This is a genomic window from Bartonella sp. MF74HXZ (assembly GCF_042194445.1).
Lineage (GTDB): Bacteria > Pseudomonadota > Alphaproteobacteria > Rhizobiales > Rhizobiaceae > Bartonella > Bartonella grahamii.
In genome coordinates this window covers 40,579-132,690 of the sequence record NZ_JBHIMW010000007.1, presented here as the reverse complement: position 1 = coordinate 132,690, position 92,112 = coordinate 40,579, and the positions used below count along the sequence as shown (strand labels likewise).

73 protein-coding genes, 4 tRNA genes and 7 pseudogenes are annotated in these 92,112 nt (G+C 37.2%); 52 read left to right on the top strand and 32 right to left on the bottom strand.

All coding sequences use genetic code 11. The features are described from left to right. From ACFIJ8_RS07350 to ACFIJ8_RS07290, 13 genes and pseudogenes are all read left to right on the top strand, one after another. Positions 1 to 65 (top strand): annotated as a pseudogene (locus tag ACFIJ8_RS07350) (elongation factor Tu); the annotation flags it as partial. A gap of 47 nt (positions 66 to 112) precedes the next feature. Next, positions 113 to 188: transfer RNA gene (locus tag ACFIJ8_RS07345), tRNA-Trp, on the top strand. Positions 189 to 391: 203 nt separating this feature from the next. Then, positions 392 to 604: a preprotein translocase subunit SecE gene (gene secE, locus ACFIJ8_RS07340; protein WP_273788145.1), complete on the top strand. Its 213-nt coding sequence runs from the start codon at positions 392 to 394 to the stop codon at positions 602 to 604. A gap of 20 nt (positions 605 to 624) precedes the next feature. Continuing rightward, a complete protein-coding gene (gene nusG / locus ACFIJ8_RS07335) occupies positions 625 to 1,155 on the top strand; it encodes a transcription termination/antitermination protein NusG (protein ID WP_012755024.1) in 531 nt (176 codons plus the stop codon). Positions 1,156 to 1,304: 149 nt separating this feature from the next. Further along, complete coding sequence (rplK, locus tag ACFIJ8_RS07330) at positions 1,305 to 1,733, top strand: 50S ribosomal protein L11 (RefSeq protein ID WP_273723157.1); 429 nt, start codon at positions 1,305 to 1,307, stop codon at positions 1,731 to 1,733. Between the two features lie 4 nt (positions 1,734 to 1,737). Beyond that, positions 1,738 to 2,442, top strand: a complete 705-nt coding sequence (rplA, locus tag ACFIJ8_RS07325) for a 50S ribosomal protein L1 (protein ID WP_273788144.1) — start codon at positions 1,738 to 1,740, stop codon at positions 2,440 to 2,442. A gap of 358 nt (positions 2,443 to 2,800) precedes the next feature. After that, positions 2,801 to 3,319, top strand: a complete 519-nt coding sequence (gene rplJ / locus ACFIJ8_RS07320; protein WP_012755027.1) for a 50S ribosomal protein L10 — start codon at positions 2,801 to 2,803, stop codon at positions 3,317 to 3,319. A 101-nt stretch (positions 3,320 to 3,420) separates the two neighbouring features. After that, a complete protein-coding gene (gene rplL / locus ACFIJ8_RS07315; RefSeq protein ID WP_012755028.1) occupies positions 3,421 to 3,792 on the top strand; it encodes a 50S ribosomal protein L7/L12 in 372 nt (123 codons plus the stop codon). A gap of 291 nt (positions 3,793 to 4,083) precedes the next feature. Then, positions 4,084 to 8,232, top strand: a complete 4,149-nt coding sequence (rpoB, locus tag ACFIJ8_RS07310) for a DNA-directed RNA polymerase subunit beta (protein WP_273788143.1) — start codon at positions 4,084 to 4,086, stop codon at positions 8,230 to 8,232. 172 nt (positions 8,233 to 8,404) lie between these two features. Continuing rightward, the gene (gene rpoC / locus ACFIJ8_RS07305; RefSeq protein ID WP_273788142.1) at positions 8,405 to 12,616 is read left to right on the top strand and encodes a DNA-directed RNA polymerase subunit beta'; all 4,212 of its coding nucleotides are present in this window, start codon (positions 8,405 to 8,407) and stop codon (positions 12,614 to 12,616) included. A gap of 544 nt (positions 12,617 to 13,160) precedes the next feature. Continuing rightward, positions 13,161 to 13,547 carry a MerR family DNA-binding transcriptional regulator gene (locus ACFIJ8_RS07300; RefSeq protein WP_012755031.1) on the top strand — a complete coding sequence of 129 codons (387 nt, stop codon included), beginning with the start codon at positions 13,161 to 13,163 and terminating at the stop codon, positions 13,545 to 13,547. Between the two features lie 208 nt (positions 13,548 to 13,755). Next, complete coding sequence (locus ACFIJ8_RS07295; protein ID WP_375629040.1) at positions 13,756 to 14,445, top strand: nitroreductase; 690 nt, start codon at positions 13,756 to 13,758, stop codon at positions 14,443 to 14,445. Between the two features lie 345 nt (positions 14,446 to 14,790). Then, the gene (locus ACFIJ8_RS07290) at positions 14,791 to 16,182 is read left to right on the top strand and encodes an L-serine ammonia-lyase (protein ID WP_375629041.1); all 1,392 of its coding nucleotides are present in this window, start codon (positions 14,791 to 14,793) and stop codon (positions 16,180 to 16,182) included. Between the two features lie 1,817 nt (positions 16,183 to 17,999). On the opposite strand, the gene ACFIJ8_RS07285 is transcribed toward ACFIJ8_RS07290, so the two are convergent. Both ACFIJ8_RS07285 and ACFIJ8_RS07280 read right to left on the bottom strand, forming a co-directional pair. Continuing rightward, positions 18,000 to 18,278, bottom strand: coding sequence for a hypothetical protein (locus ACFIJ8_RS07285; RefSeq protein WP_012755034.1), 279 nt, complete (start codon positions 18,276 to 18,278; stop codon positions 18,000 to 18,002). 32 nt (positions 18,279 to 18,310) lie between these two features. Continuing rightward, positions 18,311 to 19,660 (bottom strand): D-alanyl-D-alanine carboxypeptidase, encoded by a 1,350-nt coding sequence (locus ACFIJ8_RS07280; RefSeq protein WP_012755035.1) that lies wholly within the window; start codon positions 19,658 to 19,660, stop codon positions 18,311 to 18,313. A 233-nt stretch (positions 19,661 to 19,893) separates the two neighbouring features. On the opposite strand from ACFIJ8_RS07280, the gene clpS reads away from it, so the two are divergent. Next, positions 19,894 to 20,265 carry an ATP-dependent Clp protease adapter ClpS gene (clpS, locus tag ACFIJ8_RS07275; protein WP_375639286.1) on the top strand — a complete coding sequence of 124 codons (372 nt, stop codon included), beginning with the start codon at positions 19,894 to 19,896 and terminating at the stop codon, positions 20,263 to 20,265. A 6-nt stretch (positions 20,266 to 20,271) separates the two neighbouring features. After that, positions 20,272 to 22,623, top strand: a complete 2,352-nt coding sequence (gene clpA, locus ACFIJ8_RS07270) for an ATP-dependent Clp protease ATP-binding subunit ClpA (protein ID WP_012755037.1) — start codon at positions 20,272 to 20,274, stop codon at positions 22,621 to 22,623. A gap of 7 nt (positions 22,624 to 22,630) precedes the next feature. On the opposite strand, the gene ACFIJ8_RS07265 is transcribed toward clpA, so the two are convergent. Continuing rightward, complete coding sequence (locus ACFIJ8_RS07265) at positions 22,631 to 23,053, bottom strand: HIT family protein (protein WP_012755038.1); 423 nt, start codon at positions 23,051 to 23,053, stop codon at positions 22,631 to 22,633. A 133-nt stretch (positions 23,054 to 23,186) separates the two neighbouring features. Continuing rightward, positions 23,187 to 23,648, bottom strand: coding sequence for a RidA family protein (locus ACFIJ8_RS07260; RefSeq protein ID WP_208439554.1), 462 nt, complete (start codon positions 23,646 to 23,648; stop codon positions 23,187 to 23,189). 145 nt (positions 23,649 to 23,793) lie between these two features. Here ACFIJ8_RS07260 and ACFIJ8_RS07255 point away from each other — a divergent pair, with 145 nt between their 5' ends. The 13 genes from ACFIJ8_RS07255 to lpxB all read left to right on the top strand — a co-directional run bounded on the left by ACFIJ8_RS07255 (position 23,794) and on the right by lpxB (position 37,884). Then, entirely contained in the window at positions 23,794 to 24,630 is an 837-nt protein-coding gene (locus ACFIJ8_RS07255) for a cell envelope integrity EipB family protein (protein ID WP_273788136.1), read from the top strand. Between the two features lie 167 nt (positions 24,631 to 24,797). Then, positions 24,798 to 25,577 carry a 30S ribosomal protein S2 gene (gene rpsB, locus ACFIJ8_RS07250; protein ID WP_273788135.1) on the top strand — a complete coding sequence of 260 codons (780 nt, stop codon included), beginning with the start codon at positions 24,798 to 24,800 and terminating at the stop codon, positions 25,575 to 25,577. Between the two features lie 102 nt (positions 25,578 to 25,679). Further along, positions 25,680 to 26,603, top strand: coding sequence for a translation elongation factor Ts (tsf, locus tag ACFIJ8_RS07245; RefSeq protein ID WP_012755042.1), 924 nt, complete (start codon positions 25,680 to 25,682; stop codon positions 26,601 to 26,603). Between the two features lie 157 nt (positions 26,604 to 26,760). Then, positions 26,761 to 27,480: a UMP kinase gene (gene pyrH, locus ACFIJ8_RS07240; RefSeq protein ID WP_012755043.1), complete on the top strand. Its 720-nt coding sequence runs from the start codon at positions 26,761 to 26,763 to the stop codon at positions 27,478 to 27,480. Positions 27,481 to 27,517: 37 nt separating this feature from the next. After that, positions 27,518 to 28,078, top strand: a complete 561-nt coding sequence (frr, locus tag ACFIJ8_RS07235; protein WP_012755044.1) for a ribosome recycling factor — start codon at positions 27,518 to 27,520, stop codon at positions 28,076 to 28,078. Between the two features lie 732 nt (positions 28,079 to 28,810). Then, complete coding sequence (locus ACFIJ8_RS07230) at positions 28,811 to 29,626, top strand: phosphatidate cytidylyltransferase (protein ID WP_375629049.1); 816 nt, start codon at positions 28,811 to 28,813, stop codon at positions 29,624 to 29,626. Between the two features lie 42 nt (positions 29,627 to 29,668). After that, positions 29,669 to 30,790 carry an RIP metalloprotease gene (locus ACFIJ8_RS07225; RefSeq protein WP_375639288.1) on the top strand — a complete coding sequence of 374 codons (1,122 nt, stop codon included), beginning with the start codon at positions 29,669 to 29,671 and terminating at the stop codon, positions 30,788 to 30,790. A gap of 203 nt (positions 30,791 to 30,993) precedes the next feature. After that, positions 30,994 to 33,390, top strand: a complete 2,397-nt coding sequence (bamA, locus tag ACFIJ8_RS07220) for an outer membrane protein assembly factor BamA (protein WP_273788132.1) — start codon at positions 30,994 to 30,996, stop codon at positions 33,388 to 33,390. Between the two features lie 65 nt (positions 33,391 to 33,455). Beyond that, positions 33,456 to 34,502 carry a UDP-3-O-(3-hydroxymyristoyl)glucosamine N-acyltransferase gene (gene lpxD / locus ACFIJ8_RS07215; RefSeq protein WP_012755048.1) on the top strand — a complete coding sequence of 349 codons (1,047 nt, stop codon included), beginning with the start codon at positions 33,456 to 33,458 and terminating at the stop codon, positions 34,500 to 34,502. Position 34,503: 1 nt separating this feature from the next. Next, positions 34,504 to 34,971, top strand: coding sequence for a 3-hydroxyacyl-ACP dehydratase FabZ (gene fabZ, locus ACFIJ8_RS07210; protein WP_012755049.1), 468 nt, complete (start codon positions 34,504 to 34,506; stop codon positions 34,969 to 34,971). A gap of 24 nt (positions 34,972 to 34,995) precedes the next feature. Next, positions 34,996 to 35,820, top strand: a complete 825-nt coding sequence (lpxA, locus tag ACFIJ8_RS07205; protein WP_012755050.1) for an acyl-ACP--UDP-N-acetylglucosamine O-acyltransferase — start codon at positions 34,996 to 34,998, stop codon at positions 35,818 to 35,820. Between the two features lie 2 nt (positions 35,821 to 35,822). Next, positions 35,823 to 36,695: an LpxI family protein gene (locus ACFIJ8_RS07200; RefSeq protein ID WP_375627189.1), complete on the top strand. Its 873-nt coding sequence runs from the start codon at positions 35,823 to 35,825 to the stop codon at positions 36,693 to 36,695. Further along, positions 36,688 to 37,884 carry a lipid-A-disaccharide synthase gene (gene lpxB / locus ACFIJ8_RS07195; RefSeq protein WP_375629056.1) on the top strand — a complete coding sequence of 399 codons (1,197 nt, stop codon included), beginning with the start codon at positions 36,688 to 36,690 and terminating at the stop codon, positions 37,882 to 37,884. The genes ACFIJ8_RS07200 and lpxB overlap by 8 nt, the downstream gene beginning before the upstream one ends. Before the next feature lie 20 nt (positions 37,885 to 37,904). Here the strand turns inward: lpxB and ACFIJ8_RS07190 are convergent, their stop codons facing one another. The 7 genes from ACFIJ8_RS07190 to gltX (ACFIJ8_RS07160) form a co-directional block, all read right to left on the bottom strand. After that, entirely contained in the window at positions 37,905 to 38,678 is a 774-nt protein-coding gene (locus ACFIJ8_RS07190) for an amino acid ABC transporter ATP-binding protein (protein ID WP_012755053.1), read from the bottom strand. A gap of 78 nt (positions 38,679 to 38,756) precedes the next feature. Then, on the bottom strand, positions 38,757 to 39,464 hold the full coding sequence (locus ACFIJ8_RS07185) for an ABC transporter permease (protein WP_375639285.1): 708 nt from the start codon (positions 39,462 to 39,464) through the stop codon (positions 38,757 to 38,759). Next, positions 39,461 to 40,183, bottom strand: coding sequence for an ABC transporter permease (locus ACFIJ8_RS07180; RefSeq protein WP_012755055.1), 723 nt, complete (start codon positions 40,181 to 40,183; stop codon positions 39,461 to 39,463). The genes ACFIJ8_RS07185 and ACFIJ8_RS07180 overlap by 4 nt, the downstream gene beginning before the upstream one ends. A 79-nt stretch (positions 40,184 to 40,262) precedes the next feature. Further along, positions 40,263 to 41,015 carry a transporter substrate-binding domain-containing protein gene (locus ACFIJ8_RS07175; RefSeq protein ID WP_012755056.1) on the bottom strand — a complete coding sequence of 251 codons (753 nt, stop codon included), beginning with the start codon at positions 41,013 to 41,015 and terminating at the stop codon, positions 40,263 to 40,265. 493 nt (positions 41,016 to 41,508) lie between these two features. Beyond that, positions 41,509 to 42,261: a transporter substrate-binding domain-containing protein gene (locus ACFIJ8_RS07170; protein ID WP_273788128.1), complete on the bottom strand. Its 753-nt coding sequence runs from the start codon at positions 42,259 to 42,261 to the stop codon at positions 41,509 to 41,511. A 728-nt stretch (positions 42,262 to 42,989) separates the two neighbouring features. Beyond that, complete coding sequence (gene gltA, locus ACFIJ8_RS07165; RefSeq protein WP_012755058.1) at positions 42,990 to 44,285, bottom strand: citrate synthase; 1,296 nt, start codon at positions 44,283 to 44,285, stop codon at positions 42,990 to 42,992. A gap of 263 nt (positions 44,286 to 44,548) precedes the next feature. Beyond that, a complete protein-coding gene (gltX, locus tag ACFIJ8_RS07160) occupies positions 44,549 to 45,979 on the bottom strand; it encodes a glutamate--tRNA ligase (RefSeq protein ID WP_375639284.1) in 1,431 nt (476 codons plus the stop codon). Between the two features lie 112 nt (positions 45,980 to 46,091). Between gltX (ACFIJ8_RS07160) and ACFIJ8_RS07155 the strand changes: the two genes are divergently transcribed. From ACFIJ8_RS07155 to gltX (ACFIJ8_RS07125), 7 genes are all read left to right on the top strand, one after another. Beyond that, positions 46,092 to 48,356, top strand: coding sequence for a ComEC/Rec2 family competence protein (locus ACFIJ8_RS07155; protein WP_375639283.1), 2,265 nt, complete (start codon positions 46,092 to 46,094; stop codon positions 48,354 to 48,356). A gap of 471 nt (positions 48,357 to 48,827) precedes the next feature. Next, positions 48,828 to 49,532, top strand: coding sequence for a ribose-5-phosphate isomerase RpiA (gene rpiA / locus ACFIJ8_RS07150; RefSeq protein WP_273788125.1), 705 nt, complete (start codon positions 48,828 to 48,830; stop codon positions 49,530 to 49,532). A 105-nt stretch (positions 49,533 to 49,637) separates the two neighbouring features. Continuing rightward, a complete protein-coding gene (locus ACFIJ8_RS07145; RefSeq protein WP_273788124.1) occupies positions 49,638 to 50,207 on the top strand; it encodes a DUF2059 domain-containing protein in 570 nt (189 codons plus the stop codon). Between the two features lie 204 nt (positions 50,208 to 50,411). Next, entirely contained in the window at positions 50,412 to 51,803 is a 1,392-nt protein-coding gene (gor, locus tag ACFIJ8_RS07140) for a glutathione-disulfide reductase (protein ID WP_375639282.1), read from the top strand. Positions 51,804 to 51,871: 68 nt separating this feature from the next. Beyond that, positions 51,872 to 53,251, top strand: coding sequence for a class II 3-deoxy-7-phosphoheptulonate synthase (locus ACFIJ8_RS07135; RefSeq protein WP_375639281.1), 1,380 nt, complete (start codon positions 51,872 to 51,874; stop codon positions 53,249 to 53,251). A gap of 123 nt (positions 53,252 to 53,374) precedes the next feature. Next, positions 53,375 to 55,036, top strand: a complete 1,662-nt coding sequence (locus ACFIJ8_RS07130) for an NAD+ synthase (RefSeq protein WP_375639280.1) — start codon at positions 53,375 to 53,377, stop codon at positions 55,034 to 55,036. A gap of 10 nt (positions 55,037 to 55,046) precedes the next feature. Further along, a complete protein-coding gene (gene gltX / locus ACFIJ8_RS07125) occupies positions 55,047 to 56,420 on the top strand; it encodes a glutamate--tRNA ligase (RefSeq protein ID WP_375639279.1) in 1,374 nt (457 codons plus the stop codon). A 59-nt stretch (positions 56,421 to 56,479) separates the two neighbouring features. Here gltX (ACFIJ8_RS07125) and ACFIJ8_RS07120 read toward each other — a convergent pair whose 3' ends face one another. Together ACFIJ8_RS07120 and ACFIJ8_RS07115 are read right to left on the bottom strand one after the other, a co-directional pair. Further along, positions 56,480 to 57,883 carry a DEAD/DEAH box helicase gene (locus ACFIJ8_RS07120; protein WP_375639278.1) on the bottom strand — a complete coding sequence of 468 codons (1,404 nt, stop codon included), beginning with the start codon at positions 57,881 to 57,883 and terminating at the stop codon, positions 56,480 to 56,482. A gap of 146 nt (positions 57,884 to 58,029) precedes the next feature. Continuing rightward, positions 58,030 to 58,803 (bottom strand): NAD kinase, encoded by a 774-nt coding sequence (locus tag ACFIJ8_RS07115; RefSeq protein WP_012755068.1) that lies wholly within the window; start codon positions 58,801 to 58,803, stop codon positions 58,030 to 58,032. A 262-nt stretch (positions 58,804 to 59,065) separates the two neighbouring features. Between ACFIJ8_RS07115 and ACFIJ8_RS07110 the strand changes: the two genes are divergently transcribed. The 6 genes and pseudogenes from ACFIJ8_RS07110 (at position 59,066) to ACFIJ8_RS07085 (ending at position 62,563) form a co-directional block, all read left to right on the top strand. Then, a tRNA-Arg gene (locus tag ACFIJ8_RS07110) sits at positions 59,066 to 59,142 on the top strand. A 548-nt stretch (positions 59,143 to 59,690) separates the two neighbouring features. After that, positions 59,691 to 59,960 carry a YbfB/YjiJ family MFS transporter gene (locus tag ACFIJ8_RS07105; RefSeq protein WP_273788119.1) on the top strand — a complete coding sequence of 90 codons (270 nt, stop codon included), beginning with the start codon at positions 59,691 to 59,693 and terminating at the stop codon, positions 59,958 to 59,960. Further along, positions 59,878 to 60,111: a YbfB/YjiJ family MFS transporter gene (locus tag ACFIJ8_RS07100; protein WP_375639277.1), complete on the top strand. Its 234-nt coding sequence runs from the start codon at positions 59,878 to 59,880 to the stop codon at positions 60,109 to 60,111. Before ACFIJ8_RS07105 ends, ACFIJ8_RS07100 begins: the two co-directional genes overlap by 83 nt. A 122-nt stretch (positions 60,112 to 60,233) precedes the next feature. After that, positions 60,234 to 60,798 (top strand): annotated as a pseudogene (locus tag ACFIJ8_RS07095) (hypothetical protein). Between the two features lie 1,083 nt (positions 60,799 to 61,881). Beyond that, positions 61,882 to 62,127 (top strand): hypothetical protein, encoded by a 246-nt coding sequence (locus tag ACFIJ8_RS07090; protein WP_375639276.1) that lies wholly within the window; start codon positions 61,882 to 61,884, stop codon positions 62,125 to 62,127. 211 nt (positions 62,128 to 62,338) lie between these two features. Beyond that, the gene (locus tag ACFIJ8_RS07085) at positions 62,339 to 62,563 is read left to right on the top strand and encodes a DUF6990 domain-containing protein (protein WP_375639287.1); all 225 of its coding nucleotides are present in this window, start codon (positions 62,339 to 62,341) and stop codon (positions 62,561 to 62,563) included. Positions 62,564 to 63,076: 513 nt separating this feature from the next. Here the strand turns inward: ACFIJ8_RS07085 and ACFIJ8_RS07080 are convergent. Then, positions 63,077 to 64,645 carry a TerC family protein gene (locus tag ACFIJ8_RS07080; RefSeq protein ID WP_375629087.1) on the bottom strand — a complete coding sequence of 523 codons (1,569 nt, stop codon included), beginning with the start codon at positions 64,643 to 64,645 and terminating at the stop codon, positions 63,077 to 63,079. A gap of 437 nt (positions 64,646 to 65,082) precedes the next feature. Here ACFIJ8_RS07080 and ACFIJ8_RS07075 point away from each other — a divergent pair. Beyond that, positions 65,083 to 65,158, top strand: a tRNA-Lys gene (locus tag ACFIJ8_RS07075). An 817-nt stretch (positions 65,159 to 65,975) separates the two neighbouring features. Further along, entirely contained in the window at positions 65,976 to 66,110 is a 135-nt protein-coding gene (locus tag ACFIJ8_RS07070) for a hypothetical protein (protein ID WP_273788114.1), read from the top strand. A 468-nt stretch (positions 66,111 to 66,578) separates the two neighbouring features. On the opposite strand, the gene ACFIJ8_RS07065 is transcribed toward ACFIJ8_RS07070, so the two are convergent. From ACFIJ8_RS07065 to ACFIJ8_RS07050, 4 genes are all read right to left on the bottom strand, one after another. Next, entirely contained in the window at positions 66,579 to 67,532 is a 954-nt protein-coding gene (locus ACFIJ8_RS07065; protein WP_273788113.1) for a YbhN family protein, read from the bottom strand. A gap of 24 nt (positions 67,533 to 67,556) precedes the next feature. Continuing rightward, positions 67,557 to 69,299 carry a YbaL family putative K(+) efflux transporter gene (gene ybaL, locus ACFIJ8_RS07060; protein WP_375639275.1) on the bottom strand — a complete coding sequence of 581 codons (1,743 nt, stop codon included), beginning with the start codon at positions 69,297 to 69,299 and terminating at the stop codon, positions 67,557 to 67,559. A gap of 99 nt (positions 69,300 to 69,398) precedes the next feature. Further along, positions 69,399 to 71,912: a protein translocase subunit SecD gene (gene secD / locus ACFIJ8_RS07055; RefSeq protein WP_375639274.1), complete on the bottom strand. Its 2,514-nt coding sequence runs from the start codon at positions 71,910 to 71,912 to the stop codon at positions 69,399 to 69,401. A gap of 92 nt (positions 71,913 to 72,004) precedes the next feature. Then, positions 72,005 to 72,382 carry a hypothetical protein gene (locus tag ACFIJ8_RS07050; protein WP_375639273.1) on the bottom strand — a complete coding sequence of 126 codons (378 nt, stop codon included), beginning with the start codon at positions 72,380 to 72,382 and terminating at the stop codon, positions 72,005 to 72,007. 180 nt (positions 72,383 to 72,562) lie between these two features. On the opposite strand from ACFIJ8_RS07050, the gene ACFIJ8_RS07045 reads away from it, so the two are divergent. The 3 genes from ACFIJ8_RS07045 to ACFIJ8_RS07035 all read left to right on the top strand — a co-directional run bounded on the left by ACFIJ8_RS07045 (position 72,563) and on the right by ACFIJ8_RS07035 (position 76,735). After that, complete coding sequence (locus tag ACFIJ8_RS07045) at positions 72,563 to 74,938, top strand: mechanosensitive ion channel domain-containing protein (RefSeq protein ID WP_375639272.1); 2,376 nt, start codon at positions 72,563 to 72,565, stop codon at positions 74,936 to 74,938. Beyond that, positions 74,932 to 75,204, top strand: coding sequence for a hypothetical protein (locus ACFIJ8_RS07040; protein ID WP_375639271.1), 273 nt, complete (start codon positions 74,932 to 74,934; stop codon positions 75,202 to 75,204). The genes ACFIJ8_RS07045 and ACFIJ8_RS07040 overlap by 7 nt, the downstream gene beginning before the upstream one ends. A gap of 568 nt (positions 75,205 to 75,772) precedes the next feature. Beyond that, a complete protein-coding gene (locus ACFIJ8_RS07035; RefSeq protein ID WP_375639270.1) occupies positions 75,773 to 76,735 on the top strand; it encodes an outer membrane protein in 963 nt (320 codons plus the stop codon). 332 nt (positions 76,736 to 77,067) lie between these two features. Here ACFIJ8_RS07035 and ACFIJ8_RS07030 read toward each other — a convergent pair. Further along, positions 77,068 to 77,420 (bottom strand): annotated as a pseudogene (locus ACFIJ8_RS07030) (hypothetical protein); the annotation flags it as partial. A 176-nt stretch (positions 77,421 to 77,596) separates the two neighbouring features. On the opposite strand from ACFIJ8_RS07030, the pseudogene ACFIJ8_RS07025 reads away from it, so the two are divergent. Then, positions 77,597 to 77,819 (top strand): annotated as a pseudogene (locus ACFIJ8_RS07025) (BrnT family toxin). Then, positions 77,797 to 77,979 carry a hypothetical protein gene (locus tag ACFIJ8_RS07020; protein ID WP_375639269.1) on the top strand — a complete coding sequence of 61 codons (183 nt, stop codon included), beginning with the start codon at positions 77,797 to 77,799 and terminating at the stop codon, positions 77,977 to 77,979. The pseudogene ACFIJ8_RS07025 and the gene ACFIJ8_RS07020 overlap by 23 nt, the downstream one beginning before the upstream one ends. Before the next feature lie 197 nt (positions 77,980 to 78,176). On the opposite strand, the pseudogene ACFIJ8_RS07015 reads toward ACFIJ8_RS07020, so the two are convergent. Continuing rightward, positions 78,177 to 78,675, bottom strand: a pseudogene (locus ACFIJ8_RS07015) (antA/AntB antirepressor family protein). A 136-nt stretch (positions 78,676 to 78,811) separates the two neighbouring features. Between ACFIJ8_RS07015 and ACFIJ8_RS07010 the strand changes: the two are divergent. The 3 genes and pseudogenes from ACFIJ8_RS07010 to ACFIJ8_RS07000 all read left to right on the top strand — a co-directional run bounded on the left by ACFIJ8_RS07010 (position 78,812) and on the right by ACFIJ8_RS07000 (position 79,969). Next, on the top strand, positions 78,812 to 79,072 hold the full coding sequence (locus ACFIJ8_RS07010) for a hypothetical protein (RefSeq protein ID WP_375639268.1): 261 nt from the start codon (positions 78,812 to 78,814) through the stop codon (positions 79,070 to 79,072). 1 nt (position 79,073) lies between these two features. Then, a pseudogene (locus ACFIJ8_RS07005) lies at positions 79,074 to 79,696 on the top strand (lambda exonuclease family protein). Positions 79,697 to 79,764: 68 nt separating this feature from the next. Then, a pseudogene (locus ACFIJ8_RS07000) lies at positions 79,765 to 79,969 on the top strand (helix-turn-helix transcriptional regulator). Positions 79,970 to 80,067: 98 nt separating this feature from the next. Here ACFIJ8_RS07000 and ACFIJ8_RS06995 read toward each other — a convergent pair. The 8 genes from ACFIJ8_RS06995 to rpmH form a co-directional block, all read right to left on the bottom strand. Further along, positions 80,068 to 80,152: transfer RNA gene (locus tag ACFIJ8_RS06995), tRNA-Leu, on the bottom strand. Positions 80,153 to 80,264: 112 nt separating this feature from the next. Then, positions 80,265 to 80,885, bottom strand: a complete 621-nt coding sequence (locus tag ACFIJ8_RS06990; RefSeq protein WP_273788104.1) for a 2,3-bisphosphoglycerate-dependent phosphoglycerate mutase — start codon at positions 80,883 to 80,885, stop codon at positions 80,265 to 80,267. 28 nt (positions 80,886 to 80,913) lie between these two features. Further along, complete coding sequence (gene dapB, locus ACFIJ8_RS06985; RefSeq protein ID WP_375629109.1) at positions 80,914 to 81,726, bottom strand: 4-hydroxy-tetrahydrodipicolinate reductase; 813 nt, start codon at positions 81,724 to 81,726, stop codon at positions 80,914 to 80,916. 1,225 nt (positions 81,727 to 82,951) lie between these two features. Next, positions 82,952 to 83,644, bottom strand: a complete 693-nt coding sequence (locus ACFIJ8_RS06980; RefSeq protein ID WP_273788102.1) for a glutathione S-transferase family protein — start codon at positions 83,642 to 83,644, stop codon at positions 82,952 to 82,954. Between the two features lie 138 nt (positions 83,645 to 83,782). Continuing rightward, positions 83,783 to 84,427 (bottom strand): ribosome biogenesis GTP-binding protein YihA/YsxC, encoded by a 645-nt coding sequence (gene yihA / locus ACFIJ8_RS06975; protein WP_273788101.1) that lies wholly within the window; start codon positions 84,425 to 84,427, stop codon positions 83,783 to 83,785. After that, positions 84,424 to 86,262 carry a membrane protein insertase YidC gene (yidC, locus tag ACFIJ8_RS06970; RefSeq protein WP_375629116.1) on the bottom strand — a complete coding sequence of 613 codons (1,839 nt, stop codon included), beginning with the start codon at positions 86,260 to 86,262 and terminating at the stop codon, positions 84,424 to 84,426. Before yidC ends, yihA begins: the two co-directional genes overlap by 4 nt. Next, the gene (gene rnpA, locus ACFIJ8_RS06965) at positions 86,252 to 86,644 is read right to left on the bottom strand and encodes a ribonuclease P protein component (RefSeq protein WP_015856278.1); all 393 of its coding nucleotides are present in this window, start codon (positions 86,642 to 86,644) and stop codon (positions 86,252 to 86,254) included. Before rnpA ends, yidC begins: the two co-directional genes overlap by 11 nt. A 117-nt stretch (positions 86,645 to 86,761) precedes the next feature. After that, positions 86,762 to 86,896: a 50S ribosomal protein L34 gene (gene rpmH / locus ACFIJ8_RS06960; protein ID WP_078680626.1), complete on the bottom strand. Its 135-nt coding sequence runs from the start codon at positions 86,894 to 86,896 to the stop codon at positions 86,762 to 86,764. A 587-nt stretch (positions 86,897 to 87,483) separates the two neighbouring features. Between rpmH and ACFIJ8_RS06955 the strand changes: the two genes are divergently transcribed. Then, the gene (locus ACFIJ8_RS06955; protein WP_375639267.1) at positions 87,484 to 88,545 is read left to right on the top strand and encodes an Mrp/NBP35 family ATP-binding protein; all 1,062 of its coding nucleotides are present in this window, start codon (positions 87,484 to 87,486) and stop codon (positions 88,543 to 88,545) included. A 389-nt stretch (positions 88,546 to 88,934) separates the two neighbouring features. On the opposite strand, the gene ACFIJ8_RS06950 is transcribed toward ACFIJ8_RS06955, so the two are convergent. From ACFIJ8_RS06950 to rsmI, 4 genes are all read right to left on the bottom strand, one after another. Beyond that, positions 88,935 to 89,726: a pyrroline-5-carboxylate reductase gene (locus tag ACFIJ8_RS06950; RefSeq protein ID WP_375639266.1), complete on the bottom strand. Its 792-nt coding sequence runs from the start codon at positions 89,724 to 89,726 to the stop codon at positions 88,935 to 88,937. 55 nt (positions 89,727 to 89,781) lie between these two features. Continuing rightward, positions 89,782 to 90,027 carry a hypothetical protein gene (locus ACFIJ8_RS06945; RefSeq protein WP_375639265.1) on the bottom strand — a complete coding sequence of 82 codons (246 nt, stop codon included), beginning with the start codon at positions 90,025 to 90,027 and terminating at the stop codon, positions 89,782 to 89,784. Between the two features lie 103 nt (positions 90,028 to 90,130). Continuing rightward, positions 90,131 to 90,499, bottom strand: a complete 369-nt coding sequence (locus tag ACFIJ8_RS06940; RefSeq protein ID WP_375620416.1) for a YraN family protein — start codon at positions 90,497 to 90,499, stop codon at positions 90,131 to 90,133. 4 nt (positions 90,500 to 90,503) lie between these two features. Then, positions 90,504 to 91,391: a 16S rRNA (cytidine(1402)-2'-O)-methyltransferase gene (rsmI, locus tag ACFIJ8_RS06935; RefSeq protein WP_015856283.1), complete on the bottom strand. Its 888-nt coding sequence runs from the start codon at positions 91,389 to 91,391 to the stop codon at positions 90,504 to 90,506. Positions 91,392 to 92,112: the final 721 nt, after the last annotated feature.

The window sequence follows — 92,112 nt, the reverse complement described above, 5'->3', positions numbered from 1 at the left end:
GTTTTGCTATTCGTGAAGGTGGTCGTACTGTTGGTGCCGGTATCGTCTCTAAAATCATTGAATAAATAATGCTTGTTAAAGAGGTGTTAAAAGTGTTTTAGTTTTGAGAGTTAGGGGTATAGCTCAGTTGGTAGAGCGGCGGTCTCCAAAACCGCAGGTCGCGGGTTCAAGTCCTGCTGCCCCTGCCAAAGGGAATAGAGTTTTACATATAAGGGAGTGGATTTTGCTGCCTTTTTCGCTTTTTTTGATATAGGGCTTGTTTTTTTGTGTATGAAACGGTATTGAATAGGAAGTGAGGAAATTGCATAAGTCTGAAAGTTGGCTTTTGCATTTTTTTCTGTTTATTTTATTGTATAAAACACAATAGGGCTAGAGAGAGTATAGTGTGACGATGGCATCTAAAACCAATCCGATTACCTTTTTGAAGCAGGTTTATGCAGAAACAGTTAAAGTGAAATGGCCTACACGTCGTGAGACGGTTATTTCTACTGTTATGGTTTTGTTGGTAACTGCGTTGGCTTCAGCTTTCTTTTTTATTGTGGATCAGGTTATGCATTTTGGTGTTTGGCGGGTTATTGATCTTCTGAAATATCTTTTTAGTTGAGAATGTAAGGAAGTGTGACTGTGGCAGCTCGTTGGTATATTGTTCAGGCATATTCAAATTTTGAAAAGAAAGTAGCGGAAGCTATTGATAAGGAAGCAAAGCAAAAAGGACTTGATCATCTTTTTGAAAAGATTTTTGTTCCAACAGAGCGTGTTGTAGAGGTTCGTCGTGGACGCAAAGTTGATGCTGAGCGGAAATTTTTTCCTGGTTATGTTCTTGTTCGTGCTGAGTTAACAGATGAAGTTTATCATCTTATTAAGAATACGCCTAAAGTGACAGGTTTTTTAGGATCGGATGCGCGTCCTGTTCCCATTTCTGATCGAGAGGTTGAGCAGATTCTCAAACAAGTTCAAGAAAGGGTTGAGTCTCCAAAGTCTTCTGTATTGTTTGAGGTTGGAGAGCAAGTTCGCGTTGCTGATGGTCCTTTTGTTTCGTTTAATGGAATTGTTCAAGAGGTTGAAGAAGAGCGCTCTCGTCTTAAGGTTGAGGTGCTTATTTTTGGGCGTCCTACGCCTGTTGATTTGGAATTTGGTCAGGTTGAAAAACTCTGATTAAACTTAGAGTAGTTTTAATTACTTTAAGGAAGGAGTGGGAGGTGATTTATGGCTTTTGTCGGCTTAATGATCCGAACCACGTGACTGCGGCGGGTAACGGGCAAGATAAATTGTCAGTATACCAGTGAAATTAAAGGCAGATTGTTATGGCAAAAAAAAGTATAGGTCAGCTTAAGTTGCAGGTTCCTGCAGGAGCTGCTACTCCATCTCCACCGATTGGTCCAGCTCTTGGGCAACGCGGTATTAATATTATGGAATTTTGTAAGGCGTTTAATGCAGCTACACAAGAAATGGAAAAGGGAGCACCGATTCCAGTTGTTATTACGTATTACCAAGATAAGTCTTTCACATTTTCTCTCAAAACGCCTCCTGTATCATTCTTTTTAAAGAAGGAAGCAAACCTGAAGTCTGGGTCAAAAGAGCCTGGTAAAGTGTCTGTAGGAAGCATTTCTCGCGATAAAATTCGTTCGATTGCGGAATCAAAGATGAAAGATCTTAATGCGAATGACATTGAGGCAGCAATGCGTATGGTTGAAGGTTCTGCTCGCTCGATGGGCTTGGAAGTGGTGGGCTAATATTATGGCAAAAGTAGCAAAAAGAATAAAAAATATCCGAAAAGATATTGATTTTAATGAGCTTTACGCTTTAAAAGATGCCGTTTCAATGGTTAAGGAGCGTGCAGTTGCTAAGTTTGATGAAACAATCGAAATTTCAATGAACTTGGGTGTTGATCCTCGTCATGCTGATCAAATGGTTCGTGGAGTTGCTCATTTGCCTAATGGAACAGGAAGAAATATTCGTGTTGCCGTTTTTGCTCGTGGGGATAAGGCTGAGGAAGCTAAGGCGGCAGGAGCTGATATTGTGGGGGCCGAAGATTTGTTTGAAAGCATTAATGGAGGGACTATAGACTTCGATCGTTGTATTGCAACACCAGACATGATGCCTCTTGTTGGTCGTCTTGGTAAGATTCTTGGTCCGCGGAGTTTGATGCCGAATCCGAAAGTTGGTACTGTAACACTTGATGTTGCCGGTGCTGTCAAAGCTTCTAAAGGTGGTGCTGTTGAGTTTCGTGTGGAAAAAGCTGGTATTGTGCATGCTGGTATTGGTAAGGCTTCTTTTGGTGTTGAAAAAATCGTAGAAAATATAAAGGCCTTTGCAAGTGCAGTTATTAAAGCCAAACCGCAAGGTGCAAAAGGTGAGTATATTAAGCGCGTTGCTGTTTCTTCGACTATGGGAATTGGTATTAAAGTTGATCCAGCAACGGTTCGTTCAGAGCTAATATAAGCTGATTTATAATTTTATTTTGAGGTATGTGAATATCAAAATTGTATTTAAAATGCTGGTTTTGATCAGCATTTAGCTATCTAAGCTTTATAGGGCTTAGGTTATACCGGAAGAAATTCCGGAATATCCTGTCCGAGATTGTAGGTGATGCTTTTAAGTATCTTAATCAAAAAAAACCTGCATGAGACTGGGGTAAAAACTGAGAGTTAAAAGACTTAAAGGGTTTGAGCCAAGGTTGCCTTTGAACGCTGTGCGTGAAAAAGGGGACAGGATCCTCATCGGTGACATGAAGTATTTTATGTTATCAAAGGTAACCAACAGGTTTGTTTTAAGCAAATCTGTTAAATGGAGAGAGACAGTGAATAGAGCGGAAAAACGCGAATTTGTTACATGGCTTAACGAGGCTTTTCGGAAGTCTGGTTCTGTTGTTGTTGCACATTATTCCGGTCTGACAGTTTCACAGATGAATGATCTACGTTCGAAAATGGGTGAAGCTGGCGGTGCCGTTAAAGTCGCCAAAAACCGTCTTGCTAAAATCGCTCTTCAGGGCACGGAATCTGAATCGATAGTGGGTTTGTTTACTGGACAAACACTTATTGCTTATTCAGAAGATCCAATCACAGCACCGAAAGTTGCTGTTGATTTTGCGAAAAGCAATGACAAATTTGTCATCCTTGGCGGTTCAATGGGTGCAACAAGTTTAACTGTAGATGCTGTGAAGTCATTGGCTTCATTGCCTTCATTAAACGAGTTGCGTGCAAAACTTGTGGGTATGATTTCTACCCCTGCGACCCGTATTGCACAGGTTGTTAATGCTCCTGCTGGTCAGGTTGCACGTGTCATTGGAGCATATGCTCAGGAGGATAAGGCGGCTTAAGGCTGTTTGTATTCACGTTTATGGAAGGGCTTTAATGCTTTTCTGTTTTTTTGGATAAGATTTAATAATGGTTCAAATCTTTTAATTGAAGGAATTTAAAAATGGCTGATCTAGAGAAGATCGTAGAAGACCTTTCTAATCTAACCCTTTTGGAAGCCGCTGAGCTTTCTAAGTTACTTGAAGAGAAGTGGGGAGTTTCGGCTGCTGCTCCTGTAGCTGTCGCTGCTGTTGCTGGTGCTGCTGCTCCAGCTGCTGAAGAAAAAACAGAATTTGATGTTATTCTTGTTGAAGGTGGCGCGCAAAAAATTAATGTTATTAAGGAAGTTCGTGCTCTTACTGGACTTGGTCTTAAAGAAGCTAAAGATCTGGTTGAAGGGGCACCTAAGCCTATTAAAGAGGGTGCTTCTAAAGAAGAAGCAGAAAAAATTAAATCTCAACTTGAAGCTGCTGGTGCTAAAGTGGAACTTAAGTAAATTTAATTTTATCGGCGGGCATTTATGTTCGCCGATTTTCTTTCTCTTAATACAAAGAGGAAAAATAATGAGTAAAAAAACCTTTTCCCAACGGTTTCGTAACAGTAACGGGATAGGTTGGCACTACCCGTCCCTTCATCATAGAGTCAAAAAGATAAATGGCTTATGTTGATGGGGAAAGTTAAAGATGCTCATTATTGAGTATCAAGTGAACTGGTCTGCATATGCAGGTTAATGATATAAGGCTTTCAAGGTTGGTCTACCTTGAAGAGTAAAGATCAAGGAGCGACGATGGCTCAGACTCACGCAATGATGTCTCAATTCAATGGTCGTAAGCGCGTACGCAAATTTTTTGGTAAGATTCCTGAAGTAGCAGAAATGCCGAATCTTATTGAGGTTCAAAAAGCGTCATACGATCAGTTTCTCATGGTTGAGGAACCGAAAGGTGGACGACCAGATGAAGGTTTGCAAGCTGTTTTTAAATCGGTTTTTCCTATTTCAGATTTTTCCGGTACAGCTATGCTTGAGTTTGTTGGTTATGAATTTGATTTACCAAAATTTGATGTTGAGGAGTGCCGTCAACGTGATTTAACTTATGCTGCCCCATTAAAGGTCATATTACGTTTGATTGTTTTTGATGTTGATGAGGATACTGGCTCCAAAGATATCAAAGACATTAAAGAGCAAGGCGTTTATATGGGCGATATGCCTTTAATGACGACGAATGGTACCTTTATTGTTAATGGTACGGAACGTGTTATTGTTTCGCAGATGCATCGTTCTCCTGGTGTCTTTTTTGACCATGATAAAGGAAAGTCCCATTCATCAGGAAAGCTTCTTTTTGCTGCTCGTGTTATTCCATATCGTGGTTCTTGGCTTGATATTGAGTTTGATGCTAAGGACATCATTTATGCGCGTATTGATCGACGGCGCAAGATTCCTGTTACTAGTCTTTTGATGGCACTGGGTATGGATGCGTCAGATATTTTATCGACGTTTTATGATAAAGTGACTTATGAGCGTGATGGAGAAGGATGGCGAGTTCCTTATTCTGTTGATCGCTTTAAAGGAATGAAGCTCATTTCTGACCTTATAGATGCAGATAGTGGTGAAGTCGTCGCGGAGGCTGGTAAAAAATTAACAGTTCGTACTGCGAAGTCTTTGGCAGAAAAAGGACTTAAAGCGGTTAAAGTTAGTGAAGATGATTTATTAGGTTGTTATCTAGCCGAAGATATCGTCAATTACGAAACAGGTGAAATTTACCTTGAAGCTGGTGATGAAATTGACGAAAAAGTATTAAAAGTTTTGCTTGATGTTAGTGCTGATCAAATCAATATCCTTGATATTGATCACATGAATATTGGCGCTTATATCCGCAATACTTTAAAGGTGGATAAGAATGAAAGTCGGCAGGATGCGTTATTTGATATTTACCGAGTGATGCGTCCAGGTGAGCCCCCAACAATCGATACAGCAGAAGCAATGTTCCATTCATTGTTTTTTGATCCAGAGCGTTATGATCTTTCAGCCGTTGGGCGTGTTAAGATGAATTTGCGTATGGATCTTGATTGTCCAGATACAGTTCGCATTTTACGCCAAGAGGATATTCTCGCTGTTGTTAAGATGTTGGTTGAATTGCGTGATGGTCGTGGCGAAATTGATGATATTGATAATCTTGGCAACCGTCGCGTTCGTTCCGTTGGGGAGTTAATGGAAAATCAATATCGCATTGGTCTTCTTCGTATGGAGCGTGCGATAAAAGAGCGTATGTCATCGGTTGAAATTGATACAGTTATGCCACAGGATTTGATCAATGCAAAGCCTGCAGCAGCAGCAGTTCGTGAGTTTTTTGGGTCTTCGCAATTGTCGCAGTTTATGGATCAAACTAATCCATTGTCGGAGATTACCCATAAGCGCCGTCTTTCTGCTCTTGGTCCAGGTGGTTTGACTCGTGAACGTGCGGGTTTTGAAGTCCGTGACGTACATCCTACGCATTATGGTCGTATTTGTCCCATTGAAACACCGGAAGGTCCTAATATCGGTCTGATTAACTCCTTAGCAACATTTGCGCGAGTTAACAAATATGGCTTTATTGAAAGCCCATATCGAAAAATTGTTGATGGAAAAGTCACAAAAGAAGTTATTTATCTTTCAGCGATGGAAGAAGCAAAGCATTATGTCGCTCAAGCTAATTCGTCATTAGATAGTGAAGGTCGTTTTACAGAAGAGTTTGTTGTTTGCCGTCATGCTGGTGAAGTTTTAATGGCGCCGCGTGATCATGTTGATTTGATGGATGTTTCACCAAAACAGTTGGTTTCAGTTGCAGCAGCGCTTATTCCTTTTTTGGAAAATGATGATGCGAATCGTGCGCTTATGGGATCGAACATGCAGCGTCAGGCAGTTCCTCTTGTACGTGCTGAGGCGCCATTTGTTGGGACGGGAATGGAAGCCATTGTTGCACGCGATTCAGGAGCTGCTGTGAGTGCAAAACGTAGTGGTGTTGTTGATCAAGTCGATGCTACCCGTATTGTTATCCGTGCAACAGAAGATTTAGATCCTTCAAAATCAGGCGTTGATATTTACCGCCTACAGAAATTTCAGCGTTCTAATCAGTCCACTTGTATTAATCAGCGTCCTCTTGTACATGTCGGTGATAGGGTAGAGAAAGGTGATATCATTGCAGATGGTCCATCCACGGATCTTGGTGATTTAGCTCTTGGGCGGAATGTTCTCGTAGCCTTTATGCCTTGGAATGGATACAATTATGAAGATTCTATTTTGTTATCCGAGCGCATTGTTGCTGATGATGTTTTTACTTCAATTCATATTGAGGAATTTGAAGTTGCAGCACGCGATACAAAACTTGGTCCTGAGGAAATTACGCGCGACATTCCTAATGTTGCGGAAGAAGCGTTAAGAAATCTTGATGAAGCTGGCATTATTTATATTGGTGCTGAAGTTCAACCAGGTGATATTTTAGTTGGAAAGATTACCCCAAAAGGTGAAAGTCCCATGACGCCGGAAGAAAAGCTTCTGCGTGCAATTTTTGGGGAAAAGGCATCCGATGTTCGTGATACTTCTATGCGTATGCCTCCTGGAACTTTTGGTACTGTTGTTGAAGTTCGCGTTTTTAATCGCCATGGCGTGGAAAAAGATGAACGTGCGATGGCAATTGAGCGTGAAGAAATTGAGCGTTTAGCAAAAGACCGTGATGATGAGCAGTCTATTCTTGATCGCAATGTTTATGCGCGCCTTACCGATATGTTGACAGGTAAAGTTGCTGTAGAAGGTCCGAAAGGCTTTTCGGGAAGCAAAAAGCTTGATAGTACAGTAATGGGGCATTATCCACGATCCCAGTGGTGGCAATTTGCTGTTGAGGATGAAAAGCTTCAAAATGAAATTGAAGCTTTGCGCAAGCAATATGATGAATCAAAAGAAGCATTACAACGTCGCTTTATGGATAAAGTTGAAAAGGTCCAAAGAGGTGATGAAATGCCTCCTGGTGTCATGAAAATGGTGAAGGTTTTTGTGGCTGTGAAGCGCAAAATCCAACCAGGTGATAAGATGGCAGGACGTCACGGGAATAAGGGTGTTGTTTCACGTATTCTTCCCGTAGAAGATATGCCATTTCTTGAAGATGGGACTCATGCTGATATCGTCTTGAATCCGCTTGGTGTGCCTAGTCGTATGAATGTTGGACAAATTCTTGAGACGCATCTTGGTTGGGCATGTGCGGGGATGGGCAAGAAGATTGGTGATTTGTTAGAATTGTATCAAGAGACTGGGGATATATTGCCGTTGCGTCAGCGTATTGAAAATCTTATGCCTGATGATAATCAAAATGAACCAGTCCGTCAGTATGATAATGAAAGCCTTTACAAATTGGCATTACAGATGAAGAAAGGGGTTTCAATTGCAACGCCTGTTTTTGATGGAGCACATGAGTCTGATATCAACATGATGCTGGAGGACGCAGGCTTAGATAGTTCAGGGCAGGTTACGCTTTATGATGGTCGTACTGGAGAGCCTTTTGATCGTCCAGTAACGGTGGGATATATTTACATGTTGAAATTGCATCACCTTGTTGATGATAAGATTCATGCACGTTCTATTGGTCCCTATTCACTTGTTACGCAGCAGCCATTAGGAGGTAAGGCACAGTTTGGTGGTCAGCGTTTTGGTGAAATGGAGGTTTGGGCACTTGAAGCTTATGGTGCTGCATATACTTTGCAGGAGATGCTAACAGTAAAATCAGATGATGTGGCTGGTCGAACGAAAGTCTATGAGGCAATTGTGCGTGGTGATGATACATTTGAGGCGGGTATACCCGAAAGCTTTAATGTGTTGGTAAAAGAAATGCGCTCACTTGCTCTTAATGTGGAGCTTGATGATGCGCGTGAACTTATTGCACAGCGGGCATTGTCTGATACAGCAGAATAATAATTCAAGGAGCGCAGTAGAAAAAGGCTGCGCTCTGATTATTTTAAGAGGCTCAATAACCTTATTAAGGTTATACAGGTCATTTTTAAAAGTAAATGTATTTTAAAGAAGATCTGTTATAAAACAAATGAGATATTACAACAGGTTCTAAGAATCTTTGAAGGAGAACAGCATGAACCACGAGGTCATGAATCTTTTCAATCCTCAAGCGCCAGCGCAGACATTTGACTCTATTCGCATTTCTATTGCGAGTCCTGAGAAAATTTTGTCCTGGTCGTATGGTGAGATTAAGAAGCCTGAGACTATTAATTATAGGACTTTTAAACCAGAGCGTGATGGTCTTTTTTGTGCACGTATATTTGGCCCTATTAAAGACTATGAATGTCTATGTGGCAAATATAAACGCATGAAATATAAGGGCATTATTTGTGAAAAATGTGGTGTAGAGGTTACTCTTTCGCGCGTACGTCGTGAGCGTATGGGGCATATTGAACTTGCGGCACCAGTTGCGCATATATGGTTTCTTAAATCATTACCAGGTCGTATTTCTACACTTTTAGATTTAACTTTAAAAGATATTGAGCGCGTTCTTTATTTTGAGAATTATATTGTAACCGAACCAGGATTGACATCTCTTAAGCTCCATCAGCTTCTTTCTGAAGAAGAATATATGCTTGCTATTGATGAGTTTGGAGAAGATCAGTTTACAGCTATGATTGGCGCTGAAGCTATTTACGAGCTTTTAGCTGGTATGGAGTTAAATAAAATCGCCAATGATTTGCGTCTCGAATTAGCTGAAACAACTTCAGAGTTAAAGCAGAAAAAACTGATTAAACGACTTAAAATCGTTGAAAATTTTCTTGAATCTGGAAATAAGCCAGAGTGGATGATTATGAAAACAATTCCGGTTATTCCACCGGATTTGCGTCCATTGGTTCCGCTTGATGGTGGGCGTTTTGCGACATCAGATCTGAATGATCTTTATCGGCGGGTTATTAATCGTAATAACCGCTTGAAACGGCTGATTGAATTGCGTGCTCCTGGAATTATCGTGCGCAATGAAAAGCGTATGGTACAAGAAGCTGTTGATGCATTGTTTGATAATGGACGGCGTGGGCGTGTGATTACTGGAGCCAATAAACGTCCTCTCAAGTCCCTATCAGATATGTTGAAGGGTAAGCAAGGACGTTTCCGTCAGAACTTACTTGGAAAGCGTGTTGATTACTCGGGGCGTTCTGTTATCGTGACGGGTCCTGAATTAAAACTGCATCAATGTGGTCTTCCCAAAAAAATGGCTCTTGAATTGTTTAAGCCTTTTATTTATGCGCGGCTTGATGCAAAAGGCTATTCATCAACGGTAAAGCAGGCAAAGAAGCTTGTTGAAAAAGAACACCCAGAAGTTTGGGATATCTTGGATGAGGTTATTCGTGAGCACCCTGTTTTACTCAACCGTGCGCCAACATTGCACCGTTTGGGGATTCAGGCTTTTGAACCTATCTTAATTGAAGGCAAAGCTATTCAACTTCATCCACTGGTGTGTACTGCTTTTAATGCGGATTTTGATGGAGATCAGATGGCGGTTCACGTTCCGCTTTCTCTTGAAGCACAGCTTGAAGCCCGTGTTTTGATGATGTCGACCAATAATATTCTTCATCCGGCCAATGGTGCCCCAATTATTGTTCCCTCACAGGATATGGTTCTTGGTCTTTATTATCTTTCAATTGTTTCTGAAAAAGAACCAGGTGAAGGAATGGCTTTTTCTGACATAGGTGAGCTTCATTATGCCTTGGAAAATAAGGTTGTAACGCTTCATACGAAGATTAAAGGCCGTGTTAAGAATATGGGGAAGGATGGAAAAGAAGTTTCTAAACTTTATGATACGACACCTGGTCGTTTGATTATCGGTGAGCTTTTGCCAAAAAATTCGGATATCTCATTTGATATTGTCAATCAAGAAATGACGAAAAAGAATATTTCTAAAATGATTGATCATGTTTATCGGCACTGTGGACAAAAAGAGACGGTTATTTTTTGTGACCGTATTATGCAGCTTGGTTTTTCTTATGCTTGTCGTGCAGGAATTTCATTCGGTAAGGATGATATGGTTATTCCTGATAGTAAGTCGCGTTTAGTTGCAGAGACAGAAGCTTTGGCTAAGGAGTACGAACAGCAATATAATGACGGTTTGATTACACAAGGTGAAAAATACAATAAGGTTGTAGATGCTTGGGGTAAATGTACAGATCGCGTTGCAGATGAAATGATGAAACGTATTCAAGCCGTTGATTTTGATCCTAAAACAGGTCGTCAACGGCCGATGAATTCGATCTATATGATGTCGCATTCTGGAGCACGTGGTTCTGCTAACCAGATGAGACAATTGGCTGGTATGCGTGGATTAATGGCAAAACCATCGGGTGAAATTATTGAAACCCCCATTATTTCAAATTTTAAAGAAGGTCTAACTGTTAATGAATACTTCAATTCCACGCATGGTGCACGTAAAGGACTTGCTGATACTGCGTTAAAGACGGCGAACTCTGGTTATTTAACACGGCGTCTTGTTGATGTTGCACAGGATGCTATTATTTCAGCAGTTGATTGTGGTACTGCAAAAGGGCTTACCATGCAGCCAATTGTTGATGCAGGACAAATTGTTGCCTCCCTTGGGCAAAGGATTCTTGGTCGTACAGCGCTTGTTGATATTCTACATCCTGTCTCTGGAGAGGTTATCCTTGAAGGTGGAGCGATGATTGAGGAAGCTGATGTCGCGAAGATTGAAGAAGCTGGAATTCAATCTGTTCAAATTCGTTCTGCTTTAACATGTGAAACACGTCTTGGTGTTTGTGCAAAATGCTATGGTCGTGATTTGGCGCGTGGAACACCTGTTAATCAGGGAGAAGCCGTTGGTGTTATTGCTGCTCAATCCATTGGTGAGCCGGGAACACAGCTTACTATGCGTACTTTCCACTTAGGAGGAACTGCGCAGGTTGTTGATTCATCTTATTTAGAGGCATCTTATGAAGGTAAGGTGGAGATTCGTAATCGTAATGTGGTTCGTAACTCTGAAGGGCATTTGGTTGTGATGGGGCGTAATATGGCTATCCTTATCAAGGATGAGTTAGGAAAAGAGCGCGTTGTACATCGTGTTAGCTATGGTGCCCATATTTTTGTTGATGATGGTGATATGGTTAAACGTGGCCAACGTATAGCAGAATGGGATCCTTACACACGTCCAATTTTAACGGAAGTTGAAGGCTATGTGGGTTTTGAAGATATGATTGATGGTCTATCTGTCACTGAAACAGCTGATGAATCTACGGGTATTACGAAGCGTTTGGTGATTGATTGGCGCGCTAATCCACGTGGTGCGGATCTTAAACCAGCCATTATTATCCATGCAGATAAAGAAGGTGAATCCATTGCTAAATTGTATAAGGGAGGTGAAGCCCGGTATATGATGTCAGTGGAAACTATTCTTTCTGTTGAGCTTGGTGCTCATGTTAAGGCTGGTGATGTTATTGCTCGTTTGCCAATGGAAAGTGCCAAGACGAAAGATATTACGGGTGGTTTACCACGTGTGGCTGAGCTTTTTGAAGCGCGTCGTCCAAAGGATCATGCGATTATTGCTGAAGTAAGTGGTACGATTCGATTCGGCCGTGGTTATAAGAATAAACGTCGTATCATTATTGAACCAAATGATGAAACTCTTGAGGCAGTAGAATATTTGATTCCAAAAGGTAAGTTGTTTCACTTCCAAGAAGGTGATCAAATTGAAAAGGGAGATTATATCCTTGATGGTAATCCAGCACCTCATGATATCTTGGCGATTAAGGGGGTTGAAGCTTTGGCATCTTATCTTGTTAATGAGATTCAGGAGGTTTATCGTTTGCAGGGAGTTCTTATTAATGACAAGCACATTGAAGTGATTGTTCGTCAAATGTTGCAAAAAGTTGAAATTACTGAATCTGGAGATTCTGGTTATATTCCAGGTGATAATGTTGATCGTATTGAACTTGATGAAATCAATGATAATTTGATTGCAGAAGGGAAGAAACCTGCATCTGGTAATCCCATTCTTCTTGGAATTACAAAAGCTTCTCTTCAAACGCCTTCTTTCATTTCGGCGGCATCGTTTCAGGAAACAACACGTGTTCTTACTGAAGCAGCAGTTTCTGGTAAAATTGATACTTTGCAAGGGCTTAAAGAGAACGTTATTGTCGGTCGTCTTATTCCAGCAGGTACAGGTGGTACGATTTCTCAAATCCGTCGTATTGCTGCCGTTCGTGATGATTTGATTGTAGATGAGCAGCGTAAGTCTAGTAATAACGAAGTGGCTAAGGCTATGTTGACAAATATGACAACTGGGGCTGTTGCTGAATAATTTAAATATAACATAACATAATAAAAAAACGTCTGAACTTTCTATTCAGACGTTTTTTTATTTCGAAATGCAGAAGTTGCATATTTTCCTGAAAATATCAAAAATTATAAGGCGATAGTTATTTTAAACATCTTTAGTAGCTTATTATTTTGTAATGATGCTTATCTTTTTTGTTGCTTTATTTTAAAGTTTCTTAATTTCTAAAAGCAGTATAGAATTTTTCCAAAATATGTGAAGCTCAAAAGCCATATTCAAGGAAAAGAGTTGATTATCTACAAATCGAATAATGATTGATTTTGAATTTTAGAAAAATTATTGATTGATATCTTCTATAAAGATTTTAAAGGACTTATAATGAAAGATCGATAGTCTTTTCTGTAATCTAAAAAATAATTGATTCTCTACTATACAATACTTGTATGACAAGAATGTATCTTCTTCTAAATTAGAATGCAGGAGAGTAGAGATTAGGGTGCTCACTAAGTATTATAAAAAATAGACATATTTCTTATCACAATGAGATCTATGAAGACAGAATGAAAAAATGTACGAATATTATTCAATTGGAAAATTAACACGTGAGTTTTCAATAACAGCTCGGACTTTGCGTTATTATGAAGAAGAGGGACTTCTTATTCCTTTTCGGCGTGGAAATACACGGCTTTATACACAAACGGATCGTCATAAGTTAAAACAAATTCTGCGTGCTAAAAGAGTTAAATTTTCGTTGTCTGAAATATCTGATATGTTGACAATGGTTGGAAAACCACCTGATGATGAGAAAAAGCTTAAGAAACTAATTGCAGGAATTCATAAAAAACGAGCTGATTTAAAGCAGATGCAGCATGATATTGATGATCTTCTACAGGATTTAGAACGAATTGAGGAGAGTTTTTTTGAGAGCTTAGCGGAGTTGGGGGTTAATCATTGATTATAAAATTTATTTCATCTGCTTTTAGACAATTTTTTTCTATTAAAAGAGATGGGTTATACTATCTCTAAGGGGAATCTTTAACACTACGTGAAATGTGTAAGTTATTTAAAGAAATAGAGTGTTCGAAAAAAGCTGCGAAGGTATTTTCGCAATATATTGTCCTTAATAAGTAAAAAAATTATTTTTCATAAAGAAAGTAAAAACAATGGCAGTCTCTCCTATGAGTGTTTTTCAATCTATTTTATCACGAAAGTCAATTCGCGCTTTTACTGATCAGCCAGTTAGTTTGGAAACAATCAAAGAAATCTTAAAACTTGCAGCACGTGCACCATCTGGAACAAATATTCAGCCATGGCAAGTGATTGTGCTTACAGGAAGTGTATTACAGAAAGTAGGGCAAGAGCTTTCACAACTTGTGCTTTCAGGTGTAAAAGGAGAGCGTGAGTATAGTTATTATCCACGTCAGTGGCGTGAGCCTTATATTTCAAGGCGTCGAAAAGTTGGTTTGGATCTTTATCAGAGTCTTGGAATTCAAAAAGGTGATGAAGAAAAAATACTTCATCAAAAGGCGCGAAATTTTTTATTTTTTGATGCACCTGTAGGACTCTTATTTACAATGGATCACGACATGGAAATGGGGAGTTGGCTTGATTTGGGTATGTTTATGCAGACCATTATGTTAGCTGCACGTGGATTTGGATTAGATACCTGTCCTCAAGCTGCTTTTGCTGATTATCATAAACAGATTCGTACGCTTTTATCTATTCCTTCTGATCGCCATATTATCTGTGGTATGGCACTTGGTTATCGCGATATGAGTGCTCCAGAAAACAATTTTGAGACAGAACGAGAACCGTTAGAAAAATTTGTACGTTTCATTGAAACATATCCATAAAATATTTTATATAATTAAGCATACGTTTTGAAGAACTTGGTGCATTATGAAAAATATTTCCGATAAGAATTTCGCATCCTTATTGAATTTTAATATTGCATATTAACACTTATTTTACTACGTTTGAAACATTAAGAGCGGTGGCTCTAGGGGCATTGTCCGTTTTTTGAAGGTGAGTCTAATGGAAAACACTATAGAGAGAAAGTGTTGGGTGGTAGCAAGACGAGCGACATTCGTGTTTATTGCTGTCATTTTTTTAGTTTATCTCGCAATTTGATTTTAAACGGGACAAACGTTATGAAAAAGCATATATGCTCAAGCTGTACTATAGTTTTGAGGTGATACGTGTTTCTATCTGTTTTTGAACTTTTTAAAATTGGGATTGGTCCTTCTAGCTCACATACGATGGGACCGATGACAGCTGCTAATATGTTTTTGCAAAAGATAGGAGATTTTTCTCGGTCGTCTGATATTCAAGTTTCTCGTATACGTGTTTATCTTTATGGTTCTTTAGCTTTCACAGGTATTGGTCATGCAACAGATAGGGCTATCATATTAGGACTTTTAGGAGAAAAAGCTTCTACTGTTGATCCTGATAGCATGGGGGGATTGTTAGAAAAAGTTATACGTGAAAAAAAAGTGCAACCAGAAGGACATCCCGCTTATCAGTTTGATGTGCAGCATGATCTTATTTTTGAACGAAAGAAAATCCTCCCAGGACATACAAATGGACTAGCCTTTGAAGGACTTAATACTGATGGGAATGTTCTGTTGCGGCAGATTTATTATTCTATCGGTGGTGGCTTTGTTGTGACTGAGGATGAGTTAAGCCATATGAATGATAATATACAACCAGAAACATTAGAGGTGCCATATCCATTTGATTCTGCTGGTGCAATGTTATCAATGGCAGAAAAATCAGGACTTTCAATTGCTGAAATGAAGCGCTTAAATGAAGAAACAAAGATAGAGCGTTCTTCTCTTGATACAGGGCTTGATGAAATTTTTTCAGCGATGACAAATTGCATTGATAGAGGTCTTTCACAAGAAGGTGAGTTGCCTGGTGGATTGCGTGTTCTAAGGCGTGCTAAAAAGTTGCATGAAACGCTTTTGGAAAATCAAAAGAAAAATCGCAATTATCCACTTTGGGCAAATGATTGGCTTTCGGTATATGCTATAGCAGTCAATGAGGAAAATGCAGCAGGTGGTCGTGTTGTTACAGCCCCAACAAATGGGGCAGCTGGTGTTGTCCCAGCAGTTTTGCGTTATTATCTTCAATTTAATGATGATTCAGATCGAGAGGGAATACATAATTTTCTATTAACGGCAGCAGCTATAGGCGGTGTTATCAAACATAATGCCTCTATTTCTGGTGCAGAAGTTGGGTGTCAAGGTGAAGTTGGAACGGCATCTTCAATGGCCGCAGCAGGGTTGACCGCAGCGTTAGGTGGAACGCCAGCTCAAATTGAAAATGCGGCAGAAATAGCGCTTGAACATCATTTGGGAATGACATGTGATCCTGTTGCAGGTCTTGTACAAGTTCCTTGTATTGAGCGTAATGCAATGGGAGCTGTTAAGGCGGTAACGGCTTCTTCTCTTGCATTATATGGTAATGGAGATCATTTTGTTTCTCTTGATGCTTGTATAGAAACAATGCGCCAGACTGGTCATGATATGAGTGAACGCTATAAAGAGACAAGTAAAGGTGGTCTTGCAGTCAATACAATATCTTGTTAGGGGCTGAAACATTTCTCAATCCATAACTGGAATTTTGGGGAGAGGGATCGTGTTTCCTGATAAAGCTTATGTTTTTTTGTTACTTGTAAATCAAAATTCCACTTTAATGCAACAGCAGCTTGAAATAAATTCGAGATGATTCAGTGTTTTCTTAACGAATAGTAGCTTTGGCATGCAAGTTTGGAGGGGGAGTAGTATCAGTATCTATCTGATTTGTCTCTAAAATGGGAAAAAGTCTAATTTAGAAAAAATAAAAAAGCGTAAAGTAAAATTAGTGATCAGTCTGCCATTATTTTTTAGCTGGGTTTTATGGCTTTTAAAAGTTTCCATAGCCATATCTTTTAAGTAATGGAAGATTATGCCTGAGTATCCAAGGAAAATTTGTGTTAAATCTGAATAATTATGATGAGGAGAGAGAATTTTAAAGATTTTAATTTTTAGAAGTGAAGATCTTTTGATACCTAGTATGGTAAAAAATACCTTGAAAAGAAATGCTAATTTACAATAATTAAGAGATATATTGGAAATATTTTTTTTATTTATAAATTCTGTACCGTCAAAAAAACTAAAATAAATAATAGCGTATACATTAAAAAATATTTATCAAAATTCTCATGAGAATAGAATGCACACAATAGAACATTATCGTGTTACTCATTCATGAGTTTGTTTTAAAGAAATATCTCTCAACGCTCCCAAACTCATTTCGCGATGGCACCTGTGAATGGTATAACAGTAAATCCATTGAGCTGTCCCCATCTTTATGCTTAATAAAAAGAGTACGCTGGCACGATTACACACTTTACCATCCCCCCCTGTATGGGGACAAAAGCCCTTGGCATTTAAAACGGTTCATTATAGGCATTTTGAGTCTTTTTGGTACGGTCTCACGCCACACACTAATCTCGCTCGTAATATGCAAGAGAACGGTTTGGATTGATTCAACATAAACAAATTTCAAATGAGAGAATCTTACGATATTCGAGATTCTCATCTAACATGCAAAATAATGAACTATCTTTATAAATCAGTATCTTGCATATGAATAGTGTAATGTAAGTTTTCCATGAATGGTATAAAACCTATAGAGTATTAGCAGCTTTATTTATAGAGGGAGAAGACCAGCACTATCACCCTTTTTTCAACTTTCAATGTTACAAAAGATCCTAGAGTACTTGAAATGATTCATAAGAGATATTTTGATTCCTTTTTTTATAGCTTAATGCCAATTTTGCTCGTGATGAGCAAGCGAACGATTTTGACTGATTCAATATAAGAAGGAAAATAAGAGAATTTTACGAAAACCTCTTATTCAATATGCAAAAAATAAATTATAAATTAAAATCTTATGGAAATCGTTATCATGATATTTAATCTGATAATTTCTTTTACGTTTTTTCATCGATAGTATTTATATTTCCCAATTTTCTTTGTCTGTTAAAAGAAATAAAAGTAAGGGGAGTTAGATTATTTTTTACAGCGTTTATGTTGTAGAGGAGACCGTTATTAAGAGGGAGTTTCTTTATTGAGCTTTTACAATAATCCCTAAAATGATAAGCTTTCATCCAATGAAGCTATTCATTTTTTCCAAAAAGATATCAAGGATAATTTTTATATTAAATCAAAAAGTAGGAAAATATTGGATGTTTTTTATGTCCTTAATAATGGTTTTATTGAAAGCTTGGAGGTATTAGATAGTTGGAAAAGCTGTCAGCACAATTCCATAATTTAAGAAAAAAGTATGTTTATCAAAGGTTTTTCTAAGGCTGTAGATAATGGCTAATAATGAAATAATTTTTTAGAGATGGTCTGTAGAATTAAATATTTGTTGCTCCTAGACGGATTTTAATAGGCACATTACCAGTTTGGCTAGCAACGCGTAAATGAATGCGTACAGGAGGCATTACGAGACGACGGTTGCGTATTGTTTGGCAAATGAGAAGGTTAACAAGAGATTGTGTATCTAATGCAGTCGAATTGTATTTTAAACCAGTAAGTTTTGCGGCAGCATCGTGAAGAGAACGCAATGAAAGGAGGGATGATTGCTTCAATAAAATTTCTTTTTTATGGAATGAAGCAAAAGCATTATCTGTCATAATACTATCCTTAACGCAGAATTCAAAAATTTTTAGTAGGCTACAGTATAGCAGTTAAAATTTGCTTTCTTTAATGTAGAGCAAGCATCAAATGCAGCTTTTTTTGATTGAAATCCTGTAAAGCGCGCTCGGTAATAACGCTGCCCACTTTTTTCAAATAGTTGCATGTGTGAAGATGCGTGCTTTAAAGTAGAAAAAGCTATATTTTTTGCTTTTAAAAGTAAAGTTTTTGCTTGTTCTTCACTAGGAAGAGAACCAATTTGGATAGCCCATCCGGCATTTGTGGACAAAGAGGCTGTTACAATTTTATGAGTCTCAACCGGTATAGTTTTTTGAGGGTTTGGTATTGGGATAATTACCTTATTTACAGCCGTTATTGCGATATTGGAGTTTTTAGGTTGTTCTGCAAATGCTGTCAACATAGTCGAAATTTCATCGTCAAAATTACTTGAATCAGCTTTAATGGTCGGTATAGGAGTATTGGCGCCAGTCGGTAAGTGATAGCGTACAGAAGCCATTAAACGTTCACCACTTTTCATTTGGCTTGCTTTAGGCAAATATTGATTCAATAGGCTAGCCATATGCTCGTCACGTGCAGTAGATGATTTCCCTCCCATAACAACAGCGACAACAGAGCGCCCATCAAGACGCATTGAAGTTGCTAAATTAGAACCTGACATTTGTGTGTATCCTGTTTTAATTCCATCGACACCTTTCATTATTTTAACGAGTTTATTGTGGCTGTTAATTTTATGCCCACGGAAATTAAAACTTTTTGTTTTGAACAATTTATATTGTTTTGGAAAATGTTTACGTAAAGCTAATGACAAAGTCGCTATATCTCGTGCTGTAGAATAATTGTGCACATCCGGAAGTCCTGAAGCATTTGCGAAATGTGTATGTTTCATGCCAAGTTTACGAGCTTTTATAGTCATCATTTGAGCGAATTTTTTTTCACTACCTCCAAGATATTCTGCAATGGCAGCAGCAACATCATTTGCGGATCTTGTAATGAGTGCTTTAGCTGCTGATTCTGCAGAAATTGTTTGGCCTGCTTTAAACCCAATTTTTGTCGGTGGACGCATTGCTGCATAATGTGAAACAGGAATTGGTGTATTTGGTGTCACACGACGCATCTGCATAGCTTCAAAGAGTAAGTACAATGTCATCATCTTTGTTAAAGAAGCAGGATAACGTTTCAGTGTTGCATTGGCTTGAAATAGAGTTTTTCCCGTAGTAGCATCTATAACAATAGCCGCATACTTATCAGGATAGGCTCCTTGAGGTGTGGCTGATGCCCAACAGTAAGAAAAAGCTAACACAACAAAAGAAATTGCTATTGTTTTACAGTAGCGCATAATTTTTTGATAATTAATATACACTTGCAGTATCCTATTTCTCCATTTATCCTGAAAAACTTCTATAAAGCTTCCTTTTCTGTAATTTGTTGATGCAGTTTAGACGAATGGTATTACTAATTTGTTTACAGAAGTTGTTTTATGAGTGAGTGATTGAAGTCTAACCATAGAGGGAATCTTTTTCTAATACATACAGGTATTGCAATAGTTATGAAAGAACTTAAAATTAATAAAAATGTACTGCATGGAAAACGATAATGGGACAGACGCTCATAATAAACTCTATAGCTCATATTATGCATAATGAAAAGGGCAAGAATTGGGATGAAGTTAGGCATGGTGCGGTTATAATGCCTAAGGCTAGAGCAAAACTCGAAAAACCTAAATTATGTCGAGTTTTTTTGCTTAATGATGATTACACACCTATGGATTTTGTTGTTTTCGTTTTGAAGAACTTTTTTAAAAAAAGTTTCGAAGAGGCAACGCGAATAATGTTAACTGTTCATCACAGTGGGATAGGAGAATGTGGAACTTATACTTATGAAGTCGCTGAAATGAAAATATTACAAGTGAGGGAATGTGCGCGTCAAAATGAACATCCGTTACAATGTGTAATGGAATGGAAGTGAGGAATTATGCCATCTTTTACACCTAGTCTTGAAGAGGTTTTGCATCGTGCATTAACAATTGCTACTCAAGCACGGCATGAATACGCAACATTAGAGCATCTTCTACTTGCGCTGTTAGATGATGCCGATGCAAATTCCGTTATTCAGGCTTGCCAGGTAGATGTGGAGGAATTGCGAGAGCGCTTAACCAATTATCTTCGCTCAGAGTTAGATGAACAGATTAGAGCTGATGAGGATACGAAGCCTACAGCTTTTTTCCAGCGTGTTATCCAACGTGCGGTGATTCATGCACAATCAGCTGGAAAAGATGAAGTATCGGGGGCAAATGTTCTTGTTGCAATTTTTTCTGAACGTGAAAGCCATGCAGCATATTTTCTTCAAGAAATGGGAATGACACGCTATGATGCTGTACGTTTTATTTCGCATGGTATCACACGTGATGATGGGTTATCCATGTTACTTGAAGGACTTGAAGAGCAATTAGATCAGCAGATTTCGGATAATGGTGAAAGAGGAACAAGTGCTTTAACGAATTATTGTGTTGACCTCAATTGTAAAGCACTTAATGGAAAAATTGATTTATTAATTGGCCGTGAAATAGAAATTTCACGCATGATTCAGATTTTATGTCGAAGGTCAAAAAACAATCCGCTTTTGGTTGGTGATCCTGGAGTGGGGAAAACCGCTATAATTGAGGGATTGGCAAAGCGCATTGTTGATGGGCAAGTGCCTGAAGTTTTATCAAATGCAACAATATTTTCTCTTGATATGGGGGGACTTGTTGCTGGTACACGTTATCGCGGTGACTTTGAAGAACGCTTAAAGCAAGTTATTAAAGAGTTTGAGCTGTATCCAGATGCTATTTTATTTATTGATGAAATTCATACCTTAATTGGAGCAGGAGCGACATTAGGGGGAAATATGGATGCAGCAAATCTTTTAAAACCTGTATTATCTTCTGGAACTATGCGATGTATTGGTTCGACGACTTACAGAGAATATCGCAAATTCTTTGAACAAGATCGTGCTTTAGAGCGTCGTTTTCAGAAGATTGATATTAATGAACCTTCTGTTACAGATGCGATTAAGATTTTGCAGGGGATGAAGCCTTACTTTGAAGATTTTCATCAGATTAAATATACAGATCAGGCGATGAAGGCATCCGTAGAATTATCTTCACGTTATATAATTGACCGTAGGTTACCTGACAAAGCAATTGATATTATTGATGAAAGTGGCGCAGCGCAAAAGCTTTTGCCACAAAAACAACGCAAGAAGAGTATAGGTGTTAAAGAAATTGAAGCCACTGTTGCTACAATTGCAAGAATTCCACCAAAAACAGTTTCTCGGAATGATCAGAAGATACTGAGTAAGCTTGAAAGAGAACTCAAACATGTTGTTTATGGGCAAGATCAGGCAATTTCCGTCTTAGTTTCATCCATAAAATTGGCGCGAGCAGGTTTACGCGAACCGGATAAACCAATAGGAAGTTACTTATTTTCAGGACCAACAGGTGTAGGAAAAACTGAAGTTGCAAAACAGCTTGCATCATCTTTAGGCATTGAATTATTGCGTTTTGATATGTCAGAATATATGGAACGGCATACGGTAGCACGTTTAATCGGAGCTCCTCCAGGTTATATAGGGTTTGATCAAGGAGGTCTCCTTACAGATGCTGTTGATCAGAAGCCTCACGCAGTCCTATTGCTAGATGAGATTGAGAAAGCACATCCAGAGTTATTTAATATTTTATTGCAGGTAATGGATTATGGTAGATTAACAGACCATAATGGTAAGAAAATTGATTTCCGCAATGTTATTTTGATTATGACAACCAATGCTGGTGCTTCAGATATGGCAAAATCAGCTATTGGATTTGGGAAAGTACATCGTGATGGTGAGGATATAGAAGCAATCAATCGGTTATTTACACCAGAGTTTCGTAATCGGTTAGATGCAATTATTCCGTTTGCACCTTTATCTCATTTAATCATCAATCAGATAGTGCAAAAATTTATTTTTCAGCTTGAAGCACAATTAGCTGATCGGGGAATTTGTTTTGAATTAAGCCCTTCTGCAACTTTATGGCTTTCCAATAAGGGATACGATTCTCAGATGGGAGCACGCCCATTAGGGCGTGTTATACAAGAATATATTAAAAAGCCATTAGCTGATGAAATTTTATTTGGAAAGTTACGCAACGGTGGCATTGTTCGCGTATTGACACAAAAATCAAATGGCAAAAAAGAAAGCTTACAGTTAGAAATTTCATCTTCCGATATATCTGCAAGTTCAAAGAAAAGTAAAATGGAAAATTTTACAAAAAAACGTGTAGGAAAAAAAAGCACAACAACTTAAGAGTGTGTTATAAGGCTGCACGGATTTTCTTTGCATTCTCTTCAAGTATTTCTGTAGGCGTTATTATATTATTATGAGGGGTAAGTTCTATTCCCTCCATACGTGGTATAATATGGAAATGGAGGTGATAAACGGTTTGTTGACTAGCTGCTTCATTAAATTGCATGACAGTTATGCCATCTGCTTGAAAGGCTTTTTTGACGGCATTTGCAATTTTTTGAACAGCTTTAATAACAGGAAATAATGTTTCAGTATCTGCATCAAGTAAGTTTCTAGAGCCTTTTTTAGGAATGACCAGCGTATGACCTGGTGCTTGTGGCATGATATCCATAAATCCAATAACATCATCATCTTCGTAGACACGAACAGAAGGGATTTCATTGCGAATCAATTTAGCAAAAATATTGTTATTGTCATAAGCTTGTTTCATACAAATATTTCCTTTTATTGTAAGTTTAAGATTTTAATTAAAAACGAAAAAATACAAAGTTTATCAGAGTTTAAGACAAAGAAGTATTTTGACTTTAGTTATATTTAGGATGGTGCACTGTCTTAATGAAGGCTTAGATTTCTATGATGGCTTCAACTTCTACAGGAACATCCATAGGAAGAGAGGCAACACCAATAGCAGAACGGGCGTGTTTCCCAATTTCACCAAGGATATTGACGAATAAATTAGAAGCTCCATTGGCAACAAAAGGAATATCGGTAAAATGAGAATCTACAGCCACAAAAACAGTAATTTTTACCACACGTTTTATTTTATTTAAGTCACCTAGAGTTGCTTGGAGTTGAGCGAGAATATTGAGAGCGCAAGCTTCGGATGCTTTTTGGGCTTGTTCGGTATTCACAGTTGCACCAACTTTACCGATGGCTATTGGTTTTCCATTAATAAGAGGGAGTTGTCCAGAAATAAAGAGTTGATTGCCACTTTGTGAAGTGGTGATGTAATTGGCAAGGGGGGAGATTACTTCAGGAAGAGTGATTCCGAATTTCTCTAAGTTTTTTTCAATCATATTGGTCATAATTTAAACTCCATAGCTGCTCTATAATACATTCATTGTATAATCTATTTTTTGATTTAAGGAAATGTGTGGTTAATTGAGAAATTAGCCTTTTTTGCCTTATTGTATGATGTTATGCAACGGGGATAAAGTTTGGAATTTGGGAATGATTAGATCATTATTTATAATAATTTTATATATTGTTTTTTTATGTACAGCGAGAGCTGAAGAGCCTATTTTTATTGTGCCTCATCGAGCAATTTATGATTTTCATCTCGATAGCGTTTCTCATGACATGACAATTTCTGCGATGTCAGGGCGAATGGTTTACGAGCTTACTGGTTCGGCATGCCAAGGCTATAGCACACGTTTTCGTTTTATTAGTCGTGTTCACATTGAAGATATGCCGGTACGTTTAACGGATCAACAGACGACGAGTTATGAAACAGGAGACAGCCGTACATTTCGTTTTAATATTACAGATCAAGAGGGAGAAGAGGTTGCGCATCGTGCTGAGGGGGTCGCGGAGCGTACTCAAGATGGTATTACAGTTACCTTAAAAAAGCCAAAGGAAAAAGAGTATAAGCTCGCAATGGCTGAATTTCCAATGATGCAACTAAAAAATATTATCCGCCATGCAAAAGCAGGGCATCATTTTTACAATGTTACTGTATTTGATGGGACAAATAAAGCAGATAAAGTTATAAAAGAAAGTATCGTCATAGGGGAAAAGAAGGCGCTTTTATCTGATAGCGAAACGGAAAAAGTGAGAAAATTGGATGAAGACGAATATTGGCCTGTTACAATTTCTTATTTTGATGATGGAGAAAATAAAGATGGTTTGCCGGTTTATCGTAGCAGTTTTCTCTTACATGAGAATGGTATCATGCGTGATCTTCATATAGATTATGGAACTTTTTCAGTGCGTGCAAAATTGAACAGTCTCGAATTCTTGGAACTTGGAAAAGATCTTAATCAATGTGAAAATGCAAATATTAAATGATTAAAGAAAATGACTTGAAAAAGAATCAAATATTAGTATGTTTGCGCTATTCCACACGCGGAGTTTGGGTGTTTGCAAATAATTTGTGAGAAAATTCTAGCAAGCATCCGCCGGTAGTAGGTTTTCCTGCTTTTTCCGCGGAGGTTGAACCGGAAAGGATAAGATTTATGGCACTACCCGATTTTACTATGCACCAGCTTTTAGAAGCAGGTGTGCATTTTGGTCACCAGACTCATCGTTGGAATCCCAAAATGACTCCCTATATTTATGGTCAGCGTAATAATATCCATATTATTGACCTTGCTCAGACCGTTCCGCTTTTACACCAAGCGCTTAAACTTGTTTCAGATACTGTTGCGCGTGGTGGTCGTATTCTCTTTGTTGGTACGAAACGGCAAGCATCTGACATTATCGCTGATGCGGCGAATCGTTCTGCCCAGTATTACGTTAATGCACGTTGGCTTGGCGGCATGCTCACAAACTGGAAAACGATTTCCAATTCGATACATCGTTTGCGAAAGCTTGACAAAATTCTTGCTGCTGAGGCGCAAGGTTTTACCAAAAAAGAACGTTTAAATCTTGAACGTGACCGTGAAAAGCTTAATCGTGCGCTTGGTGGTATTAAAGATATGGGATCTGTTCCAGATCTTATATTTGTCATCGATACGAATAAAGAAAATATTGCCCTTCAGGAAGCAAAACGTTTAGGCATTCCTGTTATTGCTATTATTGATACAAATTGCGATCCTGATGATGTAACGCATCCGATACCAGGTAATGATGATGCTTCACGTGCAATTTCTCTTTATTGCGATCTTTTTGCTCGTGCCGCCCTTGATGGTATTGCACGCCAGCAAGGAGCAATGGGTATCGATTTAGGAGCTCAAGTTGATGCGCCTGTGGAGCCTATTTTGGAAGAAAATGCGGTTTCAGAAGTTTCTGAATAATATAAAACGCCTAATTAAGGTACTTTTATTGTCTAAAGAAGAAGTTATAGGCGTGCAGAAGAGTTTTGCACGCTTTCACTATTACAAAATAAAGAGGCAAATATGAGCATTACTGCTGCACAAGTAAAAGAACTTCGAGAACTATCTGGCGCTGGTATGATGGACTGTAAAGCCGCTCTAGCTGAAACCAGTGGTGATATGGAAGCTGCTGTTGATTGGCTTCGTAAAAAAGGAATAGCTAAAGCAGATAAAAAGGCCGGTCGTACAGCGGCTGAAGGATTAATCGGAGTCGTATCAAAAGATTTAAATGCGGTTTTGGTTGAGATTAATTCTGAAACAGATTTTGTTGCACGCAATGCCGGATTCCAAGATATCGTGCGCAATGTAGCAACTGCTGCTTTAGATACGCCAGGTGATGTTGAATCTGTTTCTGTTTCTCTTTATCCAGGTTCTGAGAAGACTGTAGAGCTTACGATTAAAGATGCAATTGGTACAATTGGCGAAAATATGACATTTCGTCGTTCCGCTAAATTGTCTGTTGAGAATGGTGTTGTTGCGACTTATATACACAATAGTGTAGCTGATGGTCTTGGTAAGCTTGGTGTTTTGGTTGCAATTGAAACAACAGGAAATAAAGAGGCTGCTCTTGCTTTTGGTCGGCAGGTTGCGATGCATATTGCAGCAACCAATCCCTTAGCGCTTACAGCACAAGATGTTGATGCTGCTGCTGTTGAACGTGAAAAAGCAATTTTTTCAGATCAAGCACGTCAATCTGGAAAGCCTGAAAATATCATTGAAAAAATGGTAGAAGGACGTATGCGTAAGTTTTTTGAAGAGGTTGTTTTGCTTTCTCAAGCTTTCGTTATGAATCCTGATATGACTGTTGAGGCAGCTTTAAAGGATGCTGAAAAATCAATTGGCGCACCAGCAAAAATTACAGGCTTTATTCGTTTTGCATTGGGTGAAGGTGTGGAAAAAGAGGAGTCTGATTTTGCTGCAGAGGTTGCTGCTGCTGTAAAAGGCTAGTTATTGCAAACTCTTGATTAGAGATTTAAAGTCATATCGTTGGTTGTAGAATCTCTGATGGGGATGATGTAATTGTTGAGAGGGCGTCACGTGAAAAAAGTGGTGCCCTTCGTGATGTCAAAAGCAAAAAGTAAATGTGCTTTTGGGGAGATTATTAATGGCATTAGCACTTCCGTATAAACGTATTCTTTTAAAGGCTTCTGGTGAAGCTCTTATGGGGGGGCAAAGTTTTGGCATTGATGTTTCTGTTGTAGATCGTATTGCCGCTGATATTGCAGAAGTGCGCACAATGGGGATAGAAGTTGCGGTTGTTATCGGTGGGGGAAATATTTTTCGTGGCGTTGCTGTTGCTTCACATGGTGGAGACCGAGTGACAGGTGATCATATGGGAATGCTTGCAACTGCTATCAACTCTTTAGCATTGCGAACATCTTTGACAAAATTAGGGGTTGAAACTGTTGTACTCTCTGCGATTGCTATGCCACAAATTTGTGAAAGTTTTTCGCAGCGTAAAGCAATAGCTTATATGAATCAGGGAAAAGTTGTTATTTTTGCGGGCGGTACAGGAAATCCATTTTTTACCACTGATTCTGCTGCTACTTTGCGTGCAGCTGAGATTGGTGCGGATGTCCTTCTTAAAGGAACACAAGTTGATGGTATTTATTCAGCAGATCCAAAGATAGACCCTACGGCTAAGCGTTTTGACCAATTAACACATGTTGAAGTGTTACAATGGGGATTATCTGTTATGGATTCAACGGCGGTCACTTTAGCACGTGAGAACAATGTACCGATTATTGTGTATTCCATTCATGAAAAAGGCGGTTTGGCTAAGGTCTTGAATGGAACAGGACGCTTTACAATAGTATCGGAATAAGGGTAAGCTTCAAAGGACAATTGAAGGAGACAGAAATATGAATGTTACATCAATTATGGATGATCTGAAACGTCGCATGGATGGTGCTATTACGGCTTTTAAACATGAATTAGGTGGTTTGCGGACTGGACGTGCATCGGCCAGTTTATTAGAGCCGTTGACCGTTGAATCTTATGGTTCTGTTGTGCATATAAATCAGGTTGCTAATATTTCTGTTCCCGAACCTCGGATGCTTTCTGTTTCTGTATGGGATAAAACGATGGTAGGAGCTGTAGAGCGCGCTATTCGCGATTCTGGTCTTGGTTTAAATCCCATAACTGATGGTACGAATTTACGTATTCCTTTGCCTGAGTTGAATGAAGAGCGCCGTAAAGAACTTGTAAAAATTGCACATCACTATGCAGAGCAAGCGCGTGTTGCTACACGTCATGTTCGTCGGGATGGTATGGACAATTTGAAAAAGTTAGAAAAAGATGGTGAAATTGGACAAGATGAAGCCCATAGTTTGTCTGAAAAAGTTCAAAAACTCACAGATGAAACGATTGCTGATATTGATAAAATTTTAGCCGTAAAAGAATCTGAAATTATGCACGTTTAAGACGATTTTGTTGTTAGAAAAGGATGTTTACTTCCAGCCTGTAAATTGTTTCTATAGATAAGGGAAGTGGTGTGCTCTGTGATAACAAGGTGTGATGCAGGAAGGTGTTTTATCATTTTGATATGGGAGAGATTGATTTGAAAGGGCAGATGTTTTAATTTTTTAATCTGCGTGGTGAATCATGTCCTTTGCTGGAAGACGCTATTGAGCAGCATGGTGAGGGCTTTCAGTTTAGCATGTCTTTGTTAAACAGCATAATGAAAGCATTCTTAGAAATTATTTAAATATTCTAAGATGAGGGTTGGGGAAAGAATATAACACAAAAAAACAAGCCTAACCTTTCTCTTATTTTCCATTATAAAACATGTGAGTATAATCGATGAAGCAGATGCTATATGGTGTAATTCGTTTTTTTACGACGAATATTTGATAGAGAAGTGTTTTTATATGAAACCTATATTAGTGAATTTATATGGGGCATAGGTAGCTGCTTTTTCATTTTATATTTGAGAAAATATTAAAAAAATACTTTAGGATCAATCTTGACGGAGATTTTCGAAGCTGTTTTCATTGATTATTTGTCTCATAAGCGCTATCTTGGTAAACTGAATTGTTTATGATAAATTATAAGGGAAATTTATACAAGTATGAAATAAAAATATTGCGTAGGGAGGTTTTTCTTACGTCAATTTTAGAGCTTGTATTTTCTATTTTTATTGTTTGGATGTTGTTTTGTCTAATTTGGTTTATCGTGTTCTGACAGCTTTTGTGTTTGGTTTTATTGCATTGTATCTAACATGGTTGGGAGGAATCTCCTTTTTTTTATTTGTATGGTGTATTGGCGGTTTTGTTCTTTATGAGTGGATGAGTATTACTAAAGAGAAATGGTGTATTTTACAAAAAATATTAGCAAGTACCTTTTATTTGATCTTTGGCTTTTTTTTAGTGTTGAGTGTATCTGCTTCATTGATTTTTTGTGTTTTAATCGTTTTGGCTGCGGTGTTGGCTATTATATCTATAAAAAAGAGTGGTTGGGTTTTTTGTGGTTTTTTATATGCATCTTTTCCTGTTGTTGCTTTATGCTTTCTACGGGATCATGAAATGTTGGGGTTCCAAGTTGTTATTTTCTTATTTACGATAGTGTGGGGAACAGATATTGGTGGGTATTTTATCGGACGTGCATTAGGGGGACCTAAATTAGCACCACAATTTTCTCCTAATAAAACATGGTCAGGAGCACTTGGTGGTACATTTGTCGGAGTTTTCGGTGGTATATGGGTTGCTTTTGGATTTTTTGATATAAATTTAGCAAGTTTTTTTGTGCCACTCCTTACACTTGTTTTGTCAATTGTTTCACAATTGAGTGATTTAGGGCAATCATGGCTCAAAAGACGGTTTTCTGTTAAAGATTCTAGTTCTTTATTGCCTGGACATGGTGGTTTTATGGATCGTATAGATGGATTGGTAGGGGCAGCTTTTCTTCTTTATTTAATTGGTTCATTTATGTCTGATATGGATGCACCTTTTAATCTTTTTAGTATGATCTAATTGGGAGAAGGTAGTTTGGGACTTTTAAGTTATATCGTCACTATGGGTGATTTTCTTTTAAGAAGTTTGAGTATTCTTTTCATCATTATGATTATCATTTTTGTGCACGAGTTTGGGCATTATCTCATTGGTCGGTGGTGTGGTATTAAGGCGTTAGTTTTTTCGCTTGGATTTGGGCCAGAAATAGCGAGTTATACAGATAAGCATGGCACGAAGTGGCGCTTAGCACTTATCCCCGTAGGAGGGTATGTAAAGTTTGTTGGGGATGAGGGAAAAAATGATACGGTATCATCCCAATCATCTCTGATTGTTGACGGTTCATTTGCTAGTGCGCATGCTTGGAAAAAAGCAGCAACTGTTTTTGCCGGTCCTTTTTTCAATGCCCTTTTTACTGTTGTTATTCTAACATTTTTTTTCTTTATCTATGGTCGTGTAGCCATTGAGCCCGTTGTTGGTTCTTTGGTAAAAGATAGCCCTGCTCTTCAGTCTGGTTTGGAGTTAGGTGATCGTTTTGTTGAAATGGATGGACGACGGGTTGAAAGTTTTGAAGATTTGATGAATTATGTGGCTTTTCACGGAAGAGAACCCATAGAGTTTAAAATAGAACGCATGGGGCGATTCTTTACAACGGTGATTACTCCGAAAATCGTTGAGCGAGATGATGGATTTGGTAATCGAACACGAAGTGCTATGATAGGTGTAGGTGTTCCTATTGATTTAAATAATCCTGCACATTTAGATCCAACTTATATAAAACATATTCGCTATGGTTTTGTAACAGCTGTAAGAGAAGCCTCAGACCGTACTGTGTTTATCGTCACTCAAACCGTTCTTTTTATGAGTCGTTTAATAGGAGGAAAAGAGGACCGTTGTCGGCTAAGTGGACCTTCTAAAACCGTTAAAATTGCTTGGAAAGTGAGCGAGACAGGTTTTGTCTCTTTGTTGAATTTGGCAGCTTTTCTTTCAATAAGTGTTGGGCTTATTAACCTTTTTCCGATTCTACCGCTTGATGGTGGGCATCTTTTATTGCATGTCATTGAGGTCATTACTGGGAGGGAAATATCTGCTAAAATCCAGGGAATTATTTTTCGTTTAGGTTTTTCCATTCTTCTCCTTTTTATGATCTTTGTCTTTTTTAACGATTATTTTTGTTGGTTTAGCTAATTAAATTATGGAAAACGCTTTATAAATTGAGTAATAATAGCGAAAACAAATTGAAGGTTGTTTACCATGTCTGCAAAATGTTGTGGCGTCGTACATTATAATGAGTAATTAAGGAATGAAAAGTCTCGCTGTAAAAAGGTTGTTATGGCAGTTAGCTTTTTAAGGCATCATGTCCAAGGAACAAGAGTAAGGTAAAAAAGCCAATGACTACAAATTCAAAGTTTTTAAATGCAGCATCTGTATTGGTGTTAAAAATGGGGATGATTGCCCCAGCAACGGTTTTTATGTCAATTGCTGCGGTTGGAGAAATACAAGCATCTGTAGTCCGTTCTATTGAGGTTCGTGGGAATAAGTTTGTAAGTTCTCAGGCGATTCGAGACAATATGGGGATTAAGGCTGGACAAGGGGTTTCCAGTGCTGATGTTGATAATGCTGTGAAGAATCTTTTCGAATTGGGTTTATTTTATGATGTTAAAATAAATCCGGTAGGTGATAAATTGGTTGTATTCGTAAAAGAATATGAGGTTGTCAATCAGATATTGTTTCAGGGAAATAAATCTTTTAAAGACCCAGATCTTAAGCGGTTTATTTCTTTAAAACCGAATGAGCCTTTTAATTCTGCTAAGCTTTCTGCTGATATAAATACAATTCGTGAAGCTTATAAAACGCTTGGTCGTAATAATATCACTGTCAACGTTCAAACGATTAACCTTGGAAAAGGGCGAGTTAATGTAGTATTTAATGTTGTTGAAGGGCAAAAAACAAAGATTGGTGATATCACTTTTAAGGGGAATAGTGTCTTTGGAAGTCGCCGTTTGCGTGATGTGATTTCAACAAAAACTTCAGGAATTTTTTCGAAGTTGTTGGGAGGTGATGTTTACAGTGAAGAGCGTCTCGCTGCTGATGAAGAGGCTTTACGTCGCTTTTATTATAATCGTGGTTATGCAGATTTTCGTGTAGTCTCTTCTAAAGCGACTTTTGATGCAGCAAGCAATACATATAAAATTTCTTTCGTTCTTGATGAGGGTGTGCGCTATAAAATTAGTGATATTCAGGTTGAAAGTGATGTTGATGGAATTGACGTTCAATCTGTGAAAAGGGGGCTTAAAACCCAGCCAGGTGATGTTTATAGTGCAGAAGATATTGAACAGTCTGTTGCAATTATTAATAACAAGGTTGCTGATTCGGGATATGCTTTTGCTAAAGTTGAGCCGCGGGGAAATCGTAATTTAGCAAATCATACAATTTCAATTTTATATAATATTGAACAGGGTACACGTGCTTATATTCAGCGTATTGATATACGTGGCAATGAGAAAACGCGTGATTACGTCATTCGCCGTGAGATTGATTTAAACGAAGGGGATGCTTACAATCAAACTTTATTACAGCGGGCAAAACGTCGTCTAGAAAGTTTAGGTTTCTTCAAAGCCGTTAATATTTCAATGGTTCCCACAGATCAATCTGACCAAGTTATTTTGGTAATAGATGTCGTTGAAGCTTCAACAGGAGACCTCTCTCTTTCTGGAGGGTATACAACAGGGGGAACAAGTCCTGGTATGTCACTTGAAGTTTCTGTTACTGAACGTAATCTTGGGGGACGTGGTCAATATGTTCGTTTAGGATTAGGTGCGGGGCAAGAAAAATCTCGTAATTATAATTTATCATTTGTTGATCCTTATTTCTTAGGGTATCGTTTATCTGCTGGCGTTGATGTTTTTCGTAGTACTTATCGTGCTGATAAGGCCTATGATGTACGACAGACAGGTGGATCGCTACGGTTTTCATTACCTATTAATAATCAATTATCTGCTAATGTAGCTTATTCTTATGTACAGGAAGAATATGATTTTGGCGGAGAGTACGATTTTGACAAAGAGAGTGATGTAATAGAATTATATGGGAAATATTCTGGTGCGATTGTTCAAGCTGCAAAACAAAGCCCTTGGAAACGTTCATCAATTAGTTATGGTTTCACCTATAATACGATTGATGATATGAGATCCCCCCATGATGGGTGGTACGTGCATCTTCTTCAGGAATATGCAGGGCTTGGTGGAAGTGCAAAGTTCTTGAAGACCACGGGTAAGGCGATGATGTACAAGACTCTTTCTGACCAGAAGGATATTGTTGGTTTGCTTTCCTTTGGGGGTGGTTATATCCACGGAATGGGCCGAGATGGTGTTCGTATTTTCGATATGTTTAAAGCGAATACTGATATGATTCGAGGGTTCAAATATAATGGAATAGGTCCGCGTCAGGTTTCCAGTAAGGGTGAGGTTTATTTCTTGGGGGGAACAACATATATGAATGCGACTGCTGAAGTACAGTTTCCTATCCCTGTTGTGCCTGAAGGGTTCGGGTTGCGCGGTGCTTTATTTGCGGATATTGCCACGCTTTATGGCAATAATTATAAAGCCGTTTTTAAGGGTGAACCGTCTGTTACCAATACCAAAAGTGCTTGGCGTTCATCTGCAGGTGTGAGTTTGATGTGGGATTCTCCGTTTGGTCCTTTGCGTTTTGATTATGCTTGGCCAATAACGAAGCAGGAAGGTGATCGTTTGCAACAATTGAATTTTGGTATTTCTACGAAGTTCTGATTTGAGCGATTTTAAGAAGGAAAAACTTGAAGAGAATAGCTTAAGCTGGGAGAGAAAGTGTTTTGATGGCGGATACATTTTTTTTTACGCCGTCCCGGCAATTGACAGTTGCAAATGTTGCTGAGTTGACGGGTGCAAAGCTTCTTAATCCAGAGTTTTCTCATAAAGTTATCAATACTCTTTCTTCACTTGAGAGTGCTGTGGAAGGTTCTCTTGTTTTTGTAGAGCATCGGAAGTTTTCTGATGCTTTACTGGACAGTTCCGCTGTTGCTGTTTTTTGTACGAATGAGATTGTTTTTAAAGTTCCCGAAACTATGGCAATTTTGGTAACATCCACACCACAGCGTGACTTTGCTCAGATTGGTCGTATTTTGTTTCCAGATTCTGTCAAGCCAATGCCTTGGTTAGGATCGAAGGGGATTTCATCGCATGCGCATATTCATCCAACGGCTAAGTTAGCACATGATGTGTGTATTGAAGCGGGAGCTGTTATTGGTAGAAATGTTGAGATTGGTGCAGGAACTCTTATTTCATCCACAGCTGTTATCGGTGAAAATTGCCGTATTGGATGTGACTGCTATATTGCTCCTAAGGTAACAGTTCAGTGTTCTATAATAGGTGATAAGGTTCAGCTTTATCCTGGTGTTTGCATTGGGCAAGATGGTTTTGGTTATGTTGGGGGCATTTCTGGAATCGAGAAAGTTCCACAGTTGGGTCGCGTTATTATTGAGGATGGTGTAGAAGTTGGTGCGAACACGACAATTGATCGTGGGACATTTCAAGATACTGTTATTGGTAAAGGAAGCAAGATTGATAATCTTGTACAAATTGCCCACAATGTAAAAATCGGCCGCTATTGTCTTATTGCCGCTCAATGTGGCATTGCGGGAAGTACATCGATAGGGGATATGTCTCAGCTTGGCGGAGGTGTTGGAGTAGCCGATCACATCATAATAGGTAAATGTGTTCAGATTGCTGCTCGTAGTGGTGTTATGAATGACATTCCGGATGGCGAAAAATGGGGAGGTAGTCCAGCGCGACCATTTAAACAATGGTTTCGTGAAGTAGCGACATTGCGCAGTATGGGAAAAGTTAAAAAGGAGAAACGCTGATATGATCAGCAGTGAAAAGACTAAAAACTTAGAGGCTGTCGATATTGAAAAACTATTATCAATATTACCGCACCGTTATCCATTTTTATTAATTGATCGTATCGTTGATATTGATGGTGAGCAAGAAGCGATTGGTATTAAAAATATAACGATTAATGAGCCGCATTTTACGGGACATTTTCCCGCGAAGCCTGTTATGCCTGGAGTTTTGATTTTAGAAGCTATGGCACAAACGGCAGGAGCAATAGCACTTTTAAATTTAGGCAATAAGCAAACAAATTTAGTTTACCTTATGACGGTTGATAATGCGAAATTTCGTAAGCCGGTTATGCCTGGTGATCAGCTCAAGATTCATGTTCAGCTCTTGAAAAAAAGATCTGGTATGAGACGTTTTTCGTGCGTTGCAAAAGTAGAAGATGTCCGCGTCGCTGAAGCAGAAATTGCTGCGATGATTGTCGAACAAGAATAAAAGATATTTGATGGGAATTTAAAAATGTCCGGTACGAAAATCCATCCAACTGCTCTTGTGGAGAATGGAGCGCAGCTTGGTGAGAATGTACAAGTTGGACCGTTTTGTCATATTAGTTCAGATGCTGTTATTGGTGATGGATGCAGTTTGATGAGTCATGTTGTGATAATGGGGAAGACAACGTTAGGAGCCAAGAGTAAAGTATTTTCTCATGCAGTTTTGGGAGCAGATCCGCAAAATAATAAACATAAGGGAGGGGCTACGACTCTTTCGATTGGTGAAAACTGCACGATTCGTGAAGGCGTAACAATGCATAGGGGTTCCGATTCGAGTGTAGGAATGACAGTTGTTGGTGATAATTGCCAATTTTTTTGTTATGCGCATATTGCTCATGATTGTCATGTAGGGAATCATGTAACATTCGCAAATAATGTGATGATAGCTGGTCATGTTATTATTGGTGATTATGTGATTATTGGTGGGGGTGCTGCTGTGCATCAATTTGTTCGTGTTGGGCATCATGCATTTATTGGTGGTGTATCGGCATTGGTTGGTGATCTCATTCCCTATGGAACAGCTGTTGGGGTACAGGCAAAACTTGCTGGCCTCAATATTATCGGCATGAAGCGTGCAGGACTTGAGCGTCAAGATATTCATGCACTCCGTCATGCGGTTGCTATGCTTTTTGATCATAGCAAACCATTTAAAGAGCGTGTCAGTGATGTTGCTTCTTTCTATTCTTCTTCTCAGTCTGTTCTTGATATAGTTAATTTTATTAAGGAAGAAGGAAAACGTTTTTATTGTACACCAAAATTTGAAGGTGATAGAGTAAAAGAACGTAAGGATTAAAAATGCCTATGTGGGGAGCCAGAAGTTTTCTTTCCGGCCGTACTGCTATTATAGCAGGAAATGGTGTTCTACCGATTACTGTTGCGCAGGCTCTTGAGAAGAATGGAGAGAATCCTTTTCTTGTTCTTTTGCGTGGTGAGGCAGATTCTGTTCTTTATCGCTATGAGCATTGCGAGCTATCAATTGTGGAGTTAGCGCGACTCGTTAAAATCTTAAAAGAGGCTGGAGTTTATAATGTTGTTTTGGCAGGTGGTGTGAAAAAGCGCCCACTTCTTAAACAATTGCGACTGGACTGGACAACATTTTTAGCTCTCCCTAAGTTAATCGGAGCTTTGAAGAGAGGGGATGATGCGTTATTAAAAGCTTTTATACGGATTATTGAAACGTATGGTTTTCGTGTTGTTGGTGCTCACGAGATAGTCGCAGATCTTTTAGCTCCCGTAGAGTTTGATTTAACAGTGCGGCGTGCTACGCGAAAAGAAAAAAAAGATATTTTTTTAGCAGCAGAAGCAGCAAAGCTGTTAGGTCAATTAGATATCGGGCAAGCCGTTGTCGTTGTCCAAGGAAGGGTGGTTGCACTGGAGGGCGCTGAGGGAACTGATAATATGTTGTGGCGTGTTTGTGAAATGCGAGAAAGAGGGCAAATTCCCCTTAAAGGTGGCGTTCTTGTAAAATGTGCAAAACCACAACAGGATAATCGCGTTGATTTACCATCAATTGGGCCCGCGACAATAATGAATATTGCAAAGAGTGGTTTATCTGGTGTTGCGGTGGAGGCAAATAGAAGTCTAATATTATCGGTGAAAACAACAATAGAAAAAGCCAACAAATATTCTCTATTTATAGAGACATTTGAAAAGTTTGGTCATGAATAATTGTTTTTTAAAGATTGCTGTGGTTTCAGGGGAGGAATCTGGTGATTTACTTGCGTCCGATTTAATTTCTTGTTTATCACAACAAACAGGATGCAATATTCATTTGATTGGTGTTGGGGGGAGGCATTTAAAGGCATTAGGTTTAAAAAGCTTTTTTGATTCCCATGATATTGCTTTAATAGGTTTAAAGGAGGTATTGAAAAAACTACCATTATTGTTGCTACATATTCGCAATTTATCCAAATTTATTGCACAAGAACAACCTGATTGCCTCATTATTATTGATAGTCCTGATTTCACGCATCGTGTTGCAAAAAAGGTGCGCGTTTTAGCGCCTTCTATTCCTATCATTAAATATGTTGCACCAACCGTTTGGGCATGGCGCCCAGAGCGCGCTAAAGCTATGCGCAAGTTTGTTGACCATGTTTTAGCGGTTTTTCCTTTTGAAGAAAAGATTATGCAAGATTTGGGTGGTCCTCCCACGACTTATGTTGGACATCGTCTTTTGACATATCCTTCCCTTTTGATAGTTCAGTCAGAAAAAAAATGCCAATTAGAACAAAGAAATTTGATCGATACACAAACATCATCGCCTACATTAGTTATTTTACCAGGATCACGCAATTTAGAAATTCGTTCTTTAATGCCTATTTTTCGAGAAACAGTAGAGATTCTTGTAAAACGTATTCCTCATTTACGTATTATTTTACCAACCTTACCACGTTTAGCGGATAAAATTCGTGATTTTGTACAAGGCTGGAAAAGCAAAGTGGAAATTGTAGTTGGTGAAGATGCAAAATGGCGTGCTTTTGCACAAGCAGATGTTGCACTTGCAGCATCTGGAACGGTTTCACTTGAATTAGCATTAGCTAAAATTCCAACGGTCCTTTGCTATAAACTTGATCGTTTTTCTAAATTCTTTATTTTCCCTAAAATAATTTTATGGAGTGCAGCTCTTCCCAATATTATTTCTGATAAGCCTATTGTACCGGAATATTTTGATGAATTTCTACGCCCAGGCATGTTAGCAAGACAAGTAGAACAACTTTTGTTTAATCCTTTAATACGACAGGCACAACTCGATGCCTTTGAGATGGTAGAACAGAAAATGAAAACTGAAGTACCATCGGGGGTTGTTGGCGCACAAACAATTATCACTCTTTTAAAAAGCAGGAATAAAATTGTATAAATAAAGCAATATGTTAATAATTAATATTTAATTTTAGCAAGAAAATTACAAGCACGTTGGCTTTTAGGATTAGTAAAAAATTCTTCAGAGGCTGTATCTTCAATAATTTTTCCATTTTCTAGAAAGAGTATTCTTTCTGAGACTTTACGTGCGAAGCCCATTTCATGGGTAACACAAAGCATTGTGATCCCTGTATCGGCCAATCGAGCCATCACGTCTAAAACTTCTCCCACACTTTCTGGATCAAGAGCAGAGGTTGGTTCATCAAAAAGCATGACTTCAGGTTCCATACAAAGTGCACGGGCAATCGCAACACGTTGCTGTTGCCCACCAGAAAGTTGTAAAGGATATTTTTCACAGTGTTTTTCAATACCAACATGCGTTAAGTAACGAATTGCCCGTTCTTGTGCTTGTTGTTTGGAAAGTCCTTGAACTGTCATAGGTGCTAAAATACAATTTTGTATAACGCTCATGTGGGGAAATAAATTAAAATTCTGAAAGACCATTCCTATCTTACGAAGAACATTTTTTTGCTGTTGTATAGGAGCGGTATGGATATCAACATTATGGATACAGATTGAACCTTTTTGTGCTTGTTCTAATTGATTAATACAACGGATTAACGTTGATTTTCCTGATCCCGATGGTCCACAAATAACGATATGTTCACCAGCTTGAACATTAAAGTTGATATCATGTAGGACCTGAAAGTTTCCATACCATTTATTTAGATTTCGAATAGAGATCACAGGGTTTTTACAGGGAGAGATCGATTTATTATTTTTCAAATTCATCTTATTTTATTCTTTCATTGATGAATAACTTGATTAATTTAATATTTTTGTTTGTAAAGTTTTTTATGATCATTTTATTTACCGTAAATATCGAGTGAGGCGCTGTTCGATAAAAACAATAAAACGATGAATGAGTTCAACGATAAAGAGATAGATAAGAGCAGCCCAAACGTAAACTTGAAAATCGAAAGTCCGTGAATAAGTGAGTTTAGCAACCCCCATTAAATCATAAACAGTAATAAGTGAGGCAAGAGCACTGGATTTAATCATTAAAATCAACTCATTTCCTAGGGGGCGTAATGCTACAATCATTGCTTGTGGAAGAATAACTCTAAAAAATGTGACAGAGTTACTTAGACCTAAAGCTTTTGATGCTTCACGTTGCCCAGTTGTTACGGATAGAAAACTTCCTTTAAAGATCTCAGATTGATAGGCAGCAGAATTGAGAGTAAAAATAAAAAGACAACAATACCACGCGTTTTGAAAAAACCACCACAAACCAACCTTCTGCCAGAAGTCATTCATTGAACCAAGTCCATAATAAAAAAGGAAGAGTTGAGCTAATAAAGGAGAGCCACGGAAAAAATAGACATAAGTATTTGCACAATACTGTAAAAATGTATTTTTTGATAAACGTGCAAAAGCGATAAGCATACCAAGAAAAAAACCAAGAGAACAAGAAATAGAAACAAGCTCAACAGTAACAATAAAGCCATTAATAAATTTTGGTCCATAATGGCTTAAAAGATCAGGATTGAAAAGGAAATAAAGCCACTCAGGAATCATTGACGTAGCACCTTTTTATCGCCTATTTGAGTGTATGTTTCCAAATGGCGTAAGATTGCAGTAAAAACCGCTGAAAATAACAAATAGAGTAAGCATGCTACAAGATAAAATAGCATGGGTTTATTGGTAGCAGCGACAGCTAAGTTCGTTTGTCGCATGAGGTCAACAAGTGCGATGGTTGAAACAAGGGATGTATCTTTCAGTAAAGTAAGCCAATTATTAGAAAGTCCTGGCAAGGCATTTCGGATGAGCTGAGGAAAGACAATACGAAAAAATGTGGTTGACCGTGAAAGGCCTAAAGCTTTAGCCGCTTCATATTGGCCTTTATCAAAAATATTAAATGCTCCAAGCCAAACTTCACAAGAAAAAGCTGCAAGAACCATACTAAGCGCAAGAACACCAGCAACAAAAGCATTGATACTGAACATGATTTCAAAATTAAAATAGTCAAAGACATTTTGAATAAGGCTTTGTAACCCGTAGTAAACTAAAAACAAAGTTAAAAGCTCTGGTAGTCCACGAAATACCGTTGAAAAGAGGCGTGCCATCGCTTTGGCCATCTTAATATTGGATCGAATCATCACTGCATTTAGAAGACCTAGAGGAAGTCCTAGAAGTCCACAACATAATGCCAATGACAATGTCATTCCTGCACTAGAAAGTATAACCGCTCCCCATCCACCATTGCTAAATGATAGCAATGCTAAATTTTCAATCATTCTTGTGTTCCTCATGAAAGAGTTAGATAATATTTTTTAGAAATAACTAGCGGGTTTCATTTAAACATCATATTGATATTTAATAGATATCACTTGTAAAATATTTTCTCATAATTTTCTCATAAGTTCCATCTAAACGGATTTCTTTTAGCGCCTTATTGAACTTATTTTTAAGATCATTATTATTTTGACGCAGTGCAATTGCAACAGGAAATTTTGTTTCTTCTAGAGTTCCAAGGAGGAGACAGCAATCTTTTCCTTCATTTTTAAGCCAATTTAATGCTTGTAATTTATCAACAATAATCACATCAAGTCGATGATTTAAAAGGTCACGATTCACTTCTATTGTGGAAGGGTAGAGTTTAATTTTCACCTCTTCAGAAGCATAATGATCTTCTGCATAGAAAGCTTGTGTTGTATTTGATTGTACACCAAGATTTTTACCTCTAAAGTCTTGTGTTGAGATTTCTTTAATTCCCGAAGCTTTGGTAACAATAACAGCCAGTGCTGTATCGTAGTAAGGATCTGTGAAGTCAATTTTTTGTAAGCGCTCTTGTGTGAGAGAGAGGGAGGCAATGATAGCATCATATTTTTTTGCAATAAGTCCAGGAATCATTCCCTCGAAGTCTTGTGTGACAACAGTACACTCAACATTCATTTTTTTACAAAGTGCATAAGATATATCAATATCAAGTCCCTGCAATTTATTATTTGAGTCAATATAACTAAAGGGAGGGTAGGTGCCTTCACTCGCAATTTTTAATGTTTTCGCATCAGCCAATTGGGTGAATAGTGCGGCGCTTATTATAAGAGCTCCTGCTAATAGTTTCATGATGTTCTCCTATTGGATAAGCGGGCAAATATGAAATCACTATGTTTTTATAATCTGTAAGCTTTTTGGGAGCAATTCAAAAATTTATTGATGTTTATTTTAGATCATTATGTTGGACATTATTATCAAAAAAATTATCTTTTTTATTGATAAAAAAAGAATAAATATCTTATTGCTTGTATGATAACTTAATTTTCACGAAATGATAGATTTGAATCATTTCATGAGTAAAAACTAAGGATTTTTCTTGAAAGTAAGGCTATTCAATTTGAACATAAAGAAAAAATTAGATTTTGATACGATAAAAATACAACCTTATTGTTGTCATTATATTCTATAAAATGTTTAGATATCGAGGAACAATTAAAAACTATTTTGATAAATGTAAATTTTCTTATAAAACTGCCGAATTTCCAATTATCTTTGCATGTCCAATAAAGAGTTAAAAAATACTCCTTAAATATAAAGACTGAATTTTAATTCATAGTGATATCTAATCGATATTGAAAGTAAAATATTTTTTCATAATTTTTTCATAGGTTCCATCGGCGCGGATTTCTTCTATTGCTTTATTAAAACTGTTTTTAAGATCGTTATTATTTTGACGGAGTGCAATTGCAACAGGAAATTTTGTTTCTTCTAGAGTTCCTAGGAGGATACAGCAATCTTTTCCTTCATTTTCAAGCCAATTTAATGCTTTTAATTTATCAAAGATAATGATATCAAGCCGATGGCTTAAAAGATCACGATTAGCTTCTATTGCTGTAGGATAAAGTTTGATATTCACTCCTTCAGAGGCATAATGATCTTCCGCATATGCAGCTTGTGTTGTATTCGATTGTACTCCAAGATTTTTACCTCTAAAGTTTTGTGTTGAGATTTCTTTAATTCCCGAATTTTTGGTAACGATAACAGCGAGTACAGTATTGTAGTAAGGATCTGTAAAATCAATTTTTTGTAAGCGCTCTTTTGTAGGAGAAAGGGAAGAAACGATAGCATCGTATTTTTTGGCAAGAAGACCAGGAATCATCCCCTCGAAGTCTTGTGTGACAATAGTACATTCAACATTCATTTTTTTACAAAGCGCATAAGATATATCAATATCAAACCCTTGAAGTTCGTTATTTGAGTCAATATAACTAAATGGCGGATAAGAGGCATCGCTTGCAATTTTCAGCGTTTGAGAATTGGCCGATAGGGTAAACAGTGTTGCGCTTATTATAAGAGCTCCTGCTAATAACTTCATTATGTTCTCCTATTAGATAAGCTGGCAAATATGAAACCATCATGCATTTTTATAATCTGTAAGCTCTTTTGGAGCAATGTAAAAAATTTATCTGTGTTCATTTTGCTATCATTATGCTGGATATCATTATCAAAAAAATGATTTATTTTTATCAAGTATGGGAATAAAAAATACAGGAAAGAAGTACACCTCTTGTTGATTATATGATGATTTTTAATATTTTTATTTAAAAATCAATAAGTTAGATTTAAAAGGAAAAATATTAACTTAAATACAAAGAAAATTTCAGCTCTTAACAGGATAAAATGTAAAGTATTTTTATTCTAATCTACTTGAAAAGGGATAAGAAGTTTTTGGCATTTTAAAGAAGCACTTAATGTAAGTCTTTTGCAATTTTATCTGGAGAAGATAGAAAGTAAAATTCTTACATTGCTAGATTTTAATATGTAATAAGGTTTTTAAACATGAGGGAATGACAGGAAATACACTTCCATTAAAGATAATGAGAATTATAAGGTAAAATTTTCAATTTCTTTTTGCTAAATGTTTGGCTAACTTGCAGAAGAGTATTCTCAATTTAAAACTTAGAATTTTTTAGTAAATTTTTATGATGATGTTACCTCTGTAGAAAGAGTTTTAAAATCACGTTTTATAAAAATTCTCAAAGGATATTTTTGGATTATTTTCAATAAAGCTTCAGTAAACTGAAGCTTTATTGATTTCTTTTTTTAATTTGCACGTTCATCTATAGGAACATAATCACGCATGGCATAGCCTGTGTAGAGTTGTCGAGGACGACCAATTTTTTGTGCAGGGTCTTCAATCATTTCTTTCCATTGTGCCACCCACCCGACACTGCGCGCCAATGCAAAAAGAACAGTAAACATTTCAGTTGGAAAACCTAGAGCTTTTAATGTAATGCCGGAATAGAAATCAACATTGGGATAAAGCTTTTTCTCAATAAAATATTCATCACTTAAGGCAATTTTTTCAAGTTCTATTGCAATATCAAGAAGCGGGTCATCTTGAATGTTGAGTTCTTTTAAAACTTCATGACAGGTTTTTTGCATGATTTTTGCACGTGGGTCATAATTTTTATAGACACGGTGCCCAAAGCCCATAAGGCGGAAAGGATCATTTTTATCTTTTGCACGTGCAATAAATTCAGGAATTCTTTCAATAGAACCTATTTCTTGTAGCATTTTTAAACATGCTTCATTGGCACCACCATGTGCTGGTCCCCAAAGGCATGCAACACCTGCTGCAATACAGGCAAACGGATTAGCACCCGAGGATCCAGCAAGACGTACCGTAGATGTAGAAGCATTTTGTTCATGATCTGCATGAAGGATAAAGATTTGATCCATCGCCCGAGCAAGCACAGGGTTTGTTTTATATTCTTCACAAGGAACAGCAAAGCACATACGGAGGAAATTTGCAGCATAACTAAGATCATTACGTGGATAAACAAATGCTTGTCCGATACTGTATTTATAGGCCATAGCAGCAAGCGTTGGAACTTTTGAGATAAGACGAACAGAAGCAATCATTCTCTGGTGAGGATCTGTAATATCAATAGAGTCGTGATAGAACGCAGACATAGCGCCAAGGCAGGCAACCATGACGGCCATAGGATGAGAATCACGGCGGAAGCCATGGAAGAAGCGTGCAAACTGTTCGTGTACCATGGTATGCTGCATAATACATCGATCAAATTCATTTTTTTCTTGCTGTGTTGGGAGTTCACCATAAAGTAAAAGATAACAACTTTCGAGAAAGTCTCCTTTTTCAGCTAATTGATCAATAGGATAACCACGATAAAGCAATATGCCTTTATCACCGTCGATATAAGTAATTTTTGATTCACAAGAAGCTGTTGAAGTAAAACCAGGATCATAAGTAAAAATATCGGCTTTTTTGTAGAGAGAAGCAATTTCAATGACTTCAGGTCCACTCGTGCCTTTACGCAAGGGAAGCTCTACTTTTTTATCATTCACAATAATATATGCGTTATTCTCAGACATTCGGTATTCCTTTCAGATCCTTCACTTCTAAAAATTAAGACTCTGCTTCATCAGAGTGGGGGATGTATAACTGAAGCTTTTCTTACTTATATTTAAGGGTAGATTGCCTCTAAAAGTGAGTACATGCAATCTAAAAATATTTCCTTATTGATCATTATTACTCAATAAAAAATGTATTTCAATGATATAACATAAAAAACTCTTCTAGGGCGCGTTGAGATATCTGTATAGATCCCTATTTGAGGAAATATACTCAGTACACATTATGGGCATATTGTTGTGATAAGTTGGTCCTTGATGCGATGAAGGGATTCATCGCGTCCTAATAAAATAAGAACATCCAAAACACCTGGTGATGTTGCAGATCCTGTAAGAGCTGCGCGAAGTGGTTGGGCGATAGATCCAAATTTGAGATTCTGTGTTTGTACACAAGAGCGAAGTGTTTCATCTAGGGTTTTTGTATCCCAAGAGGGGCAAGCTTTCAGGGCAAGATAAAGATCATTTAAAATGGTTCGTCCATTTTTATCTAAGAGCATTTGTGCTTTTTCATCAAGTTGTAAAGGTCGTTGCGTAAAAATGAAGGAGGCATTGTCAATCAGTTCGCACAGTGTTTTTGAACGTTCTTTCAAATACGGGATTGCTTTTAAAAATTGAACACGGCGTTTTTCATCAAGTCTTTCAATAATTTGTGCTCCCCTATCGGTTTCTGGTAGAATATTAAGAGCGGCATCAAAAAGTTCTTGATCATTACTCATGCGCATATAGTGTCCGTTGATGGAATCGAGCTTTTTGAGATCAAAACGAGCAGCACCTTTGTTAATATCCTCAATGTCAAACCAAGAAATCATATCTTTAAGCGACATCAGTTCGTCATCACCATGACTCCAACCTAAACGGACAAGGTAATTGCGCAAAGCAGCAGGAAGATATCCCATTGTTCGGTAGGCATCAACACCGAGTGCACCATGCCGCTTTGATAATTTTGCACCGTTTTCACCATGGATAAGAGGAATGTGTGCCATAACAGGAATATCCCATCCCATTGCCTTAAAGATGATCATTTGTCGGGCAGCATTGGTAAGATGATCATCCCCACGTATAATATGTGTGATGCCCATATCATGATCATCAACGACAACAGCATGCATATAAGTAGGCGAACCATCAGAACGCAAAATAATAAAGTCATCGAGATCTTTATTAGGAAAACGAACATCACCTTGAACACGATCATGTACAATCGTTTCTCCATCTTCAGGGGCTTTGATGCGAATAACAGGCTTAACACCTTTAGGAGCTTCAGAACGATCACGGTCCCGCCAACGTCCATCATAACGTGGTGGGCGCCCTTCTGCACGGGCTTTTTCACGCATTTCAGCTAACTCCTCAGGTGAAGCATAACAATAATATGCTTTGCCGTTTTTGACCAACTGTTCGGCGATTTGTCGGTGACGTTCAGCACGTTCAAATTGCGAAATAGGGGTGCCATCATAACTAAGCCCCATCCAGTGCAAGCCATCTATAATAGCTTTTACAGCTGCTTCTGTTGAGCGCTCTCGGTCTGTATCTTCAATTCGTAAAAGCATTTTTCCACCGGTATGTTTTGCATAAAGCCAATTAAAAAGAGCAGTACGAGCACCACCAATATGAAGAAAGCCAGTGGGTGAAGGGGCAAAACGAGTAATAACAGACACGAAATATTTTCCTTTAAACTGAGATATTACTTATAGAACTTTATAGAAAAATCATGTTAGCATAGGTGATGGGGTGTGCAATAGCCATATTGCGAGTTAAAGTGGGGGGCGGATGTTTTATCAAAGTAAAGTTAAAGAGGGTTTATCCGAAAAATCTGTTACAGAAAGAAAAAAGCCATGTCAAATAGGGCAGAGTATTTTTTCTAGATATGATGATGCAAAGAACGGCAGTTATAACCAACAAAAACTTTTTTTATTGACACTCTCAAAAGAAGTAATCATTCGTTTTCGCAAATGGCTAGAAGATTGTATCAATAAAGAAGTTTCTTTTGGTATCCTTTTTTCGCTGATTTTAGTCTTTTTTGCTCTAGGAATCATTTTTTATTTTCATTTAGAGTGGGAGCCAAGTTGGGGACAATTGGGGGCGTTGGTCAGTATTTTTCTGGGAATATTCTATGTTGCACGTTTTTATCGAAAAATATGGATTCCCGTGGGATTTTTGTTTTGTATTATATTGGGTGCTTTGGCGGCAAAAATAGAAACGTGGCGTATTGCAACACCCATGTTAAGCAGTGACATAGTCACCACATTGACGGGAAGAATTGTTTCTATTGAGTCAGGCACCAAAGGGGGATTTCGTTTAGTTTTGGATGTTTTGAGTACAGAAAAGCCCATATTATGCCATAGTCTTCATCGTATCCGTTTATCGGCAAGATATTTGCCATCTGGCTTAGCAATTGGTGATGGACTATATGGGAAAGTTAAGATTCGTGCATTTTCTGGGCCAGTGCGTCCAGGAGGCTACGATTTTAGTTTTCATAATTATTTTAAAAGAATTGGGGCACAAGGCGTTTATTTAGGAAAACCAAGAAAAATATCGGTTTCGCAGCCTGATGGAATATTCGCTATCATTCTACAGAAAATTGAAAATTTACGCACGAAGATGACACAAAGAATCCGTATAGCCCTTGAAGGAGAAAAGGGGAGTGTTGCTGCTGCTCTCATAACAGGGCAGCGTGCTGGCATTTCAAATGAGACAAATGAAGCATTACGTACGGCTGGATTAGCCCATATTTTATCAATATCAGGTTTACATATGGCGTTGTTAAGCGGTATAGTTCTTTTGGGTATCCGTAGTTTTTTAGCATTTTTTCCAGTTTTTTCTTCCTATTATTCCAGTAAAAAATTTGCTGCTATCGTTGCGTTTATGATAACAGCTTTTTATTTGTTATTGTCGGGCTTAGCAATATCAGCGCAAAGAAGTTTTGTGATGATTGCTGTTATGTTGGTTGCTATATTGTGTAATCGCTCTGCTATAACAATGCGTAATTTTTCTATTGCAGGGTTGGTAACCCTAGCGATGACACCCCATGAAATATTAGGTCCTAGCTTTCAAATGTCCTTTTCTGCGACTGCTGCTTTGATCGCTTTTTTTGATTGGTGGAGTGGAAGATCATTTTTTCGTAAAAGAAAAACAACTCCCTCTTATGTTGGAGGAGGAGTGATAAATTTTGCTTTCTTATCGATGCTTTCAACATGTGCTTCTTCCCTTGTTGCAGGGAGTGCAAGTGGAATTTATGCTGCTTATCATTTTTCTAATACGGCATCTTTGAGCATTATCAGTAATGCTTTTGCTTTGCCTGTCATTTCAATTTTCGTCATTCCTTTTGGATTAATTGCAGTCCTCGCAATGTTAGGAGGATTCGAATGGCTTCCCCTTCAAATTATGGGGTTTGGTGTTGATCTTGTGATAAAGATTGCGCATGCTATCAAGGCTATTTCTCCTGATCTGAATCCTGGTTTTATGCCGTTATCTGCGTTGGTTTTATTGAGTATAGGCTTGGTTGGACTGACTTTTTGCAAAACACCCATCCGGCTCTTTTTTAGTTTGTTTATTTTGGCTGGTATTTCTATTTGCGTAATGCATTCACCTGTACAACTTATTATAGCAGATAATATGCGTCTCGTGGGCGTTATCCATGATAAAAAATTATATATTGATCGTTACCATATTTCTAAGTTCACGACATCCATATGGAAAAAGTCATTTCGTGTGAATGAAACGATTAAACCAACAAAATATGGTCCTTCATTGCACGGACAATTTATTTGTGATTATCATGTATGTACGTCATTATTAGAGAATGGATTAAAAGTAGTTGTTTTACAGAGAGAAACAGATCAATGTGTAGAGGCAGATATTCTCATTCAGACATTTGTAATGCGTAATCCAACATGTTATAAGAAGGCAAAAATAATATTTACGCCTCAACAATTGTTATCACGAGGAAGCGTTATGATGACCAAAGGTGGAGATATTATTTGGTCTTCGCTAGGGTTTCATAGACCATGGAATATGCACAGACAGCATTCATAAAAAATATAATCTATCATATTTTGCTTCACATTTGGATAATGACAAAACAAAAAATAATAGAAGACTTTTCTGATAAAATTTTGCGGTATTTAAATTAGTAAGTTTATCAAAGTCATTGAAACGAGATAATAACCTACAGTTTTCTAGAAACAGATGATTTTTATATCTGATCATTTTAAATTTTTCAAAAAAAATCGATATGTGCATCCTATTGATAGCACAAGATAAATCAAAAATTTTTATTGAATGAGAAAAATGCTAACAAATTTTCTCAAAGAAATAAAAAAGATAATTGTTGATTATTCTATTTTATTCTTATCATATATTTCTATAACGAGTAACATCTCTTCAAGCAAAAGATGATGGTAAATTTAAATAGATTGCGTCAAGAGGTTATCTTTTATTATCATTATTATCGGTGGTAATAGGGGTGATAAGTGCTGCTTATACGGATAAAAGGCAAAGTCATTCATGGATGTTCAGCAGTTAAAAAAAATGGCAGCTATTAAAGCGCTTGAATTTATTGAAGATGATATGCGGCTTGGTATTGGATCTGGTTCGACAGTCAATGAATTTATTCGTCTTCTTGGTGAGCGTGTTTCGGATGGTTTGCGAGTGACTGGTGTTGCTACTTCACGATATTCTGAACAACTCTGTCGTAAGTTTGGAGTGCCTGTTAGCACTTTAGAACAAATACCTGAACTGGATCTTGATATTGACGGAGCAGATGAAATTGGTCCTGAGATGATGCTCATTAAAGGTGGAGGGGGAGCATTGTTGTATGAAAAAATTGTAGCATCGGCATCCCGTGCAATGCTTGTCATTGCTGATGAAACAAAGGTGGTAAAACGACTTGGTGCTTTTGCACTACCAATTGAAGTTAATCCATTTGGTATCCATACAACACGCAGAGCCATCGAAAAAGTCGCTGATGACTTAGGGCTTTCTGGAGAAATTGTATTGCGAATGAATGGAAAAAATCCTTTTGAAACAGATGGTGGTCATTTTATTCTTGATGCATTTTGGGGCTGCATTTTGGAACCAAAACCATTATCGGACGCACTTCTTGCCATTCCTGGTGTTGTTGAGCATGGCCTTTTTTTGGGATTGGCTTCACGTGCAATTGTAGCTATGGCCGATGGTCAAACAAAAATTTTAGAATCTTTTGATTTTTAGAGAAGACAGTTTCATGACGATATGTTAGCACAGTAAAAAAAGATCTTAAAGATTTTAGATAGAAAACGAATTAAAATTATAATTAGCGATCGGGGTAATCATTAAATGAGAATAATATTTTCTTTTCAGCGTTTTGTCGTATATTTTGGTGCAATTGCTATTTTTATTGTGAATATTGGAATGGCTTATGCACAAGGTGTGAGCGATCAACATTTAGCTTCAGCTAGAAAAGCTATAAGTGCCATTCACGCAACAGATCAGTTTGATAGTTTTTTACCAAATGCGGTAGATGATCTTAAAACTGCACTGATGAGGGATGATCCAAATTTGGCAGAGGCTATTTCTGATATTGTTGATAAGCAGGCGCTTGCTTTAATTAAAAGGCGCTCTGATCTAGAAAAAGAGATTGCTCATGTATATGCAAAATATTTTACTCAAAAAGAGCTTGATGCAATAACAGCATTCTACAGTTCTGATACCGGTAAAAAGTTTTTGACAGAAGTTCCCAATATCGCACGTGATTCTTATTCAGCATTTGATGTATGGCGTTCTGCGCTTATGCGGGATCTTGTAGAAAATGTGAAAAAAGAAATGTCTGAAATACTTAATTTGAATAATTCTACTGTGCCTACAAATATGCCTATAAAATCAGAATCTTCAGAAAATAAAAAATAGCTTGATTAATATCATGACAACCACTGGGCAATTTCTGATTTTTTAAATAGCGGCGGTTTTCCCGCCGTTTTTAATATTTTAATGAGAGTAGGTCTTTTTAGAATACGGCTTTATAAAAAAATGCTTCTTCAAAAGAAAAAAGACTTTCATTTGATAATAAATGATCTTAGCCTATTCTTGCAGATACATAAGAAGGAATAATTCGTGGGCTCTTTTGACTTTGATTTATTTGTTATTGGAAGTGGTTCTGGTGGAGTGCGTGCAGCACGGCTTGCTGGAGGACTCGGTAAGCGTGTTGCTATAGCAGAGGAATATCGGATAGGGGGCACTTGTGTTATTCGTGGTTGTGTTCCCAAAAAACTTTATGTTTATGCATCACAATATGTAAAAGAATTTAAGAAAAGTGTTGGTTTTGGGTGGAAATATGCGGATCCAATTTTTAGTTGGGAAAAGTTGGTTGCAGCTAAAAATAAAGAAATATCAAGGTTAGAAGGGCTATATCGTAAGGGATTAGAGAATAACAATGTGCATATTTATGAAAGTCGTGCTACTTTTGTAGATGATCACACATTAGAGCTTTCTGCCACGGGTGAGCGGGTAAGTGCAGAAAAAATTTTGATTGCAACAGGGGCAAAAGTTGCACCAAATACTTCCATAGAAGGCGGTGGATTTTGCCTCACTTCTAATGAGATTTTTGACCTTGATCAACTCCCAAAATCAATAGTCATTGTTGGTGGAGGGTATATTGGTGTTGAATTTGCTAATATTTTTCATGAATTAGGTGTAAAAACAACGCTGCTCCATCGTGGTGATTTAATCCTTCGTGGTTTTGATCATGATTTGCGGCAATTGCTCAGCGATGAAATGACTGAAAAAGGGATTTCTATTCTCTATGGTGTAACAATTTCTAAAGTGCAGGCTGCAGAAAATTGTTATGAAGTTATTTTATCAAATGGGCAAACGATTAGTGCCGATCAGATTATGTTGGCTACGGGGCGTGTACCAAATACAACAGGTTTAAGACTTGAGCGAGCAGGTGTTCAAGTGGATGAATTTGGTGCAGTTGTTGTTGATGAAAGAATGACAACGAATGTACCCCACATTTGGGCTGTTGGTGATGTAACAGGTCATATTCAATTAACACCTGTTGCGATTCATGATGCAATGTGTTTCGTGAAGACTGCGTTTGAGAATATTCCCACGACACCTGATTATGATTTAATTACGACGGCAGTTTTTTCTCAGCCAGAGATTGGAACAGTTGGTCTTTCAGAAGAAGATGCGGTACGTCGTTATAAGCGTCTTGAAATTTATCGTACAGTTTTTCGTCCTATGCGTAATGTTCTTTCTGATAGTTCAGAGAAAATGCTTATGAAACTCATTGTTGATGGTGAAAGCCGTATTGTTGTGGGCGCTCATATTTTAGGGGAAAACGCTGGTGAGATGGCACAGCTTATTGGGATAGCTCTCAAAGGAAAGCTGACGAAAGATATCTTTGATGAAACGATGGCAGTGCATCCAACGATGGCAGAAGAATTGGTAACGATGTATAAACCAAGTTATATATATGAAAGTGGGAAGAAAATAGAAAGTTAAACAGCATATATTGCGGTAAAAAGCTTTTGATATGCCAATCTGTAAGATTAATCTTTAGAGAGAGTGTAATGATAAAAGAATGGGCACCTGACTCTTGGAGAACAAGGCCAATTAAACAAGTTCCGACTTATCCGGATAAGTCTATGTTAGAAGATGTTGAACGAAAACTGAGAAGTTATCCTCCTTTAGTTTTTGCCGGTGAAGCACGTGATTTAAAAAATGAATTAGCAGCTGTTGCAAAAGGACAAGCTTTTTTATTGCAAGGTGGTGATTGTGCCGAAAGCTTTGCAGAACATGAAGCTGATAATATCCGTGATTTTTTTCGTGTATTTTTGCAAATGGCGATTGTTTTAACCTTTGGTAGTTCTAAACCGGTTGTTAAAATTGGTCGTATTGCTGGTCAATTTGCAAAGCCCCGCTCTTCTGATATCGAAAGCAAAGAGGGAGTTGAATTTCCTGCTTATCGGGGGGATATTATTAATGGCATTGAGTTTGAAGCCGATTCTCGTATTCCAGATCCGCAACGAATGTCTATGGCTTATCGCCAATCTGCGGCAACACTTAATCTATTGCGTGCTTTTTCACAAGGTGGCTATGCTAATTTAGAAAATGTACACACATGGATGTTGAGTTTTGTTTCTAACAGTCCGCAGGGGGAGCGTTATGAATTATTGGCAGAGCGTATTTCTGAAGCAATTGATTTTATGCGTTCTATAGGGATTACATCCAAAACACATTCTTCATTGCGTGAAACATCTTTTTATACCAGTCATGAAGCACTTTTACTTGGTTATGAAGAGGCTTTGACTCGGATTGATTCAACTTCAGGAAATTGGTATGCAACATCCGGTCATATGTTATGGATTGGTGACCGTACACGTCAGATTGACCATGCTCACGTTGAATATTGTCGCGGCATTAAAAATCCTATAGGATTAAAATGTGGTCCTTCCATTGAACCTGATGAGCTTTTAAAATTAATTGATATTTTAAATCCAGAAAACGAGCTGGGGCGGCTTACTCTCATTACGCGTTTTGGGTATGATAAAGTTGAAAGTTATCTGCCTAAACTCATCCGTGCCGTTGAACGTGAGAAGCGTGCGGTTATATGGTCATGTGATCCAATGCATGGCAATACAATTACCGCCAATGGTTATAAGACGCGTCCCTTTGATTATGTTTTAAAAGAAGTAGAGAATTTTTTTGCAGTACATCGTGGAGAGGGAACTTATCCAGGAGGCATCCATATTGAGATGACAGGTCGTGATGTTACTGAATGTACAGGAGGGGCGCATGCTATTTCTGTAGACGATTTATCTGATCGTTATCACACGCAATGTGATCCACGGTTAAATGCAGATCAAGCGTTAGAATTGGCTTTTCTTGTTGCTGAACTCCTTAAAAAAAATCGTGTGACTGATTCGTTAGGAATTGCTGCTGGTGGGTAGGAAAAAATTTCCTAATATACTTTTAGGTCATTATGGCAGAAGAGAATTTTTAAAAAAGTGATATTTCCTGATGATGAAGAATAAAGTTGTGGTTGCTAAACTGATGAAATGATACAAAGGCTTATGAAAAATGATTTTCGGGTATCAATTGCCCAATTAAATCCTATTGTTGGTGATATTGAGGGGAATTTTTCTTTAGCTGCCATGGCACATCAAAAGGCCAAAGAAGAGGGGGCTGATCTTGTTTTATTCACGGAACTTTTTATAAGCGCTTATCCGCCGGAAGATCTTGTTCTAAAACCTGCTTTTACAAAAACATGTGAAGAGACTGTTAAGAAATTAGCAAAGATAACCGTAGGCGGACCAGGAATTGTCATTGGTCTTCCATTAAGACGCAATGGCAATATTTACAACGGTGTCATGCTTCTTGATGAAGGGCGAGTCATTGCCGAAAGTTTGAAGTTTGATCTACCTAATTATGCTGAATTTGATGAAAAGCGTTTATTTTCTTCAGGCCCACGACCTGAGCCTCTTATCTATCGTGGGGTAGGACTAGGAATAGTGATTTGTGAAGATATTTGGAATGATTCTTCACTTTGTGTGGAGCTTGGTAATAAAGGAGCGGAAATTATTCTTGTCCTTAACGGATCTCCCTACTATCGTAATAAAACCTTAAAACGTATAGATGTTGTTCATACGCAAGCTCTACGATCTGGGGTACCAATTATTTATGCTAATCAAGTTGGTGGTCAAGATGAGCTCGTTTTTGATGGTGGGTCTTTTGCCTTGAATGGAGAAGGAAAAAAGATATTTCAAATGAAGCACTTTGATAGCCATATTGCTTTAAGCCATTGGCAAAAAATAACGACGGGATGGCACTGTATTTCAGGTCCTAATGAAAGTCTTCTCAATGGATTAGCGGCCGATTATCAAGCTTGTGTTTTAGGTTTGAGAGATTACGTTAATAAAAATCGCTTTAAGGATGTTATTCTTGGTCTTTCAGGAGGAATTGATTCAGCCCTGTGTACGGCAATGGCGGTGGATGCTCTTGGCTCTGAGAGAGTTCGCACCATTATGATGCCTTATCACTATACTTCACAAGAATCGTTAAAAGATGCTAAAGAATGTGCACAACTTCTAGGATGTCATTATGAAATAATACCGATTGAGCAACCTGTTGAAGCTTTTTTAAAGACAATGGCGCCAGTTTTTTTAGGCTTACCCCCTGATATAACAGAAGAAAATCTTCAAAGTCGTATACGCGGTACACTTTTAATGGCTCTTTCAAATAAATTCGGTTCATTGGTGGTAACGACAGGCAATAAGTCGGAAATGGCTGTGGGATATGCGACACTGTATGGTGATATGAATGGCGGGTTTAATCCTCTTAAAGATATTTATAAAATGCAGGTTTATGCATTAGCTGAGTGGCGCAATAAAAATCACTTGCACAATTTGAGAGGACCAGAAGGGATTGTCATTCCATCCAATATTATAGAAAAAGCGCCTTCTGCAGAGCTGCGGGAAAATCAAAAAGATGAAGATTCTCTTCCGCCTTATCCTATTCTAGATGATATCTTGCAATCTCTTGTAGAAAATGACATGAGTATTTGTGATATTATTAAACGTGGGCATTCACGGGAAACTGTTGAGAAAGTTGAACAGCTTCTTTATGGTGCCGAATATAAAAGACGACAATCTGCACCCGGTGTAAAAATCAGTTACAAGAGTTTCGGACGCGATCGTCGCTATCCCATAGTCAATCATTTTCGCGATAAAAATTGAGTATTATTTTATGGTTAAAGTTCGTTTTGCTCCCTCTCCAACAGGTTATATTCATATTGGCAATATCCGTAGTGCGCTTTTCAATTGGCTTTATGCGCAAGCGCATAATGGAGCATTTATTTTGCGCTATGATGATACAGATGTTGAACGTTCTAAACAAGAATATATCGATGCTATTGCTGTTGACCTTGAATGGCTTGGTATTCAACCAGATTCAATTTATTACCAATCTAAGCGATTTAATCGATATGATGAAGTTGCGGAAATTCTCAAACAACGCGGGCTTCTTTATCCCTGTTATGAGACTGCAGAAGAATTAGAGCGACGTCGTAAAATCCAGCTTTCACGCAAATTGCCTCCTATTTATAACCGTGCAGCATTAAAATTGACAGCAGAAGAGAAAAAAAACTTTGAATCTCAAGGTCGTAAACCCCATTGGCGTTTTCTTCTTCCTAATTTTGAAAGTGATCCTTTACAAACAAAGCGAACAGAAGTTTGCTGGAATGATGCAATAAAGGGAAAGCAGACGATTGATTTGGCTTCTCTTTCAGATCCTGTTCTTATTCGTGAAGATGGAAGCTATCTTTATACATTGCCCTCTATTGTTGATGATGTAGATATGGCTATTACGCATATTATTCGTGGGGATGATCATATTACAAATACAGGCGCTCAAATTGCTATTTTTAAAGCTCTTAATGCAGAATTACCGGTTTTTGCTCATACCAATTTATTGGCGACAGTTTTAGGAAAAGGATTTTCAAAACGTAATAATGATCTTTCTATTCGTTCTCTACGGGAAGAAGGATTTGAATCTATAGCTGTTCAATGCCTTGCCGTTTTGATTGGGACATCGCAAAATGTGCATCCCTATCCTAATCAAGCAGCGCTTTTAGAGCATTTTAATCTCCAAGATACGTCAAGATCCGTTGCAAAATTTGATATTGCTGATCTTCTTGCTTTGAATAGTCATCTTGTCCATGAGTTAACCTATGAGGAAGTAAAAATGCGCCTTAAAAAACTTTCTATTGAGGGAGATAAGGCGGAATATTTCTGGAACGCGATAAGAAGCAATATTAATAAAGTCAATGATGCTGTTTTGTGGTGGAAAATCATTCATGATGAACAGAATTTTGATACAGTGGCACTAGAGGATCGTGCTTTTGTGCGCCAATCACTCGATTTCTTACCTGAAGGTGCTTTGAAGGAGGAAAGTTGGAAAATTTGGACAACAGCATTAAAAGAAAAAACAGGTCGAAAAGGAAAAGCTTTATTTATGCCATTACGTCAGGCACTTACAGGCATGGATCATGGACCTGAAATGGGAAAAATTTTGCAGCTTTTAGGGCGTGAAAAGGTAGCAGAAAGACTCTCTAGGAAATAAGAGCGGCTTTTTTTAAAGCATTTCGTTCATTTTACTCTTCAAGAGACTAAAGAACGGATTTATTTACACGTTTTTATAAGCATGAAAGCAGGAATATCATCACCAAATCCAAGGGGCGTGTAATTCTTATTTTTTCGTGGGCGTTGGTACTCAGAGGGCTTCTCTTTATTATTTGCATTTTTGATATATTCTGTTTTATTCTCTTCTACAGATTTTTTAGTGTGAGCAACAGGCTCTTTGGGAGCAGTTTTCTTTGATGATTTTGAAGATTTTTTCTTTACAACAATATCTTCTGTTTGATCATCGACTATTAAAGTTGAGAGATCTCCATTGAGCCATTCAATTTTTTCATTACTCATTTCCTCAATGGCATTGATATATTTTTGATCAGCTTTTGTGACAATTGTAAAAGCTTTTCCGCTACGATTTGCACGCCCTGTACGACCAATTCGATGGATATAGTCTTCAGCATGTGTAGGAACATCATAGTTAAAGACATGACTTACAGCTGGAATATCGAGTCCACGGGCAGCAACATCAGAAGCAACAAGAAGTGTAAGTTTATTATTTTTAAAATCAGCTAGGGTGTTCATGCGCGAATATTGGTCCATATCTCCATGAAGTGCCCCTACATTAAAGTTATGTTTGATGAGCGATCTAAAAAGTTCAGAGATATCTCTCTTTCGATTACAGAAAATGATTGCATTTTGAAGCTCTGCACCTTCATTATGAATAAGTTCTCGCAAAACAGCTCTTTTATCCCATGACTTACTTCCAGATTTGACGAGCCGCTGTGTAATTGTGGTTGCGGTTGAGGATGCTTTTGTAACTTCAACAGATACAGGAGAATGTAAAAATTGTTTCGTTAATTTTGTAATTTCTGGCGCCATTGTTGCAGAAAAGAACAAAGTTTGACGCGTAAAAGGAGTTAGCTTACAGATGCGTTCAATATCAGGAATAAAGCCCATATCCAACATGCGATCAGCTTCATCAATAACAAGGATTTCAACGCCCATCAGGAGCAGTTTACCGCGCTCGCAATGATCAAGAAGGCGTCCTGGCGTTGCGATAAGAACATCAGCTCCCCGTTCAAGTTTGCGATCTTGGAGTTCAAAAGAAACTCCACCAATCAAAAGAGCAACATTTAAACGATGATTTATTCCGTATTTATCGAAATTTTCTTCAACTTGAGCTGCAATTTCCCGTGTTGGTTCTAAGATGAGCGTACGGGGCATTCGTGCTCTTGCACGACCTTTTTCAAGGAGAGTGAGCATAGGCAATACGAAAGAGGCGGTTTTACCTGTTCCCGTTTGGGCGATTCCTAAAACGTCTTTTCTTTGAAGGACATGCGGAATTGTTTCACTTTGAATAGGTGTTGGAGTTGTATATCCCGCTGATTTCACCGCATTAATAACCTTTGCGGAAAGACCTAAATCATCAAAACTGTTTAAAGATGGTATCATTTTTTTATCAATTGCTCTGTGATTTTAACTGCGCTATCTAAATGATGATTATAACCAATATTCTACACTCTTAAAAAGTGTTAAGATGTTTTCACAAAAAAACTAACTATAACAATCATATACACATAAAACGCATAATACAATCATTAATAGCGAAATTGTTCTGATAAAATGCGCTCATCCCATGAATGATTTGAGTCAAAAAGGATTGAAGCTGTTACTTCTGTTGCCATTGAAATAGTAACTGAATGAACAGATTTAACTTCAATATTATCTGCAGCAGCGTTGACAGGGCGTTTGTCAGGTTCAAGCATATCAAAGCGCACTATTACTGTATTGGGAAGCAAAGCTCCATGCCAACGCCGAGGGCGAAAAGGGCTAACGGGAGTGAGGGCCATAAGGGGGGCCATAAGAGGTAAGATAGGTCCTTGTGCTGATAAATTATAGGCGGTCGATCCAGCTGGTGTAGCGACGAGAACACCATCACAACTTAATTGTTCCATGCGTACGTTGTTATCAATGGTGATGCGAATTTTTGCGGCTTGATAAGATTGCCGAAAGAGGGATACTTCATTAATTGCAAGCGCCTCGATAGAATCTTGACATTCAGATTTTGCAATCATGCGTAGGGGATGAATTTCTTTTTTATGTGCGACAGCAATACGATTGGGCAATTTTTTTTCATGAAATTCATTCATCAGAAATCCTACAGAACCTTGATTCATACCATAAATAGGTTTGCCTGTGTTCATGACGTCTCGTACGGTTTGTAACATTGTCCCATCACCACCGATTGCAACAACAATATCAGTTTCTTCCAGAGAAGAATGACCATAAACGGAAATTAATTTATGGGTAGCTTTGATAGCGTCCTCAGTTTCTGCGGAAATAAAATGAAAGCGACTTGGTAATGTAGTCATTAAAAAATTATCCTGATATTTATAATGTATGTTGTAACTTATTTTTGAGAGTTTTGAAGTTGTAACAAATGCTCTTTTTATAATAAAAAGAGCATTGAATAAAGAGAAGTTATTTCAAGGTAAAGTATCATTGAAAAGTAAGAGGAGTGCGTTGTTAGATAAGTTACAAACAAGTAATTTTTTATTAAAATGATAATTTAGCATTGAAGCTAAGAGTATGATTGGTTAAAAGACCATAACTGATTTTAATAATCAGTTTGAAGCACCCGTAGCTCAGCTGGATAGAGCGCTGCCCTCCGAAGGCAGAGGTCACAGATTCGAATTCTGTCGGGTGCACCAAATTCTTCAACTTCATATTATCCTAAATAACAATATTACCTAAAAAGAAGCCAATTTCCTCTTTTATGAAAATGGTCATTTGAGTTGTTTATTAAGTTTTATAGCGAATAAGAAAATGATTTTAAGAGAAGTAAAATTTACGATTGCGTATATAACTTTTCGGTTAGTCATTTTGAATATCGAGATAAAAAAGCAAGATTATCTAAATATGCTTTCAATTTAAATATAAACATTTATAACATAAAAATACATATTAATTCAATATGTTATTGTATAATTGATCTGGCAATTTTGACAGTAGATCGCTAAATATATTGTTTTGAGCATTAAAATAGATAGCTAAATTTGCTTTTATTCTATTTTTGGAGCTAAAGGCTGTTATGGTGAAATGGAACGCGGATGAGGAATATCACCAGTTAAAGGAATAATAATAGGGATAAAAATAATCGTCAAGATTTGAATTATTTCAAAACGCTGTATTCGGTATGGTTCTTATGGTTTTGAGAATGGGTATCGGGTGATTTCTTTATACACCAATATTGCCAGTTATGTTGGATGAGGGGTTGTTTACCTTTAATCCACCTTTTTATATAGCTAGCGCTAATTATGGTGGTTATTTAGTTGGGAGTATGTTCTTTACGTTTGGCAGAATTGGGAATATATCTCTTGCTCCTCACATGCTATCTTGTGCAGCTATAGTAATGAGTGCACTTATTATTTCCATGGCGTTAACACTTGGTCCTTTTGATCCGATTTGTTTCTGGTGTTGCGAGTGTAGCAATGATGGTTTTGGGTTCTATTATGGTCATGCAGCATAGCCATAATAGGCGGATTATTGCTTCGCTTTATGCAGGTGTAGGAGTTGGTATTCTACTAGGTAATGAATATGTTATTATTAGTTTGAACAGGACGCTTGATGCGACAAACATTTGGTTTGAAGTCGGCTTAATGTTTGTTCAAAATTTTTAAAAACATACAGGTTTAATTATGACAACAATATCAAAAAACATCCCCGTTATTTATTCCATTGCAAATGAAATCGCTCCTGTTAATAAGAAAAAACATCCCCAAAATATGAATTGACCAATCAAATGGATTTCGTGACTGGTCATATATTATATCGCATTTGTGCTTTAAAAGATTTTGGTGATGTAAAAAAAGCGATCTAGATGGTTTTATTGAAAATGAAAGCAATCTCTCTCATGATGGCAATTGCTGGGTTGCTGATAATGCCTGTGTTGTAAAATCTGGTCGTGTTTATGAAAATGCAAGGGGCAATGGCAATGCTGCCATTGGTGGTTATGTGTATGGCAATGCCCTTATATGTGATAAAACCCGCGTGTATTTTGGTGCTCATATTTATGACAATGCTCATCTTTCTTATAACGTTTGAGTTTATCATTATGCGCGGGTTTATGGAAATGCAAAATTATCCGGTAGTGTACCTATTCATAGCAATGCCGAGGTTTATGATCATGCTGTTGTTAGTATGGCAAAGTTTATGGCAATGCCAAGATCTCTGGTTATTTCGTGATTAGAGGTAATGTATATGGCAATGCAAGAATAAAAAGACATAGCGATTTATATTCGGTTCCCATAAATTGTGAGGTTTATGAAAGTGATAATGTTGTCAAGATTGATAAACAGAATAAATGACAGGCGTGGGGAGCGCCTTTTTGATGGCTATAAAAACCTGTCATAAAAGAAAGCTGTGTCAATTGATATGACGCGGCTTTTAAATAGAGGTGCTACAGATCATACAAAAGAAATCAATAATGCATATATACAACGTATCATATTGCAAGCGCTCTATTTTATTGATTAAAACTTATCAAAAGGAACATAAATGACAGGTATGATTTTTAATCACTCATTTGAATTACAGAACCTATAAACACTTTGTTTATGGTTATAAAACGTATTAAGAATAACGCCTTCATTTTTGAGGGGGCATTTGAAACAAAGCACATTATCAAAATGCCTCTTTTAAAACGTTTTTTGCTTGTTTGCTTGCATTAGATCATTAAAAGACTTTTGATTTCATAAGACATAACATTATCAATTTTATTATCTGTTGTGATGATAGTATCTATATAATGCCAGCTTGTCATTTACTAACTTTTTAGTAAGCGGCGCTTTAAAATCGACTTGTCTTTAAATCCTTTTATGTGTTCTTAATGAATTAAAATCTATCTTATGATAGCTTCAAATGATTATTTCTTTTAAGGTTTCGCTCAAAAAAAAAGTAAAACCCATACTATTCTTTAAGCGCATGCAATTTATGTTATCGATAATTTCAAACGATTACGTTTTTAACAATGCGATTTGTGTGTGATAAAAACGTATCATAAAATTTATGAACTGTTATGAATGATAGCTGCTTTTCACTTCATTTGAATGTTTACATGCCTTATAACATTTGCATCATAATTTGCTTTTTATAGTCTATTCATACATGGCAATTGTTTATAAAAAATAGTCAATTGAATCACGTATAAAGTGTGAATTCTAAATGGAATTCATATAAAATAATTTCACACAAACTATTGACTTTGTTGTTTGTTTTTTATGATAAGATGCCATCTCGTTTAGATTTTGCAAAAGAAATCACCAAAGACCTTATTGATAAGATTCTTCTCTCATACGGCGTTATCAATTTTATTTGCAGAAAGCTATTTCGCTTTTGACTTTTGATATGGATACAACCTTTTTTGAGGTAGAGCAAAGAATTTTTTAGCCATGGAGAGTGCAACAGCGCTCTTCAAAAATCTTGATTGGTCTGTTGAGAAAATTAAAGAGGTAGATAATTATTCAGCACGTTATCAACTACCAGATCGTGAAGTACAAGTTCTTTATAATGACGCAATTATCAAAGGTTATCCGCAATTTGATGTTGGATTTTCGATTAGTACTGGTATTTTAGCTGCTGCCTGCATGGTAATTGACCCCTATCAATTCTCAGCACTTACAAGATTTAAAATTTGACTTTGATAAAAAGTGGTTGAGAGTTTATGAAGAAGAAATATATGCGGATTGGTTGAAATTAGAGCTTGATTATGTCTTGAAATGGGTGATGGAAAAAAATTGATCTTCATAAATGCTTTTGTTCCAGATATGGAGCACTACCTTGGCAAAAGAGTGAAGTTGAGGCATATAAGGTTATCAAGATAGATGATGCAGATTATAGCTACTTCATATTGGTGCACTGGCTTTATTGGGTGATGTTGCAACCTTACAATCTTATTATCAAAGTTTCAGTGCAGGGGATCATTTAGGCGTTGATGAAAATACCCAAAAGACTCATCTTGAACGTGCATTGGCTTTAGCCAAAGAAGTGGTGAAATCTAAGAAACTCAGCTACACTTTAATTGCAAAAGTAGCAAAAAATATGAGCCATGTGGAAGAAAAACAAAGTTCTTAATAAGAGCTTTCCAGAGAGGTGGAGCTTTATTCTTGGAAGGAAAAAAATAGCTAAATTTATCGAAACAAAAGATAAGAAATATCAAGAAGATCTCAAAAAATTATAGGAACCAGAGTCTAGTTTAACGCTGCCATTATCAGTTGAGTGAACCCAACAATGGCGGAGTTCTATCCATTGGCGGAAATCTGATGTTTGAAAGATGATTTCTTGATGTGAAGCTAATGTTATAATAAATAATTATTATAAATCAATATGTTGTATATATTCATAATTTTTGAGATTAATGACCATTGACAAATAATTTTGCATCATTTTTTCTCTTACAGCTTTTTGTAAATCATCAATGAAAATTTTTATAATAGAAAGTTTATTGATAACATAACTTTTGTATGTTCATTACTTTACGCTTAAAAAATATAAAAATAATGAAATGCAATTAAGTCATCAACTTCTTATTCTTTTCAATTTTTAATCATAAAAAAATCTTTTTATTCATTTTGCTTATAAAAAGAATTAGCTTTTTTCTGGTAAGACAATTGGAGAAATAAGGATTTTAGATATGTTTCGGCGTTCCATTTCAATCACTTTAAAGTGTAAACCATCAGTTTCAAAACTTTCTCCCTCATTTGGTAAATGACCAAACTGCCAAAGCATAAAGCCTGCCAGAGTCGTATAACGATCTGCTTCATCCACAAGGTTACGCCCAAGGTAACCACTTAAACGGCGGATATCAGCATATCCCTCGACAAGAAGACTGCCATTTTCAAGTTGTTCTGCGATCATGAGTTCTTCGTCGTCATCAGGAAAGTCTCCTGCAATAGCTTCAAGAATATCGGTTGGTGTTGCAATTCCTTCAAAAGATCCATGCTCATCAACAATAATTGCAAGCTGAATCGAAGAATGACGTAATTGCTCCATCAATCGTAAAACACTTGTATTTTCATGAACAACGAGGGGTTCTCGCATAGCTTTTTTCCAATTAATTTTTTTCCCCTCAGCCAAATTCAAAAGAAGATCTTTTGTCAACGCAACGCCAACAAATTCATCTACTTTTTCACGCGCAAGAATTAAGCGGCTATGTTTAACCTTTTGTAATTCTTCACGCATTTCATTTTCATCAGCATTTAAATCTAACCACTCAATCTCATTACGCGGCGACATGATAGAGCGAACAGGGCGATCAGCTAAATCGAGAACACCACGAATCATCTCCTTTTCTTCTGGTCTAAACAACTCAGAAGCTGCGGCCTGTTCAGCAATAACATCTACAGTCTCAGCAAGATGACTATCTTTACTTCCTCCTCCTAAGAGCCTCAAAACAGCATCAGCTGTTCTACTGCGTAGATCATTTGTTTTAATCATTTTTTCACGGTTACGACGTCCAATTTGATTAAAAGCTTCGATGAGAACAGAAAAACCAATAGCAGCATACAAATACCCTTTGGGAATATGAAAACCAAATCCTTCAACAATGAGAGTGAAACCAATCATCATCAAAAAACCAAGACAGAGGATTACAATAGTGGGATGACGATTAATAAAACGCATAAGAACACCAGATCCGCACATCATTACTCCCATAGCAGCTATGACTGCGATATACATAACTGTTGCCTGCTCTTTTGCAATCATACCTGTTGCGGTAATAATACTGTCTAGTGAAAAAACGGCATCCAGCACCACGATTTGAACAATTACTTGCCAAAAAACAGCATAAGCAACGCCTGTTTTTCTTTCATGTGATACCCCTTCTAACCTTTCATGTAATTCTAGCGTTCCCTTTGCTAGCAAAAAGGCTCCACCACCGATTAAAATAAAGCTATGCCAACTAAAGACAAAAGATGAAAATGAAAGAATTACCCTATCGAGTCTCATAACCCATCCGATAACTGTAAGAAGGAAGAGCCGCATAATTAGTGCTAAAGTAAGACCTAGAAAGCGTGCGCGGTCACGTAAACGCAGTGGCAATTTTTCAGCTAAAATTGCAATAAAGATAAGGTTATCTATTCCTAAAACAATTTCGAGAAAAACCAGCGTGATCAAACCAAACCACGCATGGGGATCAGTGATCCATTCCATCATTCCTTACCTTTTAGAAGCTTAAAAGCGCGCGATTGACAAAAAAAATTCATAGGCTTTTATTCGTATATTGGATCATGAACATTGAATGTAAAAAAATTTATATTCAACGAAAACAACAGCAAAATATTGCTTGAATGCATGTGATTATTGATAAAACAAAATGATGCCCCATCCCGCTTACAACCACAAGAAGGTTCCTCTAAATTTTGCTCGGGCATTATGCTCGATAATCCTCCAACTGTAGGTTCTGTATAACAATCAGAACATTTATTTATAAAGCTTCCTATAATGGGTTTATTTTTATATAAGATCAAGTGGTGAATATCATATTTTTAACCTTACAGACAATGAGTCTATATAACAAACAACAAAATATCTGGACATCCATCCTTAGGAGCGTTATAGAAACGCTCATTCTCATCTTTCGGGAAGCTTATGGGTGATTAGCTCAGTCGGTAGAGCAGCTGACTCTTAATCAGCGGGTCGTGGGTTCGATCCCCTCATCACCCACCATTTGATTTGATACCATAAATAACGTATTGATTGCGTAAATTTTTTTAAAATACGAGTTGCTAAATAAAATTGGGAAGTAGGATTTTCCCATATGCGTTTGTGTAAAAGTAAAGATTGTTGATATAGCTTAGTCATCAGGTTTTGTACTTTTAGGGGGCTTAAAGATCTTTTAATGCGTATTGTTTCTTTTTTTTTAAATCGCAATTGGTAAGGAGAAGTTTCTTACCGACAATTGTGTTATTTAAAGGGGTATAAAAATCAAGAGTTTTCACTTCTTTTAATATAAATTGACTAAAATTTTTTGGATTTTTGGCATATTGTTTAAAGATAGAAGAGACTTTACATTTTAGTTGTGTCAGCAGAGTGGATATTTTTTGATAACTCTCCCGCTTAAACAAAAAATCTCTGTAATAATCATCAGTATTCCAAGAGGGTGAATCAAGATAAAACAAAGTAATTAGCTGGACATAACAGAAATAAAATTAGATCAGTTTAATGGTTTAAAGCTAATACCTGCTAAACGATAGAAAATAAGCTTTAATAAGGATTCAAGTTCTAAAATATTAAACCGTGCAGTTACGTTATGCTGTTTTCCCGTTAGCTTAACCGCTAAAAAGATAAACATTAAGAAAGCTGCTCAGAATCATTATAATATATTGATTTATAATAATTAATTATTCTTTGTTTGAAAAAAAACTTTATTGTCATAAACTTCTTTTGTTTCAATCCCTCTTATAATGAATTAATTAAAATTATTACTTTTGCATTATAAATGAGATTAACGTGTGGATAAAGACTATTGAAGAAAAGCATAAAAATGATACTTATTAACGTTCTTAAGCGTCAAAAGTTATCACAACATTGGAAAAATAGTATAATGGCACAGGCTTTCTCTTTTATTAAGTATAAAGATGATGATGCAACAATGGCTTTTACGGGTGTTACTGTGTAATGGGGAAGAGCACTGAGAGATGAAAATTTCGTAAAGTTTTTCCTTGTATTTTTATTATGATCGTTTAGGAAAAATTCTTTTATTAAAAGGGTTAAGTATTCTTGATTTATATACTTTTTCTTTTTTTAATAATAAAATAAAGTTATTTTCAGATAGAGGTTTTTAATTTGAGCATTTGTTTTTTGCAATGATGTGTTTTATCCAACATACAAATCGATTACATAATGAAATAGTCCTTTTAATATTCAAGTCTATGGGAGTTTTTTTGAAGGAAAATAGATAAATATTTCTATGCTTTTTGTAAAGTAAGATTCTTATAAAAGGGGACCTTCAAGTTTCAATATAAAGTTTCAATATAAAAAAGATTAATACAATTAATGTTTGTATTAATTTACATATACAATCGAATTTAGCATGGATGATAATCTTTATAGGCACACAAAAAAGAAGTCGCTGATAGCCTTTTATTTATTCAGGTGGTGTTTTGGAGGTTCTTTTCCAATATTGATGCGCTTCAAAAATGGCGACCACAAATAATGAAATGATGAGCGGTATAATCAAATAAAACATTCTAAAGACAATAAGTGCTGCAATAACATCGGTTGGATTTATATTGGGCATGCCTGTTATGAAGAGAGCTTCAAGAACTCCTACTCCTCCTGCTGGAGCATTGGAGAGAAGAGTTATTGTAAAAGATGCTAGGAAAACACCAAGAACAGAGATAAAATGAATATCTGCGTTGTGTGGGAGAACAGCATATATAATTCCTGCTGCTCCTAAAAGCTCTAGAGGGCTAATGAGAAGCTGTTGAATAACAATTTTCAACCGTGGATAGGAAAGTTGAATTTTCTTACCCAAGCGTAAGGGTTTTAACTGAAGCCAGCTGCCAAACGTATAAAGTGCTATACAGCTGAGTAAAATTGCTCCACTCGTTGTCCCTAGCCATTCAGGAAGTTCTTTATGAATGAGGGTGATAATTTCGGGTTGCAGCACCAAAACGATTCCCAAAAGTAAGATTGTGCCGATTACAAAAGTAAAAGAGCAAAAACCTACTAATATTGCGATTTCTGTTCCGCTTAATCCTTTCATTTTATAGGCGCGATAGCGCACAACGGCACCAGAAAAAACTGAAGCACCGATATTGTGTGAAAGAGCGTAGGTTGTAAATGAACATATAGCGATAAAAATCCAAGAAATTTTATGGCCTAGATGTTGTAAGGCAATTCGATCATATCCAGCAAGAGCAGCATAAGCTAGGAGGGAACATAAACAGGCTAGTAACCAGTGCTGTGCATTTAAATCGCTCAAGCGCTCCAATACATCCCCAAATGAAATGGCAGAGAGTTTCATATAAAGAATCCGAATAGATATCAGCATTGCTAAGATACCAATCAAGGGCCATATAAATTGCTTTATTTTCACGATTCTTTATCCATTTTATGTTTTCTATAAATTTTCATGATTGAGCACATTCTGTACAGATCTTCGTTCCGTTATATACTCCATAATGCCATTGGCAACTTCTTCATCATCCGTTACTACAACATCAGCACCTAAATCAATGAGATATGCTGTTTCTGTGTCGGATAATGCATGTGTGATTATCTGGATATCTTTCTTCATACCACGTATATTCACGATACATTCTCCTACTTCAATGGTGCTTCGCATTGTAATAACAACTTTATGTGCATTATTTATATTTGCTGCGTTCATTATTTCTTGTTGAATGATATTACCGCAAATAGCCTCAAAGCCATCTGCAATCGCTTTATCAGAGAGGCGTTTTGATTCTTCTACGATCACTACAGGGTTACCTCTATTTATTAAAGATAATGCAACACATTTACCAATACGACCATAGCCAATAATTACGATATGGTTATTTTTTAAGGTCATCGGTAAAAAATCTTGGTCAGGATCTTGTGGATCAATATCAATAATTGTTTGGGCATTTTGTGAAGATGCAGAATTTTTTTCTAGACGTTTTTTAATTTTATTACAGGCAATGAAAACAAGAGGATTGAGCAAAATAGAAAAAATTGCTCCTCCAAGAATTAAATCATGAGCGTCATTGTTTAAAAGTCCTAAGCTTAAACTTAAACCAGCAAGGATAAAGGAAAATTCTCCGATTTGGGCAAGGCTTGCAGAAATAGTCAAAGCTGTTGCATTAGAATAGCGAAAAGCCTTAACGATGAAAAAGGCAACAGCAGATTTTCCGATTACGATAATGAATAAGGTTGCTAAGAGAGGAAAAAAATGAGTTAAGAGTTTCTCTGGGTCAAATAACATGCCTACAGAAACAAAAAAGAGAACAGAAAAGGCATCGCGTAGTGGTAAAGATTCTTCCGCGGCACGGTGGCTTAATTCTGATTCGCTCATGACCATACCAGCAAAAAAAGCACCAAGAGAAAGAGAAACACCAAATAAATGAGCAGCTCCGAAAGCTACTCCTAATGCAATAGCAAAAACGCTAAGACGAAATAATTCACGTGATCCCGATTGTGCGCTCATTTTTAAAAGCCATGGGATAACGCGTCGCCCAATGACGAGCATAAGTGCAATAAATACAATCACTTTCAGGATGGTGAGACCAAAAATACCCCAAATACTTAAATCCAACCATTGAACAAGAGGATCCAACGCTTCTTTTTTGGTATTGCTGAGGGCACTTGCCAAGGAAGGAATGAGGACAAGTATAAGGACCATTGCTAAATCCTCAATAATCAACCATCCAACGGCAATGCGTCCTTTTTCTGTTTCAATAAGATGACGCTCTTGCAAAGCACGTAGAAGGATAACAGTACTTGCTATGGATAAAGCAAGGCCGAAGATCAAACTACCACTGAAGCCCCATCCCATAATCAAACCAAGGCACAAACCTAGAAAAGTAGAAAATGCCATTTGTGCAATAGCAGCGGGGACAGCAATAGCTTTGACAGATAAAAGATCTTTTAATGAAAAGTGGAGCCCAACACCAAACATCAGCAAAATAATACCAATTTCAGCAAGTTGATTAATGATGACGGAATCTATTTTAAATCCGCCTGTATTGGGTCCCACAATAACACCGGCTAACAAATAGCCTACAAGTGGTGAAATACGCAAACGGCTAGCAATCATTCCTAAGAGAAATGCTAAACATAAACCTGCAACAATAGTTGTGATAAGTGGTGTGTCGTGGAGCATGGATTATTTACTATTCTTGATCAAAAAGCGAATGAATGAAAATGACTATATTTCTATGAGAAGAGAAGCGAAATGTATCATACGTATTAAAGGGCATTTTCATTTCACTTTGGTATTTGCACGATTATTTCGCTCACGCCACCAATTCCCTAGCAGGAGTAAAATAGGAGCAGCAATAAAGATAGAGGATGATGTTGCAATAATAATCCCAAAGACCATGGGCAATGCAAAATTATGAACAGCACTTCCACCCCATATCGCCATGGGGAGCATAGCAAGAATTGTTGTGGCTGATGTAAAAAAACAACGTACAAGAACCTGATTAATTGACAGATCAATCAGCTCGCGCAACGGCATTTTTTTATAAAGACGCATATTTTCGCGCATCCTATCATAGACGACAACTTTATCATTTATAGAATATCCAACAATTGTTAAGAGTGCAGCGATAGCCGTTAAATTAAAATCAAATTGAAATAAAGCAAAAAAGCCAATCATTTTTGTGGTGTCTAGAATGAGAGTGATAATTGCTCCAATAGCAAAGAACCATTCGAAGCGTAACCATATATAGAGAGACATGGCAATAGCCGCAAGGATAACAGCAGTAAAAGCAGCTGTGGCAAGCTCGCCTGAAATTTTGGGACCAACAACTTCTATTTGATCGAATGTGGTATCGGGATAGATATTTTGTACAGCTGTTTTGACCTTATCAATGGCGATGGTTTGTTGTGCTTCGCTACCGCTTTGTTTCTGCATGCGAATTAATACGGTGTTTTCGTTATCAATATTTTGCAAGGTAACTTCACCAATATTAAGAGTAGAAAGCTTGGAACGCAGAGTTGCTAGATCTGCTGGTGCTTTCGTGGTAATACTCATTTGGCTTCCGCCAATGAAATCAATTCCGAAGTTCAATCCAGGCTTAAAAAAGAGAAAGACTGAAGCCATTGATAAAACAATTGAGACGCCAATACCAATGAAACGTGCTTTCATAAATTGGAAAGTTGTGTTTTCTGGCATGATGTTGAAAGCAGAGTGAATATGCAATTTTTTAATTTTCCATTTACGAACGATCCAAATCATGATGATGCGTACAATGGTGATATTTGTAAACATGGAGATGATAATACCAAGCAACATTGTTACGGCAAAACCACGAACGGGACCGGTGCCAAACCAAAATAGTAAGACAGTCGCTATAATTGCTGTAACATTTGCATCAACAATGGTTGCAAAAGCGTGTTTAAATCCACGATCTAGGGCTGCAAAAGCACTCACACCTTTTCGACTTTCTTCACGGATACGTTCATTGATGAGAATATTAGCATCAACGGCAATACCGATGCCTAAAATAATACCAGCAATACCAGGTAGCGTAAGCGTAGCTCCCAAAAGACTCAGTGCAGCAAATGTTAAAATCGTGTGTAGAGCTAGTGCTATATTGGCAATTAATCCCCAAATGCGGTAGAGAAGAAAAATAAAAATTGCAACAAGAATAAAGCCAATTATGCCGGTGTAAAGTCCCATTTGGATGGCATCAGCACCAAGATTTGGACCTACGGTTCTCTCTTCAATGACCGTGAGTGGTGCGGGGAGGGAACCGGCACGAAGCAGAGCAGCCAGAGTTGAGGCTTCTTTGGGGTCAAAGTTTCCTGTAATTTGACCTTGTCCATTGGGAATGACACTATTGATGGTAGGAGCGGTTAAAACCTTATTATCCAGAACAATGGCAAAAGGACGGTTAATATTTTGTCGTGTTATATCGGCAAATATTTTTGCACCAGCGGAATCTAGAGTAAATGAAATAATGGAACGCCCTGGTATTTGGGGGTCAAAACCTGCACGGGCATCTTTCAGGACATTTCCATCTAAAGCGATTTGATCATAAATTGCATAATGCTGTGTTGCATCAGTATATCCAGGAAGAATAGAAACACCTATAGGGGGATTATTGGGGTCCACATTAGAAGGAACAAGATGAAAACTCATCTTAGCGGTTGTTCCTAAAAGATCACGTAGTTGTTTTGGATCTTGTAGTCCGGGCAATTGGACCATAATACGATCATTTCCGACCTTTTGGATGGCTGGTTCTGAAACACCAACTTGATCTATACGGCGACGGATGATTTCTAAGCTTTGTTCAATAGCATTGCTTACACGGTCTTTTATACCAGCTTCCGTTAATGTGACGCGGAGAGTTTCATTTTGAGCACTGATCGTGATGTTATGTTCTGTTGTACCAAAGCTACTGTGTATGGGGGTTATTAATGTTTTCAAAGCAGAGAGTGCTTTTTCAGTTTGCGATGGATCAGAAATAAGGGCAATAATGCTATCTTCAACGATACGCACACTTGAGGTGCGGATTTGTTTTTCACGCAATACATTGCGTACACTGCCTAAAACTATGTGTAACTGATCGCGTTTTAACATTTTGCTATCAACCTCGAGCAGGAGAGAAGAGCCTCCTTGAAGGTCAAGACCAAGTGCTACACGGGTGTCGGGTAAGAATTTCGAGTTTTTAACTTGTTCGTATGAAAATAAATTGGGCAAGGCAACATAAATGCTGCTTAAAAGAATAAAACAATAAAGGGTAGTTAACCAACCAGGTGTACGCATGATATATTCCGCTAATAGGCAATCTAACAGTTATTCAAAGTTAAAAGCACAAGTAAAATAAGATGATCGTTTTATAATTCAAGGAAGAGAATTTAAGTGTGTTCATTAGGAGGAGCGCGTTTATTTGAGAAATATTGCGTTTTAACGCTACGAAATCGTGTATCAATAGCTGGAATCTTTATTAAAAAGAAATCCAATGTTAGGATTTTTTGAAAGGTTCTCGTAAAAATAGATTCTGTATGGAGTGTTACAAGTTTTTTGTTTTCAGTTGTGGTAACATGCAACTGATTACATTTATTGTGTAAATCAAATCTATTCGTTTTAATGATATTATTGGTGTGTGATTGTTTGATTAAATAAGCACGCGTTCCTAGGTTGCTCGTCAAGAATACACCTAAACTGGATAGAAAAATCCAAGTTGTCAAAGGAAGAAAATCTTCTTTTTTGCAATAGAGGTGCAAAAAACACATGCTAGAGTGCCTTCTTTAATCTTATTGAGTTCAGCTTATTTATTATCCTTTTCTCTTATTATCAGTATTATAGGATAAGGGAAAGCTTTTATAAGATTATTCTACAAAAGTTGAAAATATCTGCTTTATACCATATTAAGGAGGGGGGGATAAAATCCTTTTTGTGCGCATAAGGTCGATATGTATTCATTTTGTAGAGAAAACATCCACATACTTTTCCTTCTTTTGGGGATTATCTTTGTATTTAATTCTGGTGCATGGGGGAATAGGGGTGCACAAAATACAATTGTCGAACAAACAATAGATTCTTATTCAGTTGATGAAATTATTCAACAACAACAGTTGATTATTGAGACTCTTGAAGAAAATAGTGAAACTTTAAAAAGAGATTTTGACAGAAAGTCAGAAGATGAGCGTTCTTTAGAAGAATTGCGGTTACGTGCACAAGATATCAGTGAACGTGCTATTGAGGCAGCATTTGTTTTGCGTCCTCCTCTTAATGAGATTAATACACTTCTTGATCAATTAACAGAGCTTCATCGTGACGTAAAAAAAATGAAAAGCTCAGTGAAAGAATATTCTTACTTGATAGAGCAAAAAGCTAAAATTAACAGTATCATGCTTCGTTTCGAAGAAATTTTCTTAGCGGCAAATAGAATAGCTGAACTTTCTATTTCTCAATCTCGGGAGCTTTTTAAACGCACGCTTACGTATAGGCTTGAGTTTTCGATTCCGATGGTTAAACAGCTCGCCCAAAAAACAAAAGAGGCTTCATCCGATTTTCTTTTGTTGTTAAATTATTGGTGGAATTTTGTATTTTATTTCAAGTTGTTACAACTATTTCTTTCCTTTTTAATTCCACTTTTTATCACTTTGGGTCTTTCGTATTTTTCTCGAAAAGTTCTTGTTCATGTGTATTGCCACTTTAGGAAGTCTAATGAGGAAATATCTTATTTACAACGCTTATTGATCGCCTTTATTTCAGTTCTCTTACCTTCGCTTATATGTACTTTTTGCGTTTATCTTGTGTTGTTTTTGTTTCGTAGTTTTAACTTAGATCTAGGTAAGCTTACAACAGTTTTTGATATGATAGGTTGTCAGATTATTTTAGTATTTTTAATCAATCGCTTAGCAATTGTTCTTTTATCTTCGAATATGCCCCATGCGCGTCTTCTCAGTATTGCACCATCGTCTGCTTATCAATTAGTGATTTTACTCACTTCTTTAGCGGGTGTGTTGGCATTTGATGCTATTCTTGATAGTATCTATCAAATCATTTCAGCGCCTCTATCTTTGACAATTGCTAAAAGTTTTATTGCTGTTTTTCTTGTAGCGATATTGCTGTTTATAATATCATTTGTACCTTTGCGATTTAGACGTAAGCGTTTTCAAGGAGAAAAAAAAGAACCATACTTTTGGCCATTTTATATACGCATTCCTCTTATTGGCTTGGGGTTACTGCTCTTTGTGTTGAATCTTTTAGGTTATGTTGGTCTTGCACGTTTTATTATGCAGCAAATTATGATTGGTGGAGCATTTTTAGTTCTCATGTATTTAGGAATACAAAGCGCTCAAGCACTTGGAACTAAAGGCCAATTTATGAAAACAACGGTTGGTCATCTTTTGATGCAGAGGTTTCATTTAGAAGAAAAAACGATGAATCAATTGGGAGTTTTTGTGAGCATTTTTCTCAATTTATTTGTTGTTGTATTTTGTGCAATGCCAATTGCTGTACAGTTTGGATTTTCCTATTCTGATTTGAAAGCAGTATTATGGCAATTGGTTACCGGTTTTCAGATTGGAAATATTACTCTTTCTTTGATTTCTATTGTAACAGGAATTATTTCTTTTTGTGTTTGCTGGTTTCTTATTCGCCGATTTATTGGTTGGTTAGATAGTGTGGTGTTGGTTCATGGAGAGTTCGATTCTGGTATACGTAATTCTATCAAAACAGTGATAAGTTATGGAGGCGTTGTTGTGTCTGCTTTGACGGGATTGTCAATGGCAGGTTTGGATCTTAGAAATTTCGCTCTCATTGCTGGAGGACTTTCACTTGGTATAGGTTTTGGTTTACAGAATATTGTCCAAAACTTTGTCTCTGGACTTATTATTTTAGTTGGAAGACCATTTAAAATAGGAGACTATATAGAATCTGGATCAGTAGGTGGTGTTGTTAAGCGTATTAGTGTGCGTGCAACGGAACTTGAAACCATTCAGCGTAAGACGATTATTATTCCCAATTCAAGCCTTATTAATAACAACGTTAGTAATTGGACTAGACGTAATAAAGTAGGACGAATTGATATACCAGTTACTGTATCATCTAAGGTTGCTCCAGAGCATGTTGCTGAAATTTTGTTGGAGATTGCTTTTGCGACAGAAGGCATTTTAAAAAATCCTACCCCGCAGGTGAGTTTTACAGCATTTGATCATAAGAGTTTTTCCTTTAATTTAGCTATTTATGTGCCTAATATTACTTCACCTTCTCATGTGACCAATGCTCTTCGATTTGTCTTATATAAGCGTTTTGCTGAGGAAGGAATCTTAGAATGCTGAAATATATTTATGCTTTGAGTACAGTTATTCTGTTGAATATTTTTACCATACCAGCTTTTGCCGCAACAGTGAAGAATACAGATTTAAAGGTACAATCTCTCATTGTTATCGAGGGAAGTATACCTTCAAAAGTTTCTTTAAATACTCATCAAACAATTACAATTTGTATGAAGGGATGTTTTATAACTTTTCCTAATAAAGACCGTTTTGCAATAAAGGCAGATGATAATATAGAAATCAGTCGGGGAAGAGCAATTTTTAAATAAAATGATTGAGAATTTTTATTTGGAGATAAGATTTAGAAGGACAATGATATTGTCGTATTAATAATCTCATCCTTTAAAAATGGTAGAAAAAAGGTATGATTTTAGTATAAAATAAGTATATTTTTATACTATATAGAATCTACAGTATGCATTTTGGATATAAGAATATTGAGGTATTTATAATATTTTTAATAAATATCTATTTTCTAAAAATATTTACACCATTTTTAGAATTTTTCTTACGAAAAAAGGTGTAAAATATACTGTTTTGTGATTTTTTTGCGTTTGTTTTGATACAAAATGTTTTATATTTCCTCATTAAAAAATATAATAGGTATTTTTATTAAATATTTATTATCTAAAGTATTCATTATTCTAATATTTTAAAATTTATTTGATAATATTAAATTTTGATGTAAAGATATACCAATCTAGTGATAGATTTAAATGTAACTATATGTAACTATAAAGGAGTACATGCGATTTTGCAGCATAATATTTTATAAAACTTTGTTTTTCTAAATGTGATTTTTGATTATATTTAAATTTAGCAATGGGGTATAATTTTATGAATACAAAATTTATAACAGCATCTGTTTTTTCTTTGATTTCACCTTCTATAGTACAGGCTGCAGATGTGGTGGCTCATGAAGAGCCAGTACATGTTGCCTCAGAAGTTGTTGCTTCTTCACCTTTTTCTTGGGCAGGTATTTATTTCGGGGGGCAAGTGGGTGGCTTTTCAGGTAAGACTTCTGCAATAACGCGTGATGTTGATATTCCTCTCTATCCTGATGAGGAGAGTAAAAGTAAACCATGGGTACCTGTCGAGAAACAGGATATGCCTGAGCTTTCTGGATTTATAGGTGGTTTTTATGCGGGTGTTAATTTTGATCTCGGTAATAATTTTATTGTTGGGATTGATACGGATATGCTTTTAACGGAAAAAAAGGATACAAAAACAAGATTTTATGCTGATGAATCGAGTGCTGGTGGTCCTGACACTGGTGGATCGGGTACTGAAGGATCGGGTACTGAAGGATCGGGCACTGAAGGATCGGGTACTGAAGGATCGGGCACTGAAGGATCGGGTACTGAAGAAAAAAGTCGAAAAAGGGCAAAACTTGTCAGTAGACAGGGTAGAGGATTGTCTCGCTCTGTTGCAGAGGATAAAGATAGTTTAACTTTTAATCATACGTTAAAACAAAAATGGACAGGTGCTACACGGGTGCGTGTTGGATTTTCTGCGGGGCGTGTGATGCCTTATATTGCTGGTGGTGTTGCTTATGGACAGTTTCAAGATATTTTGTCGACAGTAATTACGGGAGGTGAGCCCTTTAATAGGACATCGGATGTAACAAAAACGATGATTGGTTATACTCTCGGTGGTGGTGTTGATTTTGCAATGACAGATCATCTTGTTGTGCGTGCGGAATATCGTTATTCAGATTTTGGTAAAAAGAAATTTAAAGACGAGATTGAAGTTAAGTATAAGACGAATGATTTTCGCGCAGGAATAGCTTACAAATTCTAGCTTTGTAGGATAAAGGAGCTTAAATTTAAGAGGTCCTATCTCTTTGATAGGGCCTTTATTTTTTTAATGTTATGCATTGTAAATGCTATTTTATGGTGAAGAAAGGGTCTTTGATTTTGAGTGATGATGAGGAGATAAGAAAGAATTATTTAAATTCTTAATTGTTAAGAATGAAAATTCTTTGGTTCACAAGGTGTAGCTAAAATATTTATTTGCAAAGATGTAATGATTCGTTTTTTGTATTATTACGTTATCATATGATAATATCATTATAGCGTAAAAAAAAGTAAACTGAAAGATAGTTTTTCTATCTAAACAATTAGAAGATAAAGAAAACTCAACATAGCATTACGGTGCGCTCTTCCAAACTCACGGGCTGCTCTCTTTACTTCTTCACGGTCAACGGTTGTTTCGCGTAGTCGTTCAAGTGCAATCTTTTCGCTTTCAAGCGTAACTTGCATTCGCTCCAGTTCTATTTGTATTCATTGGCTCCATCTGTGGTGGCTTATTTTATCTTTGTCTGCGGTTGTCCATCAGGCGCTAAAAGTGAAGAAGAGCGCTTTGTTGGATTCTCATTCCAGATGGCTGTTGCAAGAGCTTCATTGATAGAACCATCTTCAAAAATAACCTCATCAAATTTGCCTGTTTTAAATTGTGAAACAACCGTATTAGGAGAGACACGCATCTTTTTCACAAACGCACGAACCGATATGCCCCGCTGTTTTTTTTATTCATAGTTCCTCTATTTTGAATGGTTTGTGCGAATTATTGTACACTTTAACTGTATTGACGGTGTTATATTTTTCGTATACATAAAACATATGAAGATAGTGTAGGACGGACCAATAAAGAGCTTTAAACATTGATAAACATAAGCCTGATTTTGCTGATGTTATTTACTTTGACTGGGAACATGCTCTTATTGATGCACACATTCAAACCGCATGAAAACTATTGGACATTTTGCTGATGGTATAATAGTTGTTGTTTTTGCAAAGCTTGGCAATGAAGCGGTATCCATTATCAGTTTTCGTCAAGAGAATAAGAAAGAGAGGTTTTCAATGACTATCAAAAAAACCTTTGAAACCGGATGTGGCTACACAAAAGAAGATTGGGACGCTGTGGATTCCCCACCACTAACAGATGAAGAACTTGCACGCCTAAAGCCAGCTAAAGAAGTTTTATCTGCTTCTTTTTTAATATGTAGCACAAGAACGCTTCAAACGTGGGTGTCCACCAGTTGAATCTCCCAAACAGGCGGTTACTTTACGTTTTGACCAAAACGTTATTGCCTCTTTGTAAGAAACAGAGGAAAGGCTGGCGCATGCGTATGGGGAAGTCTTAAAAAAAACAAGCGGTCGCTAAACAAAATCACTTCCCCATTTTTGAGAAAGGGGAGGGGATTTCTGTTTTTTACTTATACAGCTTTCATGACAGATCTTTATAAGACCTGTTTTACTTCTTTAATGAGAGCTTTATAATGTTCAAGTTCTTTTTCGAGTCTATTTGCATCTAACAAACGCCTCATCGTCAACCCTAAGATTTCTCCAACACCGGCAGTTTTTTAACACTCATAAGAAAATAATTCATAATCAATAGATTGGTTTTTCAACTTTTTCTCACATTCAATAAAATAGCGACGTGCTTGAGTCCTTTCTCATTGCGTTCAACCATTGAGAGCTCTTTTGCCATATCTAATGTAAGGTGATAATTAAGTGCTGTAACAGCCCTAGATTTTGCGCTTCCCAATTTTTGGAACCGCAATCTTGTGTTTTTATGAAATCTTTTCCTTCTTCAAACTCATACTGATTAATATGATCTGTAATCCAAGTAGCAAAACGTTTTCCTATTCCCATAAATGTATGCAACTTGCTTGCGTTTACTGTTTGAACAGCTTCCTGATTAATAATCTGTTCTCTAATTTCTATAAGATTGTTCATAAAGAACTCCTTGTGGTTAGATGTTTTTGATTGACACTCAATAAAAGGAATATTTCCTTTTGACGCTACTGGGAGCAAAAATAACATACAAGCGGTTGATTCTACTCTCACCTATGCACATAGATATCTATTAGGTATGCTTCTTAATGTCGCAAGAAAAGAAGACGATACAGATGGAACAAGGCTTCTTTCAGGTATCTCTATTGAACAAATGAATGAGATCAGAGAATTAATAGAACAGACAAGATCGGATAAAAGTAAGCTTCTCTCTTTCATAGGAGTAAAAAACTTCACAGATATGTCTTATAAACAAGCACAAACTGCTTTGTTTTCTTTGAAAAAAAAGCAACGCGCGCAAATGAATAAAGCACAACAAAAGCAACAAAAGGCGGTGTGAGATGGAACAAAGGACAGCAGAATGGTTTCAAGCGCGCTTGGGTAAAGTCACTGCTTCAAACGTTGACAACGTACTCAGTAAAACAGCAAAAGGATTGCCGAAAAGCAAATATGAAGATTACAAAATGAAACTCATAATAGAGCGCTTAACAGGGGAAATAAGCCAATCTCATACAACAACTGCTATGCAATGGGCATTGAACATGAGGATGATGCCTTGAAAGAATATGCATTCATTTATGATGTCGATATAATAAAATGTGGATTCATCCAACATTCTACAATGGAAATGGTTGGTGCAAGTCCTGATGGGTTCATTGGAGAGGATGGTTTAATTGAAGTCAAATGTCCACAATCAACGACTCATCTTTGTTTTTTTGTGTATGACGAAATCAAGCCTGAATATCACGCGCAGATGCAATTTCAAATGGCATGCACAGGATGCAAATGGTGTGATTTCATTAGCTATAATCCAAACTTTGTAAGTAAATCTACTGGTTTGAGAATGAAAATCAAACGCATTCTCCGTGATGAGAAACACATTGAAGAGATCAATAAAACTGTTGAAACCTTCTTAGCGGAAATAGAACAAGAGATGCAAAAGATTTTGACAAAAGCTGCTTAAACCTATGGGGTTTCTTCCCCCAACACCCTCGCCCATTTGTATAACATAAAAAAGAGAAAGGTAATGAGATGATACTTGATGATGGAGATAGATATGTAACAACCCGTGAATGTGCAAAGCTTTTTAGTGTATTCACAACCACGATTTGTAATTGGGTATTTCAAAGGGGTATTTCCAGAACTATATAAGCTAGGTAGAGCAGTGAGGTGGAGAAAGAAAGAGATCTTAACCGTCACTCCAAAGAAAAATAAGGAGAAAATAGGAGTAAATTAGGTAAAGTTGTATAAACCGTAGAAGGCGGTTCAAAAGGTGGTCTTAAAATGGTTATTTAAAGAAAAAATCTATGTATTTCAATATATTAAAGATGAAAATGGTGCCCAAAAGAGGACTCGAACCTCCACGCCTTGCGGCACAGGTACCTGAAACCTGCGCGTCTACCAATTCCGCCATCTGGGCTCATAAAATTGATCTAAGCGTATCAAGCAATTCTGTCAATGAAATTATAGAATTTATTTTTTTAGCTTAAAACGATTGAATTGATTTTTTGGGAGATCATGATTTTAGAAGTTTAAGGTGTGAGGACTGTCTTCGATAAAATTGTTGAATCCGGATTAAATGTATAAATAATAGGAATGCCGGTCGCTAATTCTTGAGATATAATTTCCTCACCGGAGAGACCTTCAAGCGCCATAATAAGAGCACGAAGAGAGTTTCCATGCGCTGCGATCAAAACAGTTTGGGAGCGCAAAATATGAGGCTGAATGTGGTAAAGATAATAAGGCCAGATGCGCGCACCGGTGTCGCGTAGGCTTTCTCCATTCGGGGGCGCAATCGTATAAGAGCGGCGCCACATTTGCACTTGCTCTTGTCCCCATTGTTGGCGTACTTCATCTTTATTTAAACCAGAAAGATCACCATAATTACGTTCATTTAATGCGGGATTTTTTATCACTTCTAAATCTGATTGTCCCATTTGCTCTAAAATGTGCTGAGCCGTTTTTTGAGCACGCTGTAAGGCAGATGTATAAGCGATATCAAACTTCAAACCATATTCTTTCAGTTTTTTTCCTGCTGCTATCGCTTCTGCATGACCTTTTTCTGTTAAATCGGGATCTTTCCAACCGGTAAAAAGGTTTTTGAGATTCCATTCACTTTGTCCATGACGAATTAGTACAAGTATGCGTTCCATTATGAATTGCCTCTATTCTATTGATTGTTTAAAATTCATCGTTCAATCCCAAAACATCGAGCATTGAATAAAGACCGTTTTCATGATTTTTTGCCCACAAAGCTGCTTTTAATGCGCCATTGGCAAAGATAGAGCGTTCTTGCGCTGTATGTGAAAGAATAATGCGCTCATGGGAACCGGCAAAAATGACACTGTGTTCTCCAACAACTGTTCCACCACGTGAACAAGAAAAGCCAATGGAGCCTTTTTCGCGTTTACCTATATGACCATTGCGTTCGTTGACACGTACATTTTTAAGCATAACATTGCGCCCTTCAGCTGCTGCTTGGCCAAGAAGAAGGGCTGTTCCAGAAGGGGCGTCAACTTTGTTCGCGTGATGCATTTCATAAACTTCGATATCAAAATCATCGGCGCCTAATGCTTTAGCGGCTTTCTTTACAAGGTTGGCCAAAAGATTTATTCCAAGGCTCATATTTCCGGATTTGACAATTGTTGTATATTTCGCAAAATCTGCAATTTTTTCTTCTTCTGTTTTGCTAAATCCTGTGGTGCCAATAATATGGACAAGGCTTTTTTGAGCAGCGTAGTTAGCATAAAGAATACTGGCTTCTGGTTGAGAAAAATCTAAAATACCTTCTGTGTTAGAAAAGGCATTTTCAGGATCGTCAGTAATGACAATCCCAAGAGAATCTGAACCAATTAAGGCACTGGCATCTTTTCCTACAAACGGTGAGCCTTTGCGTACAAGAACAGCACAAAGCTCTACATCTCTCCTCTGTTGGATTGCTGTAATCAGTTCACGTCCCATTCTTCCATTTGCACCAACAACTGTAAGGCGCATTCTTATCTCCTTATGACATTTCACTGTGCAGTATAGGCAAATTCTTGCCTTCTTTCCAATGGTTCTTTTTCTTTATAGGAAAAAAAATTTCCTGCTTTAATTTATCTTGTTGTGCTGTAAAACACTGTTGTTTGGAGAAAGTAATATATGATCTACAAATCTAAGTAGAGATGTTTTTCGTTAGAGTGTGTGATGAATATTCCTAAGTAAGGTTTTCTTATGAAACCTAATGAAGATTGTGTATTACTTCACGTTTTTGTTTCTTTCGTTCTTTAAGGGGAGGGGCGTTCTTCATGCAAAACAAGATTTCCCAAACAAATACACTTATGTTGTCAATTCATGCGCTTGTTTTAAAGAAATATTTCTCAATACTTCTAAACTTATTTTATGATAGTGCTCGTGAGTGGTATCACGAGAGAGTATCCATGAATAATATAAAATCTATTCTGCGCCACTATCTTTATGCTTCATAAAAGAGAAAATTAGCACTACCCTACGTTTTGTTAGCCTTTAATGTTTTAACAATCCTTGGTACTTAGGCATTTCCATTCTTTTCTTTAATATTTTTTCCCGAACCAATTCCATGTGTGACGCATAAGCAAGCGATTTTGATTGTTTCAAATTTGATGAAGGTAATGAGAAAAAGGTATTTGGAATTGATGATTCAAGTTAAAAAAAGATTATTTAATCATTTTATATCAATATATTATCTGTTAATAAAATCACGTAAAAGGGGGTGGAAATAAGGGGACAATAAGAAGTTGGATTGTTTACACACGAGAGTTGGTCGGATTCTTTATCTTTTAGGAAAGTCAGTTGAAAAAATTGTTATGTTGTAAAAACGCATGATGAGGCTTTGTTTATTATAGAGCAAAGAGCATATATGTTATGCAATGCGTTTTTGGAGGATAACATGCGTTAAGTATTGTTATTTCATTTTCCTAGCTTCCAGTGATGCTACAGCTCTTATATTTAAAGAGAGTATTTAAAATCCTTTCTTATTATTCCTATGCTAATCTTTTTTGTAACACGTCAAGAAAGTGATTTTTTTCATGCATTATAAGGGGGGATAAAATAAGAAAATATTATGGGGGGCTTATTCTCTGTTTAATATGATTCTAAATCAATGTATTATCGTATTGTTTATACGCATGCATAAAAATTCATAAGCCTATAAATATCCTTTAGATAAAATATCGTTTTTACTTTTGTTTGTGGGAGAAGGCTAGAAATCAAGATCTGCATAGTGAGCACTTGCAACAATTCCGCGGACGCGATCTGTTAAAAGAGAACGAAAAGAAGGGCGTGATTTAATTCTCATATACCAGTCTTTGGCAGCAGGAGATTGTTCCCAGTCAATTTCCCCTAGAAAGTCAAGTACAGAAATAGAGGCTGCTGCTGCTAGGTCTGCATAGGACAAGGTAGAACCGACTAAGCTATCGCGAGAGGCACAGAGCCAGTTGAGATAGTTCATATGTGGTAAAATATTGGCACGTGCATTGCGTAAAATTTGTGAATTAGGAGCACCACCACCAATGGCAAGTGGCATTTCACGTTTATGGATTCGTTCTCGTACGATATGGCGCGTTGCTTCATTTTCGAATTTATTTAAGAACCAGTCATTGAGACGGCGTACTTCCGCACGATCTAAAGGATTTTCCGGAAAGAGCTTATTGTCTTGTCGTAAACTTCCATGTGTTTCGTCTAAATATTCGCAGATAACAAGAGGACCTGATAATGGAACCTCGTGTTCATCGAGAAAAACAGGAACGTGACCAGCGGGATTGAGGGCTAGAAATTCGTGTCTTCTTGCCCATTCATATTCTTCAATCAGTTGAGTGGTTACACCATATTCCCCAAGAATGAGGCGTATGAAGCGCGAGGCAGCGGATAGGGGAGAGTGAAAAAGTGTCAGCATAATTTACACTATCAAATAGAGTTGATGAGAATTCTTTCAAGTAATCATTTTTATAAAGATGCTTGACTAGAAGTACAAGATCATTAGCAGCTGCTAGTAATTATAATTAATAAATTGTTAATAATGGCAATTGTTCTTTTATGCGATGGTTTGCAAAATGGCAGCACGTAATTCTTCTAAACCGAGAGCTTTTTCTGAAGAGGTTACAAGAAGCTCAGGATAAGCTGCCGGACGTTTGAGAAGCTTTGTTTGTGTGCTCATAATTAATTTTTCCAAGGCATTTGATTTGATTTTATCGCTTTTTGTCAAAACAATTTGATAAGAAACGGCTGCTTTATCAAGGAGAGCAAGAACATCTTCATCATTATTTTTGATTCCGTGCCGTGAATCAATTAAGATATATACACGCTTTAATGTTGTGCGCCCCCGTAAATAGCTAAAAATCAAATTTGTCCACGCATCAACCAGATTTTTAGGAGCAGCAGCGAAACCATAACCAGGCATATCTACTAATGCTAGAGGGGGAAGATCTCCCAGCTGCCCACTGAAGCCATCGGGGACAAAATAATTAAGCTCTTGAGTCCGTCCTGGTGTATTTGAGGTGCGTGCTAAGCTTTTTTGTTGGACGAGTGCGTTTATTAAAGATGATTTTCCAACATTGGAACGTCCTGCAAATGCAATTTCTGGTGGTCCTTCAGGGGGGAGAAAGCGTATTGCTGGTACACCACGAATAAAAATCCAATTGCGAGAAAAAATTCCAGAAAGGGAAGAATCTCTTGTCATTCATGCACTTCTTTTTTGGGTGATTTTCTCCACATGGTTTTCAGATTATCGAAAAGCTCAATTTTAACTCCTTGGCGCTTCATCATGATACCTTGCTGAATGATTGATAATATATTGTTCCATGCCCAATAGATAACGAGACCAACAGGAAAAGAGGCGAGCATAAAAGTAAAGACAACAGGCATCCATGTGAATATCATCGCTTGGGTTTGGTCTTGAGGAGCGGGATTCATACGCATTTGTAAAAACATCGTTATTCCCATAATCAAAGGCCATGCACCAATCATAAGGAATGTTGGAGTTGTATACGGTAAGAGACCAAACAAGTTAAAAAGAGAAGTTGGATCGGGTGCCGCTAAATCTTTAATCCAGCCAAAGAAAGGGGCATGGCGCATTTCAATGGTGATATAGAGAACTTTATAAAGAGCAAAGAATATTGGGAATTGAACCAACATTGGCCAACAACCAGCAAGGGGATTAATTTTTTCGGTTTTATATAGTTCTATTATTGCTTGTTGTTGCTTGGTTCTATCATCGGGATATTTTTCTTTTATTTCTAGTAACCGCGGTTGTAAAAGCTTCATGCGTGCCATAGACTTATAAGATTTATTGGCTAGAGGAAAAAGAAGAGTTTTTAAGAGCACCGTGACAAGAAGGATGGCGATACCAAAATTTCCTGTTTGTTTATAAAGAACATCAATGAGAGAAAACATTGGTTTGGTGATGAAATCAAACCAACCCCAGTCAATTAAAAGAGCAAACTTTTTGATTTTTAGATCATTTTGATAGTTATTAATAATTTCAACTTGTTTTGCACCAGCAAAAAGCCGATTTGTAATAGTTTTTGTTTCATTTGGAGCAATCGTTAAAAGCGATCCTAGCAAGTCAGACTGATAATGCGTTTGCAAACGATCAAAATAAATAAAACGGCTTGTATATTCTTTATTTTGCGGGGGAATAACTGCTACAGCCCAATATTTATCGGTAATACCAATCCAACCTCCTGTTACTTTGGAGAAAGTCATACTTTTCTGCCCATTATCAGGATTCGGGTCAAGCTCTGCTAAGGTTTTATATTTTTCAGTTTTGAGCGAATCTCCTGCAATACCTATCATACCTTCATGAAGTAAATAGGTTGCATTTGTATGTTCTGGTGGTGCTGCACGTGCAACGCGGGCATAGGATGAGAGATATATTGGTTGATCACTTTCATTGCTGATAGAATCTTCAATGGTAAACATGAAATGATCATCAACAGAAAGAATACGCCGGAAGATCTGTCCTTGTCCATTATTATAAATTAAAGTGATGGGTGTTGAAGGAGTCAGGATTGTATTGTTTCCCTCTATTTGCCATTGTGTATCCGATTGTGGCAAAGCTTTTGCTGGTAAAGATGCACTTGCAAAACCAAATTCAGCAAGGTAGGTCGTTTTGAAACCCTTAGGATTCAGCAAATCGATTTCCGGTGATTTTTTATCGACTGTTAAACGATATTTTTTGAGGTGAAGATCATCAAATTGTGCACCAACAAGATTAATAGAGCCTTCCAGTTCATTGGTTTTGATCGCAATACGCTTTGTTTTGGCCAATACAGCTTTCCGGATTTCAGGTGTCATTGGCTGTTCGATGATAGATGTTGCTTGATGCGTTGAGGTATCGTCAGAAAAATTCGTCGTGGTAGTAGAAAGGGTTGATTGTTGTTTTGACAATTGCTGTGTGATGACTTGTTGTTTTTGTAACTTTGCTTGTTTGGGAGCAACATGAAGAAATTGCCATGCGATGAGCACTACGAAAGATAAGCCAATAGCGATAAAGAAATTGCGGTTATATTCCATCCGTACACCCTTGTTGTTGTTGCTGATGTTTTATTTTTGGTTTTATTCGCCGATTTAATTCACTAATTAAGGATGTAAAAGGCGCATGTAACGCATCACGATATGCTACAATGACATAGTCTGTTCCTGCTTCCATGTGGTTTGTTACACCAACTCTTACGGCTTCACGCAAGCGCCTTTTGATACGATTACGTTTCACAGCATTACCGTTTTTACGAGTAACAGTGAAGCCTACACGTGCAACAAGAGAATCTTTTCTTTCTGTTGTTTGTTCACGAGATTTAACTTCGAGCAAAAATAAAGGACCACGCCGCTTTTCTCCTGTACGGACAGCCAAAAAGTCTGCTCTTTTGCGAATACGGCAGGGATGTTTTTTCTTCATAAAAGAACATTTCGCAATTTCACTAAATGCCTGCAAGCAGGCATTAGAGGTTCATAACAAAAGTTTCACAACGAAGAAATGGTGAGCAATCCTCAACGGTTGTGAAAATTTAAATGGTTAAGCAGAGAGCCGCTTACGTCCACGAGCACGTCTTGCAGCAATAACTTTACGTCCTCCAGCTGTAGCCATGCGTGCACGAAACCCATGGCGGCGTTTACGGATAAGTTTAGAGGGTTGGTAAGTACGTTTCATTTATTTAAATACCGCGGAGTGCGGCCCTTCTTAATCTTCGTTTTATGAGCAGTTATGCGCGAGATGAACGATTTTATCCTATCATACGGCTGTTAACCCATAAGGAAAAATATAAAAAAAGTCAATCTTAGATTGTTTTTCTCGCTCTTGAAAGAATACAAAACACCTTATAATCGTCTGTGATACTTTTTTTACGATACTGTAAGAGTGTCAGAAATAACGATTAAGTCTATAGAAAATAAATGACTAGGGCGTTAAAGAATTAAAGAAAGTGTGACTGATTATTGTATACTCAATTTAAAGTATCCTTTAATATTAAAAATTTTTTCAGTTTTTGTTTTTACAAAATTTTTATCAGAACATTCATTAAAGTGGTTGTAGACAAACACGATTGATAGGATTTTATAGCAGATTTTATGTTTGAGATTCTTTATTTAAGGATGGTTTCATATTTTTAAAGAGAAAAGATATAAGTAATTTATACTTTATAATTTTGAGTAAAGTAGAAAATTATCAGGTGATGAACCTGTAAGTATTTTTCGTTCTTATGCTTATATTTGCTGGTATTTTTATAGAGAGGAAAGAACGTGGATTCTATTACAAGTGAGGCTGTCCGCAACGTATTACGTAAAATCAAAGGACCAGATCTTGAAAGTGATATCGTGTCGTTGGGGCTTCTTTCAGAAATATTGATTGCTGATGGTAAGGTTTTTTTTTCCATTACAGTTCCTGATGGAGGTGTGCAAGAATGGGAATCATTGCGTCGTTCTGCTGAAAAGATGGTATGTGCTTTGGAGGGAGTGAAATCTGTTGTTGTCACACTTACAGCAGAAAAAACAACAAAGGCAGTACCTAGACGGAGAGCAAATCTCTTACCGATCAAAATGCCCATAGAAGGTGTGCGGCATGTGATTGCTGTTGCTTCTGGAAAAGGAGGGGTCGGAAAATCTACGATGGCAATAAATATCGCCTTAGCTTTACAAGATTCTGGTTTCAAGACGGGGGTGATGGATGCTGATATTTATGGTCCATCTTTGCCGCGTTTGACAGGACTTGTTAATCAAAAACCACAGCTCATTGGAGAAAAAAAGATTCAACCTCTTGAAAAATTCGGACTTAAATTGATGTCGATGGGATTTTTGGTTGAGGAAGAAAAGCCGGTAGTATGGCGTGGTCCTATGGTTATGGCAGCGGTAACGCAATTGTTACGAGACGTTTTATGGGGACCTCTGGACGTTTTAGTCGTTGATATGCCGCCCGGTACAGGGGATGCACAACTAACGCTTGCACAACAGGTACAATTAACAGGCGCGTTGGTTGTCTCTACGCCCCAAGACCTTGCTTTAGTGGATGCGCGTAAAGCAATAGAAATGTTCATGAAAGTCAATGTTCCTATTTTAGGAATCATTGAGAATATGAGTTATTTTATCGCTCCTGATACGGGAAAACGCTATGATGTTTTTGGCTATGGTGGTGCACGGACAGAAGCGGAACGTCGAGAAGTCCCTTTCTTAGCGGAAATACCGCTTGATGCAGCTTTACGATTTTCTTCAGATGAGGGGATCCCTATTTTTATTGCTAAGCCTAGTACAGAGCATACTAACCTGTATCGTAAAATTGTTGATCAAATAAAAAATCAACTCTTTTGAATGGATGTTTGTTTAAGATATTAAAACACAATCATGAAGGACATAAAAATAGTTGCTTCTTTGTAAGGGGAAGTTTTAATGTGTGAGTGGAGTATATAGGTTAAATAAACAAAAAATTATTCATGCGTTTGGATAACCTGAAGGGGAACCAAATTGAAGAGATAGAGCCATGAGGTAGAAAAAAATATTGGTATTGAGGCTAAAAGAAGAAGACAGAAAATAAAAATAATTTAGAAAAATTGTAAACGGTTGTAAAAAATATTTAAAAATCAATTGTTTTCACAAAATGGGATCTTTTTCAGGTGTAAAAAAGCATTTTTCGATATGAATTTTCTTGATATCAATCTCAACATTTAGCTCTTTCTTATTGAGCTGATAAAAAATGTTGGTTAAGTCTTTCTAGAAGCATTCATTTTTTGCAAAGTAGCCTCAAGAGCTGTTGTTAAAGCATTCCTTCCCCCTTGATGAGAAAAGTAATTTGACAAAAATTCATTTGTTCCACCCTTTGTTGAAAACTCTTTTTCAAGCATTGCGAAATCGAGAAATGCAGAATGATCCGTTGCCATAATTTTACGCATTTCATCCGTAAGATTTCCAAACATCATGGTAAGAAACTCTGCTGATTGCTGTTTTTTTAACCCCTGTGTTATAAACCATTGATGAGCGGTTTCTATAAAATTAAAATATACTCCCATAAGTGAACCAGCTGTCATAAAAAGATTAAATTGCTCTTCCTTATCCAGCACCAATGTGCCCCCCAATGCATCAAATAAAGTGCGTAAAAAGGGATGATCGGGATAGATTGGTGTCAAATTTTTGCATTCTGCAACAAAAGGTAATGGAACAGCACGATAAACTTTATGATTAATCCACTCTTCTATTTCTGCTGCTTTTGCCATAGCAAGTACGGAAATAACCAGCTGTTCTGGACGAAAATGAAGAGAGCGCAAAACGCCTTCTGCAATTTGATTGGGCAAGCAAAGAAAAACACAATCACTAACATCAAGCAACGCTTGGTTATTTTCAGCAACCATAACCTTATCATAAGTGTTTGAAAGGCGCTCTGCTGTTTGTGCATTGCGAGGTGAAACAATAATGGAAGAAACATCAAAGGTGCTTGTCATGAGTCCATTCACCATTGAAGCACTGATTGTACCTGTTCCCAAAAAGCCAAGTTTCATTTTTATTCTTCAGTTTTATATTTTAAAAGGAATCTCAATCAACATTTCAGGTGCTTTAACTAACATAAACGCTAATTGAAGAAGCAACACATAATATAGCAAGAATAATCAAGCCCAGATAGATTTTTGGTTTGTCAAAGAGAACGGCAAAAGCAGAAAACCAACCAACAACAGCTGCGGCTAATGCAAATAAAAAACCTGGTTTATTCATAAGTACAATATGCATTGCCATTAAACCACCAATAATCAGCGCTCCAAAAACAATGAGTAAACCTGTTGCAAACTTTTCATAATCATCCATATTTCACTCCTTATAGCGCTCAAACGGTTACGCACTTTTTAACGCATATGCACATAAAAACGAAATGTTTTTTATTGAGTATGGTTAAAATGGGGTCTGCCTCTTATTGATCAGATGTAAAAAATGCAGGGATATGCTGTGGCCAACGCCAAGGTAAAATTGCAATCAAATCAAAGCGTACAGATAAAAGGGCATAATCTTTTTGCCGTGCGAGCCAAATATCGGCTGCTGCCTCAATTCGCCTTTCATTCATTCGGGAAACCGCTTCCATTGCTTCAGCCAACGTTGAACGTGCTTTAACTTCAACAATTAACACAAGATTTCCACGTCGTGCAATTAAATCAATTTCCCCACACTTTGTTTTAAAACGCATTTCGGCAATGTGAAACCCTTTGCAACGTAGCCACCAAGCTGCCAATTTTTCTGCACGAATCCCTCGATAAAAAGACTTTTGTCTGCGTTTTTTTTGTATCATCTTACGCATTTTTTAAAAAAACTAACCGCTGAAAAAGTTCCTGCTTTTTAAAACCGGTCTCTTTTGCAACCAAAGCTGCTGCTTGAGCAGCAGAATGTGTCTGCGCGCGTTCTAATAGCATTTCATCAATTTCTTGATCACTTATCACATTTAAAGAAGAGGATGATTCTCCAACAAGCACAACAATTTCCCCACGAATATGTGCTTGTTTTCTGTAATTTTCCAACAAATTCCCTAAATTGGAAACATCTACTGTTTCAAACTTCTTTGTTAATTCACGACAAATGGCAGCAGGTCGATCAGCCGAAAAAAGAGTGACCATATCCTGTAAAGTTTCAACAAGACGATGCGGTGATTCATAAAAAATCAAAGTTGCTGGAATCTCTTTTAATTGTTCCAACCGTTTTCTGCGCTGTAGCTTGCGTGCACTCAAAAAACCTGCAAAAAAAAAGCTATCAGTAGGAAGCCCTGTTGGTATAAGAGCGGCTAAAAGAGCGGATGCTCCAGGAATAGGAATAATTTTATGACCAGCTTTACGGGCTTCTTCTACCAATCTAAATCCGGGATCAGAAATAAGTGGTGTTCCCGCATCTGAAACAAGCGCTACTGTTTTGTTTTCTGCTAAAGCCGCTAAGAGCTTCGGACCCGCTTTTTGCGCATTATATTCATGATAGAGAAAAGTTTTTTTTTGAATACCGTAACGTTCCAACAAAACACGTGTTACCCGCGTATCCTCACACGCTAAAATATCAATTCCTGCAAGCACTTGCAAAGCACGAAGCGTAATATCTGCAAGATTTCCGATAGGCGTTGCCACAAGATAAAGCCCTGATTCTATAACGGGTGCAGAATAAGCATGCGCACCTATAAAATATGCTTTTTCACACATGCTCTTTTCTTTTCATCAAATTTCCCTCACCACAAGATTTTTATCCATACTCATAAGCCATTTTGGCTCATTTTTACCAGCACATTTTTATCATTATAAAGGCTTACCTTACTCGAATAATCGATTACACTTCAATAAGATAATCTCATCTTTAACGTCTTAATCTAACATTATTATCTATTTTGATCCGCGTTATTTTTTTAGTAAAACAAATTCCAGATGTAACCAATATTCTATCAGCTCCATGATTTTCTATAAAGTTTTTCGTTCGAGAACCAAAAAACAATTTTACCTATGCCACCATCTCACGCTTGGCTGTGCTCTTTTAAAAGCTAAGCTTTTTAGACTATTTCCATAACGCCTATCTTTCAAATATTCTATTGATATCCAAACTGTTTTTCTGAGCAAATGTAAACAGCCTGTTTTGAAACATAAACAGCTAATTGTATTGTCATTGATCAAAGATAAGCCCTTATCAGAAAAATATTTCATTTTTTCATATTCTCTACAGCTTTAACAGTATGAATGAGTACCTTAGAAATGTTTAAGGCTAATTTTTATCTTAAAGATTTGATTTATAATTGATAATTTATCGTTTTGCATATTGATTAGGAGCTTTAAATATCGTAAAACTATCTCATCTCATCTCATCTCATCTCATCTCATCTCATCTCATCTCATCTCATCTCATCTCATCTCATCTCATCTCATCTCATCTCAT

Coding starts and splice junctions, on each gene's coding strand:
- ACFIJ8_RS07045 (WP_375639272.1), top strand. CDS start 72,563: ATGTATTCATTTTGTAGAGAAAACATCCACATACTTTTCCTTCTTTTG.
- ACFIJ8_RS07260 (WP_208439554.1), bottom strand. CDS start 23,648: ATGACCAATATGATTGAAAAAAACTTAGAGAAATTCGGAATCACTCTT.
- ACFIJ8_RS07155 (WP_375639283.1), top strand. CDS start 46,092: ATGTTTTATCAAAGTAAAGTTAAAGAGGGTTTATCCGAAAAATCTGTT.
- ACFIJ8_RS07180 (WP_012755055.1), bottom strand. CDS start 40,183: ATGATTGAAAATTTAGCATTGCTATCATTTAGCAATGGTGGATGGGGA.
- clpA (WP_012755037.1), top strand. CDS start 20,272: ATGCCATCTTTTACACCTAGTCTTGAAGAGGTTTTGCATCGTGCATTA.
- ACFIJ8_RS07040 (WP_375639271.1), top strand. CDS start 74,932: ATGCTGAAATATATTTATGCTTTGAGTACAGTTATTCTGTTGAATATT.
- yidC (WP_375629116.1), bottom strand. CDS start 86,262: ATGGAATATAACCGCAATTTCTTTATCGCTATTGGCTTATCTTTCGTA.
- lpxD (WP_012755048.1), top strand. CDS start 33,456: ATGGCGGATACATTTTTTTTTACGCCGTCCCGGCAATTGACAGTTGCA.
- ACFIJ8_RS07225 (WP_375639288.1), top strand. CDS start 29,669: ATGGGTGATTTTCTTTTAAGAAGTTTGAGTATTCTTTTCATCATTATG.
- rplL (WP_012755028.1), top strand. CDS start 3,421: ATGGCTGATCTAGAGAAGATCGTAGAAGACCTTTCTAATCTAACCCTT.
- ACFIJ8_RS07200 (WP_375627189.1), top strand. CDS start 35,823: ATGCCTATGTGGGGAGCCAGAAGTTTTCTTTCCGGCCGTACTGCTATT.
- clpS (WP_375639286.1), top strand. CDS start 19,894: ATGGGACAGACGCTCATAATAAACTCTATAGCTCATATTATGCATAAT.
- ACFIJ8_RS07300 (WP_012755031.1), top strand. CDS start 13,161: ATGTACGAATATTATTCAATTGGAAAATTAACACGTGAGTTTTCAATA.
- ACFIJ8_RS06950 (WP_375639266.1), bottom strand. CDS start 89,726: ATGAAACTTGGCTTTTTGGGAACAGGTACAATCAGTGCTTCAATGGTG.
- ACFIJ8_RS07130 (WP_375639280.1), top strand. CDS start 53,375: ATGAAAAATGATTTTCGGGTATCAATTGCCCAATTAAATCCTATTGTT.
- ybaL (WP_375639275.1), bottom strand. CDS start 69,299: ATGCTCCACGACACACCACTTATCACAACTATTGTTGCAGGTTTATGT.
- rnpA (WP_015856278.1), bottom strand. CDS start 86,644: ATGAAGAAAAAACATCCCTGCCGTATTCGCAAAAGAGCAGACTTTTTG.
- ACFIJ8_RS07185 (WP_375639285.1), bottom strand. CDS start 39,464: ATGATTCCTGAGTGGCTTTATTTCCTTTTCAATCCTGATCTTTTAAGC.
- rpmH (WP_078680626.1), bottom strand. CDS start 86,896: ATGAAACGTACTTACCAACCCTCTAAACTTATCCGTAAACGCCGCCAT.
- ACFIJ8_RS07285 (WP_012755034.1), bottom strand. CDS start 18,278: ATGACAGATAATGCTTTTGCTTCATTCCATAAAAAAGAAATTTTATTG.
- lpxA (WP_012755050.1), top strand. CDS start 34,996: ATGTCCGGTACGAAAATCCATCCAACTGCTCTTGTGGAGAATGGAGCG.
- gltX (WP_375639279.1), top strand. CDS start 55,047: ATGGTTAAAGTTCGTTTTGCTCCCTCTCCAACAGGTTATATTCATATT.
- ACFIJ8_RS07070 (WP_273788114.1), top strand. CDS start 65,976: ATGATACTTATTAACGTTCTTAAGCGTCAAAAGTTATCACAACATTGG.
- gltA (WP_012755058.1), bottom strand. CDS start 44,285: ATGTCTGAGAATAACGCATATATTATTGTGAATGATAAAAAAGTAGAG.
- rpsB (WP_273788135.1), top strand. CDS start 24,798: ATGGCACTACCCGATTTTACTATGCACCAGCTTTTAGAAGCAGGTGTG.
- ACFIJ8_RS07090 (WP_375639276.1), top strand. CDS start 61,882: ATGGAGAGTGCAACAGCGCTCTTCAAAAATCTTGATTGGTCTGTTGAG.
- ACFIJ8_RS07050 (WP_375639273.1), bottom strand. CDS start 72,382: ATGTGTTTTTTGCACCTCTATTGCAAAAAAGAAGATTTTCTTCCTTTG.
- ACFIJ8_RS07020 (WP_375639269.1), top strand. CDS start 77,797: ATGACTATCAAAAAAACCTTTGAAACCGGATGTGGCTACACAAAAGAA.
- rpiA (WP_273788125.1), top strand. CDS start 48,828: ATGGATGTTCAGCAGTTAAAAAAAATGGCAGCTATTAAAGCGCTTGAA.
- bamA (WP_273788132.1), top strand. CDS start 30,994: ATGACTACAAATTCAAAGTTTTTAAATGCAGCATCTGTATTGGTGTTA.
- fabZ (WP_012755049.1), top strand. CDS start 34,504: ATGATCAGCAGTGAAAAGACTAAAAACTTAGAGGCTGTCGATATTGAA.
- ACFIJ8_RS07170 (WP_273788128.1), bottom strand. CDS start 42,261: ATGAAGTTATTAGCAGGAGCTCTTATAATAAGCGCAACACTGTTTACC.
- ACFIJ8_RS07080 (WP_375629087.1), bottom strand. CDS start 64,645: ATGATGGAATGGATCACTGATCCCCATGCGTGGTTTGGTTTGATCACG.
- ACFIJ8_RS07265 (WP_012755038.1), bottom strand. CDS start 23,053: ATGAAACAAGCTTATGACAATAACAATATTTTTGCTAAATTGATTCGC.
- lpxB (WP_375629056.1), top strand. CDS start 36,688: ATGAATAATTGTTTTTTAAAGATTGCTGTGGTTTCAGGGGAGGAATCT.
- ACFIJ8_RS07010 (WP_375639268.1), top strand. CDS start 78,812: ATGCTTCTTAATGTCGCAAGAAAAGAAGACGATACAGATGGAACAAGG.
- yihA (WP_273788101.1), bottom strand. CDS start 84,427: ATGACAAGAGATTCTTCCCTTTCTGGAATTTTTTCTCGCAATTGGATT.
- ACFIJ8_RS07190 (WP_012755053.1), bottom strand. CDS start 38,678: ATGAATTTGAAAAATAATAAATCGATCTCTCCCTGTAAAAACCCTGTG.
- ACFIJ8_RS07135 (WP_375639281.1), top strand. CDS start 51,872: ATGATAAAAGAATGGGCACCTGACTCTTGGAGAACAAGGCCAATTAAA.
- ACFIJ8_RS07175 (WP_012755056.1), bottom strand. CDS start 41,015: ATGAAACTATTAGCAGGAGCTCTTATAATAAGCGCCGCACTATTCACC.
- ACFIJ8_RS07105 (WP_273788119.1), top strand. CDS start 59,691: ATGTTGGATGAGGGGTTGTTTACCTTTAATCCACCTTTTTATATAGCT.
- ACFIJ8_RS07120 (WP_375639278.1), bottom strand. CDS start 57,883: ATGATACCATCTTTAAACAGTTTTGATGATTTAGGTCTTTCCGCAAAG.
- ACFIJ8_RS07115 (WP_012755068.1), bottom strand. CDS start 58,803: ATGACTACATTACCAAGTCGCTTTCATTTTATTTCCGCAGAAACTGAG.
- pyrH (WP_012755043.1), top strand. CDS start 26,761: ATGGCATTAGCACTTCCGTATAAACGTATTCTTTTAAAGGCTTCTGGT.
- tsf (WP_012755042.1), top strand. CDS start 25,680: ATGAGCATTACTGCTGCACAAGTAAAAGAACTTCGAGAACTATCTGGC.
- secE (WP_273788145.1), top strand. CDS start 392: ATGGCATCTAAAACCAATCCGATTACCTTTTTGAAGCAGGTTTATGCA.
- ACFIJ8_RS07145 (WP_273788124.1), top strand. CDS start 49,638: ATGAGAATAATATTTTCTTTTCAGCGTTTTGTCGTATATTTTGGTGCA.
- rplA (WP_273788144.1), top strand. CDS start 1,738: ATGGCAAAAGTAGCAAAAAGAATAAAAAATATCCGAAAAGATATTGAT.
- ACFIJ8_RS07255 (WP_273788136.1), top strand. CDS start 23,794: ATGATTAGATCATTATTTATAATAATTTTATATATTGTTTTTTTATGT.
- rpoC (WP_273788142.1), top strand. CDS start 8,405: ATGAACCACGAGGTCATGAATCTTTTCAATCCTCAAGCGCCAGCGCAG.
- ACFIJ8_RS07295 (WP_375629040.1), top strand. CDS start 13,756: ATGGCAGTCTCTCCTATGAGTGTTTTTCAATCTATTTTATCACGAAAG.
- rpoB (WP_273788143.1), top strand. CDS start 4,084: ATGGCTCAGACTCACGCAATGATGTCTCAATTCAATGGTCGTAAGCGC.
- rplK (WP_273723157.1), top strand. CDS start 1,305: ATGGCAAAAAAAAGTATAGGTCAGCTTAAGTTGCAGGTTCCTGCAGGA.
- ACFIJ8_RS07035 (WP_375639270.1), top strand. CDS start 75,773: ATGAATACAAAATTTATAACAGCATCTGTTTTTTCTTTGATTTCACCT.
- dapB (WP_375629109.1), bottom strand. CDS start 81,726: ATGCGCCTTACAGTTGTTGGTGCAAATGGAAGAATGGGACGTGAACTG.
- ACFIJ8_RS06980 (WP_273788102.1), bottom strand. CDS start 83,644: ATGCTGACACTTTTTCACTCTCCCCTATCCGCTGCCTCGCGCTTCATA.
- rsmI (WP_015856283.1), bottom strand. CDS start 91,391: ATGTGTGAAAAAGCATATTTTATAGGTGCGCATGCTTATTCTGCACCC.
- secD (WP_375639274.1), bottom strand. CDS start 71,912: ATGCGTACACCTGGTTGGTTAACTACCCTTTATTGTTTTATTCTTTTA.
- ACFIJ8_RS06990 (WP_273788104.1), bottom strand. CDS start 80,885: ATGGAACGCATACTTGTACTAATTCGTCATGGACAAAGTGAATGGAAT.
- frr (WP_012755044.1), top strand. CDS start 27,518: ATGAATGTTACATCAATTATGGATGATCTGAAACGTCGCATGGATGGT.
- ACFIJ8_RS06945 (WP_375639265.1), bottom strand. CDS start 90,027: ATGGATGATTATGAAAAGTTTGCAACAGGTTTACTCATTGTTTTTGGA.